Here is a 115,343-nt window from a genome sequence, read left to right as displayed (position 1 = left end):
CGATGCTGGGAAAGTCGTGCGTAGTCTTGTCCCAGGCCACGCGGCGCGGATCGCCGAACTTGACGATTTGCCGGATCGCACGCCAGTTGGCCAAGAAATTGACCAGGTTGCCCCATAGCAGGCGAGGTATCGACAACAGGCCCTGCTTCACGCCGTAGTAGCCGGATACGAAGATGATCCGCTGCAGCATGCGGTTGCCCATAAGGGCAATATTTGCAATCAGAACGGCATCGAACCACGGATGCCCTTCGAAGACCGATACGAAACGCGGCGCGTCCGTCCACACCATCTGAAGCAGCCAGATCGCCATCAGGTGCAGCAAAACAAGCATGGCTGCGAAGCTGACGAAGTTGTTGATCGCACCCTTGCGGTCGCGCCACAGGAAGTAATTGAGCACCAAACCGTGCTTCCATCCGTGGGTGCGATAGCCCTGGTAGACAATGCCGATGATCCAGCGTGACTTCTGACGTACCGCCGTCTCCAGGCGGTCGGGAAAGTACTCACGCACGCAGATCACGTTCGACTCGCGCCAGCTCTGCCCCAGATGACTGTCGTGCACCGGGTGGCGCTGGTAGCGCAGCACCGGGAAGCGCACGAAGATCTCGGCCATGCCCCACGATTTCAGACGCAGGCCAATGTCGTAGTCCTCAGTGAGGCTCTGCACGTCGAATGCGACGCCATTACCTTCGTCGATCAAGGCGAGTACGGCGCGCCGGCTGAAGCAGGTGCCAACGCCGGCGCTGGGCACCTGACCGGCCAGTGCCTCGCGAACGGGTACGTCCTTGCCGTGCAGCTCTGCGAATTCATCCAGATAGTGCAGGCTGGTGAAATTGGTCCACTGTCGTTCGAATGGATAGACCGGAATCTGGATCAGATCCTTGCGGTCAACCAGATAGTTGAAAAGCCGCAGTTCCAGCGCGCACACGACGTCTTCGGCGTCGTGCAGGATGAAGCCCTCGAAGGTTACATGTGCACGCCGCTCGAACTGGAGGATGGCATCGAGCACATTGTTGAGGCAGTCGGCTTTGCTGGTCGGGCCGGGGCGCGCGCACACCACCTTGTGCACGTTGGGAAAACGCGCGCATACCTCATCAACGTCGCGCTGGGTATCTGCGTCGTTTGGATAGGTGCCGACGAAGATGTGATAGTTCTCGTAGTCCAGCGTGGTCGCGGCCAGTTCCGCCATGTGACCGATGACGCCGGTCTCGTGCCAGGCCGGCACCATGATCGCTAGCGGTTTTTCCGCCGGCCGGTACAGTTCGTGATAGTACGTATGCTCGTGCTTGCTGTAGATGTACAGCGACTTCCACAGCCGGCGCACCCAGAAAACGATATCGATGAACAAGTCGTCCAGACCGCTGATCAGCATCATCAATGCGATCACGGTGACGACGATGCTCAAGCCGTACAGATAACTCGAGAATGCATCCAGCCACCACATGACGGTCTCCGGCAGGCTAGCTGGCTTCGCGTTGGCGTTCGCCGCCTGCCAACGCGTTCTCGAGCAGATCGACAATCCGCGTGCTCGCTCTTCCGTCACCGAATGGATTACCGGCGCGCGCCATCGACTGGTACGCGCTCTGATCCCTCCAAAGACGTTCTATCTCGTCCACGATGGATGTGCGCCGAATGCCGGCCAGCCGGGCACATCCAGCCTCGATGGCTTCTGGTCGCTCGGTTTCCGTGCGCAACACCAGCAATGGCACGCCAAAGGTCGGAGCTTCTTCCTGCAAGCCGCCAGAGTCGGTGAGGACCAGCCACGCGTCGATCAGCGCCTGCTGCATTTCCAGATAGTCGAAGGGAGGACACAGGCGTACGTTGCCCAATTCGCCAAGGATGGCGTGCACGGGCTGGCTGACCACCGGATTGAGATGCACCGGAAACAGCACCTTCAGTTCCGGATGATGACTGGCGACATCGGCAATCGCGTAACAGATTTCGCGCAGATCGCTACCCCAGTTTTCGCGGCGATGCGCGGTCACCAGCAAATGGCCTCGCCCTTCCACGCGGCGCTTTATCTGGTGATGTTTGGCCACCCAGTGCTGCGCGTCGATGACAGTATTTCCGGTGATGAACACGCGATCCTGCGGGATGGCCTCCGAGCACAGCGCTGACGCCGCGCGCTTGGTCGGCGCCAGATGAAAGCTGGCGATGCGACTGACCATCTGGCGCAATCCCTCTTCGGGGAACGGCCGTTCGATGTCGTAAGTACGCAGCCCCGCTTCGACATGAGCGACGGGCACACGGTGATAGAAACCACTGAGTGCACCAAGAAAGGTGCTCTCCGTATCGCCCTGCACGATGACCAGCGACCAGCAGCCTTTCGACATCACGCCGTCGAGCAAGGTGCGACACCGGGCACTGAATTCGCCCAATCCGTCGCCACCGCGCTCAAGCGAAATGTCGGGTGCAATGTTGAAACAGGCGAGCATTTGCCGCGCCATTTCGTCATGCTGCCCGGTATGCAGCCAATACGGTCGCGCCCATCCACTGGCGCGCAGACAGTGATACAGCGGCGCCAGCTTGACGATTTCCGGGCGCGTGCCGCAGATGATCAGGATGTCCTGCATGCGAACTCCCCGCATGATGGCGACGCGATCCTGCTACCCGGGCATCCCATCCCTATCCAATGCTCCATCGAGAGCAATGATTCGCAGACGCCCTGTACGGGCAGCACCTGCGACCAAACCGGCATCAGCAGCTAAAGGGTCGGATGAATGTTTATTTGTGAGACTTAAACGTTAAATTTATAGAAATTATTGTCACAAACTTCGACCTTTTGCACTTGACTAGAAGTACTAGTTCTAGTAGCGAGTGATAATTAACAAAGGTTTGGACGTAAGCTTGCGCACGGAAAGCGAGGCTTCCCTTTCGCAGGGTCAGGGGCCTAGGCATTCGGGATGTGAATCGCATTCTCAGTAATGCGCGCGTGAGTCGTGCAACAGCGCCGCGCGTCGATTCCATCACTGCGTGTGAGGAATTCTCATGGCCAGGTCATCGCTCTTTGAGCAACGCACTCTCAAGTCTCTAATAATCAGTGCCGTATTTGTATTCGCTGCGGCATCCGGCCCGATATCCGTCACCCAGGCAGCTTCCCCCAGCCAGGCTGTCGGTCGTGGAGTACTCCCCGCTCCACCGAGGCCACCAAGCGCTGCCCTGCCTACAAAGGTGGCCGTGGCCGGGGCATCCATCCAGAGCATCAGGTCGACCAACCGCTTGATGCCCGCGGCGACGGCGCCGGCGAACGCGTTCGCTGGCGCACCAGGCTCCAATCCAGCCCAGAACACGCTGGTGCTGTACGACAGCACCGGGCAGTGGGGTTGGCTTGGTGAAGCCTATGGCGTGATGGCCGGCAACCTGGTCAGTCATGGCAGCAAGTACACCCTGCATGCCGCAGCGAACTATGTTGCGGGCGAAATCAACAGCTACACCGGCCTGATCTATGTTGGCTCGACCTATGACGAGCCGTTGCCGACCGCCCTGCTGGACGACGTGTTGGCAACCACCAAGCCGGTGCTGTGGATGAACGACAACATCTGGCAGCTGTCGGCACGCGCCGCGAACTTCTCCGCGCAGTACGGCTTTACGCCGATGTTCTTTGATTTCAGCAATGCACTGACGGTGACCTACAAGGGCGTCGCGATCCAGCGCAATGCGTTGGCGGTGCCTTCGGGCCTGCTCCAGACGGTGATCAGCGACCCCACCAAGGCACAGGCAATCGCCATTGCCGCCAACGACATTGGTGGCACGGTCAATTGGGCCACGCGCGGTGCCAATCTGACGTATGTCGGTGAGGTTCCCTTCAGCTATACCGGGCCAAACGATCGCTATCTGGTGGCCGCAGATCTGATCAGCAACATATCCAACCCGGCCATGCTTGCACGCAAGCGTGCGTTGGTGCGCATCGAGGATGTCGGTCCGGATGCCAATCCCACCCGGTTGCGCGCGATCGCCGACTACCTGTTCAGCAAGAACGTGCCCTTCAGCGTGGCCGTCATCCCGTTCTACATGGACCCCAATGGTTACTACAACAATGGCGTGCCGGTGTCCTTGCATCTGAACCAGTCAAAGGGCGTGGTCAGCGCACTGCGCTACATGCAATCGAAGGGCGGCACGCTGTTGATGCATGGGTATACGCATCAATACGCGAAGATAGCCAACCCATACAGTGGTGTTAGCGGTGACGATTTCGAGTTCTTCCGTGCCCACATAAGCGCGGACAACTACGTGATCTTCGATACACCCGTTGCGGAAGACACCATGCTGTGGACACAGGGACGCATCGCGAAAGGCCTGCTGGAATTTGCCAATGCTGGCTTTCAGGCGCCAACCATTTTCGAACCACCGCATTACGCCGCCTCGGCCATCGACTACAAGGTATTCAATGCCTCATTCACCGCACGCTACGATCGCGGCTACTACGCGGCCGGCTGGTGCCCGAACGGGGCCTGCGGGACGGGAACACCGGACTACACCAAGGCCTTCGGTGAATTCTTCCCCTATCTGGTGCGCGACATCTACGGGACGGTGGTCATACCCGAGCAGCTCGGCAACGTCGAGCTAGTTGAGTTCAATCACAATCCGCCGCGCCTCCCGGCAGACATTCTCTTTAGCGCCAACTGCAATACGGTGATACAGGACGGCGTGCAGAGCTTCTTCTTCCACCCATTTCTGAACATCAGCTACCTAAAGCAGATTGTCGAGGGCGTGCAGGCGATGGGCTACACGTTCGTGCCTGCAAACACCGTCAAGCAAGGATGAAGGATCGCGATGGGCAGGTCACCGCCAAATGGGTGACCTGCCTATTGCGCGCACGAGGAAATGGCACCCTGTGCCACAAAACGCTGGTTGGACGAGCGCACGCCGCGTGAACCCAGCGCGACCCATGCCATCTTCGACAAGCCGCGCCACTTAGTACCTCTTAACCTTGGCCCGAAAAGGGGAGACGGTCTCGGTCAGTACCGGACATCAGCGAACCTTAAAGCTGATGAAGCCTAGTCGAGATAACCGTGTCTTCCCAGCGAGTTCGGGAAGGGAAGTACAAATGTCACCTCCATTTTCCATGAACATTCCGGTGCTCCGCGCCGGGCGCTCAGGAACATTCATACACCTGGAAGGTGAGAAGTCACCGCTGGGTGTTTGCAGCCTGTCCGTCCTCGATATGGGCAGGTGCTACATATGTGCAGCGAGCGATTTCTTCGATGCGCTCAAAGCCATACGGATCATCCTCGAGGCGAGGGAAATTCTCCTGCTCTGCAACGGTTCCAGGGAAGACGTCTGGCCATCGGAAAGGTCGCGCGAAATGGATGCCGGACTGCTCGCATACGTATGCAAACCGGGTGAGCTGGCAACCGAGAAGGTCGGCATATTCGAAGATGGCGAAGGCACATCCCACGTCACCGTCTCTGAGCAAGAAGCTTATGCCAGGCGATGGCTTGATTCGATGGGGACCGGCATCCAGGGCATACGTCACGGAGCGTAGACGTTGGATGCCACGCAAGTGGGTTTGCGTTTCTTTTTAGTCCGCGCCGTCGGTACTCGGGGAATTGGAAATGCCATAAAAAATAGTAGGCATTTCTGCAGGATTTTCGGCGCACACGACGGATAGCAGGGAACCACTGATTTGAACGGAAGCGTGCACAAGCTACGCCGATGCTTTGCCGCCAAAGCAAAAATATCGCCGCTGGTTAGTCGCTCTTGCTGTCAAGCGCGCGCCATTCCCTGTGTCCAATGGCCAGGGCCTGTTTGGAAATGCCGCTCACAAATTTCCAGGCCATCGTGATGATGTGTTGCCCCATCACAAGCATGATCCTGTTCTCGTGAAAGATGCATCACTCAAGCATTTCCATGCAGCCACGCCGCCGACCATCGAAGTCGTCACACTCAATCTATGCCTTTTGAAGTAGAGGTTCCATTTTTTAGCAGGTGTATTTTTTTCCGTTGTGCACAGGCATTCACCCATACTCACTGTGCGAACACGCGCGACATGGTTTGTATCGCGCGTTAACAGACAACATCCGATGCAGTCTCAATCAGGCCTTATGTCGAGTGTTTCGGCTCGCAGCCGGCCACACACTTGCGTTGCCCTGCGTTGGAAGAAGCACCCAATCATGCAACGACATCACCTTGAATTGACTTCACGCGAGGAGACGCATCCATGAGCACCCACGGGACAAGCGAGCACATCAGTCATTCGCGCCGCCAAGCACTTACCAACACGGGATCCGCCGTTGCGGCGGCACTCGCAATGCCTCTTCTGTCGACAGCAAGCACTCCCGCCGAGAGCGCACCATCGGCGGCAGGATCGTCAAAAGCCGAAGGACATCGCTCAAGCGGCAAGATCACCACCAAGGACGGCGTCGAGATTTTCTACAAGGACTGGGGAACAGGACAACCCATCGTCTTCAGCCACGGCTGGCCGCTTTCTGCCGACGACTGGGATACCCAGATGCTGTTCTTCCTCAGTCACGGCTATCGCGTGATTGCGCATGATCGCCGCGGCCACGGCCGATCCACTCAGACATCTGATGGCAACGACATGGATCACTACGCGGCGGATCTGGCGGCGCTGACCGAAGCCCTGAATCTGCACGATGCCATCCATGTGGGGCATTCAACCGGCGGCGGCGAGGTGGCCCGCTATGTGGCCCGTTACGGCCAGCAAAGGACCGCCAAGATTGCGCTCCTCAGCGCCGTACCGCCGATCATGGTCAAGAACAAGAACAACCCGGGTGGCACACCGATCGAAGTCTTCGACGGTTTTCGCGCTCAGTTGGCAGCAAACCGGGCCCAGTTCTACCTCGATGTTCCCTCGGGCCCTTTCTATGGCTACAACCGCCCCGGCGCCAAGCCATCAGAGGGCATCATCCGCCATTGGTGGCGCCAGGGCATGATGGGTGGCGCCAAGGCGCATTACGACTGCATCAAGGCGTTCTCCGAGACCGACTTCACCGATGACCTGAAGAAAATCGGCCAGCCGGCGCTTGTCTTGCACGGTGACGACGATCAGGTCGTCCCTTACAAGGATGCCGGCGTTCTCTCGGCAAAGCTCCTGAAGAACGCGACCTTGAAGATCTATCCCGGCTTTCCCCATGGCATGCCGACCACCCATGCCGACGTCATCAACGCGGACTTGCTGGCCTTTATCAAGAGCTAGCGCCTGACGCGAGCTGGCGTTGGCACCCAATGAGCCATAAAAAAAGAGCCCTCAGAAAGAGGGCTCTTTTTCATGTGTTCTTTCAACGACGAGAGATGTGCTTCTTACAGCGGTTGTATACAACTTGAGCCACCCGCCGAGCGATGTCGAAATAGATTAATCCACTGAAATTACACGAAATACACACCTTCAAAACCGATCCTATTTAAACGTATCGGCTTTAGATGGTAGAGAAAGCACGGACCCGACTGAGCAAGCTTGGCCGCTGCGCGCATCTTCCAGCCACACCGAAATATCGTGGGCGCTGGGACGCGCTCCCTCCTGACTAGTCCAGAAAACCGGGGCCCAGGGCGCCTCCAGCAGACCCACATTCTGCCTGGGCATGACTAATACTTGGCGGATTGAACAAGTCCGTCAACGATGTTCTGCTAGACAAGAGCAGGCATGGCAGGAATATCAGGGGACATCATGGGTTACGACATAGAGGACGCTCGGCGCGAAGCCGCCGAAGACAAGATGCGCGAGCACCTAGAGGAACTGGAAGAGCAAGCGGAAGATCGCGCGAAGCAGAAGCAGTATCAGGAATACGTAACGCAGCGGCGACGGATGCGCCTGCTGATGATAGCTGCTTGCGCTGCGATCTCCGTGCTAGCTGCAACTTTCAGCTTCCTGTTATTACAAAGGGGCCAGGTTGCCACTCAGTCACCCGGTAGTTTCGTCGTCCTTCTTTCCGTCGTATTCGTTATCGCATTTGCTGGCGCCGCCCTCATCTATTTGAGGCCAAGTTCCGGCCGGCAGGATGGACCAAGCACCAAGGAATTACGTGGCTACATCGACTTCAGATTAGATGAGCTGCTTGACAGCAACCGTGCGCGATCCTACGACGCAGAAAAGCGGGACAGGCAGCTCGCAATTGAGCTGTTACGTAAACAGCTGGAGGGCGACGCAGTTAAGGGAGTCGTCGAACAGATTAAAACCGAGATCCTACAAACAGCACGCAGGGATAGCCTCGAAACCAGACTTCAGGCTACTTGCCTAAGACTGAGCAGAGAAGTGCAAGATTTGGCGCGGCGCGGCAATCTTAATCTAGTGCTTGGCATTCTCACGACGCTAACTGGTCTACTAACGCTCGCCTACGCAGTTGCAACATCGCCGCCAAGCACCTCGCTACAAGATATCCTTGGCCACTTTCTGCCTAGATTATCTCTTGCATTTCTAATCGAATTGTTCGCATATTTCTTTTTGAAATTGTACAAACAGACTCTCGGCGAGATCAAATATTTCCAAAACGAACTGACTAACGTTGAGAGCAAGGCGGCCGCCGCAATGTTTGCGCTAGAAGCTGGGAACATACCTCTGTTTGAGAAAGTCGCGACTTCTCTGTCGAACACGGAACGAAACTTCGTCCTTCAGAAGGACCAAACTACCGTTGAGCTTGAGCGAGAACGGATCGCCAGTAAAGAGAACGAAAAAGCATTCAAGGCATTGAGCGAAGCAATCCACAATCTAGTTAAGGGCAAGTAGAGATGGCGGGCGTGCTCCTTCTGGACGCTAGATGTTAGAGCTGGTGCTGGCCACCCTGCTTTCTTTCGTATTCCGTGAGCGGTCCGTGTCGCCTGAGGTAATCGGGTTGACTCTCAAAAACCACGCGCCCTGACTGAGGCTGCAAAGACGGGAGCCCAGAACTGTACGTCGGACCATAAGCCATAACCTCATAGAGCGGCGGGACGTCGCCCGGTACTAATTGAGCGTTTTCCGCCGAGCTTAGCCAGGCTAACGAACACCAGGGAGGGGTCAAGTCACACCACGTACCTAAAATCCTCTGCTCCCGTGCCCCCCACGAAAGGACGGCAAATAACTTCAGCTCGGTCTTCATTAGACAATTGCAACTTCGGAAGCGTCGAACCATCCGGCGTTAACCACCCAGCTGCTGACTCCAGCAGGGTTGTCTGTGTAGACAATGAGCGCGAGACTTTGTCTGGCGCGGCTGCAAGTTACGTAGAGTAGGCGGCGTGTTCGGGTCAGGCTCGAATCCTTCCCTTCCTTTTCGTTTTTGATGTCGTTCGCAGTTGGCCCCTGGACTCCGAATAGCTTTTCGTAACTAAACAAGAACCCTCCGGCTTCTCCATCGCTCATGATGACCAATACACGGGGGAACTCGAGACCCTTCACACCCTGATGCGTGTCGAATGGCGACAGCTCGCTCGAGTAGACAGCAAATTGCTGCATCTGCGAGAAGGGCGCTGCCAGCACGCGCCGATACGCGTGTATTTCTAGCAGGCTTCGATCTGCGCTCTCGGGTGGATCATCGTGCGTCGCACCCGCCGCATGCGCTGCTGCAATGGATTCAGGTACGTCCAACAGGCGCGATTTCAACAGCGCACCCACGACGTCGTAGAGTGCCGGGTCTGATTTTCGAAAGAGCTCAACAAATGACGTTGCCGCATTTCCGCAGGCCTCAATGAGGCCGACTTGGGTCCCACTAGCCTCAAGTGCTTTTCGATCCAGCAGCGGTGACCTCGTTCGAACCGCGTCAAATAGCGAAAAGTCGCTTCCCGATAAGCCGGCGTCGACAATAGGAATGACAGACTGAAAAAAGAACCTGACACCGGGAAGCGTTCCGTCGAGAAGGCCCGTTCGAAAGTGCTCGGCTTCATAGAGAGCGTTGAAGACTTGCTCAAAACCCATACGACGGGCGGCCATCTTGTGCTCGAGAATTAGAGTCTTTCGCTGGCTTGATCCACCAGCCCAACCCTGATCACCGCTTGCCTCAGCCATGCGTCCCGCAATCTGCTCCTCGAGTTCGAATGTTTGCCCAGGGCGCGGTTTCGTTACGAACAGTCTAACGACACCCTCCTCGCTATCACTTCGCGCGCATTGTGCCTGACCGTCAGCAGCCTCCCTGATCTTGTTGATCAAGGTTACGACTCGTTTCGGGCATCTATGGTTCATCCGTTTGACAGGGCGATCCCAGTCACGGGCGATGGCGCTCTCAAGCCGTTCTTTTCCGTCATTATAGATTCGTTGCATGGTGTCGCCGAATAGCCCCACGCAAAATCGAGTGGACGCCTCTCTCTGAATGACGAGAAAGGCATCCATGAGGTGACGGTTGGTGTCCTGACTTTCGTCGACTAGGAGAACCGGATATTGATCCACTAAGACATCGCGAAGCGGTGGCTCCTGGATGAAAGCCGATGCCATCGCGATGACCTCGCTGTGGTTCAACGAGTCACGGCCTGTGTTTTCACCTGTCGGGCTGTAGGTGAACTGCTTGATTTCATCCAAGCGTGCCAAGCGACGTTGCTTACGCTCTCGCTCCGCTCGCCGAGCAATGGCAGTCTTGTTCTCCCCACGGGCCTTCGAGAGCTGTTCATCCAGCTCTCGCAGATCTTCCAGAATGGACTGCCTCAACCACTCCCGTATGTCGGTATCGAACCCTTTGATGAGCCGCCAGGCAAAGGCATGGATCGTGGATACATCAACGAGCGGATCAAACTCAAGACGCCGAGAAATCTCGTCGCAGGCAGCGTTTGTGTATGTGATAACGGCAATGCGTTGGCTCTTGAAGACCAGCCTCTGACGTTCCCTCATTCTGAGGGATCGTACAGCCTCGACTAGCGAGCGAGTCTTTCCCGACCCCGCACCGGCGTACAGAAAGAAGCTGCGAGGCTGGTTTAGATTCAGGCACTCGCGAATCGCCCCGTCTGCGATATCGTCGAAGGTATCGTCGTTGTCAGGAACTGATTGCATCATGGCGTGCCGCTCACCGAGGGAGGGGCAACGACCAGGACTTCACTTTGCTTCTTGGCTACCCGTTCCTGCAGCCACGCAAGTCCCTCGCCGATGTACGCTGGAACTTTCAGTTTTGGAAAACTTTTGTCACCGAGGACCGTCAACGCAAACTCGGATTTATCTCCTTCGCGAAGTGCGTTAAAGAGCTCGGCGCCAAGACCTCCGGCGTCACTGCTGTTCGCAAGCGCATCCGCGAATTTCCGCACGAGGCCCCTTCCCGACTTGCCTAGAAAGTGGGCCGAATTGGTAAGCACAAAAGCGTCTTCGAACGTATTCGGCAGAGACTCTTCTATGTGACCAGTCTTTGGGATCGTCACCTCAATAGGCGTTTGATAGGCGACTCGGATAGCAAAAAGATCATCAATGTGATCTTCCTTTTCGTTGTTAGGAAGGTCTAGCAAAACATCAACCGTCGGCGCTTTGTGAAGTCGGCGTATCCAATGTTGAATGGTTGGATTATTGCTTCGTTGTCCAGCCCCGCGTTTTACCGTTACGGCCTTTTTATTATGCCCTGCATCAAGATCAGTGATGACAAGCGTGACCAAACCAAGGGCATCTACAAGTGGCCGCAGTCGGTGTGCGTGGCTACCACCGATATCGAGCAACGTGACATAGCATTGATCAAGAAGCTTGAAATGGTCGCGGATGAAATGCGGAAGGACCATTCGTTCAGCTGCGCCTTCCACCAAGATGATTGCATCAGCAAAGAAGACGTCTGCGTGCTGAGCTCGAAGGTAGCGAGTCACGAATTCCTTTGTCTGCGTACCCTGACCAAACACGCTGGCCAGATTGGACACGGTCGACACAGGAACGTTCACTCCATTCATTCCGGCCGGCAATCTGCGGAAGTATCGCAAGCACTCGTAGCTAACCTCATGCGCCACATGGCTGGAGTGTGAGCTGACGACGAGCTGCGTTTTAAGCCCTGGGTAGGTCGCCAGAAGATCGTCGCGCCTCAGAACGTGATACGCGTGCTTCACGAATACCTGTTGCACCTGCACATGTAAATGTGCTTCGGGCTCCTCAATCAGCACGAGATGGATGGGTTCGATGCCAGTGTCGGTCAGTGGCTTAGCTGCCTTGCTCTTTCGAAGCCAAGCGTCTCGAAAGCTCATAAGGCGAAATATCATTGAGATCAAATTTTGGTACCCGAGACCGTTTGACGTTTCGGGTAGGCGCAGCGGAGGAGCACCGGGTGATCCTCCCACCGAGTCCAGCTCAAAGAGGACCGCTGCTTCGTGATTCATGCCGTCGACGGCACCGATTCGCGTGGACACGCGGATCTTCGGGTCATTCGCTCCCGGATATCCTAAGCCTTCCACTTCCTTCAGAGCTGGCTGGAAGCTGTTCGTTAGGCGAAGATCGAATGCCTCTTGTGCGGCCTCAATCGCGCGCAGTGCGTCGAGATCCGAGATGCCCGGCGAGTCACCAGGATCGAGATGGCGGCGATAGTAGGCTCGCAATTGCTCCGAGAGCTTGCGGCTGCTTCTCCCAGGCGACTCGTCTACATCCTCATCGTTCTCGCCGACCTCACCAAATCCGCGTTGTGCGTTGATCTCATGCACACGGATCAACCCTTGCAAAGGGTTACGTTCAAGCGGCGCCGAAAGCGGGCCGAGCGCTTGCGGCTTCGCCATGCGCGTTTTGGGGTCCGGGTCCACCAAGAGAGAGGGATCGAGCCGATACCACCGGACAGTGAAATGAGTACTCAAACGGCGATTCAAATAGTCCGCGAGGCTGGCCGGCCACAGCGTCAGTTGCTTGGCTCCAGGGAGCGCGGTCTTCGCCACCTCGGTGATGAGCGCTTTGACTCGCTCGCGCTCCGCTCGAAACTCCTTGTAGAGTGGTTCGATCCCCTTGGGTTCGAGTCGAAAACGGGCTCCCACGTGCCCGCCTTGCCAAGCAAAGCTCGGAATGAGGTCGCGCAAGTGATGGATCTCGCCTTCGCTCGCTGAAATCCATACGTCAAGCGTGGGGACAATGGGAACCCAGTCGTCCAACGTTGGCAAAGGATCAGAATCCGATGCCGCTTCCCAAGCTTGTCCGATTGAGTCGATAGTCGCGAAGTGTGACAGAGTGAAGTCGAGACTTCGGAACGAACTTGGCTTCGAAACGAGAAATCGTCGGAGGGCAAGCATTGCTGAAGACTTGCCGCTGTTGTTCGCACCTACCAACAGCGTGGTCTCTTGGGCAAGATCCAAGCGAGCAGCAAGAAGCTTACGGAAGTTGCTAATTTCTAGATGAAGGATCTGCATGTCTGATTCGTGCTCGAGATGGCCGGCTACGCTGCGCAACAGGTACTTGGGGATGCCTGTAGGCAATGAGCTCCTTAAGTGGGTACTACGCGCATTCACGAGAAGGAATCAGGGCGGAGCCCCGAAGAATGGTCGTCCCCTCTTCGTAGAGATCAAGCGATACCCCCTGAGGTTCGCGTGTACCGCGTTTACGTCGCGATCATGGCAATGATGCATGCAATTCGAAAGGACGTCAGCATTTGATCGCCTATATCCTTCGCTATAGATCACTCACGGACTTGGCGACGAAATGGCAAGCGTCAAGGAATTGACGCTTTTGATTTGGTAGGTGGGCGACGTAGGACCAAAAATGGCTCGTGCGAACTTTAGCCACGCGATTTAACCGTCGCTGTTCCCGCGAGAGGGTTTTCTGACGCGGCTACGGCGCGACAGGGTCAACGACATTTGCTGTGGCGATACCGCTCTATGCAGCATGAAGGACTCATCGGCTTCCTCGTCGGTCATACGCGATGACGACGCGATGGTCTGAATGAGACCCTCATTCGTTTGGATATTCTCGCTCACGGCTTCGAGAATTCTTTGATAGCCGTCTTCGTAACTGGTCGCTAGAACGATGACAGGTTCCACGCCCAGCGACCTGAAAAGGGAGAGCTTTACAACGTCCTGCCCAGCGGCATTGCCTTCAAGGTCGATTAGGTAAACAAATGTCCTTCCCGTTCGGACGGCTCTTCGACGTTTGTGAACTAGCAACCACCACAAATCGATTTCCGTAAAGTCGAAGCCAAATCCAACGATATGAAGATGGTCACGGAGAAAGTGGTCGACCCACGAATGGATGTCGTACTTCTCAAAGTCCAGCATCCCTGCCTTTAGCGGCGATCGAAACGATCGGTTTCTCCCCTCGGAAGGAACCTCGCTGGTAACGTAATTTCGTATCTTTTGCAGATAGCCCGCATAGTGGTCATAACCAAGCAAGATACTTTGAGGATGGTCCGCGTCTCCGTGGACATGCCAAACTTCACGCTGCCCTACGTTGCAACGCCGAAACAGGCTATACCTTGACTCTTGAAGAACCGTATTTTGGCTCCTCAGGCCGCCATTAAGGGCATTCTCAATCGAGAAATCATAATTTGTGGTGAGGATGATTTGGAAAAGCTCGACGAGCTGCCCAAGGATAGGATGAGCAGGAAACGTGCTTATCAGATTGGCAATCCGTTTCTTGACATCGGATTCCGCGTCGCTTGCCTTGGCGAAGTCGCCCACGCGCACGCAGAGCTCCTCAAAGTGGAGAGACAGTGGCTTACTAGCGTCGAGTGCTATCGCTTCTTGCAAGCCGAGTTCGAGAGAAATTTGGTGGAGCAAATCCAACCAGCTGCTCTGCTTAGACAAGCGATTGAGGCCATTTCCTAGAAGTAGGCAATGCATTGCGAGTTCTCGACAGACGTGGCGCGACGATGTGCTACTGCCGCTTGGTCATTCTTGGCTATGCCGTTGTTCCCACCGCAAGAGCACGACGATGTCGGCCAGTTTGTTGCGAATCGTGTTGACCGCCGCTCCGCCGTTACGAAGCTGGGTGGTCGCAAAGAGCGTCGGATAGAAGAGCGGCAACCGCTGGCCATCGTGGAGCATCGGCACACGCTCGCCGTCGCCAAGCACATGGACTGAGAGTCTAGGCACCGATCACCTGTTATCAACCATTTTTACTGGTGCCCAACTACAACATCTTTTCTCGACAGTCAAGGCCGCCAAGAAAAAAGAAAGCCCCGCAGGAACGGGGCTTTATCGGTACTTTTCTCACCACTCCAGAGTAGGTGCTGTCTAGAACGGAATATCGTCGTCGTCGAAGCTGTTGTTCTGCACCGGCGCCGGTGCAGACTGGCGCTGCTGGGTGCCGTAGTTGTCGCCGCCGCGGGACTGGCCGCCGCCACCGCCGCCCTGGCGCTGCTGCCCACCACCGCCGCCCTGCGAACGCTGGAAACCACCGCCGCCACCGCCACCGCCCGCAGCACCTTCGGTGCCGCCGCCGAGCATCTGCATTTCGTTGGCGATGATGTCGGTGCTGAAGCGCTCGACGCCTTCCTTGTCGGTGTACTTGTCGGTGCGCAGCGAGCCTTCGATATAAACCTGGCGGCCCTTCTTCAGGTACTCGCCGGCAATTTCAGCGAGGCGACCGAACAGCTTCACGCGGTGCCACTCGGTGCGTTCCTGCTTTTCGCCGCTCTGCTTGTCGGTCCAGTTCTCGGACGTGGCGATGCGAATGCTGGTGATCGCCGCGCCGCCGCTGGTGTAACGGGTTTCGGGATCCGCACCGAGATTGCCAACGATGATGACTTTGTTGATACCGCGTGCCATGGGTGAATTTCCTCTATGAGCCGGCGCTGCGTTCTAGGGCAGTCAGCACCGGGATGGGTGAATTGGTGGGCCATCATACCTGCCGGCCGCCCTTGGAAAAACAGGATGGAGTTGCGGGCCAGCCGCATGGACTGGTCCGGATTTCGCCCGCGCCTGCGTTCGCAATGGAGGGAAAAAGCTCAAGAAATCAGACCACTGCCCGTTCTCAAGGGCTGCGACTGGGGTGGCGAACGGATCAATCGGCCGCATCTGCAGGATGCGCACCCTGTGCGCGACCGCTACACCTCACCGTGCCTTACCCTTTGATCTTGGCATGGGACGAAGAACCTGCGCTGGGGCGAGCCTGCGGCGCGACGGTCGCGCACAGGGTGCGCTCCTACAGGGGAAACGTGTGGCTCAGATGCCGCTGATAAAGCGGTAACCCACACCCGGCTCGGTCTTCAGCCAGCGGGGCGTCGCCGGGTCGTCACCCAGCTTCTGCCGCAATTTGCCGATCACGATGCGCAGGTAATGGCTGTCGTGCGTATGGGTGGCGCCCCAGATATCGCGCAGCAGTTGCTGCTGGGTCACTACGCGGCCGGCGTGGCGCAGCAGCAAGGCCAGCACGGCGTACTCCTTGCGGGTCAGGGAAAGTGGCTCACCTTCCAGCATCACCTCACGCCGGGCGAGGTCAATCACCAGCTGGCCGTCGTCATAGCGCTGCGGCGCCTCCGGCTCACCAGGACGGCTGCGCAGCAACGCCCGCAGCCGTGCCATCAGCTCCTGAATGCCGAACGGCTTGGTCACATAGTCGTTGGCGCCGGCATCCAGAGCCTTCACCTTTTCACTTTCCGAATCGCGCACGGAGAGCATCACCACCGGCACATGGCTCCATTGGCGCAGTTCGGCCAGCACCTCGTGTCCTTCGCGATCGGGCAAGCCGATATCCAGGATCACCAGGTCGGGCGAGCGCGTGGCAGCCAGCGCGAGGCCTTCGGCCGCGTTCGCCGCCAGCAACACCTCGTAACCCTCCGCACGAAGGCCGATGTCGAGGAACTTGCGGATCTGCGCCTCGTCGTCGATGACCAGGACGCAGGGTGTGGCGGCACTCATGCGTTGTTTTCGGGCGGCGCCGGCAACGGCAAGGTGATGCGAATGGTGGTGCCAACGCCGTTGCCCGGCAAGGCCTCCACGCTGCCGCCATGCGCGCCGATCATGCCGCGGCAGATGGCAAGCCCAAGCCCTGTGCCCTGCGGGGCGCGATCGCCGCGCGATACCGAATAGAACATGTCGAAGATGCGCGCCCGCTCGTCTTCCGGAATACCAGGCCCGCGGTCAATCACGTCGACCTGCAAATGCTCGCCCTTGGACCGCACCACCACGCGCACCGACTCGCCCGGTGGCGAGAAGCGCGCTGCGTTTTCCAGGATGTTGAACAGCGCCTGCTCGATCAAGGCCGGATGCACATAAAGCAACAGCGTTCCCGGTGGCAGCTCGGTGACCAGCTTCAGGTCCGGAAACAGCTTGCGCAGGCGCGTAGTGGAGGCGGCAACGATCTCGGCCACATCGGTCCAGTCGCGATTGAGCTTGAGCGTGCCGTGGCCCAGCTTGGTCATGTCGAGCAGGTTCTGGATATATCGATCCAGCCGCTGGCCTTCACCGAGAATCGCTTCGAGCAGTTCGCGGCGCTCGCCAGCGGGCAGTTGGTCGCCGTAGCTGGCGAGCGTGCCGGCCGAGCCGATCATCGACGCCAGCGGCGAACGCAGATCATGCGACACGGAAGACAGCAGCGCGTTGCGCAGCCGCTCGGTTTCACCCTGCACACGCGCGCCTTCCAACTCATCAGCCAGGCGAGCTCGCTGCAATGCCTGGCCGATGTCCTGCACCATCGCCAGCGCAAGACTGCGTTCGTCGGTCGCGGGCTCGCTCTGCCCCGGCGGAAAACGCAGCGCGGCCACGCCCAGATGATTGTCATCGCTGCCCAGCGGCAGCACCCAGCACGGCGCTGCATTGAGCGTGTCGGTATAGCGGCCCGCTTGCTCGGTGTGCTGCTCGCTCCACGCTGCCGCGCCGAGGTCCTGCGTGGTCAGGGGGAAATCCCGTGGCGATGATGCCACCGCGCGAAGTACCTGGCTCGCGTCCCGCGCCAGAATGGCCGCATCACACCGCAGCACATGCGCCAGCGCGGTAGCACCTACCTTGCGAATGCCGGCGGCGTCCGTGCTGGTAGACAGCCGTTGACCCAGCGAGAGCAAGGCGCGCGCATTGGTGTGGGCCGCGCGCAACGATTCCACCTGGCTCGCCAACTGCGTGGCCAATCGGCTCGCCACCAGCGCCGCGACCAGGAAAAGGCTCACGGCCAGCACATCGTCGAAGTTGGCGATGGCAAGCGTGTAGCGCGGCGGCGCGAAGAAGAAGTTGTAGCCGAGAAAACACAGGATGGCCGTATACACCGCCACCGCCATGCGCGTGCGCACCGCCACCACCAACACGGCGGTGAGAAAAATCAACGAGAGATTCGCGACCGAGAGATAGCGATCGGCTATGAACGACAAACCGAACGCCACCAGCGTGGCGAGCGTGGCATAGATGTATTCGCCGCGACGTCCGGCTCCGCCCGACATACGCAGGCGTAGCCGCGACTTTGCCCGCTCGGCCGGCGTAGCGATGATGGTGAGTTCGAGGTGCGCGCCGCGACGCAACAGCAGCTGCGTCAGCGAGCGACCCAGCATGCGCGCCAACGGACGCTCCCGCGTTCGGCCAATGATGATCTGGCCGATGCCTTCGCGATCGGCATGGGCAATCAGCTCATCGGCAATGGCATGGCCGCGCAACACCATCGTATCGCCGCCAAGGCGACGCGCCAGACGCATGGCCGAATCCAGCCGTTCGCGCCGAGCCTTGTCCAACGTCGCGCCGGTATCAACGAAGACCACGCTCCACGGTGCCCCACGTCGCTCAGCGATGCGTCGCGCCACGCGCACGAGATATTCGCTCTGCGAGTGACCGTCAATGGCAGCCAGAACACGCCGACGAACTGGCATCGCGCCGCCACGCGCCAGCATGTGCTCGCGCAGGTCGCTGTCCACATGGCCAGCCACCGTGTCCACCGCCAGCTCGCGCAGCGCAACCAGGTTGGTCGGCGAGAAAAATGCGTCTAGTGCGGCCGCAGCCGTTTCCGGCACGTAAACCTTGCCCTGCTTGAGACGCTGGATGAGTTCGCGCGGCGGCAGGTCGACGAGGACGATGTCGCGTGCACGATCAAGGAAAGCATCCGGCACCGTCTCGCGCACGGTCACGTTGGTGATGCGCCGCACCTGATCGTTGAGGCTTTCCAGATGCTGCACATTGAGCGCGGTGTACACCTCGATACCCGCATCGAGCAGCTCCGCGATGTCCTGCCAGCGTCGCTCATGGCGACCGCCCGGCAGGTTGCTGTGTGCGAGTTCGTCCACCAGGATCACTTCTGGTCGGCGCTGCAACGCGACGTCCAGATCGAACTCGGTGAAGTCGCGACCCTTGTAGTTCACCTTACGCCGCGGCAATTCCTCGAGACCTTCGAGCAGCGCCGCGGTTTCAGGGCGGCCGTGTGTCTCCACCAGGCCGATCACCACATCCACACCCTGCCGTTTCAGCTCGCGCGCGGCGGAAAGCATGGCGTAGGTCTTGCCCACACCGGGCGCAGCGCCCAGAAAAATCTTCAGGCGGTGGCCACGCTCCTCCTGCACGGAATCGAGCAGTGCATCGGCGCGTGCTTCTCGGGAAGGTTCGGACATGCGGATCCGTGACGTGATGAATGGGCCTTACGTTATGCCTTAGCGACCATCCAGCGCCAGATTGAGCTTCAGCACGTTCACACGTGGCTCGCCCAGCGCTCCAAGCTGGCGACCGCTGGTGGCCAAGGTCACCATGGCCTGTACCTGCGATTCACTTAACCCGCGCGCCTTCGACACACGCGGCACCTGATAGGCCGCGGCAGCTGGCGAGATCTCCGGATCCAGGCCACTGCCCGAGGCAGTGACCAGATCCACCGGCACCAGTGCAGTGTTGCCCGGATCGGCGGCGCGCAACGCCTCGATCCGCTGCTTCACCGCATCGGTGAGCGCCGGGTTGGTCGGGCCCAGATTGGAACCCGTGGAACTCAGGCCGTTGTTGGGCTGCGGCGCGGTGGCGGACGGACGGCCCCAGAAATATTTCGGATCGGTGAAGGACTGGCCGATCAGTGTGGAACCAATCGGCTTGCCATCCTTCACGATCAGGCTGCCATTTGCCTGCGATGGAAACAGCACCTGCGCCAACCCCGTAGCAACCAGCGGATAGGCAAGGCCGGTGATCGCCGTCATCAGTAACAGCATGACCAGCGCATTGCGTATGAGTCTTCCCATGATCGTTTCCTCAGAAATGCAGGATCGCATCAACCAGCGCGATAGCCTGGTAGTTCTTCTTGCCGGTGTTGTAAGCGTTCACATCATACGAATGCTCGTAACGAATTTCTGGACGGATCTCGAGGTCCGACGACACCCAGTGCGTCAGGCCCAGCGTGTGGCTGCTGTAGTGCGTGGCGTAGCCGGTGCGCTGGCCCTTCTGGTCGTTGTAGAACTCGTTGCGGAACGTCAGCATGTTGCTGGAGTTCAGCTCGAAGTTGAGGTAGTTCACGACGCCATATTCGGCCGCCTTGCCCGCGAACGGCGACGACGCCATCACGCCAGGCTCGCCACCCGGACCAAAGCCCGCGATGTTGCGGCCGTACATGTAGTAACTCTCGGTCTGCATGTGCACGCTCGAGCTGAAGCGATGACCCCAGGTCATCACATACATCTGCACGTTGTTGTAGTTGTAGTCCGACTGGTTCCAGTTGTTGATGCAGGGGTAAAGCATGTCGTTGTTGTCGGCCGACACCCAGCGCACGCAGGCCTGCAGCGACGGACGAGCCGAATGGTTCCACGGCGCCGTGTCATTGCTGGCATTGATGCCGAGCTGCAGCGTCCACTGCTTGCTGAGTTTGGTGGTGGTCATGATGCCGGTCTGCGTATACGGGTCGACCGTGTACAGGATCGAATGCGTCACGAGATAGTTCTGAGGAGAGAACTGCGCTTCGATGTCGGGCAGCGACAAGTAGCGTCCGAAGCGAATGACCATGCCCTCGGCGACCGACGGAATGTAGAGGTCGTAATAGAACAGCATCGGGTCGACGCCGTAGACCTTGCCAGGCAGCGGACCGTTTGAATTGGGGTGGTTGAGCAGCTGGTTGCTGAAAACGCCCTTCGTGATGGTGTAGTGATAGTCGTAGCCGTACAGGACGGAAATGTTGAAGCCCCAGTCCACATGGTCGGTCTGCACGGTGTCTTCGACGCGGGTGATGTTGAACACCAACTGGTCGAACTCCACGCGGTTAGGCCGCGTCGCATACGACAGCGGGAAGTTAGTGAAGCTGGACGAACTCACGTTGGCCGACGGATTGATCCAGCCGTTGACCTCAATGCGGTTGCGCTGCATCCAGTTGCCCAGCTTGGTGCACGACAGCGCTTTCTGCAGTGGATACTGGCCATACGCAACTGGCACACCGATCGGCGCGGCCACGCCACCAAGCTGCCATTCCCCGTTGGGGAACGGCGGTGAATCCAACGGGGCATCCATCGCACGACGTGCCGGTGCCTGCGCATTCGGATCGGCCGGCTGCGCGTCCTCGCGATAGGCGGCACCCAGGCGGGAGAAAAAGCCCTGCGAACAGTCGGCGCTGCCAGCCGCCGGTGCGGAGGGCGCAACCTCGCCCAGATCCGCCGGCGTCACGTAGACGCCAGGCGCATCGTTACCTGCGGATGCCAGGGCCTCGCCGACGGGAGCCAGCGCAAGCAGAACAGCAAACGAAAGCACTTTCTTGGAAATCATCGATCAACCTGAAATCGGCCCGCGGCGAGCCGTCCTTTTATTGTGGATAGTCAATGGATGCCTATCGGCATCGAAGTCAGATGCCGGCGTAGCCGCCGAGCACGTAGTCGTCCTGTTCGCTGCGCGGTGCCTCGTTCTCGCGTGGTTGCACGCGCGGGCGGCCATGCATCGGTAACGCGATCACCACGTCGCAATCGGAGTCATTCGCGGAGAGGCGAAGCTCCATGTCCGGATGAGTGTCGTCAGGCAGCGAAACGGAAAGCTTGAGCGTATGCATGATCAGAACCTCGTTTTAAGCCAGTCTGAAAAGGACGAGCAACATGTCGATCAGCTTGATGCCGACAAACGGCACCACGATGCCGCCCAGCCCATACACCAGCAGATTGCGGCGCAGCAGGGCGCCAGCACCCAATGCGCGGTATTTCACGCCCTTCAGCGCCAACGGGATGAGAAAAATGATGATGAGCGCGTTGAAGATCACGGCCGACAGGATCGCGCTCTGCGGCGTCGCGAGTTTCATCACGTTGAGCGTATTGAGCGCGGGATACGTGGTGGCGAACGCCGCCGGAATGATGGCGAAGTACTTGGCCACGTCGTTGGCGATCGAGAACGTGGTGAGCGAACCGCGCGTTATCAGCATCTGTTTGCCGATCTCCACCACTTCGATCAGCTTGGTCGGATTGGAATCCAGGTCGACCATGTTGCCGGCTTCCTTGGCCGCCTGCGTGCCGGTGTTCATCGCCACTGCCACGTCGGCCTGGGCCAGCGCGGGCGCATCGTTGGTGCCGTCGCCGCACATCGCCACCAGACGGTTCTCGGCCTGGATCTTGCGAATCAGCTTGAGCTTGGCTTCGGGCGTTGCCTCGGCCAGGAAGTCATCGACACCGGCTTCCGCCGCAATGGCCGCTGCCGTGAGCGGGTTGTCGCCGGTGATCATGATGGTCTTGATGCCCATGCGACGCATCTCGGCGAAGCGCTCGCGGATACCACCCTTCACGATGTCCTTCAGCTCGATCACGCCCAGTGCGTTGGTGCCTTCGGTGACAATCAGCGGCGTGGCACCGCGACGTGCGATGTCCTCGGCGATGTGCTTGACCAGCGGCGGCAGATGGCTGCCGTTGGCTTCCAGGTGGCGCTCCACAGCATCGAGTGCGCCCTTGCGGATCTGGCGGTCGTCGAGGTTCACACCACTCATGCGCGTCTGCGCGGTGAACGGCACGAATTCGGCATGCCCTTCTTCCAGGTGGCGTTCGCGCAGGCCAAAGCGCTCCTTGGCGAGCACGACCACACTGCGACCTTCCGGCGTTTCGTCGGCCAGCGAAGCAAGCTGCGCCGCGTCGGCAAGCCGGTTTTCCTCAACACCCGGCGCCGGCAGGAAAGCGACGGCCTGGCGGTTGCCCAGCGTGATCGTGCCAGTCTTGTCGAGCAGCAGCACATCCACGTCGCCCGCCGCCTCCACCGCACGACCCGAGGTGGCGATGACGTTGGCGCGGATCATGCGATCCATGCCGGCGATGCCAATGGCCGACAGCAGCGCACCGATGGTGGTGGGAATCAGGCACACCAGCAGCGCGATCAGCACGGTGAGCGTGATGGGGTTGCCAGCACCCGTCGCCTGCACGCTGTAAATGGAATACGGCAATAGCGTGGCGCAGGCGAGCAGGAAGATCAGCGTGAACTTCGCCAGCAGGATGGTGAGCGCAATCTCGTTGGGCGTCTTACGACGCGATGCGCCTTCCACCATCGCGATCATACGATCCAGGAAGCTCTCGCCCGGATTGCTGGTGATACGCACCACCAGCCAGTCCGACAGCACGCGCGTACCACCGGTCACCGCACTGCGGTCGCCGCCGGATTCACGAATCACCGGTGCGGATTCGCCCGTGATGGCGCTCTCGTCAACGCTGGCGGCGCCCACCACCACCTCGCCGTCACCCGGCATCTGCTCACCGGCTTCCACCAACACGAAGTGACCCAGGCGCAGTTCGGACGAAGGCGTGAAGGTAACCGCCGCGTCGCGGTAAGGCGCAGACAGGCGCTTGGCCACCACATCCTTGCGCGAGCTACGCAGCGCGGCGGCCTGGGCCTTGCCGCGACCTTCGGCCAGCGCCTCGGCGAAGTTGGCGAACAACAGGGTGAACCACAGCCAGATGGTGACCCAGAAGATGAAACCGGTAGGCGCTTCGCCGTGTCCGGTCAGCGCCTGTATCCACAACAAAGTGGTCAGCACGCTGCACACGAACACCACGAACATCACCGGATTGCGGAACTGCACGCGCGGCGACAACTTGCGGAATGAATCCGCCACCGCGTTGAGGATCAGCGCGCGGTCGAAGCTGCGCACCGCGTGTACATGAGTATGTGTCGTCGTCATGGATCAGTGTCCCGTAGATATCAGCGGACCGACATCAGGAATTCGGCAATCGGCCCCAGCGCAAGCGCCGGCAGGAAGGTCAGCGCGCCAACGATGATCACCACGCAAGCCAACAACGTGACGAACAGCGGCGTATGAGTTGGCAGGGTGCCTGCCGAGGGCGGCACGTGCCGCTTGGCGGCCAGCGAACCGGCCATCGCCAACATCGCGATCGCCAGCAGGAAGCGCGACAGATACATGCACACGCTCAGCAGCACATTCCAGAACGGGGTGTTCGCCGAAAGGCCGCCGAACGCACTGCCGTTGTTGTTGGAGGCAGACGAGACGGCGTAGAGCACCTCGCTGAAACCGTGCGCACCTGGATTGGCGATACCTGCCACGCCTGCGGGCGCCATCACGGCAATGGCCGTGCAGATCACCACCATCGCGCAAGGCACCAGCACGGCAAGGCTCGCCATCTTCATCTCGTGCGCCTCGATCTTCTTGCCGAGGTATTCCGGCGTGCGGCCCACCATGAGGCCTGCGATGAAGACCGCCACCACGGCGAAGGCCAGCATGCCGTACAGGCCCGAGCCCACACCCCCGAAAATCACTTCGCCCAACTGGATCAGCCACATCGGCACCAGGCCACCCAGCGGCGTCATCGAGTCGTGCATGCTGTTCACCGCACCGCACGAAGCCGCTGTGGTGATGGTGGCAAACAGTCCGCTCGCGGCGATGCCGAAGCGCGTTTCCTTGCCTTCCATGTTGCCGCCGGCTTGTAGCGCGGAAGCTTGCTGATCCACCGCCAGACCATGCAGCGCAGGGTTGCCTGCCTGCTCGGCGGCAATGGCGCCGTAGGCCAGAGGGACAAAGATCAGCAGCATGGTGGCAAGGATCGCCCAGCCCTGCCGCCGGTCTCCCACCATGCTGCCGAAAGTGATGCAAAGCCCGCCAGGAATAAGAAAGATCGCCAGCATCTCAATGAAATTGCTCAATGGCGTCGGGTTTTCGTAGGGATGCGCGGAGTTGGCATTGAAGAAGCCACCGCCGTTCGTACCCAGCTGCTTGATGGCAATCTGGGAAGCGGCCGGACCCATCGGCAGGCTCTGCGTGGTGACCGTCGTTTCCTTGGTTACGTCCTTTCCCGCCGCGTCCTTCACGGTATTGCCGACGGCATCCTTCACCGTCTCGACCGCCGTCGTGTTCTGCACCAGCGGCACATCTACGTAGGACTTGAAGTTCTGCACCACGCCCTGCGAGGACAGCAGCATTGCGATCACCAGCGAGAACGGCACCAGCACGTAGAGCGTGCTGCGGGTCATATCCACCCAGAAGTTGCCGACGCTGTTGGCACTGCGACGCGTGAAGCCGCGGACCACCGCGAGGAGCACGGCCATACCGGTAGCTGCAGACAGAAAGTTCTGCACTGCCAGACCCAGCATCTGGGTCAGGTAGCTCATGGTGTTTTCACCACCATAGGCCTGCCAGTTGGTGTTGGTCATGAAGCTGATGGCGGTATTGATCGCCAGATCCGGCGCCACCGCATCGAAGTGCTGCGGATTGAGCGGCAACCACTGCTGCAGCCGCTGCAGGGCGAATACAACCAGCATGCCGGCCATGTTGAAGACCAGCATGGCAATGGCGTACTTGCGCCAACCCATCTGCTCGTCGGCATGCACGCCGGCGAGGCGATAAAGCACACGCTCCACACCGCCCCCAAACCGCGTGACACGGTTGGGCGTTTCGGCAAAGACCAATGCCATATAGCTGCCGACCGGCTTGATCAGCACCAGCAACACAGCCAGGTACAGCAGCACCTGGAAGAAATCAAAGGTGGTCATTCGAACCACTCCGGCTTGAGCAGGGCTACGCACAGATAGCCCGTGAGGGCCACCGCGATCACGGCAGCCACGAGATAGAAGACGTTCATGGGTGGATCTCCCGCAAAGGAAGTGCGAGCAAGGGAAAAGTCATCGCCAAGCGGCGACGGCGTGCTATCAGGGGCGGCGCCCCAGCCGGTCGCAGATCAGCAGGAAGCCGATCGCCGCCGCGAACAGCACGAACGAAAACAGGAGATAGAGGACATCCATGGGTACCGATTCACCGTGTTCTTCAACGGTGCAAATTGTCGGAACCGGCGCATAAGAAAGGGGTAGTGAAACTACCCAGGGGCGTATAGAAGGCGTAAAAATTTGCCGCAGACTCCTCCCTCTCCCCTTCGGGGAGAGGGCTGGGGTGAGGGGTCATTCTTGCGACGCGATCTATCGAAGGTGGGCTTTTTGGAGCCCTATCGCGAGCACCCGCCCCTCACCTCAGTCCTCTCCCCAAAAGGGGAGAGGAAGAGAGGGTCTCAGGCCGCGTGGGAAATCACCACTTCTTCGGTCACGGACAATTGATGCACCGGAAAACCCGCTGTTTCCCAGGCATCCAGCCCACCCAGCAGTGGGCGCACTCGCGTATATCCGTGGGCCATCAGCGCCTTGGCCACCATGGCCGCGGACGCCTCGTTCGGACAGGTGCAATAGATCACCAGCTCAGCATCGACGGGCACTTCGGCCGCGATTCGGTCGACGCTGTTCACGTCCGCCAACAGGGCACCCGGGATGATGCGCGCGTCGATCAGGCGAGCCGCTTCCGAGCGCACATCCACGATGACCGGCATGCGACCCGCCTCGACGGCGTTATTGAGCTCTTCCACCGAGATGCGCGCCATGCGCAACGTCTTCAACAGGTGATGCCGCTGCCACCACTTGGCAATGATGTACAGCGCCAGCAGGCAACCCACCAGCATCAGCGCAACACTGCCTGCATTGGCCAGCGCCGCGAGCACGTCGTCGATCTGATCGGCGAACACATAACCCAGCGTCACCGCCAGGCCTACCCACAGCAGTGAGCCGATGCCATCGAACACCGCGAACGGCACGGCGCCCAACCCCATCGCGCCCACCAGCGGCGGCGCCACCGTAGACAGGCCGGGCACGAACTTGGCCAGCAGCAGCACGCCGCCGCGCCAGCGTTGGAATCGCAACTCCGACTGCTTCACGCACGAATCGGGTGAAAGCGAAATGCGGCACAGCGTGCGCATCACGCCGCCACCGAAGTAACGACCGGCCAGGTACCAGGCGAAATCCGCCAACAGGCAGGCGACTACCGCCACGGTCAGTACACCGCCGAGCGGCAGCTTGTCCGTGGCGGCCAGCGCGCCAGCCACGATCATCGTGGGGACCGCAGGCACCGGGGCGCCCGCCTGTTCGACGAGCACGTTGAGGAACACCAGCAGGAGACCGTACTGGGCAATCAGCGCAACGATTTGATGAGCCATGTGAACCTCACCACGAATATTCCTGCAGCAGCCGGATCATTGGGTCGGATCCGACCAAAAACAATCGTCCGCACGGCCGGGTACGGCGCCCTTAGTAGCCCACTACTTCACCATCCTTGCGCATTTCGGTGGCGCCCGAGTACACGCGCTGTTTCGAGTCGAACATGATCGCCTCGTAGCCGCCGAAATTGCCGGTGCCGGGCTCGATTTTATACCCACGCCGCGCCAGTTCAGCCTTCACCGCGGGATCGAAACCCGACTCCATCTCAACCTTGCCGATACCCTGGGAAGGCTCGCCCGTCGGCTCGGCGTTGCCGTAGTGCCGCCAGCGTGCGGCATCGCCTGCATCCTGCACGTTCATGCCGAAGTCGATGATGTTGGTCAGCACCTGCACGTGGGCCTGCGGTTGCATGTCGCCGCCCATCACGCCGAACGCCATGAACGGCTCGCTGTCCTTCATCACGAAGGCGGGAATGATGGTGTGGAACGGGCGCTTGCCCGGCGCGTAGACATTCGCTGCCTTGGCATTGAGCGAATAGAGTTCGCCACGGTCCTGAAACATGAAACCCAGCCCGTCGGCCACCAGGCCCGAGCCCATGCCGCGGTAGTTGGACTGGATGATGGACACCATCATGCCGTCCTTGTCGGCCGTCGTGAAATACGTGGTATCGCCGTCGAACAGACGCGGATCACCCGGGCCGATATCCGCGCTGGCATGGTCCAGCCGCACCTGCTTGCGCCGCTGCTCGGCGTAACCTTCGGAGATCAGCCCGCGCATGGGCACGTGCACGAAGCGCGGATCGGCATAGAACTTGGCGAGGTCTTCATACGCGAGGCGTTTGGCTTCCAACATGGCGGTGAGCGCGTCGGCACTACCGATGCCCATCTTGCGAAGGTCAAAACCCTTGAGGATCTGCAGCATTTCCAGCGCCGCGAAACCCTGCCCGTTCGGCGGCAGCTCGTACACGTCGTAGCCGTGGTAGTTCACCGATTCGGGCGTTACCCATTCGCCGTGGTGGCCGGCGAAATCCGCATAGCGAAGGTCGCCACCGATGCGTTTGAAATAGGCGTCCATTGTGTGCGCCAGCTCGCCCTTGTAGAACGCGTCGCGACCGCCTTGCGCGATGATCGTGAGCGTGCGTGCAAGGTCCGGGTTGCGGAACACCTCGCCCTCGGCGGGCGTATGGCCATCCACCAGATAGGTATGGCGCGCATTGTCCAGTTCTTCGATCAGGCCCTTCTGCTTCTCGAAGGCAGCGAAGTTGCCCTTCCAGTACTTGGCGACCAGCTGGGTGATCGGAAAACCGTCCTTCGCATAGGCGATGGTGGGCGCGAGGTCATCGGCGATCGGCAGCTTGCCGAACTTCTCGTGCAGCGCGAACCAGGCATCGACCGTGCCCGGCACCGTCACCGGCAGCGAGCCCACGGAAGGAATATGGTCCTTCGCCGGCATGCCGGCCTTGGCGTAGGCCGCCTTCACCTCGGCCTTCATCTTCGCCAGATCGCGACCTTTCGCCGAGGGACCCGACCCGTTATAGCCGTAGAGCTTGTGTGTCTTCGGATCCCACACGATCACGAAGCAGTCACCGCCGATGCCGTTGAGCACCGGCTCCATCAGGCCCAGTGCCGCATTGGCGGCGATGGCTGCATCCACTGCGCTGCCGCCCTTCTTGAGGATGTCCACCGCCACCTGCGAGGCCAGCGGTTGTTCGGTGGCGGCCATGCCGTGCTGGGCGATCACCGGGGAACGGGAGGCCCAGGCATATCCGGAGTAGCGATCACCGCGACCGATGTCAGCACTCATGGCATGGCCGGCGAACATACCCGCCGCGGCAGCCAACAGCGTGAGCGCGGGAAAACGCGAAGTACGGGGTGTGAGCATGCAGACGGCCTCGCCGATAACGGAAGCACGGCGCCCTCACCGGTGACCTGCTACGTCACCGCCGCATCACGCCGCAAAGCGTGTCGTCATACACCCTCGGCCAACCCGCTGCCAAGGAACGCCGCCACATGATGGGAATCTCGCTGAGAATTGCTTCACCGCGCCACGGTACGACCCGGCATCACGCGCCAGGGGCCGCTACCACGGCGTCGATGCCGGTATTGCCCTCGCGGATCCGACGCGCGCCGGCCAGCACGAGCGGCAGCCACAACAGCGTCATCGCGGCGGCGCAGAGGAACACGCCATCCGTACCCAACCGACCCAGCGCCACGCCACCCACGGCGCCGCCCACGAATGCGCCCAGGAACTGGCTGGTGGAATAGGCGCCCATCGCAGCGCCACGCAAAGACGCCGGCGCCAGCTGCGACACAAGGCTGGGCAACGCCGCCTCCAGCAGATTGAACCCGGAAAAGAACACCGCCGCCGCCACACCCAATGCCGCCAGGTGATCACCGCAAAGCGCAAAGCCCAGCAATCCCAGGCCAATGGCCACCACGCACACGGCCACGATGCGAAGGCTCTGTGCCACGTCGCGCATGCGATGCAGGCACGCGCCCATCACGAACGCGGCGATCACCATCACCGGCAAGTACAGCTCCCAATGGCGGCTCACCGGCAAGTGCAGGCGATCGGCCAGCAGCAACGGCAAACCGACGAAGCTGGCGGTCAGCAACATGTGCAGGAAGAACACCGAGCCATTGAGCACCAACATGCGACCGTCGCGCAGCATGGACAGTACGCTGCCGAATGCTGCCGCGGCCGGCGCCTTCTGGCGCTGCGGCGTGGGCACGATCGACCACAGCAAGACCAGCGCAACCAGTGCCAGTATCGAGGTGGCGGCAAACAGGCCCGACAGCCCGTCGATGGCCTCCAGCGGCGGCCCGAGAATCAGCGCCAGCAAAAACGACACGCCAATCGACACGCCGATGATGCCCATCACCTTGCCGCGGTTCTCCTCCCGCGTGAGGTCCGCCGCCAGCGCGGTACCCGCGCCCGCCACCGCGCCCATGCCCTGCAGGGCGCGCCCGATCACGATGCCCTGCAAGCCATGCGAGGACGCCGCCACCAGACCGCCCGCTGCAAATACCAGTAAACCGAAGGTAATGGCCGGCTTGCGCCCGATGCGGTCGGACAGCAACCCCAGGGGAATTTGCAGCAGCACCTGCCCGAGGCCGTAGATGCCCAGCGCCAGACCAATCAGCCAGGGCGTCGCATCCGGCATCTGCTGCGCGTACAGCGAAAACACCGGCATGATCAGGAACAGGCCGAACAGACGCAGGCTGATCACGCAGGCCAAAGTCAACGCGCTGCGTCGCTCAAGTGGGGAGAGTTTGCTCACCGAAGGGTTCTTGTAAGGACGGTCTGGCCGCCGATTATACGTTTTGCCCCACAAATCTGGCCGTGGTGCCCTGCCGCGGCGGATTCCTGCGGCGAACTCTCTCTATAATCGCGGGACACGACGCCGCGACTTGCTCATGACCACGACTCACGCCGACACCAGCCGTTCCCCCGACTTTGCCGCCGTACGAGATCTCGCCGCCGGGGACATGCAACGCGTCGACACGTTGATCCGCACCCGCCTTTCTTCCGACGTCGTGCTGATCAACCAGATCGCCGACCACATCATCGCCGGTGGCGGCAAGCGCCTGCGCCCGATGCTGCACGTGCTGGCCGCGGGCGCCGCCGGCTATCGCGGCGAGCAGCACATCAAGCTGGCGGCGGTGATCGAGTTCATTCACACCTCCACCCTGCTGCACGACGACGTGGTGGACGAATCGGACCTGCGCCGCGGCCGCAAGACCGCCAACGCCCTGTGGGGCAACGCGGCCAGCGTGCTGGTGGGCGACTTCCTGTATTCGCGCTCATTCCAGCTGATGGTGGAGCTGGACGACATGCGCATCATGCGCATCCTGGCCGACACCACCAACACCATCGCCGAAGGCGAGGTGTTGCAGTTGCTCAACATCGGCAATGCCGACGTGGACGAGGCCGCCTATCTGGCGGTGATCGAACGCAAGACCGCGGTGCTGTTCGCCGCCGCCACGGAACTGGGTGGCCTTCTGGGCGGCCTGCCTGCCGACCAGGTGGCCACACTGCGCCGCTACGGCATGGAGCTGGGCTATGCGTTCCAGATCGCCGACGATCTGCTCGACTATGTGAGCGACGCCGACACGCTGGGTAAGAATATTGGCGACGACCTCGCCGAAGGCAAGCCGACGCTGCCGCTAATCTACGCGTTGCAGACGGCCGATGCCGAACAGAAGCGGTCGCTGCGTCACGCCATTGAACACGGCGGCCTGGATTCGCTGGATCGCATCGTCGCTGCCATCCGCGACTCCGGCGCGCTGGAACGTACGCACGAACGCGCTGTGTTCCATGCCGATGCCGCGCGCGATGCACTGCGCTCCCTGCCCGACTCACCCTGGCGCGAAGCGATGGCAACGCTGGCGGACTATTCGGTGCAGCGCAGCTTCTGATTGTCGAGCGCCCCGCGTGCAGCGGGACCGTGCAGTGAAGCGACCAACGAGTCTGCTTTCACGCGGTGAACCGCCTCGGCCATACTGCTGAAAGCCCGCAGGTCTCCCACCGGTGCTCACGGACGACATCATGGCCAGGCCGATACCCTCATGGATGGTCGAGGTATTGCATCGCCATCGCATTGCGGTGGACGACGACGCGTTGGCACCGTGGCAGATGGTTGCCATCGCCGCTGTCACCATTCTCGTCGCCCTGATCATGGAGTCACGTCAATACAGGGCAAGGAAGCGGCCCAGTCCGACATTTCGCAGCGGCGTGGCGGTCGGACTGCTTACCTCGCTGGTCGCGCTGGTGCCACTGGCCTGGATGTCTTTCAGGGTGTTGTCGACCGGCGCCATGAAGTGCATGACTAAGCGTTGCCGGGGCACTGACTTCGTGGACTTACTCGGGCACCGACACCTCAGCTATGACCGCTACGTGTCCATGACGTTCGATCCCGCTTCCTTCTGGATGAGCTACCTCTTCCTGGCATGCTGCAGCTTGCTGGCCCTGATTGGCCTATTCTCATGCATCAGGGCCAGCATGCACTGGCGCGAGCTCGACTAAGCCTACGGCGCGTCGTTGAACGCCCCACGCAACCAGTCGTGCATCAGGCGATAGCTGCGCTGCGCCGCACGCTCGTCGTACATGCAGCCTGGCTTGTGCTGGTCGGTCTCGGTGAAGCAATGCACCGCATTGCCCAGCACCACGAACTGCCAGTCAGCCTTGCTGCCGCGCATCTCGTCCATGAACTTGTCAGCGTCTGGCATGGTGCCCTTGTCGTCGGCACCGTTCATCACCAGCATGCGAGCCTTGATCTGCTTGGCAAGTGACGGATCGTCCGTCTGCAAGGCACCGTGGAACGACACGATCGCGGCAACGTCTGCGCCGCTGCGTGCAAGATCCAGCACCGCCGAACCACCGAAGCAGAAGCCGATGGCGGCGAGTTTGGTCAGGTCGATCGGCGCATCCTTGCCCTGTGCCTTGAGCTGATCCAGTGCCATATTGATGCGCTTGCGCATCAACGCACGATCGCCATACAGCGGCTTCACTGCCGCCATCGCCTGATCGTCGCTGGTCGGACGAACTTTCTCACCGTACATGTCGGTGACAAGGATGACGTAGTCCTTACCGGCAATGCCTTCGGCTTTCTTCAACGCAAGATCGTTGACGCCATACCAATTGGGCACCATCACCAGCCCCGGGCGCTTGGCAGGCACCGCATCGTCATAGACCAGCACGCTATGGAACTGGGTGCCGTCCTGCGTCCACTCCACCGGCTTGTGCACCATCTTTGCCTGCGCGGCAAAAGCAAATCCGGACAGCAACAACACACTGCAAAGTCGGGCGATACGCATAACTTCCACTCCTGGCTGCGGGGTTCGAACGGGTCAGAGGCCGGCGGCGTGTTCGGCCAGTCGGCGCTTGATGGGAGACAACTTGTCGAGCAGGCGCACACCCAGGCCACGAGCGGCCACCAGCGGCGGCGAGGTCCAGCCGTAGATGCGTGCCAGCGCATCGAAGCCCAGTGCATCCAGTGTGTCGGCGCTGCGTCGGCGGCGCGCATAACGGCGCAGCACATGAGGCGCGGCAATATCGTTGCCGGCATCGCGTGCAGCGACCAGCGTATCGCGCAACTCGATCACATCGCGCAAACCAAGGTTCACACCCTGCCCGGCGAGCGGATGCACGGCATGCGCCGCGTCACCAAGCAACACGAAACGCTCCGCCTGGTAACGTTCTGCCAGCTGCAATCTGAGCGGAAACGCAGCGCGCGCGGTACTGCCGGTGATGCGCCCCAGGCGAAAGTCACTGGCCACGCCAAGTTCATCGAGGAAGGCCTGGTCATCCAACGCCATCACCCGCCGAGCCTCGGCCTCTGGCAACGACCACACGATCGAGCTGCGTCCATCGGCCAGCGGCAGCAGTGCCAGCGGACCCGTGTGGAGGAAGCGCTGCCACGCGGTGCCTTCGTGCACACGCTCGGTATTCACGTGAGCCACCACGCCGCGCTGCGCATAATCGCGCCCCTGCGTCTCGATGCCCGCCTGCGAGCGCAATGGCGACCCGACACCATCGGCGGCCACCAGCAGGCGTGCGGACAACGTCTCTCCCTCGGTACCGGCGAGCGCGATCTGCACCCGGTCATCGAACACTTCGAAGCCGCTGACCTGGGCCGGGCAGAGCCGGCGCACGCCGGCCGCTTCCAGCGCACTCCATAGCCGCCACTGCACGAGATTGTTCTCGACGATATAGCCGAGCAGATCACGCCCCTCCGATGCCGCATCGAAATGGATGGCAGCACCCGTGGCGGCGTCCCAAACGTGCATGTGCGCGTAGGGGCTGGCGCGCGAATCGCGTATGGACGTCCATACGTCCAAGTCATCGAGCAAGGCAACGGACGATGGCGCCAGCCCGACCACCCGCAGATCCACGCCGTCCTGCTCAGACCATGGCGCGGGCGCACGCGCCTCAAGCAGCGCGGTGGCGAAACCGGCACGCGCAAGCGCAAGCGCCGTCGCCGCACCGACCATGCCACCACCGACCACCGCTACATCCAGCGCAGGCCCACGGCGACGCGTGGATTCGCCTCGCGAAAGGGAGGTCGCGCTCATGGCAGTCGCTCCAGCACCGCTTTCGGCGGCTCTCCACGGAAGCCCATGCCGCGCTTTGCCAGCAAGCGCTGCAACGGCGGCACCCGATCGAACGCCAGCATCGCCAGCGAGCGCAGCGGACCCAACAAAGGTTGCGACAAGCATGCCAGCTGCACCAGCCCATGACTCATCATCATGGTGCCTTCGCGATCCGGCGCACGCCGTGCGGCATAGCGCGCCAGCAGATCATCCGCGCCCGGATTGGTCGCGTTGGCCACCAGCTCCGCCAGCGTCAGCGCATCGCGCAGACCGAGGTTAAAACCCTGCGCGCCAATCGGATGGACGGTCTGCGCCGCATTGCCGACGAGCACTGCGCGCGGCGCCACCAACTCGCGCGCCGCCACGCGGTGAATCGCGTACGGATATCGCCGCCCCGGACGCGCTAGCCGACCGAGCCGCCAGCCAAAGCGCTGCTGCGCCAGTGCGATGAAGGCATCGTCGTCCAGCGCAGCGACCGCGTCCGCCTCTTCGCGCGGCACAGTGAGCACCAACCCGCAGCGCCGCCCCGACAGTGGCAGCAACGCAATGGGGCCGTCATCGGCAAAACGCTCGTAGGCGCGATGGGCGTGATCACGCTCGGGTGTCACGGTGCAGACAAACAAGGTCTGCTCGTAATCGTGGCGCTCGGCGCGGATGCCCACCCGCTCGCGCACGAACGAGGCAGTACCGTCGGCGCCCACCAGCAACGGTGTGTCGATCTCGGTGACACCTTCGGCCGTGCTGATGCGGGCCCGCCAACCGTTCGGCAAAGGCTCCAGCGCTTCCAGCTTCGCCGGCGCCAGGCGCCTGAGTCGCGTGCATTCATCGAGCCGGCGCAGCAGGGCCGCACCGAGTTCGCGTGCTGGCAGGGTCCAACCCAGCGCATCGACACCGTGTCGGTCCGCATCCATTCGCACACTGCCAAATTCACCGGCACGCGTGACGTGGATGTGACGGATCGGCGTAGCCTGCGCCACGGCATGCGGCCAGACGCCGATCGCCGCGAGACCGTTCACGGTCGCCCGTGCCAGCGCGAGATTGCGTTCGTCATAGCTTGGCTGCTCGCCGATGCGCGGTGCCGCCGCCTCGACCATGACGGCGTCGATGCCTGCCGCATCGAGCGCGATGGCCAGGCTGGCGCCGACCAGTCCGCCGCCGATGATCAGAACCGGCTGCCGCCCTGCGGCCGTCTGGGGGGATGAGGTAGTCATGGCGCCGAATGATACGCGCTAGAGCCGCCCGGCCTCATCTGAGTCATGCGCAATTGCGATAGACTTCCCGTCTGCACTATGCGTATGAACACGGAGCATCTCATGGCTATGACGCAAATCCAGCGGTTGGGCATCTTCCTGGCACTCGCCCTGGTGATGGCCGCCACCCGCATTCATCACTTCGCGGCCATGCCGGATGCGTCGTGGGCTGTCTTCTTCCTTGCCGGCTTCTGGCTGCGCGGCTCGGCCCGCTGGGCGCTTCCGCTGCTGATGGCCGAGGCCGTGCTGGTCGACTACCTGGTCATCACCGGCCAGGGCATGGACTTCTGGAGTCACTACTGCGTGTCGCCGGCCTACTGGGCGCTGGTTCCGGCCTACGCCAGCCTGTGGCTGGGTGGCAGCTGGCTGGCCCGCCACCAGCGTGGGCTGCACGTGTCCACCCTGGGTCTGGCCGTGGTCGCACTGCTGGCCAGCGAACTGGTCTGCTACATGATCTCCAATGGCAGTTTTTACTGGGTCAGCAACAGCGTGCCGCTGCCGCGCAGCGTCGGCGCCTGGTTCGCCAACATGAGCGACTGGTACCTGCCCTTCCTCGGCACTACCGCACTGTATGTCGCCATCGGCGCCGTGCTGCACGTGCTGGTCAGTCAGCTCGCACGCACGCTCGGTCACGCCGCACCGCGCAGCCTGCATCACTGAGGTCGCGCGTGGGCAATCGCCTCTCGAAGATCTACACCCGCACGGGCGACGACGGCAGCACTGGCCTCGGTGACGGTTCGCGCGTTGCCAAAGACTCCTTGCGTGTCTCCGCGTACGGCACGGTCGACGAACTCAACAGCACCATCGGCATGATCCTGGCCGCCGAAGGCGTTGGCGACGACGTGCGCGAGGTTCTGACCCAGGTACAGCACGACCTGTTCGATCTTGGCGGCGAGTTGTGCATTCCCGGCATGGCGATGGTGGAAGACAAGGACATCGAGCGACTGGAACAGGTGCTCGATGGCTTCAACGATCCGCTGCCACCGCTGAAGGATTTCATCCTGCCCGGCGGCGGCATGGCCGCTTCGTGTTGCCATCTCGCGCGTACCGTGTGTCGACGTGCGGAGCGCGAGGTCATCGCGCTGGCTCGCGTTGAGGATGTGCGCCCGCAAGCGCAGCGCTATCTCAATCGCCTCTCTGACCTGCTGTTCGTGATCTCTCGCGTGCTGGCTCGCGCCAGTGGCCACGGTGAAGTGCTGTGGCAACACGAACGCCGCCGCAAGTCCAGCTAAGCGTTACCCGATGCTGCGGCTCTACACCCATACCAACTGCCTGCAGCACGACCCGGGTCCGGACCAGCCCGAATCACCCGCGCGCTTGCGCGCCGTACTGCAGGCGCTGGACCAGGATCGTTTCGCCGCCGTAGACCGTATCGAGGCACCTCGTGCCACTCGCGAACAACTACTGCGTGTGCATACTCCAGAGCACGTGGACCGCATCCTGGGCACACTGCCCGTAAGCGGCGCGGTTCGCCTGGACGAAGACACATTGATGTCTCCAGGCTCGGCCGAAGCTGCATTGCGCGCTGCCGGTGCAACGGTGGCAGCCGTCGATGCGGTGCTCGATCCGCAAGGTGGACGCGCCTTCTGTGCGGTGCGCCCTCCCGGACATCACGCCACGCCCGACCGTGCGATGGGTTTTTGCCTGTTCAACAACATCGCAGTCGCCGCAGCCCACGCCATTGCCGCGCACGGACTCAAGCGCGTCGCCATCGCCGATTTCGACGTGCACCACGGCAATGGCACGCAGGACATCTTCGCCAGCGAACCGCGAGTGCTGTTCCTGTCCAGCCATCAGATGCCGCTGTATCCAGACACGGGGCGCGAGGACGAACGCGGCGCCGGCAACATCGTCAACGCGCCGCTGTCGCCGGGCGATGGTTCCTACGAATTTCGCGAGTTGTGGGATGGCGTGCTGCTGCCTCGCCTGCATGCGTTCAGACCGCAGCTGGTACTGGTGTCCGCCGGCTTCGATGCCCACCGCAACGACCCGCTCGCCGACATACGCCTGGGCAGCGAGGACTATGCGTGGGTCACCCAGCGCCTGGTGGACGTGGCCCAGGCTCACGCTGATGGTCGACTGGTATCCAGCCTGGAAGGCGGCTACAACCTGCTCGCGCTGGCCAGCAGTGTCGCCGCCCATGTCGGCGAACTACTGGAAGCCTGAGGCAAGGGCGGGCTAGTCACCGGCCGGCACGAAATCCAGCGCTACGGAATTGATGCAGTAACGCAATCCACTCGGCTTGGGGCCGTCGGGAAATAGATGCCCAAGATGGGAATCACATGTTGCGCAGCGCACCTCGGTGCGACGCATGCCATGGTTGTCGTCCTGGCGCAGGCTCACCGCTGTACGGGCCATGGGTTGGAAATAGCTTGGCCAGCCGGAGCCGGAATCGTATTTGGCCTCCGAGGCGAATAACCGCGCTCGACAGGCGACGCACACGTAAGTACCTGCAGCCTTATGGCGATACCACTTGCCACTGAATGGAGGTTCGGTGGCCGAGCAACGGCACACCGCGTACTGCTCGGGAGTCAGTTCGGTGCGCCACTGGTCATCGGTCTTGCTCGGGTTCTGCTGACTCACGCTGAATCCTCCTGGCCAAGTCCAACTGCCTTCCATGGGGGCTTTCTGCTAGTTTTACGAGCCTCACAGCCGACAGACTGCCATCGTGACGCCCAAGCTGCCCTCGCGCCACCTGCCCCCGCGCCGCCTGTTAGCGGTTGCCGCCGCTCTCGCCCTGTTCGGCGGCCCGGTGGAGGCCCAGTCGGCGCCTGACCAGCCCACGCCTCCGACACCACCCAGCACTACGCCGCGAGCGGTGCCCAACTGTCCGCTGGGAGCGTTCCGCTGCCCGGCGCGGCCGCTCAATTACGCCATGTGCCGGCCCAACGCGATGCTGTCGTTCTACGATCCGACGCTGAGCAAGGACAGTTCGGTCCGCGAGACATCCAACACCTACGTGACGGCCCAGCGCGTCGACGGCTCCAACCAGACGGTGTACCACCTGGAAGGCGACGTGAAGATGGAACGCGCCGACCAGCGCCTGCAGTCTGATGTGGTCGACTACAACAACGACACCACCGACTACGATGCGCGCGGCAACGTGCGCTACCAGGAAGCCGCGCAACTGATGTCCTCCGACCATATCCGGGGCAATCAGGACGCCAGCACCGGCATCGCGGACAACGTCAGTTATCAGATGCTGGCCAGCCGCGGCAATGGCGTGGCCAAGCAGGGCCAGATGCTGGACGACCAGCGCACCCGCTACATGCAGGCCACGTACTCCACCTGTGACGTGGGCCATCACGTGTGGGAGATCCATGGCAAGGACATCCGCATGGACAAGGAAACCGGCGAGGGTGTCGCGCACAATGCCACCATGACCGTCGGCGGCGTGCCGATCATGTACCTGCCCACCTTCACGTTTCCCATCGATGACCGACGCAAGAGCGGCTTCCTGACCCCGACGATCGGCAATTCCAGCCGTTCGGGCTTCCTGATCAGCACGCCCTATTACCTCAACCTGGCACCGAACTACGACGCCACGCTGGACCCGCGCATCTACACCGATCGCGGCGTGATGCTGGCTGGCGAGTTCCGCTACCTGGTACCAGGCAGCACCGGCCAGCTGAACGTCGAAATCCTGCCGAACGACCGTGGCGACCCGACACCGGACAGCACCGACGACACCAAGGGCGATAACCGCTGGCTGTTGAAATACAACGATGCCACGCACCTGTATGGTCCGTGGTCGTTCAACACGTCGATCAATCGTGCCTCCGACCGCAACTACCTGCGCGACTTCGGCAACGACCTGTACACCTCGGCAATCGGCACGCTGAGCTCCACCGCGTACGTCAACGGCGCCGGCAAGTGGGGCACGGCCTTCTGGAACGCGCAGTTCGGCGCGGACTATTACCAGAACGTGGACCCGTCGCTGCCCGACTCGGTAGTGCAGTACAAGCGATGGCCGCGTGCGAACTTCAATCTGGACCTACCGATCAACGGTTGGCTGGAGTTCGGCGGCAACGCCGAAGCGGTGGCATTTCGCAAGGACAACGTGGTCGAAGGCAACCGCCTGGACCTCTACCCGTACCTCGGGGCAGATTTCCGCGGCGCGGCCTGGTTCGTCAAACCCAAGGTCGCCTATCGCTACACGGCCTACGACCTCACCGGGCAATACAATCTCTATGGCTACACCCCTGGCCAACTTGCGCCAGGCGTGGCGTCGCCGTTCACCAGCAGCTCGCCCAGTCGCTCACTGCCCATCGTCAGTGTGGACAGTGGCCTGATCTTCGATCGCAGCACCTCGCTGTTCGGCACCAGCTACACGCAGACGCTCGAGCCACGCCTCTATTACCTGTACGTGCCTTACCGCAACCAGGACAACCTGCCGCTGTTCGATACCAACCTGATGTCGTTCGACACCTGGGAATTGTTCACGCCCAACATGTATTCGGGCGCGGACCGCCAGATGAATGCCAACAACCTCAGCGCGGCACTCACCACGCGCCTGCTCGACGACAATGGCGTGGAGCGGTTCTCAGCGACCTTCGGCCAGATCCGCTATTTCACCCAGCAGCGCGTACAGCTGCCGAACAGCCCGAACACGGTGGCGCCAAGCACTGACTGGTCCGGCTCGGACTATGCGGTGGAATTCAGCACGCAGCTCAACGATGACTGGAAGGTGTCGTCGCAGTACCAGTGGAACCCCAACACTGACCTGACCGACCTGGGCGCCGTCACGGTACAAAAGCGCATCAAGACCGACGGCATCCTCAACTTCTCGTATCGCTATCGCCGCACGCCGGGCAGCAATCTGCCGCTGCTGGAACAATATGACGCCTCGGTGGTCTATCCGCTTTCCGACCAGTGGCGCTTGCTTGGCCACTGGACCTATTCAGTGCTCGACAAGCGCACCGTGGAGGCCTTGGCGGGCGTGGAGTACGACAGCTGTTGCGTGGCGCTGCGCCTCGTCGGGCGGCACTACGTGAACACCTACAACACCTCCACGCAGCTGGGTACGGCCAACAACGCAATCATGCTTGAGATCGAGTTCAAGGGCATGGGCGGGTTCACCGGTCAGTCGGAAAACGCCCTGCGCAATGGTATTCTTGGCTATCAATAATTTCCCTGTCGCCTCCGGCGATTGAAGGCCCCCGACTGATGAAGCAGCCTTTCGCGTTGTTCCTGTTCGCGATCGCCACCGCGACCGCCCTCCCGACCCATGCCCAGTTGCTGCCACAGGCAGCCACGGGCAAGCAGCCGCTCGACCGGATCGTGGCGGTGGTGGACGAGGGTGTGATCCTGCAGAGCGAGCTGAACGAGGCTGTGCGCTCGGTGCAGCAGCAATATGCCCGCAATCCGGGCCAGCTGCCGCCGATGGACGTGCTGCAACGCCAGGTGCTGGACCGCCTCATCCTGATGAAGCTGCAGGTGCAGCGCGCCGATGACCAGGGCATCCGCGTCTCCGACGCCGACGTCGATCAGGCCGTCAATGCGGTAGCCCAGCAGAACCACATGTCGCCTGAGCAGTTGCGCGCCGCGGTGGAACAGGACGGCTCCGGCTTTGCCGCATTCCGTCGCCAGCTGAAAGACCAGTTGGTAGCCCAGCGCCTGCACGACAGCATCATCCGCGATCAGGTGAGCATCACCGACAGCGAAATCAACAACATGCTCGCCAGCCCGTCCTACAAAGCGGGCGAAGTCCACCTGGCACACATCCAGGTCAGCCTGCCGGCCGGCGCCAGCGCCGCCGACATCAAGGCGGCCCAGGACAAGGCCACCCAGGCCACCGACGCCATCAAGGGCGGCATGGACTTCCACGCCGCGGCCATCCGTTACTCCGACGGCCAGGACGCGCTGGACGGCGGCGACCTCGGCTGGCGCCGCGTAGACGAGATCCCGCCTGCGTTCGCCGATGCCGTGGCCAACATGAAAGCCGGCGATGTCACGCCTGCCCTCCGCGGCCCTACCGGTTTCCACATCCTCAAGCTGATCGAACAGCGCGCTCCGAGCCGCCAGATGGTGCAGGAGTTCCACGCCCGCCAGATCCTGATCAAGCCCAGCGAGCTGCTGACGCCGGAGCAGGCCCACCAGAAAGCAGACGACCTGTACAACCGCATCGTCACCAAGCACGAGGACTTCTCCAAGCTGGCCAAGGAGAACTCCAAGGACGACACCACCGCCAACAATGGCGGCGACATGGGTTGGTTCGCGCAGAGCGAATGGGGTTCGAGCATCGCCCAGCACCTGGGTGAGCTGAAGGACGATCAGATCGCCCAGCCGTTCCAGAGCGAGGCTGGCTGGCACATCCTGCAGCGCCTGGGCACTCGCCAGAGCGACCGTACCGACGAGATGGAACGCAACCAGGCACGCCAGGCCATTGGCAATCGCAAGGCTGAGCAAGTCTATGACGACTACCTGCGCGAGATGCGTTCCAGCGCCTACGTGAACATTCTGGTGCCCGAGCTGCGCGATCCCAACGATCAGCAGGGCACCAAGTCCTCCTGAGGTCACGTTGAACACCCCCGCCCTGCCCCGGCTGGCCGTCACCGCAGGTGAGCCGGCGGGGATCGGCCCCGAATTGCTGATCCGATTGGCCGCCACTCCGCTGGCGGCCAATTTCGTTGCGCTCACCGATCGCGAACTGCTGCAACGCGCTGCACAACGCTGCGGACAAGCCATCGAGCTGATCGACGACGATGGCGCCCCCGTATCGCAGCGCCGAGCGGGACAACTTCGAGTACGACACATTCCACTGGGCGTGCCCGAGCAACCCGGTCAACCCGATCCGCGCAACGCTTCGCATGTACTGGCCACACTTGTCGAGGCGGCCGACGGCTGCATGGCAGGGCGTTACGCTGCCGTGGTCACGGCACCCTTGCAGAAGTCCTCGATCAACGAAGCGGGTATCCGCTTCAGTGGCCACACGGAATTCTTCGCTGAACGCGCGCATGTCGATGTGGTGATGATGCTCGCCAGCCCCGAGCTACGCGTGGCGCTCGCCACCACCCACCTGCCGCTGTCGGCCGTCCCCGCCGCGATCACCCGCGAAACACTGGAACGCGTGCTGCGCATCGTCCACCACGAATTGCACGGCAAGTTCGGCCTCGCCCAGCCACGCATCGGCGTACTGGGCCTGAATCCCCACGCGGGCGAAGGCGGCCATCTGGGCCGCGAAGAGATCGACACCATCATTCCCTTGCTCGACACGCTGCGCGGTGAAGGCATGCAGCTGATCGGTCCGCTACCGGCCGACACGGCTTTTGTGCCCGCCCAACGCGAGCGCTACGACGCGATATTGGCGATGTATCACGACCAGGCTTTGCCCGTGCTCAAGAGCGAGGCGTTCGACCGCACCGTCAATGTCACCCTGGGCCTGCCCTTCATTCGCACCTCAGTCGACCACGGCACGGCGCTGGATCTGGCTGGCACAGGCAAAGGTGATCCCTCCAGCCTCATCGCGGCGGCGCAAATGGCGCTGGATCTCGTGGCACGCCAGCGGCGCACGGCCTTGGCGGCAAGTGATGGATAGTGAAAGCGCGCATTCTTGCGCAGCGCACTGCGCAAGACATTTACCCTTCGCGTGCTCACGCTCCCATATCCCGCGACTCGGCACGATGCTTGTGTCATCGCCAGCCACGACCAGCCCCCGCCTATGAACGCCCGCCCCAAAAAAAGCTTCGGCCAGCACTTCCTGCACGAGAAGCGCTATATCGAGCGCATCGTCAGCGCGATCTCACCTCGCGCAGATGATTTCGTGGTGGAGATCGGCCCCGGCGAAGGCGCACTGACCCTGCCGCTGCTCGCTGCAGCGGGCAAGCTCACCGCCATCGAACTGGACACGGACCTGATCCCTGATCTGAAGGCCCGAGCCGCCAGCGTGGGCGAGTTGAACATCATCCATTCGGACGTGCTGAAGGTTGACTTCACCGCGCTCGCACATCGTCACGGTGTCGAACGGCTGCGCGTTGCTGGCAACCTGCCCTACTACATTTCCAGCCCCATCCTGTTTCATTGCGTGGAGCACGCTCACGCCATTCAGGACATGCACTTCATGTTGCAGAAGGAAGTGGTCGACCGCATGGCGGCCGAGCCCGGCAGCAAGGTTTACGGGCGGCTGTCCGTGATGTTGCAGCTGGTCTGCCGCGTGGAGCCCTTGTTCGTGGTGCCGCCGGGTGCATTTCGTCCGCCGCCGAAAGTGGACTCGGCCGTGGTGCGCCTGGTGCCGCTCGGGCCCGATCAACTTCCCGATGCCGATCCCGAGCGCATTCATGCGATCGTGAAGGCGGCGTTTGCGCAGCGTCGCAAGACGCTCAGCAACGCGCTCAAGAATGTCATGGGCACGAGCGCGATTCTCGCCGCCGACGTGGACCCCAAGGCACGCGCCGAAACCCTCTCGCCGCACGACTACGTGCGCCTGGCCCGCGTCGCGCTCGACTGATCGCTGTCGCATAGACGGCGGGGACAGATTCGGCCCGCTGCGAGCAAGCCTCCCCCATGCAAGGCGACAACCCGTACAATCGCCGCATGAACGACATATCTTCCTACACGATCGATGTGCAGGTCGAACCCCGCTTTGTCCCCGACCAATCCCGTCCCGGCGACAACCGCTACGTTTTCGCCTACACGATCACTTTGCATAACGCGGGCAGCATGCCCGCACGCCTGTTGACGCGTCATTGGGTCATCACCGACGCCAACGGTAAGGTGGAAGAAGTCACCGGCGAAGGCGTGGTCGGCGAGCAACCGTGGATCCGTCCCGGCGACGAATACGAGTACACCTCCGGCGCCGTGCTGGAAACCTCAGTGGGCGTGATGCGGGGCAGCTACCAGATGCTGGCCGATGACGGCACCCAATTCGAGGCGCCGATTCCGCCATTCACCTTGTCCATTCCGCGTACGCTGCACTGATGGCTACGTATGCAATCGGCGATGTGCAGGGCTGCCATCCCGAACTTCTACGCCTGCTCGACAAACTTCGCTTCGATCCCTCCGCCGACCGCCTGTGGTTCTGCGGCGACCTGGTCAATCGCGGTGGCCAGTCGCTGGAAACCCTGCGACTCATTCATAGCCTGCGCGAACAGTCGATCGTCACGCTGGGCAATCATGATCTCAGCCTGCTGGCGATCGCCCAGCGACGGCCCGAAGCGCAATCCAAGGTCAACCCCGAGTTGCGCGAAGTGTTATTCGCCGATGATGCACCGGTGCTGATGGAATGGCTGCGCTCTCAGAAGCTGCTGCATCACGATGAGCAACTGAACTGGACCATGGTGCATGCCGGACTCGCTCCGATGTGGACGTTGCGCCAGGCGCAACGTTCAGCGCAGGAGGTTGAACGAGAGTTGGGCAGCCCGCGCCACCCGCGCCTGTTGAAGAACTTGTTCGGCAACCGTCCCGCTGCGTGGAACAGTCGGCTGCAAGGCATCGAACGCATGCGGGCTTCGATCAACACGCTCACGCGCATGCGCTATTGCGATATCCAAGGGCGCATCGATTTTGAGAGCAAAGGCATTCCAGGCACGCAGAAACCCGGCATGTATCCGTGGTTCGAAGTGCCGGGCATGCGCCGGCGCGACGCGCGTATTGTCTGCGGCCACTGGTCGGCACTAGGCCGCTTCGCCGGCATGGGCATCTACGCCATCGACACCGGCTGCGTGTGGGGCGGGCAGCTCACCGCGCTGCGCCTGGATGAGGAAGAGCCACGCTATATCGCCGTGGATGCCGAGCCATATCGCACGCGTCCGCCTGGCGGTGGCGACTAGAGCCACGCCGCTTCTATAGGAGCGCACCAGGTGCGCAACAATCCTGCGAAGCGGTGGCTTCGAACAATCCCGAGTCACGCGCTTTGCGCGCTACGACAGAATGACCCCGACAAGACGTCGGCAAAAAGAAACCCCGCCTAGGCGGGGTTTCTTTTATCAGCTCAGCTGCCCGTGGCAGTGCTTGAACTTCTTGCCCGATCCGCAGGGACACGGATCGTTGCGCCCCACGCGATGACCTTCCTGCGTGTTGGCAGCTGCCTGTGCAGCCATGCTGCCAGCTGCCAAAGCTTCCGGATCGGCGCCAAGCGCGCCCACCGGCGCACCGCCGCCGCTGGCCAGCATCTGACGCTGAAGGCGCTCGGCAAGGCGCTGCTGCTCGGCTTCCATCGCGGCAACTTCTTCTTCGCTGCGCACGCGCACACGCGCCAGCATCTGCACCACTTCGGTCTTGATGCGGTCGAGCATGCTGGAGAACAGCTCGAACGATTCGCGCTTGAACTCCTGCTTGGGCTGCTTCTGCGCATAGCCGCGCAGATAGATGCCCTGGCGCAGGTAATCCATGCTTGCCAGGTGTTCCTTCCAGGCGTTGTCGACCACGCTGAGCATGATGTGCTTCTCGAGCTGGCGCATGGTCTCGGCACCGGTCTGCTGCTCCTTGGCCTTGAACAGCTGCTCGATCGCCTCGCGCACGTGCTCGAGGATCATCTTGTCGTCGATCTCGTGCTGCTGTTCGACCCAGTGCTTAAGGTCCACCGACAGGCCGAACTCGCTTTCCAGCTCACGGTCGAGGCCGGCGACATCCCACTGCTCATCGACGCTTTCCGCCGGCACGTGGCGACGCACCATGTCGGTAACCACGTCGTCGCGAATGTCGGCGATGGTGTCGGAGACATCATCCACTTCCAGCAATTCGTCACGCTGGGTGTAGATCACCTTGCGCTGGTCGTTGGCGACGTCGTCGAATTCCAGCAGGTGCTTACGGATGTCGAAGTTGTGCTGTTCGACCTTGCGCTGCGCCTTCTCGATCTGACGGCTGACCATGCGGTCTTCCAGCGCGTCGTCTTCCTTCATGCCGAACATGCGCATCCAGCGGCCAACCCAGTCGCCCGCGAAGATGCGCAGCAGGTTGTCCTGCAACGACAGATAGAAGCGCGAGGAACCCGGGTCGCCCTGACGACCCGAACGGCCACGCAGCTGATTGTCGATACGACGCGACTCGTGGCGCTCGGTACCCACGATGTGCAGACCGCCGGCGGCCAGCACCTGCTCGTGGCGCTTCTTCCACTCGGACTTGATCTTCAAGCGTGTAGCGTCGGTGGCGTCTTCCGGCAACGTGGCAAGCTCGGCTTCGAGGCTGCCACCCAGCACGATGTCGGTACCGCGACCAGCCATGTTGGTAGCAATGGTCACCGAACCAGGCGCACCCGCCTGGGCCACGATGTGCGCCTCGCGCTCATGCTGCTTGGCATTGAGCACTTCGTGCGTAATCTTCTCTTTGCGCAGCAAGTCCGACAGCAGCTCGGACACTTCGATCGAGGTGGTACCCACCAGCACGGGCTGGCCGCGCTTGTGGCAATCCTTGATGTCCTCGATCACGGCCTTGTACTTGACCTCCTGGCCAAGGAAGACCATGTCGGAGTTGTCCTGGCGGATCATCGGCTTGTGGGTGGGGATCACCACCACTTCCAGGCCGTAGATCTGCTGGAACTCGTACGCTTCCGTGTCCGCCGTACCGGTCATGCCGGCCAGCTTCTTGTACATGCGGAATAGGTTCTGGAAGGTAATGGTCGCCAGCGTCTGGTTCTCGCGCTGGATCGGCACGCCTTCCTTCGCCTCAACCGCCTGATGCAGGCCATCGGACCAGCGGCGACCCTGCAGCGTGCGGCCAGTGAACTCGTCGACGATTACCACTTCGCCGTCGCGCACGATGTAATCGACGTCGCGGTGATAGATCGCATTGGCGCGCAAGCCGGCATTGAGGTGATGCACGACTGCCAGATTCTTGGAGTCGTACAAGCCGCTCTCGGGATCGATCACGCCCGCCTCACGAAGAAGCTCGTCGGCGTGCGACATACCTTCTTCGGACAGATGTACCTGCTTCTGCTTTTCGTCGACGAAGTAATCGCCCGCGCTGTCTTCCTTTTCCTGGCGGATCATCTTCGGGACGATCTTGTTCACCGCGATGTACAGCTGCGGGGAATCCTCGGCAGGGCCGGAAATGATCAGCGGCGTACGCGCTTCGTCGATCAGGATGGAATCCACCTCGTCGACGATGGCGTAGTGCAGGCCGCGCTGGTAGCGCTGGTCCTTGCTGAGCGCCATGTTGTCGCGCAGGTAATCGAAGCCGAATTCATTGTTGGTGCCGTAGGTGATGTCAGCGGCGTAGGCAGCGTGCTTGTCCGAGTGATCCATGCCCGGCCATACCACGCCGGTAGTCAGACCCAGGAAGCCGTATAGCTTGCCCATCTGTCCAGAGTCGCGGCGAGCCAGGTAGTCGTTCACCGTGACCACGTGCACGCCCTTGCCCTCAAGCGCATTGAGGTACACCGGCAGCGTCGCCACCAGGGTCTTGCCCTCACCGGTGCGCATTTCGGCGATACGACCCGAATGCAGCACCATGCCGCCGATCAACTGCACATCGTAGTGGCGCATGCCCAGCACGCGCTTGGCACCCTCGCGCACGGTAGCGAAGGCTTCCGGCAACAGCTTGTCCACTGATTCGCCCGCGGCGATACGCTGCTTGAACTCGTCGGTCTTGGCGCGCAGCGCCTCGTCACTCAGCTTTTCGAACTCGGGTTCCAGCGCATTAATACGCGCAACATTCTTGGAGAGCTGGCGCAGCACGCGTTCATTGCGGCTACCGAAAAGGCTCGTCAGGGCACGATTGAGCATCGATCTTCCGGATCAGGATTCATGAGCCGCCCGCCCGGTGAATCCGGGCAGGACGAAAGGGTTGATGATACTAGGGTCGGCTAGCTATCCCAAACGCCGGAGGTCAGCCATCTGCGGCCCGACGAGTCATATGCCGCATTGGCAACCCGCGGACTCCCCCGAGCATCGTTCCCAGTCAGGTGTGGCGACTTACCCGGAGGCTTTCAAGGGCGGCCAGCGGCCTCCCCGGGCGGCGGTCAGCGATGGTTCTTCACAAAGGCCAGCGGATTGACCACGCGACCCTTGTACCAGACCTCGAAATGCACGTGCGAACCGGTGGAACGACCGGTGGAGCCAGCTTCGGAAATCACGTCGCCCACGTGCACACGCTGCCCGGGACTCACGTCCAGCTTGCTGTTGTGCGCGTAGCGTGTCATGTAGCCGTTGCCGTGGTCGATCTCGATCACGTCGCCATAGCCAGTGCGTACGCCGGAAAAGGTCACCATGCCTTCGGCGACCGCATGCACCGGAGTGCCCTTGGGCGTGGAGATGTCCAGACCCGTGTGATACGCGCTATGCCCGCTGAACGGGTCCGGGCGACCACCGAAATAAGAGGAGATGTAGCCATCGACCGGCATCCCGGTCGGCTTGAGATTGGACTCGATCCGAGCGTCGAGCAGCAGGCTCTGCAGCGCAGAAAGCTGCGCCTGCTGGCTGTCGAACTGATTGGCCAGCTGGTCGATGCTGGTATCGAGGGCCTGGGGCAGTGCATAGCCACTGTCCGTGGTGTCTTCCACACCACCGACGGCCGGCGGTTCGTCAAAGTTGAATTCGCCGTCATCGAGCTTGCCGACTTGGGTGAGACGCTCGCCCAATGCGTTGAGTCGTGTCGACTGAGCCTGCAGCTGGCCCAACTTCATGGCCAGCGCGTCGATATCCCGCTGGGCGTCCTTGCGCACACCGGTCAGCTGCTGATTCTGCTGCTGCACCTGCTGACGCAGTCGGAGAATCTCTGACAGAGCCCGGTCATGCGGGCTGGCCACCGCCATTGCCACCGCACCACCCAGCCCTGCACAGCCAAGTACAGCCGCCGCAGCCAATCCGAACAGGCGAAAGCGCAATCGCCGATCGGCAAGATTCAAGGTTTTTGGCACCTTTTTGGTGCGGGACACAAGTATGATTTGCATGTCTTTTTCGTCGAAGTTGTCGGCATCCATGCAGCGCGACGCTCCACCGCCTTCCCGCCGTACCGGTTCCGGACTCAAGCCCGTGACCGAGTTCGGCCCCATTGCCTCACTGGCCCGCAAAGCCCGTGAGCTGGAAGCATTGGATCGCGCACTGCGCCAGACGTTACCGTCACCACTCCGCGAGCAGGTTCGTTTCGCCAACCTGCAAGACGGACGCCTTGTTTTTTTGGCTCCCTCGCCAGCTCTGGCCGCCAGGCTGCGCCTTCTCCAGACGCAAATCCTCTCGACCGCACGTGCCATTGGCACGTACGCCAGTTCAGTCACCGTGAAAGTGGCCCCCCCTCCACCGACAGAAATCGTGCCGGATCGGTCAAAACCGCTTTCGCCTGCCGCAGCTTCTCACTTGAGAGTCGCCGCGGCCTCAACCACAGACCCCGAATTGCGGGAACTGTTCCTCGAGCTGGCGTCCATCGCCGAAATTTCTGATTCCAGACCCGGCGGACCGTCGGACTGATGTCCGACCCCCGCCGACACATCTGCCGTACTTTACTGACACCGGCCCGGAGGTCGGCGTGCTCAGATTTATACCATGCCCCCACGAACCCGACAGACTGGAATGTCATCAGTACGTGAACAGCTTCAGATAGAAGGGGCGAGGTATATCACAAAACGAACGGCCGCGTCCCAAGGGCGCGGCCGTTCAGTTTGTTCAGCTTTGACGCGGACTTACGAGATCAGATCGCCTGCGCGGGGTGCGCGTAGGAGATCGGCGCGGTGGCCGGATCGTCCGCAAAGCTCACCTCTTCCCATGCCGTGGCGTCGGCCATGAGGGTGCGCAGCAGCTTGTTGTTGAGCTCGTGGCCCGACTTGTGCGCGTAGTAGGCGCCAACCAGGCTGTGGCCCAGGAGATAGAGGTCGCCGATGGCGTCCAGGATCTTGTGCTTGACGAATTCGTCCTCGTAACGGAGGCCGTCTTCGTTGAGCACGCGGTAGTCGTCCAGCACCACGGCATTGTCCATCGAACCGCCAAGCGCGAGGTTGTGTTCGCGCAGCATCTCGATGTCACGCATGAAGCCGAAGGTGCGAGCGCGGCTCACTTCCTTCACGAACGAGGTAGTGGAGAAGTCGATCTCCGCCTTGGACGTGCGCTTGCTGATGATCGGATGGTTGAACTCGATGGAGAAACCGACCTTGAAGCCTTCGAACGGCTCAAAGCTGGCCCACTTGTCACCTTCCTGCACTTTGATCGGCTTCTTGATGCGAATGAAGCGCTTGGCGACGTTCTGTTCTTCAATGCCGGCAGACTGCAGCAGGAACACGAACGGGCCCGCGCTGCCATCCATGATCGGCACTTCGGGAGCGGAAAGATCAACGTACGCATTGTCGATGCCCAGACCCGCCATCGCCGAAAGCAGATGCTCGACCGTGGAAACGCGCACGTCGCCATTCACCAGCGTCGTGGAAAGGCGCGTGTCACCCACGTTGTCGGGGCGCGCCGGAATGTCGACCGGCGGATTGAGATCGGTACGGCGGAACACGATGCCCGTATTCGGGGCAGCGGGGCGAAGCGTCATGTACACCTTGTCGCCGGTATGCAGGCCGACGCCGGTGGCACGAATGATGTTCTTGAGCGTACGCTGCTTGATCATTTTTTTGGTACCTGTAAGGGGCAGCAGCCAAATTAGGGGAAGGATGCTAACACAGTCTTAACCTGTGAAAAGGCGATCCGTTCCACACACGCTGTTCACCCTTTCATGTTCCTTTCATTCATGAATAAGTTCCATTCATGGGGTGATCAGCAATTTTCCTAATATCTTCAATGACTTGGTTTCGACGCAGCGCTCCGCACCGGGACGGGATTCCGGTTGCGGAGCGCTGGACCTACCGGAAATCATTCCCGGCCGGTCATGCGTCATCCCTGAGGCACAGTCTTTGAAGCCTTGCGTACGGCAAGAACGAACGCCGCACCAGGGTCAGCCAAGCCTTCCGCCTTCCGGCGGAGAGCCTCGCGGGCACGGTTCGCCTCAGCGATCCGGCTTGCGATTTGTAACTGACAAGTGAAATCGGCGATTTGTTCAATTTTTCTTCAAATTATTTGTCCTATTTGTTATCTCAGTCGGCCTGGCGGCGGAGGAAGGCCGGGATGTCGAGGTAGTCGAAGCTCGGATCGGCGCTCTTGGCCGGGCCGCTGGTGTCGGTACGGCTGGTGGTGACCATCTCTGACTGGGCGTAGTCCACCACTTCGTTGCCGGTACCGGTGCGCAGCACCACCGGACGCGGACGCTGGCGCATTTCCACCTGCTGGGTCACCACCGGACGCATGGGCTGGCGGGCAGCGGCACGGTTGAGGCCGGTGGCCACCACGGTGACGCGAACGTCGTCCTGCATCTCCGGGTCGAGCGAGGTACCCATGACCACAGTGGCATCTTCGCTGGCGAAGTCATGAATGATGCGACCGATCTCGTCAAATTCGCGCATGGTCAGGTTCGGACCAGCCGTCACGTTGACCAGGATGCCGCACGCGCCGTTCAGGTTGACGTCTTCCAGCAGCGGATTGTTGATGGCCGCCTCGGCCGCCGCTTGGGCACGATCGTCGCCACGGGCAGTGCCCGAGCCCATCATGGCCATGCCCATCTCGGACATCACGGTGCGCACGTCGGCGAAGTCGACGTTGATCAGGCCCGGTGCGGTGATGAGGTCGGCAATGCCTTGTACGGCGCCCTGCAGCACGTCATTGGCCGCCTTGAACGCGTTGAGCAAGGTGACTTCGCGGCCGAGCACCGACAGCAGCTTCTCGTTTGGCACAGTAATAAGAGAGTCGACGTGCTGCGAAAGGTCCTCGATACCCTTCATGGCCACCTGCATGCGGCGGCGACCCTCGAACGGGAACGGCTTGGTGACCACCGCCACGGTGAGGATGCCTTTCTCCTTGGCCAGCTGAGCTACCACCGGCGCCGCACCGGTGCCGGTGCCGCCGCCCATGCCGGCGGTGATGAACACCATGTCGGCGCCATCGAGCATTTCCTCGATGCGCTCGCGGTCCTCGAGTGCGGCCTGACGGCCCACTTCCGGGTTGGCGCCGGCACCCAGGCCCTTGGTGACATTGGCGCCGAGCTGCAGGTGCGTACGCGAGCCGCAGCTCTTCATCGCCTGCGAGTCGGTGTTGGCGACGACGAACTCGACGCCGTCGATGTTTGCATTGAGCATGTGAGCCACGGCGTTACCGCCGCCGCCGCCCACGCCGATGACCTTAATGACTGCATTTGGTGCGAGTTTTTCGATCAGTTCAAACATTTCCCGTCCTCCGTAGAGCTTCGTTGTCGTTGTAACCGCAGGTGTGGACCTTCCTGTCCCACCGCGGTGGCGGACGAACATCCATTCGTCCAAGGCTGGGCCTCATGCCCCGCCTATCAGAAATTCTTGGTAATCCAGCCGCGCAACTTGTCGACCAGGCCACCGACGCTGCCGCCGGACGGCCCACTGACCCGCATGCCGCCCGAACGCGAGCCATGCAGCAACAGGCCCACGCCGGTGGAATGCAGTGGATTGGCGATGACCTCGCCCAGGCCGCTGACGTGTTGCGGCACGCCGATGCGCACCATCTTGTGGAAGATCTCCTCGGCCAGCTCCAGCGCGCCTTCCATGCGAGAGGCGCCGCCAGTGAGCACGACGCCGGCCGCTACCAGGCTCTCGTAACCGGAGCGGCGCAGCTCGTCCTGCACCATTTCGAAGATTTCCTCGTAGCGCGCCTGCACCGACTGCGCGAGCGACTGGCGGGCCAGTCGGCGCGGCGGACGATCGCCCACGCTGGGCACCTGGATGGTTTCCTCGGCGTGGGCCAGCTGCGCCAGCGCGCAGGCGTACTTGATCTTGATCTCCTCGGCATGCGCGGTCGGCGTGTGCACGCCGTAGGCGATGTCGTTGGTGACCTGATCGCCGCCCACCGGCAGCGACTTGGTGTAGCGGATCGAACCCTGCGTATAGATGGCGATGTCGGTGGTGCCGGCGCCAATGTCGACCAGGCACACGCCCAGCTCCCGCTCGTCATCGGTCAGTACGGACTTGGCGCTGGCCACGGCCGATGGCACCAGCTCGTCCACGGTCAGGCCGCAACGCTGGATGCACTTGCTGATGTTCTGCACCGCCGCCGCCGCACCGGTGACCAGGTGCACGCTCGCTTCCAGGCGCACGCCGCTCATGCCCACCGGCGAGCGGATACCGTCCTGGCCGTCGATGCGGTACTCCTGCGACTCCTTATAAAGAACCTTGCGGTCGGCCGGGATCGCCACGGCGCTGGCCGCTTCCAGCACTTGCTCCAGGTCGCCAGGGGTCACTTCGCGATCGCGGATTGCCGCGGTGCCATGCGAGTTCTTGGTTTCGAGATGGCTGCCGGAGATCGATGCGTAGACGGAACGGATATCGCAGCCTGCCATCAACTCGGCTTCCTCGACCGCTCGCTGGATCGAGTGCACCGTGGATTCGATGTCGACCACCGACCCGCGCTTCATGCCACGCGAGACGTGCGTGCCGATGCCGATCACTTCGATCGGCTCGCCCGGCTCGTACTCGCCGACGATCGCCACCACTTTCGAGGTGCCGATATCGAGGCCGACCACCAGCTGTTTATCGTTCTTGGTCTTCATGTGCGGGGCGTGCCTCCAGCGTTCACAGCGTTCGCCTGCGGCGGCCATCGAACGGCAAATCCATTGGTGTAACGAAGATCGGCATAGGCAAAGCCCTCGTTGTGGCCGGCCATCAGCTGCGGATAGACATCAAGGAAACGGCGCAGGCGGCGACCGGCCTGGTCGCGATCGCCCACCACAATCTGGGCGCCGTTGCTCGTGGTAAGGCTCCAGCTGCCGCGCTCAGTGAGTGCGACGCCGGCGATCTTCAGACGGGTATTGCCGAACGCCTTTTGCGTTTCGGCGTAGAAGCTAACGACCTCAGCCAGACGTGCATCAGGGCCACGCAGATCGGGAAGTGAGGCGCTTGACGAGACATCCGGGACGTCGAACACCAGGCCCTGGCGACTGATCAGCTGCTTCTCGTTCCAGCGCGCGAATGGCTGGCGCTCATAGATGCGCAGGATCAGCGTATCGGGCCAGCGCTTGCGCGCCTCCACCGACTCCACCCACGGCAACCCGGCGACAGCCTTCTGCACGCCATCCAGATCGAGCGCGAAGAAACCCTTGCCGAGTCGCGGCATGACGACGGCACGGAGCTCATCTGTCGTCACGTGCTTGAACTCGGCCTGCACTGTCAACCGGGTCACCGGCCAACGATTGCCCGCAAACCATCCGCGCAGCACGCCGACAATCGGCAGTGCCACGAGCGCAATGGCCAGAACCCAGGCAACGAGGCGGATGGTTCCCCTCACACGCCCTCCCGGAAGCTCGTTTCGAGGACGCGCCAGCACAGCGTCTGGTAATCGATGCCAGCCACGGCGGCGGCCTTGGGCACCAGCGAGTGCGAGGTCATGCCCGGCGCGGTGTTCACCTCCAGCAACCAGTTGCGACCTTCACGGTCGCGCATGACGTCCACGCGGCCCCAGCCCGAACAGGCCAGCGCATCGAACGCGCGCAGCGCCAGTTCCTGCATCTCGCGCTCATCGTCGCCGCGCAGGCCCGGGCAGATGTACTGCGTGTCCTCGGCGATGTACTTGGCGTTGTAGTCGTAGTACTCGCCCTTGGGCACGATGTTGATGGTGGCGAGCACCTGTCGATTGAGAATGCCGACGGTGAATTCGCCACCCTCGATCAACGTCTCCATCAACATGTCGCCGGGATACTTCTGGGCGAGTTCGACGGCCGCATCGAGGTCTTTTTCTTCGAACACGCGCGTCACGCCGACGCTGGAACCTTCCCAGGCCGGCTTCACGATCAGCGGAAAGCCGACCTCGCGTGCTGCCGCATGGACGTCCGCACCACGCGGCAGCGCCTTGTAGCGCGGCGTCGGCAACCCGAGCGCCTGCCACACGAGCTTGGCGCGAATCTTGTCCAGCGAGAGTGCCGAGCCCAGCACGCCGGAGCCGCTAAACGGAATGCGTAACGACTGCAGCGCACCTTGCAGCTCGCCGTTCTCGCCGCCGCCGCCATGCAGGATGTTGAACACGCGCGCGAAATGACCAGCGCGCACCGCATCGAGCAGCGCCGGAATGCCATCGATGGCATGCGCATCCACGCCACGCGCCTGCAATGCGGCGAGCACGTTACGGCCGGAATCCAGCGATACCTCGCGCTCGGCCGAACTGCCGCCCATCACCACGGCGACGCGGCCAAACTGTGCGGGATCGGTAATCGTCTTGCTCACTTGTGGGTCCTCAGATGGCCGGTCTGCGCCAGCTCCACCGCCGCCGCGCCGATATCGCCGGCGCCAAGCAGCAGCAACAGATCGCCGTCGCGCAGCAGCGCAGGCAGCGTGTCCTTCAATTCGCGCGGGTGGTCGATCAGCACTGGATCGACCTTGCCGCGCGCGCGCACGGCACGCGCCAGCGCACGACCATCGGCGCCGGCAATCGGCGCTTCGCCGGCCGGATAGACATCCGTCAGCACCAGCACGTCGGCTTCGGCCAGCACGTTGGCGAAGTCGTCCAGCAGATCGCGCGTGCGGCTGTAGCGATGCGGCTGGAAGCCAACCACCAGGCGACGATCCGGCCAGCCACCACGTGCAGCAGCGAACACTGCCGCCAGCTCACGCGGATGGTGACCGTAATCGTCAACCAGCAACACCGAACCCTTGTCGAGCGCAATCTCGCCGCGACGATGGAAGCGGCGCCCCACGCCCTGGAAGTTTTCCAGCGCGCGTGCAATCGCCTCGGCTTCCACACCCAACTGCCAACCGATGGCGGCGGCAGCCAGCGCGTTAAGCACGTTGTGACGACCCGGCAGGTTGAGCTTGACGTGCAGCGCTTCGTTGCGTCCCGGCAGCCATAGGTCGAAATGCATCTCGAAGCCGTGCTGCGTCAGGTTGCTCGCACGCACGTCGGCGTCGTGAGTGTCGATGCCATAAGTCATCACGCGACGCGTGGTGGACTTGGCCAGCTCGGCCACTTCCGGATCGTCCATGCACAACACGGCCAGGCCATAGAACGGCAGGCGGTGCAGGAAATCGTTGAAGGCCTTCTTTACCAGCGCGAAATCGTTGTTGTAGTTCTCCAGGTGATCCGCGTCGATATTGGTGACTGCGGCGATCACCGGCGAGAGCATCAGGAACGAACCATCGGACTCGTCCGCCTCGGCCACGATGTACTGGCCTGTGCCAAGTCGAGCATTGGCACCAGCGGCATTGAGCTGACCACCGATCACGAAGGTCGGGTCGTAGTTCGCTTCGGCCAGCACACTGGCGGCGAGGCTGGTGGTCGTGGTCTTGCCATGCGTGCCCGCGATGGCCACACCGCGACGAAAACGCATCAACTCGCCCAACATCTCGGCGCGCGGCACCACTGGAATGCGTGCGGCGCGTGCAGCAACCAATTCCGGGTTATCTGCCCTGATGGCGCTGGAGGTCACCACGACGTCGGCGTCACCGATGTGTTCGGCGGCGTGGCCTACATGCACCTCGATACCCAGTTGTGCCAGACGCTGTGCGGTGAGTGAATTGGAACGGTCGGAGCCGGACACGGCGTAGCCAAGGTTGTGAAGCACTTCGGCAATGCCGCTCATGCCCACGCCGCCGATGCCAATGAAATGCACGCGGCGAAACGTACTCATCAAGTCTTCGTGTGCGAGCAGGCGGCGCGGCGTCATGCGGCCACCTCCATGCAGGCGCGCGCGATCACGGCGGCTGCGTCGGGCTTGGCCAGCGTGCGTGCGGCTTCGCCCATCGCGATCAGCCGCTCGCGATCTTCCAGCAACGCTTCCAGGCGCTGCGCCAATTGCTGTACGTCCAGATCTTTCTCCTGCATCAATTCGGCAGCATGCACGGCGACCAACGCCTCGGCATTGCGGGTCTGGTGGTCATCCACCGCGTAGGGAAACGGCACGAGCACGGCGCCGAGGCCGGCGGCCGTGAGCTCGGCCAGGGTGAGCGCGCCAGCACGGCAAACGGCGAGATCAGCCCACGCGTAGGTATCTGCCATGTCCTCGATGAAAGGCACGATCTGCGCCTCCACACCGGCCTTCGCGTAGGCCGCGCGCGCCTCATCGATGCCGCGGTTGCCGCACTGGTGCAGCACTTCGGGGCGCTGCGTCGGCGACATCAGGGCAAGCGCCTGCGGTACGGAGAGATTCAAGGCACGCGCGCCCAGACTGCCGCCCAGCACCAGCAGGCGCGGACGACCCGAGCGGTTGGCCATGCGCTCGCGCGGCGCGGGCAATGCCGCGATGGCGCCACGCACGGGATTACCCACCCACTCGGCGCCCGGCAGCGCATCGCTGAAACCGGCGAGCACACGCTGCGCGTAACCGGCCAGCTTGCGGTTGGTGAAACCAGCCACGCGGTTCTGTTCGTGCACCAGCAGTGGGCGACGCGTGATCCGCGCGGCCACACCACCGGGACCGGCCACATAGCCGCCCATCGACAGCACGCTGCGCGGCTTGATCTTGCGCAGCGCATTGAGCGACGCGAGCAAGGCCCGGGCCAGCATCAGGGGCGCCAGCAGCCGGGTCTTAAGGCCCTTGCCGCGCAAACCGCCCACCGGCACGGTGATCAAGTCGATGCCATGCGCTGGCACGACCTTGGTTTCCATGCCGCCTTCGGCACCCAGCCACACTACCGGCACACCCTGCGCGCGCAGTGCTTCGGCCACGGCGAGACCAGGGAAGATGTGGCCGCCGGTGCCGCCGGCCATGATCAGCACGGGTGCCTTTGCGCTCATGCGGTCACCGGCTCGCGCGCAGGCGCGGTGGCAACGGCGGTGTTCGCATCGGGCACGGCATTGCCCGGCAAGCGCGCCGCCATCTGGCGCGCGTCGATGGCGCGGTTGATCTCATAGGTGGTGCGCAACAACACACCGGCCATGGCGCAGGTCAGCACGATGGACGAGCCGCCATAACTGATCAGTGGCAAGGTCAGGCCCTTGGTCGGCAGCGCACCAAGGTTCACGCCGATCGACACCATGGTCTGCAAACCGAGCATCAGCGAGACACCAAACGCCACATAGCCAGCAAAGCGCTGGCCCATCTCCATGCCCTTCAGCCCCATGTAAAGGCCGCGACCTACGGCGAGCGCGAACAGGCTCATCACCAGCAAGATGCCGGCAAGGCCCAACTCCTCGGAGATCACTGCGAAGATGAAGTCGGTGTGCGCTTCGGGCAGATAGGACAGCTTGAGCACGCTCGAACCCAGGCCCACGCCGGTCCACTCGCCGCGACCGATGGCCATCAGCGACTGGGTCAGCTGGAAGCCGTCGTTGAACGGATCCGCCCACGGATCGATGAACGACGTGAGGCGACGCATGCGATACGGCTCGAACTTCGCTACGAACCAAAGCAGCGCCACGACGGGCAGACCCATGCCGCCGAGGTACATTGGCTTGGCGCCACCAAGCCAGATCATGCCGATGGTCACCGCGATCATCAGGATCGCCGAACCGAAGTCCGGTTGCAGCAGCAGCAACACCACGAATAGGCCTGCTACCACGATCGGCTTGAACAGACCCCAGAAGGAGGTTTCGACGCTCTCGCGATGACGCACCAGGTAGCTGGCCGTGTACACCACCAGAATCAGCTTCACCGCTTCAACCGGCTGGAAGGTGGTGATGATGAGATGCAACCACCGACGCGCGCCGTTGATGCGTGCACCGATACCAGGCACGAACACCAACAAGAGCAAAAAGATTGCAGCGCCCAACAGCAGATAAGCATTTTTCTCAAGTAGCTTCAGCTCGGTACGCATGGCCATGCCGGCGAAGACCATACCGATGCTGAGGAACAGCAGGTGCTTCTTTAGAAAGTAGAACGCGCCGATATGCTGGCTATCGGCAACAGCGATCGAGCTGGACGTCACCATCACCACGCCAATGCAGGCCAGACCGACAAGCGCGATCACCAGCGGCATATCGAAGCTGCCGCGGGGTCCCTGTCGTCGTTTGGCCTGGGTGGCGTCGAAGATCATCGTCAGCGCACCTTCAACGTGGCAAGGCCGATGAGCACCAGCACGACGCTGATGATCCAGAAGCGCACGATCACCCGCGGCTCGGGCCAACCCTTCAGTTCGAAGTGGTGATGAATCGGCGCCATGCGGAACACGCGCTTGCCGGTGAGCTTGAAGCTCGCCACCTGGATCATCACCGAGGCGGTTTCCATCACGAACACACCGCCCATCACCAACAACACGATTTCCTGGCGCACGATCACCGCGATGGCAGCGAGCGCCGCGCCGATGGCCAGCGCGCCCACATCACCCATGAACACCTGCGCGGGATACGTGTTGAACCACAGGAAGCCCAGGCCTGCACCGGACAGCGCGCCACAGAAGATAGCCAGCTCGCCCGCACCGGGAATCGAAGGAATGCCCAGGTATTCGGAGAACACCTTGTTGCCCGCGAGATACGCGAACACGCCCAGCGCACCGGAGACCAGCACGGTCGGCATGATGGCGAGGCCATCCAGGCCATCGGTGAGGTTCACGGCGTTGGAGAAACCCACGATCATGAAATAGGTGATGACCACGAACATCACACCCAGCGGCACCACCACTTGCTTGAACAACGGCACGTACAGCGCCGTCTCCGCTACGGGCAGCGAACCGGTTGCCTGCGGCGCGGTGTGGTAGAGGAATAGCGCGGCGGCCAGACCAAACACCGACTGCCAGAAGTACTTCCAGCGCGAGGCCAGACCGCGGCTGTCCTTCAGCACCAGCTTCTTGTAGTCGTCGTAGAAGCCGATCACGCCGAAGGCGAGCAGCACCGCCAGCACCAGCCACACGTAGCGGTTGTGGAGGTCGGTCCACAGCAGGGTGGAAATGGCCACCGCCAGCAGGATCATCACACCGCCCATGGTCGGTGTGCCGGCCTTGGACAGATGCGTCTGCGGGCCATCCTTGCGCACCACCTGACCGGCCTTCAGGTCGGCCAGCTTGCGGATCAGAGTCGGCCCGAACAGCAGCGACATCGACAACGCGGTGAGCGCGGCCATGATCGTGCGGAAGGTGATGTATTGGAACAGGTGCATAGCAGTGAAGTGCCGTGCCATCCAGTCTGCGAGTTCAAGCAGCATCGGATGCGCCCTCCCCTTGTTTCTTGTCGGCACGAAGTGCGACGACCACCCGATCCATGCCGGACGAGCGCGAGCCCTTGACCAGACAAGCCACGCCGCCGTGCATGTATTGTTTCAGTGCCGCGATCAACGCCGCCTTGTCGGCGAAATGTTCGCCGCGCTCGCCGAAGGCTTTCACCGCCGCAGCGCTCAACGGACCGACTGCAAACAACCGGTCGATGCCCCGCTGGGAAGCGCGCATACCGATATCCGCGTGCAGCGTTGCGGCGTTCTCGCCAAGCTCCGCCATATCGCCCAGCACCAGCCAACGCTCGCCTTTGGCCAGTGCCAATGTGTCGATAGCAGCGCCAACCGAACCGGGATTCGCGTTGTAGCTGTCGTCGATCAACATCCAGCCGCCGGGCATGCGTTCGAACTGCAAACGACCGGCGACGCCAGGCACCTGTTCGAGACCTTCCACGATGGTGTCCAGCGGCACGTCCAACGCCAGCGCAATCGAGGCGGCGGCCAATGCGTTGGCGATGTTGTGGCGCCCGGCGAGCGGCAACTGCACTTCGGCATCGCCCACGGGCGTGCTCAGCAGGAAATGTGAGCCGTCCACGCGCTGGTCGAGGATGTCCGCGCCCACGTCCGCCTTGTGGTCCAGCGCGAAACGCAGCTGGCGGCGCGTGCCGGCCAACCCCGCGAAGAAGCTGGCGAACGCGTCGTCTCCATTGATGATCGCCACGCCATCGACCGGCAATGCCTGGTACAGCGCGCCCTTGGTCTCGGCCACGCCTTCCACGCTGCCCATGCGCTCAAGATGCGCGGGCGCGATGGTGTTGACGAGGCCGATATCGGGCCGCGCAATGGCAGCGAGATAGGCGATGTCGCCCGGCTTGCCCGCGCCCATTTCCAGCACGGCGTATTCCGTGTCCTGCGGCATCGCCAGCAGGGTGAGCGGCAGACCCAGTTCGTTGTTGTAGTTGCCGGCGTTGACGTGCGTACGGCCATGGCGCGAAAGAATCGACGCGGTCAGCGTCTTCACCGTGGTCTTGCCGTTGGAACCCGTGATGCCGATCACCCGCACGTTGCTCTGTGCGCGCACGGCGCTGGCGAGATCGCCGAGCGCCAGCTCGGTATCGTCCACCAGCACTTGTGGCAGATCCGACTCCACCTTCCGCGTGACCAGCGCGGCAACGGCACCACGCGCCTTCGCTTCCGCGAGGAAATCATGACCGTCGACACGCTCGCCCTTGATCGCCACGAACAGGTCGCCCTGCTGCAACTTGCGGGTGTCGATGGCAACGCCAGCCGCGTCCACATCGGTGCCAAGCAGGCGTCCGCGGGTCCAAAGGGCAATGGTGCTAAGGCGCATCATGCACGGGTCTCCAGCGCATGGCGGGCAACCGCCATGTCGTCGAATGGACGCTTTCCCGTAGCGCCTTCCTGATACGTCTCGTGCCCCTTGCCGGCGATCAACACGACGTCGCCAGCTTTGGCCGAGGCCAGCGCGTCCTGGATGGCTGCAGCGCGGTCGCGCTCGACCTTGGCCGCTTCGGGACGACGAAGACCGGTGACGATCTGCGCCACGATGACGTTGCCGTCTTCGCCGCGCGGGTTGTCGTCGGTAATGATGATCGTGTCCGCCATGCGCTCGGCGATCGCACCCATCTGCGGACGCTTGCCGGCATCGCGCTCGCCGCCGCAGCCGAATACGCAGATCAGGCGACCTTCGCAGTGGGCACGCAGCGCCGTGAGCGCCTGCTCCAGGGCGTCCGGCGTGTGCGCGTAGTCAACCACTACCAGCGGCAGCTCAGCCACACCGCCCAGACGGTTCATGCGGCCGTTGATCGGCTTCAACGCCTCGACGGCTTCGATCATATGCGCGAACGATTCGCCTAGCGCACCCAGGCAGGCGACCACGGCAAGCAGGTTGGCCACATTGAAGCGGCCCAGCAGGCGACTGCGGATGGTGCGCGTTCCCCACGGCGTCTGCAGCTCGAATACCAGGCCCTCGGCGGAGGTGACAACGTTCGCCGCACGAATGTCGGCACCCGCGTCGCCCTCTGCGCTCAGGCGCAGCACACGCACGTCCGGCGGCAAACGGTCTGCCAGCGAACGGCCGAAGGTGTCATCGATATTGATGGCAGCCACCTTCAGCGTGGGCCACGCAAACAGCTTGGCTTTGGCCTCACCGTAGGCTTCCATGCTGCCGTGGTAATCGAGGTGGTCGCGCGTGAGGTTGGTGAATGCCGCCACCTCGAACGCCACGGCGGCTACACGACCCTGTTCCAGCGCATGCGAAGACACCTCCATCGCGACGTGGCTGGCGCCTTCATCGCGGAACGATGCCAGCAGGCCCTGCACATGGATCGCGTCGGGCGTCGTGCGTTCGCCTTCGCTGATCTGGCCATGAAGACCCGCGCCCAGCGTGCCGATGGTGGCAGCGCGATGACCGAGATGCTCAATTGCCTGCGCCAGCAGCTGCACGGTGGAAGTCTTGCCATTGGTGCCGGTCACGCCGATCACCCGCAGCGATTCGGACGGCCGTCCAAAAAAGCGCGAGGCGATTTCACCCACCTTGCCGTGCAGACCGTCAACCCACAGTACCGGCACATCCATCGGCGGCGCTTCGGCAACGGGCGCTTCGGCCAGCACGACGCGTGCGCCACGTGCCACCGCGCCTTGCGCAAACGTGATGCCGTGATCGCGCGTGCCGCGCAGGGCGAAGAAGGCATCGCCCGGACGCACCTGACGCGAATCGAGCGTGAGCCCCGAAACGACGATATCGCCGACACCTGGGGTATCAGCGATGCCATGGAGCAACTGGTCGAGGCGCGCACTCATGGCGTTGCCTCCTCAACCGGCGCGTCGTCCACCGCTTCGACGGTGGGCTGCTTATTGCTGGTCAAACCGTTGAGTCCCTGCAGCGGACCGCCGACGTACCAGCGGCCGATGTTGTCTGGGGGCACGTCCATCAGGCGCAGGGCGCCATCCATGACCTTGGCGAATACGGGCCCGGACACCAGCGCACCGTAGTAGCTGCCCTTCTTGGGGTTGTCGATTACCACCACGGCGGCCATGCGTGGCGCGGAGGCCGGCACGATGCCGGCGAAGGCGGCGCTGTAGTTGTTCTTCGAATAACCGCCCGCGCTGGCCTTGTGCGCCGTGCCGGTCTTGCCGGCCACGCCGTAGTTGGCGATCCACGCGTAGGGCGCTGCCGTACCGCCCGGCTGGGTCACCGACTCCAGCATCTGCACCAGTTCGTTGGCGATCTTGGGATCGATGATCTGCTTGGCTTCGTTGTCCGAGCCTTTGACGAAAGTGGGCAGATGCATCACGCCGTTGTCGGCGATGGTGGCGTAGCCATTGACCAGTTGCAGCGGTGTGACGTTGAGACCATAGCCATAGGCCATGATGGCCTTCTCAAGCATGCCCCAGCTGCGTCCCGGCTTGAGGTAGCCCGACGCTTCGCCGGGAAAGCCGCTGTTGGTGCTGTTGCCGAAGCCGAAGGCGCGAATGGTGTCGTACATCAGACCGGTGTCGAGCTGCATGGCGACCTTGGCGGCGCCGATGTTGCTGGACTTGGCGAGGATGCCGGTGGGCGACAGCATGCCGTATGCATGCGTGTCCCGGATGTCGTGCGAGATATAGAAGAAGTGGCCGTTGCCGGTATCCACCATCGGGCCGGTGGGCGAGAACTTTCCGCTCGACAGCGCGGCCGCCATCACGAACGGCTTGATGGTGGAGCCGGGCTCCACGACGTCCGTCATCGCGCGGTTGCGGCGACTCGCCGGGACGCTGCCACGCAGTGCGTTCGGGTTGTATGTGGGCCAGTTCACCATGGCCAGCACTTCGCCCGTGCGCACGTCGAGAATCACCATCGAGCCGGAGTCCGCATCGGACGCCTCGATGGTGTTCTTCAATTCGTTGTAGGCCAGGAACTGGATGCGGCGATCGATGCTGAGCGTGATGTCGCGACCCGGCTGCGGCGCGCGCACCAGCTCCACGTCTTCCACCACATGGCCCATGCGGTCGCGGATCACCCGCTTGGCGCCAGGTTTCCCGGCCAGCCATTCGTCGAAAGCCAGCTCCAGGCCTTCCTGGCCGTGGTCATCAATGTTGGTGAAGCCGAGCACGTGGGACGTTACCGGGCCGGACGGATAGAAGCGGCGGAACTCGCGCTGGCTATTGACGCCCGGCACGCCGAGATCGATCACGGTCTGTGCAGCGTCCGGCGACATCTGGCGCTTGAGATAGACGAACTCGCGCTCCGAACGCTGCATCAGGTACTGCTTGAGCGCACCCACATCCATGCCGATGGCGGCGGCCAGCTTGGGCAGCCTGTCCTCGTTGTCCAGCACCTCGGAAGGATTGGCCCAGATCGACACCACTGGCGTGGATACCGCCAGCGGCTCGCCGTTGCGATCGAAGATGGTGCCGCGCGATACGGCAATGGGCACTTCGCGCAGGAAACGCGCATCGCCCTGGTTCTGATAGAACGACTTGCGCACCACTTGAAGGTCGAACGCACGCGCCACCAGGCCCAGCGACGCCAGCCCCAATACGCCGACTACCAGCAGCATGCGGCGCCGAGGGCTGGGGGCCGCATTGCGGCGGCGAGTGGGCGGGGACGTCATGCGCTGGCGCGGCTTCATCGACGCACCAGCTGAATGTCTTGCGGCTTGGGATTGACCATGCCGAGCTTCTGGCGCGCTTCGTCATCCACGCGACGCGGCTCGGCCCAGGTGGCCTGCTCGAGTTCCAGCTTGCCGTACTCGATGTTGAGGTCGTCGCGCAGGTTCTGCAGGCGGGTCAGCTCGACGAACAACACGCGGCTCTCATGGCGCGTCCACACCACGGCAATGGCGCTAGCCAGCATCGCCGTGATCAGGAGCAACATGAAGAGGCCGCCGAGGACTTTCATCCGAGCTTCTCCGCCACTCGCAGCACCGCAGAACGGGCGCGCGGATTGACGGCCAGTTCGGCCTCGGAAGGAAACTGCGCCTTGCCCACCGCCGCCAGGCGCGCCGGTGCGGCGATCGCTGGCGGACCGCGCCGGCTGCCCTGCACACGTCCCGAGTGGTCGCGGATGAACAGCTTGACCGCACGATCCTCCAGCGAGTGGAAGCTGATGATGGATAGGCGCCCACCCACCTTGAGCAGCGACAGCGCCGCGTCGAGGCCCTGGGCCAGTGCGTCCAGTTCGCCATTCACGCGGATGCGCAACGCCTGAAAGCTGCGCGTGGCCGGATGCTTGCCCGGCTCGCGACGGCCGACCAAGCGCTCGATCAGCGCGGCCAGTTCGCCGGTGCGGGTAATTGGGTTTTCGGTGCGGTCTTCGACAATGGCGCGGGCGATCTTGCGGCTGAAACGCTCCTCGCCGTAGTTCCACAGCACGTCGGCGATCTCGCGATCACTGGCGTGGGCCAGAAATTCGGCAGCGCTCTCGCCCTGCGTGGTGTCCATGCGCATATCCAGCGGCGCATCGGCCATAAAGCTGAAACCGCGCGCGGCTTCGTCCAGCTGCGGCGAGGAAACGCCCAGGTCCAGCAGAATGCCGTCCAAGCCGCCGGCGGTTTCGTCCCACTCGGCCATGCTGGAGAAATTGGCATGACGGATCGACACGCGCGGGTCCGAGGCGAACTCGTCCTGCGCGGTGGCGATGGCGGTCGGATCACGATCCATCAGCAGCAGGCGCCCATCCGGACCCAGGCGCGACAGCACGGCGCGAGCGTGGCCGCCGCGTCCGAAGGTGCCATCGAGATAACGCCCGCCAGCCTGCACGGCGAGTCCCTCCACTGCTTCACCCAGCATCACCGGGATGTGCCGCAACTGCTGCTCGGCCATGCCGCGCACTCCCGCTCCCGTTCCGCTTTCAAATGAGCCGCACTGCCACCGTTGCCGGTTACAGCTGCAGCTCCGCCATCTCGTTGGTGATTTCGTCTTCGCCGATGGTCTGGCGGATCTTGGCCAAGTGGGCTTGCTCGCTCCAAAGCTCGAACTTGTTGCCCATGCCCAGCAGAACCGCTTTCTTTTCGATACCTGTCGTGGCGCGCTGGCTGGCTGGCAGCAGCAGGCGGGCTGCACTGTCCGGCTCAACGACGGCCGCAGCACCCACCAGCTTCATCTGCATGTCGCGATGGGCCGCCTTGACCTTGGACAGCGCGTTGACCTGGTCGCGCACCTTTTCCCACTCCGCATACGGGAACAGCCACAGGCAGCCCGATTCGAAGGGGTTGTAGGTGATCACCAGACGATTGGCGCACGCGTCGGCCACCAACTCGCGGTACGCGGTTGGAATGGCCAGCCGGCCTTTGTCGTCGACAGTGATGGCTGTTTCGCCCTGGAACACGACCGTTAGACTCCACTAATTCCCACGATTTCACACAGGAATCCACGATAGTCTCGCCCCCTGAGACTGTCAAGGGAATTTTGCTTGTGAATCAATGAGAAAGGCGGAGATGTGGCAGTAATTCCAGCCATTTCTGAGGAAACATCTGAAGGTGTTTGAAAGGCTAGGATTTTTTAGTTCCACGCCCTGCCTTTCAGCATGCTTCCACGGCCCCGGGAGAGGCCCCGAAATGAATCGCCCGTTCATGGCCACCCATACGCAGCCGTCACCGCCATGTCTGCTTCGACATGGCGGTGACGACCGGTACTGAAGGAGGCGGAGTCGGCCTGTAAGCCGGGTTCTGTACGCCTTGCGGCGCGACAGTCATTCCTCTCGGCCTGGCGTCACCGCCAGGCTCCAGCAACCTACCCGGGAACAACGCGGGCCGCGTTATCGTTCCCCTATTCGGTCTTGCTCCAGGTGGGGTTTACCGTGCCATGCGGCGTTAGCCCCGCACGCGGTGCGCTCTTACCGCACCCTTTCACCCTTACCACGCGCATCCGAAGATGCCGTTCGGCGGTCTGCTCTCTGTTGCACTGGCCGTCAGCTCGCGCTGCCCAGGCGTTACCTGGCACCTTGCCCTATGGAGCCCGGACTTTCCTCGATGCGCTTGCGCGCGACGCGACTGTCCGGCCGACTCCGCAAGGCATTCTAGTGGAAACTGGCGCTCAACGGGATTGAGAAACGGGTGAAGCGAATTGAACGGCGCGCAAGAGTGCAGCATGGCTGTCTCGTTGCGCACTCCGTTTCAGTCACGATTAGCCTTCATATAGAAGCTTGCGCGGCGCACCCGTGATCGCAGCGGCAAGCTTGGCCGCCTTGGCCGGCGGCAACTCCTCGCGCAACAAGGCGAACACGCGCCGGCCTTCGGCCTCACGCGAGTCGGTTTCTTCACCGCGGCCGGCGACCAGGATCACGCACTCGCCGCGCTGCTGGTCCGGGTCGTTTGCCACGCGCGTCGCCAGCTCAGCCAGCGGTTCGCCGATCACGGTTTCGAACAGTTTGGTCAGCTCACGCGCAAGCACACCTTCGCGCGCCGAACCGAACACATCGCGCATATCCGCCAGACTCTCCGCGACGCGATGCGATGACTCATAGAAGATGAGCGTGCGTGGATCACCCGCAAGTTCCTGCAAACGGGTACGGCGCGCCGACGCCTTGGGCGGCAGGAATCCCTCGAACACGAAACGGTCGCTGGGCAGGCCCGCCACCGAGAGCGCGGCGATGGCGGCACACGCGCCAGGCACCGGCGCACAACGAATACCCGCGGCTCGCGCGGCGCGCACCAGCCGGAAGCCCGGATCGCTGATGAGCGGTGTCCCGGCATCCGAAATCAACGCCACCGACTCGCCGCCGAGCAATCGCCGCACGATGGCATCCACGACCTCGCGCTCGTTGTGCTCGTGCAGCGCCACCAACGGGGTGCCGACGTTGTAATGCATCATCAGCGGACGACTGTGCCGCGTGTCTTCCGCGGCGATGACTGCGACCGAGCGCAAGGTTTCGATGGCGCGCGCGGAAAAATCGTCGCGATGACCGATCGGGGTGGCCACCACCCATAGCAGGCCCGTCTGAATCTGTGACATCTTGCTGCTTCCTCCGCCGCGAGGCGGCGATCCAATGGGCTATCATCGCCCATCCGCCGACGATGTCGTCAAAAGCTCGAAGGGATTTGGCCATGCGCTTGTACCGCGCCGCAGGCGTTGCCCTGCTGATTTCACTGGCAGTTACCGGCTGCGTGCCGCCATCGGCACAGCGATCCCCCGCCGAGATCGCCGCCAGCCAGCAGGCCGACGCGCTACAGCAGCAAGGCAAATTCGACGACGCAGCGCAGGCCTACCTCGCGCTGGCGCAAACCGGCAGCAACCGCGACCACTATCAGCTGCTTGCCGCAGAGGCGTATCGGCAGGAAGGCCAGATCGATCGCGCCGTGCCGTTTATCAGCACCATCCGGCGCCAGCGCCTGAGTGGCGACGAACCATCGCGACTGGATCTGTTGCAGGCCGAGCTGGCCCTGAAGCAGCACGACGCTGCGCGCGCATTGCAACTCACCACGCAACCGAACATCAGCGTGCCGCCCGCATTGCAGTTGCGCCTGCTCGAACTACGTTCGCAGGCTATGCAGCAAACCGGTGACTTCTGGGGCGCTGCACGCACGCGCGTGGAAATGGACGGCCAACTGACCGGCCTGGATCAGGCGCAGAACCGCAAGCAGATCGTGTCGCTGCTCACCAAGCTTGGCGTCGATCCACTCAAGCAACGCGCCGACGCCATGCAGCAGGGCGACCGCATGTTGCCGTGGGTCAACGAAGCATTGAGCCAGCTTGGTGTCGCGGTAGCTCGCCCTGCCCCTTCGCTGGAACAGGAAGTGGGCACCATGATTCCGGGCGAAGGAGCGAATGTGCGCGAAGGCTACAAGATGCCTGCGCATATCGCCCTGCTGCTGCCCACCAGCGGCAACGTTGCCGCGGCTGGCACTGCGATTCGCGAAGGCTTCTTCGCTGCGTATGCCGACTCCACACGCAATCACACGCCACGTCCGCCGGTGCGCGTCTATGACAGCGGCGGTACCGCTGCTGGCGCCATCAAGGCTTATCAACAGGCAGTCAACGACGGCGCGCAATTGATCATCGGCCCGCTCACGCGCGGCGAAGTGTCTGCCCTGTTTGGCCTTCCGCAACTGCCCGTTGCGCTGCTCGCGCTCAACCACCCTGACGACAAGAGCCTGCCCGCCAGCGGCGTGAGCGAGTTCGGCCTGTTGCCGGAAACGGAAGGCGCGCAGGCAGCCGACCACATGGCTGAAGGCGGCATTCTCAACGCCTACGTCATCATCGGCAGCGACGATTTCGCGCAGCGCGCCGCCAAGGCCTTCAAAGCCGAACTGGAAGCACGTGGCGGCAAGGTTGCCGGCACAGGCAACCTCGCGGGCAGCGGCGTCAACTACGCCTCGACGATCAGCGGCCTTGGCATGCCCACCGACACCGGGGGCACCAACAACACCGGCGTCTTCATCAGCATGCGCCCGCAGCAAGCGCGCCTGCTGCTTCCGCAGCTCAAGCTGGCGCGCATCAGCCTGCCGGTCATCGGCACCTCGCATATCTATGCCGGCGTGGACGACGCTGGCGCCAACCGCGACCTGGAAGGCGTCGAATTCTGCGACGCACCGTGGCTGTTCGACGTGCAACCGGGCCTGCCCAATCACGGCGACATCGCCTCACAATTGCCAGCAGCACGCGGCACCTCCGCGCGACTGTTCGCCTTCGGCATGGACGCCTGGAATCTTGCCCCGTACGTTGACTGGCTGCGTGCACACCCCGGCAGCTACCTGCCCGGCGCCAGCGGCCAGCTCACCGCCGACCAGTTCGGCCGCGTGCGTCGCGTGCTGGTGTGGGCCAAGTTCCAGGACGGCCTCGCCCGCCCGCTCAACGGCAGCCTGCAGATGGATACCGCACCAGCGCTGGCTCCGCCAACCGACAACGGTCAACCGTCCAACAACGGCCAGCTCAACAACGAATGATGCGTGCTGCTGGCGCAGTCTTCGAACAACGCGCCTGCGCGGAGCTACTACGCGCAGGCCTCAAGCTGCTGGCGCGCAACTACACCACGCGCTACGGCGAACTCGATCTGGTGATGTTCGACCGCGACACCGTGGTCTTCGTCGAAGTACGTCATCGACTGCGCGCAGCGCACGGAGACGCGGCCGCATCAGTCACTGCCAGCAAGCAAACCAAACTCATCAAAGCCGCCGAACTATGGCTGGCAACGCATCCGCAACGCGCGCATTCGAACTGCCGGTTCGACGTGGTCACCTATGACGGCCCAGCCGAAAGTGCTCGCATGGCGTGGATTCGCGGGGCTTTTGAAGCGCAGTAGAAGCGGCAGTGATGCGCGCCAGTCGGAAGAATGGGCGCCTCGCATCGAGGGCGTTCTAGCCCGGCACAACGCATCGATGACAATGTCCGCCTTGGGTCAGAAGCGGGCACTTTAGTACTAGAAGGTGTGTCCCTCATGCCGGACCAGCTCGCCCGTCGGCGAGTAGTAAAGAATGACGTCACCACCCTCAACAATTTCCTGAGCTCCCTTGCTGTCTTCATAGATCGGGTGCCCTGAAACCAGCCATCCGTCCGCAGTACGCGCGGCCAGGAAAATGCAATGCGTCCGGTAATACGGGCCGACGACCTTACCCTTCCAGTAAATCGGGCCCAAGTCGGAACTTCGGTCTTCGCAATAGCTAACCGTCGCCCGACGTGCCAATTCCACTATCTGTGCCTCGGTTTTGGCCAACCCAGAAGGCGTGGTTCCATCCTGCGCGAGGAAGGCAGCCCCGAGAAAAAGCATGGCTTTCATCTTGCCCCCCTTTAAAGAATAGTGCCCGCTTCGGGTCGGAAGCAGACATCGCGATTCGTGAAATAAGCCGAATCGAACGTTCCCTATCGCTGCACGCTCGCTGTGTACTCGTACGCCCTGTGAGCCGTGATTCCATCTCGCTGCTGATCAGCCATTGGATGTCCGATAGCCATGATGAAAACCTCGGGCCTAGTCTTTGGGCCTGTCAGCCGTAACTTCGCCGCTAGGCCACGTGTCTCTGACACGGTCGGTATTGTGTTGGCAATCGTCACCTCAAAAGGCGGCTCGCTTGCTTGATGCTCGTCACTCCATAGTTCACAAATCCGTCGAAAGCCGGCTTCATTTGCTTCAATCCAGACGCCGAGTCGGTATGGAACTTCACTCTCGTGCACGGGAAGTGGCAACGTCGCTCGTACGAAGTAATTGTCTCGCCTAATCACGCACAGGTCATTGGACTCTCGTACGTCACGATTGCGCTCGTCGCCTGATAGCTCTATGACTGCGTCCGGTCGAAAGAACGTGAGCTCTAGGCTTTCGAGCGCGTGGAGTTCTCCACATTGCCTGCACACGGCCAGGCCACTTTCCATGCGTATCCCCTGAGATGCATCGGGCACTCTTTTGACACCTGAAGTGTCCGCTGTGGGTTGCGGACATTGACTGACTTTCCAAGTAAGGCGGTCAGTATCCATCTGCCTTGATGCTTAGGACCATTCCCCCGAGCCTGTTGTCTTCGTCAAATAGGATCGTGACATGGCTACCGCGTTGCTCAGAGCCATAGGAGAAGCTCACATCCACCCGATCTAGCATGATGCCTTGGGCAAAGCGGGTCCCTGTCGACAAGCAAGCGATGGCCCCTAGGGCATTGTTGCCGGAGAACTCTACTGCGCCGTTCTTCATCAGATAATCACAGACAACCTCGCCAAGTGCATAGCCTGAAGACTCGCAACGTTTGGCGAAAATCGCCGTGTCTGGCGAAGTCGAATCTTTGAAGCCACTGCCCCATGACGTATGGAACTCCAGCCTCCGTGTGTCACCTTTCTGGACTGACGCAATGAATGCCTTGAGAGAAGGACACAATCGATCCTCCTGAGCTCTGGTCGTCGCATGGCACGAAAGGCCAGCGACGCCAAGCGCCATAGCCGAAGCGGCTTTCAGTACGCTTAGATGCTTCATGCGCCCCCCCCCTGAAAGCACGTGGTCGAACTTGAGAACATGTCCGCTACGGGTTGCGATCTCATCCGGTCGATGCAACACATTGGCAAAAACGTTTGTAAGTAATTGGAAGTTCAACGTCTTACTCGGCTGCCCGTTGAAGGGGTGTGCTACGGCCAGGGTTGCACGGCTCCTCAAATTTGGGCATTTCCGACCTTCTTGCTTTCGTTTGATGAGTACGGAGCCTAGGCGCCATCACAACACGCCCACGTTTGCACAATCTTTGGGTGTTGCATTGATCGGTTGAGTCCGCAGTCGAAAGCGGACATTAGAAGATTGACCTAGGGCGGACTGACCAGCAAATTCCGAATTAGAGGAAGTAACTGGGCTGGATGCTCGACCCATGCTATTCCATTCGCTGCGGCGCTGGGACTTCGGGGCTAGACTTGTTCCATGAAACTTCCCTCCGCCTTGATCGATCTCCTACGCACCACTTTCGGTGATGACGCATTCTCACTGGACACAGGCGAGCGTCTGGCTTACGCCTACGACAACTCACGTCGCAACGCGCTGCCGGATGCCGTGGTGTTTCCCACGGAACACGCGCAGGTGGAAGCGCTGGTGCAGGCCTGCCGCGTACACAAGGTGCCGGTGATCGGTCGTGGGCGCGGCACCAATACCACCGGCGCTACGGTGCCGGTGGATGGTGGTGTGGTGGTGAGTTTCGAGCGGATGAATCGCATTCTGCGTATTGATCCCGACAACCGCCTTGCGGTGGTGGAACCGGGGGTGCTCAATGGCGACTTGCAAGAAGCGCTCAAGCCACACGGCTTTTTCTGGCCGCCCGATCCGACATCGTCGCCCTGGTGCAGCATCGGCGGCAACCTCGCGTGCAATTCCGCCGGTCCGCGCACGGTGAAGTACGGCAGTCCGCGCGAGAACACCTTGGGTTTGCGCGCAGTGGCAGGTAGCGGAGAGGGTTTCCGTTGCGGCACTTACACGAGCAAGGGCGCGACCGGCTATGACCTCACGCGCTTGTTGATCGGCTCGGAAGGCACGCTTGCACTGATTACCGAGGCGACGCTAAAACTCACACCGAAGCCATCGGCACTGCGCACGATGCGCGCGACGTATCGTGATGTGGGCGCCGCAGCTCGCGCGGTGGCGCGGATCATGGCGCAGCCAGTGACGCCGTGTGCGCTGGAATTCATTGACGACGTGGCGCTCAAGCTTGCACGTGATCACGGCGGCGATAGCGTGCCGGTGGCGGGTGCGATGCTGATGATCGAGGTGGATGGCGAGCCGGAGACGCTGCCCAGCGCCGTTGAGGCGGTCTCGCGCGCTGCGCGTGGCGACGGCATGGAAGAGTTGCGTGTTGCCGAAACCGCCGAGGAAACGCAGGCATTGTGGTCGGCGCGCAAGGCGCTGTCGCCAGCGCAGCGCACTATCTCGCCCCACAAGATCAATGAAGACGTGGTGGTGCCGGTAAGCCGACTGCCGGAACTGGTCGATGGCATCAAGCAGCTGTCGAAGAAGCACGATGTGTTGATCGTGAGTTTCGGCCATGCAGGCAACGGCAATCTGCATGTGAACCTGCTGCCGCGAGACGACGCCGAGCGCGAACGGGCGCACGCGTGCCTGGCGGAAGTATTCGCGCTGGTCATTGCGCTGGATGGCACGCTGTCAGGCGAGCACGGCATTGGACTGGTGAAGCGAGAGTTCATGCCGTTGGCGTTGCAGCCGTCGACATTGCACCTGATGCGGAACGTCAAGGCGGCGTTTGATCCGGACGGGATCCTCAATCCAGGAAAGCTATTGCCACCCTGACCGCCCAGTTTCATGATGACTGGTGCGCCGCGAGGCGTAGTCAGTGACTGTCACGTCCGGCGCCAACAGGGGAAAACATGAACTCGCTCATTCGCAGCATCGTGGCATGCGCGTGCCTGTTGTCGGCCGCTTGCAGCCAGCAAGCTTTGCTCAACAAGTTCACGCCGCATCCGGAATCGGAGATCGCGCAATCCATCCTCGATCAGGTACGCCGCGGCGAGCTTGAACCGGTGAAGGCCCAGATCGCTGATGAACTTCGACAGACGCCGGACATCGACGCCAAGCTCCAGGAGGTCACGGCCTATTTCCCGGCCGGCACGCCCAAGTCTGTGAAGTTGGTCGGCGCCCAGACGTCGAGCGGCCCCAATGGTAGCCAATGCAACCTCACCTATGAGTACGAGTTTGCAGACGCCTGGGCGATTGGAAATGTCCAGTTGCAGCGAACAGGCGATAGCGTTCGCGTCACGGGGATCCATGTGTACCGCCTTGCGCAACCCCTCGAGGTAACCAACGCATTCACGCTGCGTGGCAAAGACCTCGTGCACTGGCTAGTGGCGCTGCTGGGCATTGCCATTCCGGCGTTCTGCATCTTCACGTTCGTGCTTTGCCTGCGCACGCCCATCGCACGCCGCAAGTGGCTTTGGGCGCTATGCACGTTGCTGGGCGTGATGACCGTGCGATTCAACTGGACGAGCGGAGCCTTCGATTTCCAGCTGCTTTCCGTGCAGCTTTTCGGCGCATCCGCCTTCGGCGATTTCTACGGGCCGATGATGGTGGGTCTCTCGTTGCCATTGGGCGCCATATGGTTCCTCGCTTGCCGGGAGGGCCTGATGACGAACGCGCGATCCAACGCAGCGCCGATACCGGACGCGCAGGAGAACGCTTGACCGTTCGCCGCGGCGCTCAGGAACTGCGGCTGGCAAAGATAAGGTGCAGGCCAAACGCAACGAACACCGCGCCTGCCAGGCCATCGATCCAGCGCGAGAGCTTGAGATAACCGCGGCGCATAGCCGGCAGCGCGAAGACGCCGGCCACGAAGGTGAACCACAAGAAGGTCTCGATCACCACCATGCCCCACAGGCCCCATCGGGCGCCGGTGCTGACGTCGTTGCCGAGGAAAGCGGAGAACACGCTGCCGAAATAGATCACCACCTTCGGATTGGACAGGTTGGTGAGCAGGCCAGCCCGCAGGGTCGCCCCGTCGCTCTGTTGCAGGGTGGCCACAGGTTCGCTGGCGGGCGCGGTCGGGGTGGCCAAGGCGCCACGCAACATCTTGATACCCATCCAGGCCAGATAAAGCCCACCAGCGATGCTGATGAGTCGCTCCAGCCACGCCAGCCGCTGCAGCACTAGTTGCAGGCCGGCCAGCGCCAGCGCCGACCACACCACTACGCCAAGGGTGATACCGAGCACGCCGAACATGGCCTGCCGGCGCGTGCGGCTCACTGCGGTCTGCGACACGAAAAAGAAGTCGGGACCGGGGCTAAGCAGGGCTACCAGGTGCACGACAGCGATAGTCAGGAACAAGCTCACGTCTCTCTCCTCCGGGGCGGAACCGCACATTTTCGCGGCGACGCAGCTTGTCGCCACCGCATGGGTTCCTCTAGGCTGCCGCTATTTTGGCACGGCCTTGGGACGCCCTCGGCCCTCTGCAGGGGATCATCGGAACGTCAGGACAGGCCCGCCAGTGCCCGGCCTGCCGGCACGATTGTGTCCGCCATACTCCACCGCAACGCTTCAACCAGACGAATACGCTGATGAGCCTACGACTCCGCCTGAGTGCAATGAACTTCCTGCAATACTTCGTATGGGGGTCGTGGCTGCTCACCATCGGCGCGTACTGGTTCCAGAGCAGACATTGGTCGGGCGCGCAGTTCGGCGCGATCTTCTCGACCATGGGCATCGCCTCGCTGTTCATGCCCTCACTCATGGGCGTGGTCGCGGACAAGTGGATCAACGCGGAGAAGCTCTACGGCCTGATGCACATCGGCGGCGCTGTGGTGTTGTTCTGCGTGCCGATGGTGCAATCGCCGGGCCTGCTGTTCTGGGTGATGTTGGTGAACATGATGTTCTACATGCCCACCATCTCGCTCTCGATCGCGGTGGCCTACAACGCGCTGAAAAGCGGGGGCAAGGACATCGTGACGGTGTACCCGCCGATTCGCGTGTGGGGCACGGTGGGTTTCATGGCGGCGCTGTGGACGGTGAGCCTGCTGCGCCTTGAAACCTCGTCGGGCCAGTTCTACGTGGCATCGGCGGCGGCGCTGGTGCTTGGCCTTTATGCCTTCACCCTGCCGCCCTGTCCGCCGAAGTTCGAGCGCAAGGCAAACCAGTCGCTGCTCGACACGCTGGGCCTCACGTCGTTTGCGCTGCTCCGCAATACGCAGATGGCGGTATTTTTCATGTTTGCGACGTTGCTGGGCGCAGCGCTGCAGCTCACCAACGCCTATGGCGACACGTTCCTGCACGACTTCGCCACGATGGATGAGTACAAGGATCTGGTGGCGGTGCGCTACCCGGCCATCATCATGTCGATCTCGCAGATTTCGGAAACGCTGTTCATCCTGGCCATTCCGTTCTTTCTCAAGCGCTTTGGCATCAAGACCGTGATGCTGATCAGCATGCTGGCCTGGACGCTGCGCTTTGGCCTGTTTGCCTATGGCGACCCGGGCCCGGGACTGTGGATGATCGTGCTGTCGTGCATCGTCTATGGCCTGGCGTTCGACTTCTTCAATATCTCCGGCCAGCTGTTCGTGGAAGGTCAGGCGGACCCTTCGATCCGCGCCAGCGCGCAGGGCCTGTTCATGCTGATGACCAATGGTGTTGGCGCGGTGCTGGGCAGTTCGCTGAGCGGGTTGATCATCCAGGCCTTCTTCACCCACGCGGACAACAGCAAGGACTGGCACGGCATCTGGATCACCTTTGCGCTGTATTCGCTGGTGGTGGCGGTGCTGTTCGTGTTCCTGTTCAAGCACAAGCACGATCCGGCCAGCGCACAGTTGCTGGCGCAGAACACGGGGCACTGATCGCCCGGGGTCATTTCCGCTTCTTGCGGTCAACCCCGCTTCTTGCCGTCATCCGAGCTTCTTGCTGTCATCCCGGCGAAAGCCGGGATCCAGTGTCTTCCCTTTGCCCGACATGATTTCCACGCACCACTCGACGTGAAAGGCGCTGGATCCCGGCTTTCGCCGGGATGACGGTGAGGCTGCGACCCGCGCTAGTGGCCCGGGGGAAACCGGCATAGGGCTCCGGTTACAATAGACGGATGCAGATCGGCCCTTACCGCATTGACCCGCCCGTGGTGCTTGCACCCATGGCTGGCGTCACCGACAAACCTTTTCGCCTGCTGTGCAAACGGCTGGGCGCGGGTTTGGCCGTGTCGGAAATGACTGCATCCGATCCTCGCCTTTGGCAGACGCGCAAGTCGCTGCGTCGTATGGACCATGCCGGTGAACCGGAGCCGGTAAGCGTGCAGATCGCCGGTTACGACCCCACCATGCTGGCCGAGGCCGCGCGCTACAACGCGGACAACGGCGCGCAGATCGTCGATATCAACATGGGTTGCCCAGCCAAAAAGGTGTGCAACGTGTGGTCCGGCTCGGCGCTGTTGCAGGACGAGCCGCTGGTGGCGCGTATCGTGAAAGCCGTGGTGAGTGCGGTAGACGTGCCGGTGACGCTGAAGATCCGCACGGGCTGGGATCGCGAACACAAGAACGCACTGGTCATCGCGAAGATCGCCGAGGACGCGGGTATCGCCGCTCTCGCCGTGCACGGCCGCACACGCGCCGACAAATACGAAGGCGAGGCGGAGTACGAGACCATTGCCGCCGTAAAAGCCAGCGTGCGCATTCCGGTGTTCGCCAATGGCGATGTCGTCACGCCGCAGCAAGCCAGGCACGTGCTCGACGTGACAGGTGCCGACGCGGTGATGGTGGGTCGTGGTGCGCAAGGGCGTCCGTGGATCTTCCGCGAAATCTCCCATTACCTCGCTACGGGCGAGACGCCGCCCGAACCGACGCCGGACGACGTCTGCGCCATCCTGGTCCATCATCTTGAACAGCTCTATGCGTTCTATGGCGAGCTGCAAGGTGTGCGCATCGCGCGCAAGCACCTGGGCTGGTATGCGAAGGATCGCCCGGAGAATGCGGCGTTTCGCGACGTGGTGAATCGTGCCGAGAATGCGCAGGATCAACTGCGACTGACGCGCGATTATTTTGCTGCCTTGCAGGAAGGCGTCCGCCTCGCTGCCTGATCGACGACATCGGGCCGCACGTGGCGGCCCGATGAAGCGACCACTTACCTGGAATTACCTGGAAAGTTCCAGCTGGGTGGAATTGATCCAGCCCTTGTTGCCCAGTTCGTCCTCGACTTCCCACATCGCACCTTGCTTGTTGCTGGTGGGGTAGAGCGTCATGCCCGGGGTGACGTCGCGCACGGGCTTGCCACCCGATGCACTGGAGAGCATGCGAGCCTTCGTGACCACGGTCACCGACTGCCGGGCGTTGGACTGCGCCGCGTTGCCGGAAAGACCGCCCAGCTGCGTCACCATCTCGGTATACGCCTGCAGATAGGCCATGGTGATGACCTGTCCGACCGTGGTGTTGGCGTAACCGCCGACACCGGCAGCGCCAAGGCCTGAGCCACCAAATAGCGCTCCGCCCGCCCCGAAGCCCATATCGGTCTTCTTCGCACTGCCTTCGGTCATGGCCACCTGCTCGGAGGAGCGCACGTCAGTCAGCGTCAGCACCACATCAGCGGCCTTGGTGGAGAAGTTGATGTTGCCGGCGATAGCGCCCGCCCTGCCGCCGATCAAGCCACCGACGAGACCGCCGATGGCGCTGCCGCCGGCGTCGCGGTTGCTGGAGACGAGATCGGGTACCAGCACGTAGTCCGCAGCCTTGACCTGGCCTTTGCCGAGGTTCGACTGCGCGCGCAGCTCACCATCGGAGGCAAGCGCGCGTTCACGCATGGCCGCATCCATGCCTGCGCCGCGATCGAGCAGGGTGAAGCAGCCGGACTTGTTGACGAACACTTTGATGAGCTTCGACGGCGCCGGCAGCTGTTGGCCGGTCCACCAGTTCGTGGTGGCTTCGGGCTCATTGACTGCCACGGTGCCCAGCTTGTGAGTACATGCCGGGATCTGTGCTTCCTGCGCCTTGCGCTGCTCCTGCACGCTCTGCGTCGCGCCCTTCGCATCCATGGTGCTGCAGCCCGCCGTGGTGGCCACAAGGCCACACAGGGCCATCACCGTCACACCAAATTTCCAATTGCTTTTCATTACCACTCCCTAGCCTTGTCGAATCGAGTCCTTTCGAGGTCGCATCTGCAGCAGCGGACCCAGGCGCTGCTCCCAGACACCGATGGTGCAAACCATCAGCCCGACAGGCTCGCAGGACGCGGCAACACTTCGATACTTCATCCGGCTCGTGTTTGTGTGGGCGCAGTCGCTTTGGCATCGCGGAGTGTTCTTCTTTGCGACGGGCCGTGCCGCAAACCCTTGCGCCTGGCTTCGAGGCATGATCGCGCTTTGCTTATCGAGGCGAGTTCATGCCGCCGTCCCGCACGCGCCGATCGACCTGGTCAAGGACGATGCTTGTGCCTTTGCTCGTTGCTGCGTGCCTGGCTTTGGCTGGCTGCGAAGCGACGCTGTTCGCTGGACTCAACACCACCGATCAGCACAAGGGCATCGAACAGCGGCGCGATATCGAGTTCGACCACGAGCACTTGCTTGCACTCGATGTGTATAAGCCGATGGATACGGAACACGCGCCGGTGGTGGTGTTCTTCTACGGTGGTGACTGGGCGCGTGGCGAGCGCGCGTGGTATCGCTTTGTCGGCACTGCGCTGGCCGCACAAGGTGTGGTCGTGGTGATTCCCGATTACCGCAAGGTGCCTCAGGTGAAGCTGGCGGGTTTCATGCAGGACGCGGCGAATGCGGTCGCCTGGGCGCACGAACACGCCGGTGAATTCGGCGGCTCACCGGACGACATCTTCGTGATGGGGCATTCTGCAGGCGGCCAGATCGCTGCCTTGCTGGCCACCGATACGCAGTGGCTCGGCACGCATGGTTTGCAGCCGGTGAATCTTGCGGGATTCATCGGCCTGGCCGGCTGCTACGACTTCGTGCCGGTGCCGGCCGACGACAAGGACATGCTCAGCGCCTTCGGCAACACACTCGACGAGCAGCGCCTGGGTCAACCGGTCTCTTACGTGCATGGCGCCGAGCCGCCCATGTTGCTGCTACAGGGCATGAGCGACCGCGAAGTGAGGCCGTCCAATGCGATTTCGTTGAACCGGGCGATGCAGGCTCAACACGGGGACGTGACACTGAAGCTCTATCCGGGCGTGGGCCATGAGGCGCTGCTGTTCGCCCTGTCGCGCCCGATGCATGCCGATGCCCCGACGCTTGGCGACATTCTCGCCTTTGTGCGCACACACCCCAGGCCCAAGACGCAAACCGGCATGCCCTGACGGCGACTTCGCGTCGACACAACCGGGCGTACGGTATGAGCGCTCGGTACAACAGGCCGAAGGCGCAGCGCCCATGAACAGCATCGTCACTGGCGAGTTTCCGTACATCCACGGCTTTTCTTCCGACGAGCAATCGCGGCTGATCCGGCAGGCGCGCATGTTCGAAACCGCGCTGTTCAGTCATATCGACTACAGCGAAGCCACGCGCCTGCTGGAAGTGGGCAGTGGTGTGGGTGCGCAGACGGAAATCCTGTTGCGCCGCTTCCCCAACCTGCAGGTGACGGGTATCGATCGTTCGGAGGCACAACTGGCCGCGGCCGAGCGCAACCTCGCCGAGACCGCGTGGTGCAGTGCGCGCTACACACTGGAGAAGGCTGATGCCACCGACCTGCCCTTCGCTGACCGCAGTTTCGATGCGGCATATCTGTGCTGGGTGCTGGAACACATGCCTAGCCCCGCACGCGTGCTGACCGAAGTGCGCCGGGTGCTGAGTCCGGGTGCCGTGGTCTATGTCACCGAGGTACTCAACTCCTCGTTTTTCCTCGACCCGTATTCACCGCATCTGCTGCGCTACTGGATGGCCTTCAACGATCACCAGTACGACAGCGGCGGCGATCCGTTCATTGGCGCCAAGCTGGGCAACCTGCTATTGGCCGGCGGCTTTCGTGACGTGCAGACGGAGGTGAAGAGTTTTCACCTGGACAATCGCCAGCCGGGCAAGCGCAAGCAGATGATCGAGTTCTGGCAAGAACTGCTGCTCTCGGCAGCCAACCAGCTGATGGCCACTGGCAAGGTCGACGCCGCCACCGTTGAAGGCATGCGTCAGGAATTGCAGGCCGTGCGCAACGATCCGAACGCGGTGTTCTTCTTCGCGTTCGTGCAAGCACGCGCAACGGTTTACTGAGCCGGCACGTGCACCACAAAACCGTAGTGAGCGAGCACGGGTTTGAGTGCGCCAATCCACAGCGCATAGCCGGCCGGCGTCATGTGCAGGCCATCCGGAAGGAACAGCTCGGGACGCGGCTTGCCTTGGGCGTCCAGCATGAGCGGCCCGATGTCGACGAAGCGCACGCCCTTCTGCGTGGCAGCCCAGGCACGAATCATCTCGTTCGCTTCCCTCATCTGCGGCCACAGTGCCAGACGCGACAGGCTGGGCTTGATGGATACGTAAACCACCGGCACACCGGGCACACCTTTGCGTGCGCGGGCCACGAAGGCCTGGAACGAGGCCAGCACCTGCGCCGGTGTGGCGCCGTCGTGCATATCGTTGTCGCCGGCGTACATGACAATCAGGCGCGGTTGGTACGGCCATACGATGCGGTCGGCGTAATAGGTGGAATCGGGAAGTGCCGAACCGCCGAAGCCGCGGTTGATCACCGGGATGCCGGGGAAATCCTGGGCCAGAGACTTCCAGTGCTCGATGGACGAGCTGCCGATAAACAGCACGCCGCCCGGTGCGGGCGGATGTTCGCGGTCCGCGGCGACAAAGGCGTCGATGTCCGGCTTCCAATGTGCCGGGCCGATGCTATCCGCGAGCGCGCCAAACGACAGTGCGCTGAGCAGTAGCAAGACGGTCAGCGCGCGCCAGTTCAGTCGCTTCATTGGGCTCTCCTCCAGAACATTCGTCGGATGCGGACGTTCGATTATGGGTGCCGCGGCAGGTATCGCCAAACGCCAAATAGCCCGTCATGGAATAGCCCGTCATTCCAGCGAAAGCTGGAATCCAGCGTCTTTCACGCCCCACAAAGGCACTGGATCCCAGCTTTCGCTGGGATGACGAGCAAAGACTTTTCAAGCAGGCCGTAACACCCGACGCCGATCTGATCCCGGCGACCCCACCACTGGTCCCCGCTAAGCCTCTGCTCATCACACTGCACTTGTTCCACCTACCAGACGGCGCAGAGTGACGGCTTCCGACACAGGAGGAGTCCACCATGCACCGCCGCGATCTGCTCAAGGCTGCCCTGACCCTGCCGTTGCTCCCCTGGCTGGCATCACCGGCACTCGCCTCCGCCGAGAAAGCCTTGAGCGCCGGGGCGCGGCTCCGCTCACGGGTGCGGCCCGGTGAGGCGGGTTGGCCCACATCAGCGCAATGGGAGCGGCTCAACCATTCGGTGGGTGGACGCCTGAAGCCGCTGCGTTCCCCCTTCGAAAACTGCACCGCCAACGACGCCGCTTGCCGCGAAGCGCTGGCGCAGATCAAGAATCCCTATTACATCGGCGATGAGCCGTCGCTCACCCAGACCAGTGGCTGGGTTGATGCCTGGACCTCGCGCCCCAGCGTCTACGCCGTGGCCGCGCAACAGACGTCGGATGTGGTGGCGGCGGTGAACTTTGCACGTGAGCATCACCTGCGCCTGGTGGTCAAAGGCGGTGGCCACAGCTATCAGGGCACATCCGATGCGCCGGACTCGCTGCTGATCTGGACGCGCCACATGAACAAGGTCACCCTGCATGACGCGTTCGTGCCCAAGGGTTGTGAGGGCTTGCTCGCGCCCGTGCCGGCCGTGACGGTGCAGGCAGGCGCCATGTGGGTCGACGCCTATGACGCCGTCACCACCCAGGCCGGCCGCTATGTACAGGGCGGCGGCTGCAACACGGTGGGCGTGGCGGGGCTGGTGCAAAGCGGTGGCTTCGGCAGTTTCTCCAAGAACTTCGGCACGGCCAGCGGCGGGTTGCTGGAAGCGGAAGTGGTCACCGCCGACGGCAAGGTGCGCGTGGTCAACGCGCGCAAAGACCCCGAGTTGTTCTGGGGCATCAAGGGCGGTGGTGGCGGCAGCCTGGGCGTGGTGACGCGGCTGACGCTGCGCACGCACGAGCTGCCGGAAACCTTTGGCGCTGTATTCGGCGCGATCCAGGCCGATTCGGACGCGGCCTACCGGGCGCTCATCGCGCAGACCATTCGCTTCTATCGCGACGCACTGTTCAACCCGCACTGGGGCGAGCAACTGGTGTTTCGCGGCGACAACACGCTGCGGCTGTCGATGGTGTTCCAGGGCATGGACCAGGCCGCAGCGGAAAAAGTGTGGGCGCCCTTCCTCGCCTGGGTGCGCGAGCGCAAGGCCTATCGCTTCAAGGACGAGGTGCGTGTCATCGCGCTGCCGGCGCGGCATTTCTGGGACGCGGACTTTTTCCGCCAGCACGCACCCAGTCTGATCGTGCCGGACAGCCGGCCTGGCGCGCCGCGCGACCATGTGCTGTGGGCAGGCGACCAGGGCCAGGTTGGACAGTTCATCCATGGCTACCGCTCGGCCTGGCTGCCACAGTCGCTGCTCGATGACAGCCAGCAGGCCGCGCTTGCCGACGCGCTGTTCTCCGCAACTCGCCACTGGGGCATATCACTGCACTTCAACAAGGGCCTGGCCGGCGCACCGGCCGATGCACTGGCGCGCTCACGCGACACGGCGATGAATCCGGGGGCCATGGATGCGTTCGCGCTGGCCATCACTGGCGGCGAGAGCGAGCCGGCATTCCCGGGCATGCCCGGATCCGGGCCAGATCTGCCCAATGCTCGCAGGGAGGCCGCGCGCATTGACCAATCAATGGATGCGCTACTCGTAGCCGCACCCGCAGCGGGCTCTTACGTCTCGGAAAGCAACTACTTCGAACGTGATTGGCAGGCCTCGTTCTGGGGCACCAACTACGCCCGCCTGGCCGCCGCCAAGAACAAATATGACCCCGAAGGCCTGTTCTTCGTTCGTCATGGCGTGGGCAGCGAGAGCTGGAGCGAGGATGGGTTCAGCCGCCTGCAAACGGGTATCTGAACCTTCGAACCGGCCGCAAACCCCAGCGCTCCGGGCTCCCTGCGACCCGGCTGCGTTATGCTCCCGCCGATTTGGTGACCCGCGGGCCGCTTTGGCGTGCCATTTCGGGCCGCGCCAAAAGGCCGCAAAGCCGTCCAAATGGCTGAATCGGCATGAAATCGTCATGACCCGCCCCCATGCTGAGGCTGCAAAGCGGGGACACCCCGTGTATCATGCGCTACCCCATTTATCTCTCTATCCGTAAGGAAGGATATATACCGCGATGAGCAACTTCCTCTTCACCTCCGAGTCGGTTTCCGAAGGCCACCCGGACAAAGTCGCCGACCAGATCTCCGATGCCGTCCTCGATGCGATCATCGCGCAGGATCCGCGTGCGCGCGTGGCCTGCGAAACGATGGTGAAGACAGGCGTCGCGATCGTCGCCGGCGAGATCACCACCAGCGCCTGGATTGACCTGGAAGCGCTGACCCGCAAGGTCATCGTCGACATCGGCTATGACTCCTCCGAGGTCGGCTTCGATGGCGAGACCTGCGGCGTGCTGAACCTCATCGGCAAGCAGTCGCCGGACATCAACCAGGGCGTGGACCGCAAGAAGCCGGAAGAACAGGGCGCTGGCGACCAGGGCCTGATGTTCGGCTACGCGACCAACGAGACCAAGGACTTCATGCCGGCGGCGATCTACTACTCGCACCGCCTGGTCGAGCAGCAGGCCAAGGTCCGCAAGAAGAAGAACTCGCCGCTGCCGTGGCTGCGCCCGGACGCCAAGAGCCAGGTCACCCTGCGCTATGAAGATGGCGTGGCGACCGCTATCGACGCCGTGGTGCTGTCGACCCAGCACGATCCGAGCGTGAAGCAGAAGGATCTGATCGAGGCCGTGCGCGAGCACATCCTCAAGCCCGTGCTGCCCGCCAAGCTGCTGCACAAGGGCACCAAGTTCCACATCAACCCGACCGGCAAGTTCGTGATCGGTGGCCCGGTGGGCGACTGCGGCCTGACCGGTCGCAAGATCATCGTCGATACGTACGGCGGCTGGGCCCGTCACGGTGGTGGCGCGTTCTCGGGCAAGGATCCGTCCAAGGTCGATCGTTCGGCTGCCTACGCCGCGCGTTACGTGGCCAAGAACATCGTGGCTGCCGGCATCGCTGACCGTTGCGAAGTTCAGGTGAGCTATGCCATCGGCGTGGCCGAGCCGACCTCCATCTCGGTCACCACCTTCGGCACCGGCAAGATCGCCGACGAGAAGATCGAGAAGCTGATCCGCAAGCACTTCGACCTGCGCCCGTACGGCATCATCAAGATGCTCGACCTGGTGCACCCGATGTACCAGCAGACCGCGAGCTACGGCCACTTCGGCCGCACCCCGTACGAGGTGAAGGGTCCGGACGGCAAGACCTACACCGCGTTCTCGTGGGAAAAGACCGACAAGGCCGAGGCGCTCCGCGCCGATGCCAAGCTGAAGTAAGCGACACGCTTGCCTCACACGAAAACGGGCCGCGCAAGCGGCCCGTTTTTTGTTGCCCGGCCTTTCTGTAGAAGCGCACCCTCTGCGCGAAAAGCCCACAACGCGACGACGCGGTGATCTTGTAGCGTTGCGGTCACGCACAGCGTGCACTCCCGCACTTATCTACCGCACCTCAAACGAAAACGGGCCGCTTGCGCGGCCCGTTGTTCTTCAGCTCGCCCGGCTGGGGCGGCAGATCATTTGTCGGGCGAACCGCTGACCGAGGCCACCTTCTGTCCGGCGGCAGCTACCTTGGTGCTGCGTGCGCTATTCGTAGCCGGGCACGTCCCGCTCTTTTTCTTCTTCGAACACGTTGCCGTGGCCACCGCCGTATCGCCCTTGGTCGTGCGGCGATGATGGCGGCGCGAGGTCGGCGTGGCGTCGGCCAGAGCCTTCGCGGAGGATCTGCTGCGGCTGCCCTTGGCCGCGGCCGGCACCGTACCCACCTGCGCCACCAGCTCGGCCGGCGTTTCCTGGTTCTCGAAACCGTCGTCCAGCAGGCGAGCCATCAGTCGGTCGCGGGTGCCCGCGGTACGACCGCCGAGCACCACGCTGAACAAGCGGCGGCCATCCTTCACGGCGGTCGATGCCAGGTTGAAGCCCGCGGCATTGGTGTAGCCCGTCTTGAGGCCGTCCATGCCCGGATACTTGTCCATCAGGTTGTTGTGCCCGCGCACCAGGCGACCGCGGAACGTGAAGTCCTTGGTCGAGAAGTAGTGCGAGTACTGCGGGAAATCGTGGTACAGCGCCATCGCCAGCTTGCTCATGTCGCGGGCGGTGGTGGTGTCTTCCGGGTCGGGCAGGCCCGAGGCGTTGGCGAAACGAGTGTTGCTCATGTTCAGCAGCTGGGCCTGCGCATTCATCATCTCGACGAAATGGCTTTCCGAGCCGCCCATGCCTTCGGCTACCACAGTGGCAGCATCGTTGGCCGACTTGGTGATCATGCCGAGGACGCAGTCTTCGACCGAGATGGTCTGGCCGTTGCGCAGGTCGAGCTTGGTCGGCGCCTTGGAGGCGGCCCACGAGGACACGGGCAGTTCCTGCTCCATCTGCAGCGAGCCGTTCTGCACCGCCTGGAAGGTGAGGTACAGCGTCATCATCTTGGCCAGCGAGGCCGGATGTGCGGGCTCGTCAGGATTGACCGCCGTGATTACCTGGCCATCGGTCTCATCGACCACAATGGCCGCCGAACCCGCGTGCGTGATGCCCATGACACTGCCGGCGACACACACCAACAATGCGATCAGGCCACGACGCCAGGTGACCCCTTTGGCCGGCGTTACGGACTTGATAGCCACCCCGTGAACCTCGCTTCCAGCCTGCCGCTTACAGACGCTGCGAGACACTTCACTCGCGACGCCAGTCATGGGCAGAGACAATACTTGAATTAGCCGACATAAGTCCATGTTTCCATGGACGATAAAACGATAACGGCGCCTTTGGCGCCGCCTTAACGCAGATTTCACCGTGAAGGCTTTGTCTACGTGACCAGTCGAGTTTGCCCGCAAAAGGCCGAAGGCGAAAGGCTTTTTTCCTATCGGCGACTTCGCTTTTCCCTTGAGCGTCACTAGCGCGACTCGCAACGGCGGACAGGTCGATGCATCGCCTACAATGGGCGGATGTCCCTGATCCAACTTCAGCGCGTCGACTTCAGTATCGGCGGCCCCCTCCTGCTCGAACATGTCGACCTCTCCATCGAGGCGAACGAGCGCGTGTGCATCGTCGGTCGCAACGGCGAAGGCAAATCCACCCTGATGAAGCTCATCGCCGGCGAGCTCAAGCCGGACGACGGCGAGCTTCGCGTACAGAACGGCATTGTGGTTGCCCGCATGGCGCAGGAGGTGCCGCAGGGCACGGAAGGCTCCGTGTTCGACGTCGTGTCCGAAGGGCTCGGTGATCTCGGCCACCTGCTGGCGCGCTACCACCATCTGCTGCACGAAGGCGATTTCGATGCACTCGGCGACGTGCAGATCCAGATCGAAGCGCAGCATGGCTGGGATCTTGATCGTCGTGTTACCGAGGTACTGACCAAGCTCGAGCTGCCTGCCGACACTGATTTTGCCGCACTCTCCGGCGGCATGAAGCGCCGCGTGCTGCTGGCGCAAGCGCTAGTGCGCAAGCCCGATGTATTGCTGCTGGACGAACCGACCAACCACCTCGACATCGAGGCGATCGGTTGGCTGGAAACATTCCTCAAGAAGTTCGACGGCAGCATCATCTTCGTCACCCATGACCGCAGCTTTCTGCGTGCGCTGGCAACGCGCATTGTCGAGATCGACCGCGGCCAACTTACTGACTGGCCCGGCGACTACGACAACTACCTGCGCCGCCGCGAAGAACGCCTGCACGCCGAAGCGCAGGCGAACGCGTTGTTCGACAAGAAGCTGGCCCAGGAAGAAGTCTGGATCCGCCAGGGCATCAAGGCACGCCGTACCCGTAACGAAGGCCGCGTGCGCGCATTGAAAGCGCTGCGTGTCGAACGCGCGGAGCGGCGCAACCTCAGTGGCAACGTCAAGATGACAGCGGCCAATGCCCAGGCCTCGGGCAAGAAAGTGATTGACCTTGAGCACGTTCATCAGGCCTACGACGGCCGCGTGCTGATCGATAATCTCTCCACCACCATCATGCGCGGCGATCGCATCGGCATCATTGGTCCGAACGGCGCCGGCAAGAGCACCCTGCTGAAGATCATGCTTGGCGAGCTCAAGCCGCAGCGCGGTCACGCTACGATCGGCACCGGCATCCAGATCGCTTACTTCGACCAGCACCGCCTGCAACTCAACGACAAGTTGAATGCACTGGACAATGTCGCCGAAGGTCGCGACTTCATCGAATTGAACGGCAGCCGCAAGCACATCATCGGCTACCTGCAGGATTTCCTGTTCTCGCCCGAACGTGCGCGCGCCCCGATCACGCGCCTGTCCGGCGGCGAGCGCAACCGCCTGCTGCTGGCCAAGCTGTTCGCCCAGCCGTCCAACCTGCTGGTGATGGACGAACCGACCAACGATCTGGATGTGGAGACGCTGGAACTGCTGGAAGAGCTGCTCACCGACTACCAGGGCACCTTGCTGCTGGTATCGCATGACCGCGCCTTCCTCGACAACGTGGTGTCGAGCACCTTGGTACTGGAAGGCCATGGCCAGATTGGCGAGTACGTAGGCGGTTATAGCGACTGGCTATGGCAGCGCCCGGCCGCTGCGCAAGCCGTGGCAGCCGCGGCCGCCAAGCCCGGCCTCGTACGCAATGACTCCGCTGCCGCCGCAACGCCGGCAAAGCGCAAGCTCAGCTTCAAGGAGCAGCGCGAGCTCGAGCAGTTGCCGTTGCGCATCGAGCAGCTGGAAACCGACATCGCCACGCGCAGCGAGGCCATGAACGATCCCGCGTTTTTCCAGCAGGACGGCACTGCCATCGTCAAGGCGAACGAGACCCTCGCCGCCGTGCAAGCCGAGCTCGATGGCGCCTACGCACGCTGGTCGGAGTTGGACGGCTAAACGGCACTGCACGGCCGGTCGCGCACCGTGTGCGCGACCGCGCGCCTCACCCCGTGTTCTGCAACCCCTGCGACACGCCATTGACGCAAGCCACCAGCGCGGTCAGCAGGGTATCGTCGCTTTCACTCCCTTCGCGCCAGCGCTTAAGCAGATCTACCTGCAACAAGCTCATCGGGTCGACATAGGGATTGCGCAGACCGATCGAGACCTCAAGCCGTGGCTCGTTCTGCAGCAGGCTGTCGCTGTGCTTGAGGCGCAACAGCCAGTGGCGCGTTCGCTCGAATTCATCGCGGATCAAACCGAAGAAGGGTTCGTGCAACGGTCCGGCCAGCTTCGAGAACGCCTCCGCAATGCCGAGGTCGCACTTGGCCAGCACCATCGACACATCGTCGAGCATATTGGCGAAGAACGGCCAGTCAGTGGCCATGCCAGCCATCTCGCTCTCGCCAAATTCGGCGACGCCAAACTCCAGCGCCGTGCCCAAGCCGTACCAGCCCGGAAGAATTGACCGGCACTGGGTCCAGGCGAAAACCCAGGGAATCGCACGCAGATCCTGCACGCCACGCATGCTGCGACGGCGCGACGGGCGCGAGCCCAACGTCATGCGCTCGATCACGTCGATAGGCGTGGCGGCGCGGAAGTAATCCACAAAACCTTCGCGATCCACAAAGGCGCGGTAGTGCGTGCGGCTGCGCGCTGCCAGTTGACTCATGCGCTCTCGCCAAATGTCCTCACGCGGCTCATGCGTGCGCGGACGCAATGAAGCGCGAAGCACCGCGCCCACGGTCTGCTCCAGATTGCGTAACGCCAGCGCGCGAATGCCGTACTTGCGATGGATCACCTCGCCCTGCTCAGTGACGCGAAGCACGCCCGCCACTGAACCGCGCGGCGAAGACATCAGCGCCGGCGCGATGCGCGCACCGCCGCGACTGGCCGAACCGCCGCGACCGTGGAAGAACGACAACCGGATATCCGCGCCCGATGCCACTTCCAGCGATTCCACCTGTGCGCGTTGCAACCCCCAGCGCGAAGCCAGTGTGCCACCGTCTTTGCCACTGTCGGAGTAGCCAAGCATCACCCACTGGCGGTTGCCGCGCGAGGCAAGATGTGCGCGATAAACAGGGTCGTCGAACAGCGCGCGCAACGTGGCTGGTGCATTGATCAGGTCATCGACCGTTTCGAACAGCGGAGCAATGTCGAGCGGCACGCGCCCGTCTTGCTGCAATCCGCCGTAGCGAGCGAGCGCAAGCACGGCGAGCACGTCCGCCGCGGATCTCGCCATGCTGATGATGTACAGGCCAATAGCCTCCGCTCCATAACGGTCACGCGCATCGCCCAGCGTGGCGAAAACGTCATGCAGCGCGAGGGTGCCCGGCTCATCACTAAATGGCAGCGTCTGCTCCCCACCTGCATACGGACGTAACCGCAACGCTTTGTCGACAACATCTCGCATTGACCAGTCGGCGTCGCCCAGCAGCACCGCCAACGCATCATCATGCATACGCGAATCCTGCCGCACATCGAGCCGCGCCAGGTGAAAGCCGAAGGTTCGCACGCGCCAGATCAGGCGCTGCACCGCATAGGCGCCTGCATGCAGGCCACGATGATCGATCAGGCTGGCGGCGATCAGGTGAAGGTCGTCCAGCAATTCATCGACGGACGTATAGCCTTCCGGATGATTGTCGTCATGCGTGGCTTCAAGGCGCGCGGCAATGATCGTAAGAAGGCTGCGGTACGGCATGTCCGCATGGCGAGGCCGCACCTTGGCCGCGGCCTCTGGAAAGCGCACGCGATAGTCGAACAGCCGGCGAGCCAGCGCGCTGTCGACTTCCACCCGGTCCTCTGTCTGGCTGAGCAGACGCGCCAAACCGGCAATGTCCTCGATGTAGTGCTCCAGCACGTGCGCGCGCTGCGTGGACAGGCTGTTGGCAATGGTGGCGGCGCCAACATTCGGATTTCCATCCATGTCGCCACCCACCCACGTGGCGAAGCTGAGCAGGCGCGGCAGCGGAACCGCCACGCCATAGACCGTTTGCAATGCGTCGGCCAACGATTCGTACAGCGCAGGCACGATGCGGTAGATCGGGTTGGCGATATAGAAGCCGACGTGATGATGCTCGTCCTGCACGCTGGGACTGATCGGTGACGCCTCGGCGGTCTGCCAACCGGCACTGAGCGCCATGAAGATGCGATCGTCGTCTTCCTTGCGCTCCTGCGGCGTGCGTGACGGATCGAAGTTGTCGACCAGCGCGCGCACGATGGATTGCTCCTTTTCCAGTAGCGAGCGCCGCACGGCCTCGGTCGGATGCGCCGTGAAAACTGGTTCCACTTGCAACCGTTCCAGCCATTCGAGCAACTCGCCTGCCTCCACGCCTTGCGCTTTCAGCCGCATCAGCACATCGAGCAATGACTCCGGTTGCGGCGCGCCGCCCTCACGCTGGTAATCGCGGCGACGGCGGATACGGTGGATGCGCTCGGCAATATTCACTGCCTGGAAATAGGTGGCAAACGCGCGCGCCAGCGACTCGGCCTTGTCGGTTCCCAGCCCTGTCAGCAGGCCACCCAGCACATCCAGCGGTGCATTCTCCAGCCGCCGTTCGATGGCGGCGGTGCGGATGCGCTCGACTTCGTCGAGGAAGGCGGGAGAAATCTGCTCGGCCAGCATGTTGCCAACCATGGCGCCGAGACGGCGGACGTCTTCTCGCAAGGGTGCGTCGTGCGGGGAGAACTCAGGACTGCGGTGCTGGTTCATCGATGCCACGTTGCGGATGTCTGGACGTCCAAGACTACCCCAAGCGAACACGATTTGTGCACTGCCACAAACGCTTTCTTGCACGCCAACGAAAACGGGGCGCAGCGCGCCCCGTTCCCTGGATCGATCGCCACTACTTCAGTGCGATGCGGCAACCGTGGTAGCGGCAGGCTTGGCCTGCTTCACATAGCGCTCCAGCCATGCATTGGTTTCGGCCAACATCTGCATGATCGATTCGCGCGCGCGGTACGCATGCGCCTCGTTCGGCAACATCACCAGTCGCGCTGTGCCGCCGAGGCCCTTGATGGCCGCGTACAGGCGTTCGCTCTGGATCGGAAACGTGCCGGAGTTGTTGTCCTGCTCGCCATGGATCATCAACAACGCGTCCTTGACGTGATCGGCATAGTTGAACGGCGACATCGTTTCGTACACGTCCTGCGCCTGCCAGTAATTGCGCTCCTCCGACTGGAAACCGAACGGCGTGAGCGTGCGGTTATAGGCGCCGCTGCGTGCGATGCCGGCTTTGAACAGTCGCGTATGCGCCAGTAGGTTGGCCGTCATGAACGCGCCGTACGAATGGCCACCCACGGCGATACGGTTGCGATCGGCCACGCCACGACGCACGACTTCATCCACCGCTGCCTCGGCGCTGGCCACCAGCTGAGGGATATACGTGTCGTTCGGCTCCTTGCTGCCCTCGCCCACGATCGGCACCGAGAAGTTGTCCAGCACGGTGTAGCCCATGGTGAGGAACGCCTGTGGTCCCCAGTAACTGATGCGATTGAAACGATACGGCGAGTCGGTGACCTGCCCCGCAGCGTCGGACGATTTGAACTCGGCCGGATACGCCCACATCAGCATCGGGCGCGGACCGTCCTTCTTCGGGTCATAGTTCGGCGGCAAGTACAGCGTGGCGGTGAGCTCCACACCATCCTTGCGCTTGTAGCGAATCTGCTCCTTCTTCACGCCCTTCAGCTGCGGCAGCGGATGCTGGAAGTGCGTGAGCGCGCGCGTATCGCCATTCACGGCGAGGTCGCGCACATAGTAGTTGGTCGGCTCGGTGGGCGATTCGCGTGAGATCAGAGCGCGCTTGCCCTCCTCGTCCAGCAGTACCTGTGGCGCCTCGTAATAGGGCGCCTGCGAATGGAACAAGCGCGCACTCTGGCCGCTGCGCAGGTTCACCTTGTCGATGAAGGGACGATCGCCCTCCGGCGAAGCGCCCGCGCCGAGGCGATAGATGCTCTCGCCATCGGCGGCGATCACCAGACGCAGCTCACCATGCTCATCGAGCGTCGTGGCAGGCGTGCCCGGATCGCGATAGCGATCTTCCGACGAACCTTCGCGTACGAGCTGCGGCGCCTGCGTCGGATGATCTGGCGTCACGCGCCATTCCTTCACCTTGCGCGTCTTCCACCAGAACTCGTCGATCAATGCGAGCTCGCCGTTGCCCCACTGGGCGCCGGCATAACGGCCGGCCAGACGGGCAAGGGTGACGGGTGCCTGGTCAAACGGCGCGACCTGCATCTGCACCAGATCGCGCACTTCGGTCGGCTTGGCTGGGTCGCCGCCGTCCTGAGCCTCGACCCATACCAGCGTAGCGGGCGCATCCGCGCGCCATTCGATATCGCGCACACCGGTGGGCACGGCATCGTTGCCGGTAGGCAGGCCTTCCACTAATGGAAGGTGCGCGATCTCTTTCACCAGCTTGCCTTCGCGATCCAGCACTTCGATGCGGCGAGGGAAACTTTCCACCGGCACGAGATAGGAGAACGGTCGCTCCACTCGCTGACGCAGCACGTAACGGCCATCCGGCGAAGCAGTTATGGACAGTGTCAGCGCCGGCTCGCCGAGCGGAGTGACCTTGCCATCCAGATCGACCAGCGCGGACTGCGAGCGGAGGTAATGCTCGAACACACGTGCGTCATCTTCATTGCGCAGCAGATCCTGGTAGGTGCGGATGGCTTTCACGCCGCTGCCAGCCTGAGTCTGTTGCGTACTGGGGCCAGCGGGAATACCGCTGACGGCCGGCGCTGTACCCTGCCCTTCCGGCTGCAGCTGCACCAGCAGTTGCTTGCTGTCGGACATCCAGCGATAGCCGCGGCCGGCCACGGTATTCAACGGCAATGCGGTAAGTCGACGTGCCGTGCGGGCGGCCACATCGACTACCCACAACTCATTGCGACCCTGCCTGGCATCAACCTGATTGAAAGCCAGATATCGCTGATCCGGCGACCAACTGGAGCTGGCGATGGACAGCGGGGCAGGCAAGCCTTGGAGGCGGATCTCCTTGCCGGTGGCGACATCCATCAGCCACAGGTCGCTGCCGAAGGCAAAGCGACTCTGCGCGTAAGTACGCGGGTTGATGCGCAGGCCGGCCAGCTTCAGCTCCGGCTGGGCCACTACGTCGATGCCCGGCAATGCCGGCGTCTGGGTCAGCGCGAGCAGATCGCGACGCGGACTGATCGAGAGCTGTGGCGGGCGTGGCGCATCCACCAGGGCCTGAAGCGGCGCAGGCGGAGCGATATAGCCACCTGCCGGCGCGCTGACCGCGGCAGGGGCAAGCTGGGCAGGCGCCGCCAACGGGATCGCGGCAAGCAGGAAACCAACGAGGGCGAGACGCCGGAACGAGATATCCATGTCGTGGCAGGGCCTTTGTCGAATGAATTTGCGACCTTAACTGTCTCACCGCTCTCTGGGCGCCGGCCATCAGTCATGTGTTGGCGCCCGCCAACCCGGCCGTACCGGGGCGAAAGCGGCCGCGGCAGACGCTATACTCCAGAGTCCCGTCGAGGGGCGCTGCGACCGTTGGTTCGTGAGGCGGAAGTTTCCGCCGCAGCCCGCACTTTTCCGTGCCGGCTTTCACATCCCGGCCAGGCTCGATGGATTCTTTTTGTAACGGCGCCCGGTTAACGATGCGGCCTTTGGGTCGCAACATCCGGAGCTACGCCATGAACGCAGTTACGAAAAACACCGTCTCGCAGGACTTCAAAGTCCGCGACATCTCCCTCGCCGACCTCGGTCGCCGCCGCATCCGCATGGCCGAAGAGGAAATGCCGGGCCTGATGCAGATCCGCGCCCGCTACTCCAAGGACAAGCCGCTCAAGGGCGTGCGCCTGTCGGGCTCGCTGCACGTCACCAAGGAAACCGCCGTGCTGGCCGAAACCCTGCGCGAGCTGGGTGCCTCGGTGCGCTGGGCCTCGTGCAACATCTTCTCGACCCAGGACGACGTCGCTGCTGCCATGGCCGCCGGCGGCCTGCCGGTGTTCGCCTGGAAAGGCGAGTCGCTGGAGGAGTACTGGGAATGCACGCTGGACATGCTGTCCCATCCGGGCGAGTTGGGCCCGCAGCTGATCGTCGATGACGGCGGCGACGCCACCCTGTTCATCCACAAGGGTGTGGAACTGGAAGACGGCGACAACTGGGTCAACACGCCCAGCGGCAACCACGAAGAGCAGGTCATCAAGGATCTGATCAAGCGCGTCCATGCCGAGCGCCCGGGTTGGTTCAAGAAGGTCGCCGCCGAATGGAAGGGCGTCTCCGAAGAGACCACCACCGGCGTGCATCGCCTCTACCAGCTGGCCGAAGCCGGCAAGCTGCTGGTGCCGGCCATCAACGTCAACGACTCGGTCACCAAGTCCAAGTTCGACAACCTGTACGGCTGCCGTGAATCGCTGGCCGATGGCATCAAGCGCGCCACCGACCTGATGGTCGCCGGCAAGGTGGCCGTGGTATGCGGCTACGGTGACGTGGGCAAAGGCTGCGCCCATTCGCTCAAGGGCTTCGGCGCACGCGTGATTGTCACCGAGATCGACCCCATCAACGCCCTGCAGGCGGCGATGGAAGGCTTCCAGGTCACCACCATTGAAGAGACCCTGGGCCTGGGCGACATCTACGTCACCACCACCGGCAACAAGGACATCATCACGCTCGAGCATATGGCGGCGATGAAGAACAACGCACTGGTGTGCAACATCGGTCACTTCGACAACGAGATCCAGATGGATCGCCTCAACACCGCCAAGGGTGTGACGCGCGAGAACATCAAGCCGCAGGTGGATCGCTATACCTTCGAGAAGACCAATCACAACATCTACATGCTGGCCGAAGGTCGCCTCGTGAACCTGGGCTGTGCCCACGGCCACCCGAGCTTCGTGATGTCCAACAGCTTCTCCAACCAGACGCTGGCCCAGCTCGACCTGTGGGCGAACAAGGACCTCTACGAGAAGACGGTCTATCGCCTATCCAAGAAGCTGGACGAGGAAGTGGCCCGCCTGCACCTGGAGCAGATCGGCGTGAAGCTGACCAAGCTGACGCCCGAACAGGCTGCCTATATCGGCGTGCCAGTGGACGGCCCGTACAAGCCGGAGCACTACCGCTACTAAGCACGGGCCGCGAGGCCCATGTTGCGATACCAAGGGCCGCCCTCAGGGCGGCCCTTTTCGTTGGTCATCCAGGGCTTCTTGCGCGTGGCCAATCAGACGTGCGGATCAACGGCACTGTCCAGTGGCGCGAGCGATCACCGTTTGCTGTCACGAGCAAGCGCTGAGAGGCTGCTCGGTACAATCAACCGATGCAGCGGCGCTACCGGGAGCATGTACAACTTTCCGAGCAGGTTCTTCACATGCACCACCGTCGTGACGGTCAGAACACGACGTCCGGCGATGACGTCACCCCGATGAACCGACAAACTCACCACCAAGTGCTTGTCATCGTCGCAAAGCAACACTTCTGACGGAGTGACTTCAACGACGGTGAAGATCCCTGCGCGATCGCCAGGCCCGTAATCCGCCTCGGGCTTGAACCTGGAAACGTCATCGAGACTCCCTAGGTTCTTCAGGCCAAACAGCCTGACGGCACGATTGCGCATCGACATGAGCACACTGACCCATCGAGGCGTTGCCACAAATAGCCTGACATACCATCCAAAGGCGGTCTGAGCCGTGTCATCGACGCTGATGGACCAGGCATCATGAAAGCTTGCGCCAGGCAGCCGGGCTTCAACGAGGCTGGGGCTTGGGGCCTTGCTCTTGCGCGGGATCACGTCTTGCCCGTCCGCCAAGCCATCCATCTCCTGCCATCGGCGACCTGCGCGCCAACTGCCACTCCTCGTGTACCCGCATCCACTCAACGCGCCTGCGGCCCACATCCCATCACGCCCATCAACCCATGAAATGCCGGCACATGCGTCAGCCAAGGGGCCGACAAGGTCAGTATGCCAGCGAAAAGAATGAACACCGCTGCGACACGACGTGGCACCGGTTGCTGCAGCCAGCGCCCCACCCTGGCACCCGACCAGGTGAGCGGCAACATCACCGGCAAGGTGCCAAGTCCGAACACCGCCATGGTCAACGCGCCATCACGCGCACTCGCCTGCAGCCACGCCGCCGCCAGCACCGTCGTACTCAAGCCACACGGCAGCCACCCCCACAGCATGCCCGCCGCCAACCGACGCCCGACCGTATTGGCCGGCAGCAGCCGCTGCTGCAACGGGCGCAGCCAACGCCACACCCCCGCACCGGAACGCGTCAGCACACCGAGCCGGCCGCGCCGATCAAGCAGGCGTAGCGCCGCGATCACCAGCACTGCGCCCAGCGCCATGCGCATGACAGTCGCCAAAGCGCCGAACTCGAACAAGCGCAGCAATCCGTCACCAACGCCCCCCACCATGGCACCCGCCAACGTATAGCCGCCGACCCGCCCGAGGTTTAGCTGCAGCGCCGGCCCCCAGCCGGCACGCGGCGACCACACCGAAAAACCCGTGGCGATGCCACCGCACATCGCCGCGCAATGCACACCGCCCAATAGGCCGGTAAGCAGCACGGCCGGCAACGCCAGGGCATTAAGCGCCATGGCTGCCATCCTTCAGTTTGTCGCTTTCTTCCGTCAAAGCGCGCGCCGGCGGGTCTTCGCTCAGGATATCCAATGCCGGCGTATCCATATCGTCGAACTGTCCCTTGCGCACCGCCCACACGAACGCACCGATCGCCGCCACCAGCAGCATCAGGCTCAACGGGATGAGCATCAGCAGGATGATCATGAGGAAGACTCCGGCACCGCCACGCGCATCAGCCGCAGTGCATTGGCAGTAACGATCAAGGAAGACACCGCCATGCCAAGCGCCGCAACCGCCGGCGTCACTTGCCCGGCGATCGCCAACGGCAACGCCAGCAGGTTGTAGCCCACCGCCCAGGCAAAGTTCTGGCGGATGATCCGCCGCGCGCGGCGGGCGAGACTTGTCGCTGCGGGAATGCGCAGCAACGACGGCGCGGTGAGCACCATATCCGCAGCACGCTGGGCCAGCGATGCGCCTTCGCCCATGGCGAGTGAGACATCTGCGCCGGCAAGCACCGGTGCATCGTTCAGGCCGTCGCCCACCATCGCCACAATGCGGCCCTGCGCTTGTAGTCGTCGTACCAGCGCGAGCTTGTCCTCAGAGGTTTGTCGCGCATGCCCCTCATCGATATCCAGCTCGCGCATCAAGCGCTGCACAGGCTCCTGCGCATCGCCGCTGGCCAGATGGATGCGCAAGCCCAGATGACGCAGTGCCTTCACCGCCTCACTGGCATCGGGGCGCAGGCTTTCCCGCAACTGGAAGCTCGCCACGGCCCGCTCACCGTCACCGAGCCAGATCAGGCCGTCCTCGACCTGCTTCGCAGCGAAGGTCGCGCGCCCCAACCGCCAGGTCATGTCACTCACACAGCCGATCACACCCCGTCCACTGACGACACGAACGTCGCTGGCAAACAGCTCTTCCTCTGCACCACCAAACGCCGCAGCGATCGGGTGACCGCTGTCGCGCTCCAGTGCCGCGGCGATGGCCTTGGCATCCGCCACCGACATGCCGTCAAAGGTCTGCACGTCTGCCAATGCGGGCTGCACCCGGGTCAACGTGCCTGTCTTGTCGAACACCACGTCAGTGGCCCTGGCCAGGCTGTCCAGCCCATCCGCACGGATCGACAACACACCGAGCCGAGCCAGGGCTCCATGCGTGGCAGCCAGAGCAGCAGGCACCGCCAGTGACAAAGCACAAGGGCAACTGATCACCAGCAGCGACAAGGCGACCTCAAAGGCGCGCGACGGGTCATGCGCACGCCAACCCAGATAGACGAACACAGCCAGGCACAAGAGCGTGACCACAAACCAACTGCCAACGCGATCGGCGGCGCGCGCCAATGGTGGACGATGCGCCTGCGCCTGTTCCACCAGACGCGCCAGCTGGGACAATCGCGTGGTGCTGCCCACCTGGGTGATCTCGATGCGCACCGGTATCTCGCGGCACGAGGTGCCGGCATAGATCATCGCGCCCCGGAACTTGTGCACGGGGCGCGATTCACCGGTAAGCAACGCCTCTTCGAATGTACCTTCGGTATCCAACAGAAAACCGTCAGCTGGCACCGCCTCCCCAACGGCGATACACGCGACGTCGCCCGCCCGCAACTCGGTCACTGGTACCGACTCGCGGCTACCGTCATTGCGCTCGCGCACCGCCAGCTCCGGCCGCGCACGCGCCAACGTGTCCACCTGCGAACTGGCGATGCGGCGCGCGCGTTGCTCCAGCATGCGCGCACCAAGCAACAGGAACACGAACATGGCCGCCGCGTCGTACCAGACCAGCGCGCCACCTCGAACAGTCTCGACAGCGCTCGCCAAATACGCCAACAAGGTGGAACTGGCCACCAGGGTATCCATGCCAAGGTGTCGCTGCCGCAACTCGCGCCAGCACCCCGCCAAGAACGGCCAGCCCGCATAGAACACCACGGGCGTGCACACCAACAGGGTCACCCAGCGGAAAAAATCACGCGTGGGAATGGCCATGTGGTGTCCGAAGTCCAGATACAGCGCTTCGGACAGCATCATCGTCTGCATCGCGCCCAGCCCGGCGATGCCCAGCCGCAATAGCCAGCGCCGCCGTTCGGTGACCCGTTCGCGCTCGCGCACCGCGCCGCCGGCCAGATAAGGCCGGTAGCCCAGCATGACCAAGCGCTGCAGTAGTTGCGACAAGCGGACCCGCGCGGGATCCCAACCGATGCGGATTCGACTGGTCACCGCATTGGCACTCGTATCAAATACACCGTCCTCACACTGTAGCGCGCGATCGATCAGCCACGCGCAAGCCGCACAGCGCATGCCATCGGTTAGTAGCGTAATTTCCAGGCCGCCTTCCACTGGAAAGGCATGCTCGCGCAGCAGATCCTCGCGATCCCAACCATCGAGGTCCGGGGTATCACCAACGCGCGTTGCTGCTGTACTGCGCAGGCGGTAGTAATCCCCTAGGTCCGACTGGCCAATCCATTGCGCCGCAGCCGCACAACCATGGCAGCAGAATCCCTGCGGCTGGCCACCGATCTGCAGCAAGACAGGCGCCGGTGGCAAGGCTTCACCGCAGTGATAACAGACCCGGAGCCCCGACGCATTCACGGTGTCGACAGCACAGTCCATGTCACGGTGTCAGGCGGACAGACCGGGCCTCTGGTGTCCAACGTCCATGCAACAGCCAAGCAGCGCTATCGGGCGCCAGCTGCAGCAGCCAACCCCCGCTACCGTCGAGCGAACCAACGCCGCGCCAGCCCAATTCACTCGGGGAGAGCTGGTAGGTACGTCGCTTGCCCGCCGCATCAGGCGGAGTGAGCGTCAATATCAGCTTGCCGCCACGGGGAAAGTCGCCATCCGTCGGCAATGCCTCGATCATGTCGCCCTTGACCCGTAGAACCAGGCCCTGCGTCGCCACATCGGTTGCAGCACCGTTAAGCTCAGCCGACACCAGCAGCTTGCCTACGCGCGTGACGTTGCCGACGGTCTCGGCGTCTTCACGTCCGGGATGCACGGCCGCAAATAACAGGGCAAAACCAATGGCCACGGAAGCCAGCGGCAACCCCACCAACATCCACACCATGGGCTCGCGCCAGGTATCGTTTGTCCGACTCATAGGCTTGGTCCAAAAAAGCTGCTGTTGACGGTGATCTCGGCATCGGTGTCGACACCTCGCACCTGGAATTGCACGTCGTGCCGACCGATAGCCTCGGGCGAGGCGCTCACCATAACCGGCACGGAAATCACCTCGCCGCCCTCCGCCTGGATCGTTGCCGGGCCGTAGCGCAGGCCAATATCACGCACGCCGGTGGAACTGACACCGATCACGAACTGATGCTCACGCTGATCCTTGTTCACCAGCTTCAAGGTGTAGCTGTTCTCGATCCGGCCATCGCTACCCTGGCTATACATGGCATTGCGATCGCGCAGCACGTCTACAAGCAATGGGCTGCGATGAGTGATGCCATATAGCCACCCGACCACGAGCGCCAGAAGGAGGCATCCGTAAACCATGATTCGCGGACGCATCACCCGGATGGGCTTGCTGTCGATCTGGTTTTGCGTGGTATAGCGAATCAGTCCCTTCGGATAACCAACCTTGCTCATGACGTCGTCGCAGGCATCGATACAGGCGCCACAAGCAATGCACTCGTACTGGAGACCGTTGCGGATATCGATGCCCATGGGGCAGACCTGCACGCAGATGGTGCAGTCAATGCAGTCGCCAAGCAGTTCTGCCGTGAACTTTGGCAGTGGCTCAGCCTTCGCGCGTGTCTCGGCCAGCACGATGGTGCCTCCAGCCTGTGCACGATTGTCTGCAGCCGACGGATGCTGGCTGGCGCGAAAGACGTATTCGTAGGCTGTCACCTTATCGAGCAAACCGCGCGCCCGCCGCAACACACTCTCCAGCCCTCGCTTACGCGAACCACGGGGTTCACCGCGCATCGGGTCGTAGGCGATGATCAGGGTATTGCGGTCAAACATCGCGCTTTGGAAGCGCGCGTAGGGGCACAAGTACTTGCACACCTGCTGGCGTAGGAAGCCCGCATTGCCCCAGGTGGCGAAGGCGTAGAACAGGATCCAGAACATTTCCCAGCCTCCCCATGCCGTCGGAGTGCGTCGCGCGAGGTCGGAGATGGGGCTGAAGAAGCCTACAAACGTGAAACCGGTCCACAACGCGAACAAGCCCCACAGAAGATGGCGCGCGCTCTTGCGAAGGATCTTCTCTCGATTCCAGGGAGAGGCATCGAGCTTCATGCGCTTGTTGCGATCGCCCTCGCACCAGTGCTCGATCCATAGCGACACCTCTGTCCACACAGTTTGGGGGCAGGCGTAGCCGCAGAAGAGTCGCCCCGCCAGAGCGGTGAAGAAGAAAAGTGCCAGCGCAGCGATGATCAGCAATGTGGACAGGAACAGGAAATCCTGCGGCAGAAACATCCATCCGAAGATGTAGAACTTGCGCGCTGGCAGGTCCAGCAGTACCGCCTGCCGACCATTCCATCGCAACCAGGGAAATAGATAGAACATGCCAAGCAACCACACCACGGCCGCGACACGCAGGCGGTTGAACCTGCCCGATACCTCGCGGGGATAAACCTTGCGTTCGCTGACGTAGTAGGAGCTGCTGTCATCGTCAACAACATGCAGCTGGATACGACGACTCATGGCTTGCCACCGGAGCGGAACCCTGGCCGGACCTGCCTGACGGGGCGCAAGAGGATCCAGGTGAACAAGCTGGCGGATGCGGTTGCCAGCCAGATTAGAAAGAAGCCCAGGCTGTAGCCAAGCTCGCGACTTAGTTTGAGTGAGGGAAAGGTGATCTTCTGCAGAGCCTCAGGGTCAACGTAGGCGAAGAAGATCGTGGCCACCACACCGGCCACGAAGAAACTCGGCCACAGAATGGAGCCGACGCGCTGCACGGATGCAGGCGTCGGCTCCTGTTCTGTAGGGTTGGCGGTGCGCTCGCTCATCATTCCGCGATAACTGCACCGGCCGGAGGCGGTTCGTTGTGTGGTGATAGCGTCCATACATAGGCACCCACTAGTCGCGTGCGGGTGTCGCCGAGGATCGGCTTCCAAGCGGGCATCGCGCCCTGGCGCCCTTCGTTGAGCGTCTTGTGCAATGACACCACGCTGCTGCCATATAGCCAGTAGCTGTCAGTCAAGTCCGGCGCGCCGACCACTTGGTTGCCCTTACCTTGCTGGCCATGGCAGGCCACACAGGTCGTGGCGAACAGTTTCTCGCCGCGCTCCGATGTCGAGTCCAACGGCTGCCCAGGTTTGGATAGTGACAACACATAGGCAATCGTGTCGTCCACCGCCGTGGAGCCGCCTTGCGCGGTTAGCGTTGGCCCCCAAGCTGGCATGACAGCCTGACGACCATTCTGGATCGTGTCCAAAATACGATTTGGTGTTCCACCCCAGTGCCAGATGTCATCGGTGAGGTCGGGGTAGCCGATCGCTCCACGGCCGGTCGAACCATGGCAGGCCGCGCAGCGATTGATGAAGATCGTGCGGCCGATCGACACCGCATCAGCATCTTGCGCGAGTGCGTCGATGGGCTTGCCCGCGTACAGCTTGAGCGTGTCATCGAGCCTGGCGTCCTCGGCCGCGGTATCCTGGGCCCACTCCGATTTCGAACTCCAGTGGCCATAGCCCTTGAGACTGCCCACGCCGTACCAGACCAGATAGCCGACAGCGAAGAAGATGGTGATGTAGAAAAGATTGATCCACCAGCGCGGCAACGGCTTGTTGAACTCGGTGAGATCTTCGTCCCACACATGCCCTGTTTCGTCGGGTTTCGGATCGGTCGGTCGACGCCGGGTATTGCCCCTGAGCAGCCATACACAGCCGACCAGGTTGAGTACCGTCAGCGCCACCACGTACCACGTCCATGCGGAAGTCATGCCGTTTCCTCCCTATCGTCATCCAGTGGCATCTGGGCAGCTGCGTCCAACGCAGGCTTGTGCGCAGGCATCCATAGCCAGATGGACCCGCCGATGAACAGCAGCAGCAAGGCGGCCGTAATCAGTCCAGGCACCATGTCACTCAACCCCCTCTGCCACTTTCATATCTGCTGTCGACACATGCGTGCCCAGGCCCTGGAGGTAGGCAATCACCGCATCGAGTTCGGTCTTGCCCTGCACGGCAGGCTGCGCCCCCGCGATGTCGGCATCGGTATAGGGATCGCCGATACGCCTGAGTGCGCGCATGTGCTGCGCCACCTCCGCACCGTCCAGCTTGGCCTTCGCCAGCCATGGATAGGCCGGCATGTTCGATTCCGGCACCACGTCGCGCGGGTTGTTCAGATGCGTGCGGTGCCAGTCGTCGGAGTAGCCGCGCAGGCCCACGCGGGCGAGGTCCGGGCCGGTGCGCTTGCTGCCCCACTGAAACGGATGGTCATAAACCGATTCGCCCGCGAGTGAGTAGTGGCCGTAGCGCTCGGTCTCGAAGCGGAGCGTGCGAATCATCTGCGAGTGGCAGCCGTAGCAGCCCTCACGGATGTAGATGTCTCGCCCGGCCAGTTCCAGCGCGGGATAGGGCTTGATACCCGGCAGCGGCTTGATGGCCTCGGCCTGGAACATCAGCGGCACGATTTCCGCCAGGCCGCCGAAGGACACCGCCACCGCAATCAGCATGATCATCAGGCCGATGTTTTTTTCGATTTTTGCGTGTGTATGACTCATGTCTGTTCCCTCAGGCACGGGCGTCCGAAACATCGGGCGGAAGTACCGCTTGCGGTGCTGCGCTTGCTGTCGCCAGCCGGAAGGTCTTGAACACGTTCCAGGCCATCACCAACATGCCCGACAGCACGATCAACCCACCGCAGAGGCGGAACAGGTAGTACGGCTTGGTGGCGTTAAGCGCTTCGACGAAGGAGTAAACGAGCGTGCCGTTTTCAGGATCGGTAGCGCGCCACATCAGGCCCTGCGTCACACCGGCGATCCACATCGTGGCGATGTAGACGACCACACCGATGGTGTGTAGCCAGAAGTGCGTGTCGATCAACTTGGTCGAGTACATCTTCGGGAGATTGAGAAGCCGCGGCAGCATCGCGTAGACCGAGCCGATCGAAATCATCGCGACCCAACCGAGTGCACCCGAATGCACGTGGCCGATGCCCCAGTCGGTGTAGTGACTAAGCGAGTTGACCGTCTTGATTGACATCATCGGTCCCTCGAACGTGCTCATCATGTAGAACGAGAGCGAGACGATGAGGAACTTCAGGATCGGATCGGTGCGCAGCTTGTACCAGACGCCCGACAAGGTCAGGATGCCGTTGATCGCGCCACCCCATGATGGCGCCAACAACACCAGTGAAAACACCATGCCCAGCGACTGTGCCCAGTCCGGCAGCGCGGTGTACTGCAAGTGATGTGGGCCCGCCCACATGTACACCGCGATCAGCGCCCAGAAATGCACGATCGATAGCCGGTACGAATAGATCGGGCGACCGGCCTGCTTGGGCACGAAGTAATACATCATGCCGAGGAAGGCGGTGGTCAGGAAAAAGCCCACCGCGTTATGGCCGTACCACCACTGCACCATGGCGTCGACCGAGCCCGAGTAGACCGAGTAGGACTTCCACCAGCCTGCCGGGATGGCAAGATTGTTGACGATGTGCAGCAGCGCGATGGTGATGATGTACGCGCCGAAGAACCAGTTGGCAACGTAGATGTGCTTGACCTTGCGCTTGGCGATGGTGCCGAAGAACAGCACCGCATAGGCGACCCAGACGATCGTGATGAGGACGTCGATCGGCCATTCCAGCTCGGCGTATTCCTTGCCCTGAGTGATACCTAACGGCAACGTGATCGCCGCGGCCACGATGACCAGCTGCCATCCCCAGAACACGAAAGCCGCCAGCTTGTCGGATAGCAAGCGCACGTGGCAGGTGCGCTGCACCACGTACAGGCTGCTGGCGAACAGCGCCGAGCCACCAAAAGCGAAGATCACTGCATTGGTATGCAACGGCCTTAGACGGCCATAACTCAGCCACGGAATATCGAAATCGAGGCCTGGCCAATACAGCTGTGCGGCGATGATGACGCCAACCAGCATGCCGACCACGCCCCAAACCACAGTCATGACGGCAAATTGCCGTACGACCTTGTCGTTGTAACTCCCCTTGACGCCCACCATGAGGCCCACTCCTAGGCATGACTGAACACGGAAAGTCTGGGGGGAGGGTCAAAGTCCACGTTTGATTTAGATCAAGTCGGGGTGGGTGATTGGCTGTCGCGGTTTGTCGCAGGTCAAATCTTGTTACGGCATATATCTCTATATCGCGAGAAAGAGATATACAATCAAGCCACTGCCATCCCAGGGAACCTCGCAATGCCGTCCATCAGCTTTGAGTTCTTTCCGCCCAAGACCGAGGAACAGCGGGCGCAACTCGATCAGGCAGCGGGCCTGCTCAAGTCGCTTTCACCTGAATACGTGTCGGTAACCTTCGGCGCTGGTGGATCGACGCTGAGCTATACCGGCGAGACAGTCGCCCGGCTGCATGGCACTCACGGCCTTAGCGTTGCACCGCACCTGTCCTGCATGGGCGGAACACGGTCCGAACTGGCCGCGTTGCTGGACAGCTACCGTGCGGCCGGCTATCGCCGCATCGTCGCCCTGCGCGGAGACCTGCCATCAGGCATGGCCACCCCGGGCGACTTTCGTTACGCCGCCGAACTGGTGCGCTTCATTCGCGAACACTCGGGCGATCACTTCCACATCGAAGTGGCGGCCTACCCGGAAATCCATCCGCAAGCGGATGACGCGCTGGCCGACCTGCGCCACTTCAAGGCGAAGGTGGATGCCGGTGCGGATGGCGCGATCACCCAATACTTCTTCAATGCCGATGCCTATTTCCGTTTCGTCGACGATGTTCGTCGCATGGGCGTCGAGGTGCCGATCGTGCCAGGCATCATGCCGATCTCCAATTTCACCCAGCTCAAGCGCTTCTCCGATGCTTGCGGCGCCGAGATTCCGCGCTGGATCGTCAAGCGCATGCAGGCCCACGGGGACGATGGGGCATCGATTCGCGAGCTGGGCGCTGATGTGGTGGCGCAGTTGTGCCGACGCCTGCTCGATGGCGGTGCGCCCGGCCTGCACTTCTATACGTTGAACCGCGCCCGGGCCACGCGGGCGATACTGGATCGACTGCACGGTTGAGTGACGCGGGCGGGCGTACGCTCGCCCGATGATTCGTCACCTGCCGCTAGCGCTGCTTCTATTGCTATTACCCCTGGGTGCAACAGCCCAGGAAGGCATCCACCGCTGCGTGGGAGCCGATGGCAATCCAGTATTCACGGACCAGCCTTGCGCGGCGTTGCAGGCCACACCCGTTACCACGACGCAGGACCCTGCCGTCACAGCGCCAGCTCCCGCTCCCTTGCCGGGCACGCCACCGCCCACCTTGTGCGCCGCGACCGTGACGGAGCTTCGCCAGAGCGTGCTGGAGGCATTCGCTAGCCGTGATCCGAACAGGCTGGCGGGTCTAATGCTCTGGAACGGGTATGGGCACGACACCGTGGTGGCCGATATCCGCTCGTTGAGCAGTTTGATGCAACGCCCTTTGCTTGATGTCGGTCAGACCGCTGATGATCCGCCATCAGCCCCAGCCTCTCCCTCTGCGGACGACATCTACGACTTGAGTCGGCCAGCGGATGCCTTGGCCGTTCCGCCACCAGCGTCATCCCCAATCGATGCGAGGGCAGATCGCCCCCTCGTGGTTCGCACGGCGGCGAACGATGGCAGCGGTGTGGCCCGAGAGACGCGTTTCAGCGTAGTGCGCCGCTCCGGCTGTCTATGGCTGCGCGGATCCGGCTGACGCCGCGGCGGTGCCAGCCGGGCCAAAAGCCTTCTGTTTGGTGCGCCGGGTTATCATGTAGCGATTTTGTCCCCGGAGCATCGACATGGCGCAGCAGTACCCCGACTGGATCTGGCAAAACGGCGTGATCAAGCCTTGGCAGGAGGCAACCACGCACGTCATGGCCCATGCGCTGCACTACGGCTCCTCGGTGTTCGAAGGTATCCGCAGCTACGCGACGCCAGACGGCGCGGCCATTTTCCGCCTTACCGACCACCTAAAACGCCTTTACCAGTCGGCCAAGATCTATGACATGGAGCTGCCCTACACGCAGGACCAACTGGCCGCGGCATGCCGCGAGGTAGTGCGCAAGAATGGCCTCGGCGCAGCCTACCTGCGCCCAGTGGCTTATCGCGGTTTGGGTGGCTTTGGCCTGTCCGCGGAGACCCCGATCGACGTGGCCGTGGCGGCTTGGCCCATGGGACCCTATCTCGGGCCCGAGGCGCTGGAAAACGGCATCGACGCCTGCGTGTCGAGCTGGCAGCGCTTTGCACCCAACACCATCCCGGCCGGAGCCAAGGCAGGCGGCAATTATCTTTCGGGCCAGCTGATTGCGCGTGAAGCACGCCGCCTTGGCTTTGGTGAAGGCATTGCGCTGGCTTCCAGCGGCCTGCTCAGCGAAGGCGCGGGCGAGAACTTGTTCCTGGTGTTCGACGGCGTGCTGCACACCACGCCGGCCAGCGCATCGATCCTCGCTGGCATCACCCGCGACACGCTCAAGACACTGGCGCGCGAGGATGGCATCGAGGTGGTCGAACGCGACATCCCACGCGAGTATCTGTATCTGGCCGACGAACTGCTGATGTGCGGTACCGCGGCGGAAATCACGCCGATCCGTTCGGTCGATGGCAAGCAGATCGGCAGTGGCAAGGCCGGGCGCGTTACCCGTCGACTGCAGGAGCTGTTCTTCGGTCTGTTCAGCGGCAAGACCAATGACCAATGGGGTTGGCTGGAGCCGCTCTGAGGCGAAACGCCTTTGACTGCGTAGGAGCGCACGGGTGCGCTCCTACCATGACATCCCAAGTGCCGGTTTGCGCTGTGTACTCAGGCAAACACGATGCTGGCGATGGCACCGTTGGCATCGGTGCGCGGGCGCATGGACACATCCCAGCCATAGAGGTCGCACAACCGGCGCACGATGGCCAGACCCAGGCCGGCACCGCTGCCGCCCGCGCCTTCGCCGCGCACGCCACGCTGGAACAAACGCTCGGCATCCTCGGGCTTGATGCCGGGGCCGGTGTCGATGATCTCGATGCGATCGCCTTTGACCTCGACCGTCACCATGCCCTCGAGCGTGTACTTGATCGCATTGCCGATGAGGTTGGTCAGCGCCACGGAAAGTACCGACGCAGGCGCGTTCACGCTCACCGGCTGTCTGACCACCAGTTCGACACTCAACGGCTTGTCGCGCATTTGCGGGCGTTGGCTCTCGATCACATCGGCAGCCACCTTCGCGACCTCGGTGGTTTCGCCGCGCGTGGGGCCGCGGCGCTCCGCTCGCGACAGCAGCAGCAAGGCTTCGATCAGCTCGGTGGCCTGGCGCGATGAGCGCTCGATGCGCTTCAGTCGCTCGCGCAGTTTGTCGGTGAGATCGGGCGAACCCTGCAGCAATTCGGTCGTGCTGGAGATCACCGCCAGCGGTGTGCGCAGTTCATGGCTGACATCGGAATTGAATTCGCGGTCGCGTTCGACCATGGCGGTGAGCCGCTGCGAATATTCGTCCAGCGCCAACGCCAGCTCGCCCACTTCGTCATCGGCGAAATGTGGCGCGAGCAGCTCGGCCTTGCCGTTCTTGCGGAAGTCGCGCAAACGGCGGGCGAGATCGCTAACTGGCTTGAGCACCTTGCGTGACAACCACAGGCCGAGCACCAACGACAACAGACCGAACAGGAAGACCGCACCCAGTACGCTGAATAGCAGCTGTTGCTTGCCCAACTCCTCGCGCGTCACGTCATAGCGGATAAAACCGATCAAGCCATAATTGCGACGCACCGCCAACTTGTAGTGGTGCATTTTTCCATCGGGACCCTGCTCATAAATATCGTGCACGCCGCTGTCGAGGCGCTGCCACGACATCGGCATGTTGTAGAGGGTGCGCTCACTGCGCATCCACGCTTCGATCAACTGCGAACCCGCTGGCCTACTGGGGTCGCTGTGAACCTGCTCCACAGCCTGATCGACGTCTTGCTGCAGCGCTGTGGTGACGAGTTGGTCTTCTACACGGGACCGGATATTCAGTGCCGCAAACGCAAACAGCGCGCTGAGGCCAAAACCAAACAGCGCGAACGAGACGATCAGGCGAAATCTGAGTTTACGCCTGGACCGCATCCGGTTCGACCATCCGATATCCGATACCGTGCCGCGTGTGGATCAGCGGCTTGTCAAACGGCTTGTCGATCGCCGCACGCAGGCCGTGGATATGCACGCGCAACGAATCGCTGTCGGGCAGCTCCTCGCCCCACACGCGTTGTTCCAGGTCCTGACGCGTCACAACCGACGGGCTCGCTTCCATCAGCGCCTGCAAGAGCTTCAGGCCGATGGGATTGAGCTGGATCGACTTGCCCTCGCGGGTCACCGTGAGCGTGTCCAGGTTATAGGTGAGATCACCCACCTTGAGCACGCGACTCTGCGGACCCTTGCCGCGCCGTGCCAGCACTTCCAGACGCGCGGCCAGCTCCTGCAGAGCGAACGGCTTGGTCATGTAGTCGTCGGCGCCCGACTCGAAGCCTGTGAGCTTCTGCTCGAGCGCATCGCGCGCGGTCAGCATCAGGATGGGAGTCTGCTTGTGCGCCTCGTGGCGCAATTTGCGCGCAACGTCCAGACCGTCCATACCGGGCAGGGTCAGGTCGAGCACGATCACGTCGAAGTCATGCACCACGGCCAGATGCAGCCCGGTGACGCCGTCGCCGGCAAAATCGACCACATGACCGCGGTCTTCCAGATAATCGCCGATGTTAGTCGCGATATCGCTGTTGTCTTCGATCACCAATACGCGCATGCGTCCTCCATACGCAGCCGACACAGGGGTCAGCCGATATAACAAGCTTAACAAGCTTGCAGGGCAGAAAGGGGCCCTGCAGGTAACAAACTGAACGGCATACGGGCGGCGGGCAAGAAAAAAGCCCAGGCGCGCCGACTTATCGTCGTTCGCCTGGGCCCAAGCTACTGCCCCGATACCGTAATCTGCTGTCACCAGACCTTGCGGTTGAAGTGCCGAGCAAATTGCAGTGGGACCTTTATAGGGACGGTACGGTTACACGGTAGTTAACCCGTACTCACTTCGGTGTTAACCCGAACCTTTGCTCAATGACCGCCCACAGCGTTCTGGACCTGCTTCATGTCCTGCATGTAGCGCTGCGTCTGGCCATTTTCCTGCTGGATATCGCGATATGTGCGGCAGACCGTCTTGGGAATGTTGGAACCCATCGGTTTGACCTGCTCGCAGATCTCGCGGTTGGCATCATTTTTGGTCAGGATTGCATTGACCTCGGACTGGTTGTTGTAGAGCTCCACTTTGGACGGAGCATCCATCGCATCAACCGTGCCGAACTTGTCGTACAGGGACTGCATCGTGCTCAGATCGCTGTTGACCTTGGACTGCTCATTCTGGCCAACGAATTCGAAACGGCCCCCGGGTACCATTTGCTGACGAACGTGATCGGCCACAGCGGCGAACTCGTCCTTCGTATTTGCCTTGACTTCAGGCTTGGCCTCCTTGGCTTGCACGGCCGCCACCTGCAACAGCATCACTATCGCCGCCATTAATGGCAGCCAGAGCTTGCGCTTCATTCCTCTCCTCCCAACCTGCAGCATCCCCCCTCGGGATGCACCCTGCAGGAATGCTCGATGGTATGCGGCGCCCTGGCGACGGCCAAGTGCCTGGCGATAAGCGCACCCCAATATCATCGAATTTGCGACAACTGGCCTCGCGGCGCGGGAGTCGGTCAGCAAGACCCCAACGCGTTCCTGGCGATCACCATCGCGGCGCGCAAGAGAGGGGTAGGACCGTCATGCGACATGATTTGAGGCCGCTCGCGGCGATCGGCGCTTGACGCGGGAGCCAGCGTTGCCGGTTTCGGTTTCCAGGAGGCGAATGATCGCGTCCGCGACATCCACGCCGGTTGCCGCCTCGATGCCCTCCAGACCGGGTGAGGCATTGACCTCGAGAATGAGCGGCCCACGCTTCGAACGCAGCATGTCCACGCCAGCTACGCCCAACCCCAGCGCGGCGGCCGCCTGGACTGCGATACGCCGCTCTTCGGGACTCAGAACGGCCGCACTGGCCGTGCCGCCGCGATGCAGATTGGCGCGGAACTCACCCGGGCTCGCCTCGCGCTGCATGGCGGCAACCACTTTCTTGCCGACCACGAAACAGCGCAGATCACTGCCCTTGGCCTCACTGATGAACTCCTGCACCAGGAAATTGGCGTAGAGGCCACGGAACGCCTCGATCACGCTCTGCGAGGCGCTCTTCTTTTCCGCCAGCACGACACCGGTACCCTGGCTGCCCTCGTTGAGCTTGATCACGTGCGGTGGCTCGCCAAGGATGGCGAGTACATCGGCCGTGTCGTCTGGGTTGTCGCCAAACACCGTCGCGGGCATGTCCAGCCCCTTCGCGGCCAGTATCTGCAGGCAGCGCAGCTTGTCGCGTGCGCGCAGCACCGCGTCGGACGAGTTGGGGGTGTACACCCCCATCATTTCAAGCTGGCGCAGCACCGCGGTGCCGTAAAACGTGCTGGTAACACCGATGCGCGGAATCGCCGCATCGATGCCGCGCAACGCCTTTCCCTTGTAGCGGATGGACATGTCGCCAGGCGCGATGCGCACATAGCAGCGCAGCGGATCGAGCACGCGTACGACATGACCGCGATCGCGCGCAACGTCGACCAGGCGCTGGGTGGAATAAAGGCGGGTGTTACGCGACAGGATGGCGATCTTCATGAAACACCCGTGGGGCTGACCAGGATCGGTCGTGGCTGTGTGTAGGAAAGCGAAGGATCCACCGCAAAACGGCCATGTAACGCGGTGCGACCCAGCAGCATGGGAAACAGCATATGGCGCCTGTCAGTCAAATTGATGTCGACTGCAAAGCGCCCACCTGCCAGCATGACCTCGGTACGGATGAACCAGCGCAGAGTACGCCGGCCACCAGTGTCGGTCACGGCACGCCGGTCGAGCGCAGGTGTCTCGCAAGCGATGGCGACGCGATGCCGTCCGCCGATATTCACCGCGAAGCGCAACCAGGTTTCGCCGTTTCGCTCAAAACTCTCCAGCGCGTCCACATGAAGGGAACTGCTACGCGCTCCGGTATCAAGCTTGGCCTTGAGCAGTGGTATGCCGAGTGTCGGCAACGCCAAACGCTCCCGCCAACCGAGGGTGGTCACATCCGCCATTATCAGCGCACGCCGCAGGATTACGTGAAAGGGAGCTCGGTGGGGTAAGGAGCTAAGTGGAGCGGGTGAAGGGAATCGAACCCTCGTCAGTAGCTTGGGAAGCTACAGCTCTACCATTGAGCTACACCCGCAACGCCGAGCGATGGTAACCCGGGACCATCGAATTTTGGAACCGTCCGCGCAGCCCAATGCCGGATGAACCAGACATGGCGGCCCGCTGAATCACTTGCTGTGGCGAGCCCGCCAAGTCCTTGCTCATGCTGGACCGACCGTCCGCATAATGCAGTCGTCGGCGTCCGATGGCTTTTAAGCGTTTTACGGATGACGAAACCCGATAGCGCGAAGTCATCGCGCCTCACTCCGGAGAACTCGATGCGTGCGTTCCCTGCTTCCCTGATGTCGCCATTCCGCTGGCGATGGATGGCGATGGCCCTGCTGGTCTGCACCAGCTGTTTCGCGCAGGCGCAGACCCAAGCGCCGCCGGATGATGGCGGAGCGGGCGACCCGCCCTCCCGCGTTGCTCGCCTGTCGTATCGCACGGGCGACGTGGGTTTCCTGCCTTCGGGCGAGAAGGATTGGGGCGATGCCAGCCTGAACCGGCCGCTGACCACGGGCGACCGCCTCTCTACCGGGAAAGGTGGCCGCGCCGAACTGGAATTGGACGGTGGCGCCCTGCGCATTGCCGACGATTCGGATTTCGGTTTTCTCACCCTCAATGACCGGCTGACCCAGGTGGAACTCACCCAGGGCACGCTCAATCTCGCCGTGCGTGGACTGGCTGAAGGCCAGAGCTACGAGATCGATACACCCACCGTGGCGCTTGTGGTGGATCAGCCGGGCACGTACCGGGTGGACATCAGCGACGATGGCAAGTCCACGCGCATCATCGATTTCGATGGCCACGCGGTGGTTTATGGCGAAGGCAGCGCCCAACGCGCCGTGGCCGGGGGACGCAGCTACGAGTTCGCTGACTCCTCGCTCAACAACGTGACGGTCAGCGACATCGACGGCGGCGATGACTTCGACGCGTGGTGCAACAGCCGCGACCAGCGCTATGCCCGTCCGGAATCGGGTCAGTACGTGTCCAACAACGTGGTGGGCTACCAGGATCTCGACCAGTACGGCAATTGGCAGGCTGACCCCGACTATGGCCAGGTCTGGTATCCAGCCAACGTGGGCGCGGACTGGGCACCGTATCGCGACGGTCACTGGGCCTACGTCGGCCCGTGGGGCTGGACCTGGGTGGATGATTCACCGTGGGGCTTCGCGCCTTATCACTACGGTCGCTGGGCCTATGCGCGCAACCGCTGGGGCTGGGTTCCTGGCCCAGTCGCGGTGCGCCCGGTATATGCGCCCGCATTGGTCGCCTTCGTGGGCGGCGCCGGCTTCGGTGTATCGGTTGGTATGGGACACGCCCCGGTGGGTTGGTTCCCGCTGGGTCCGGGCGAAATCTACAACCCGTGGTACCACGCCAGCCGCGGCTACTACACCAACGTCAATATCACCAACATCCACGTGCGCAACGACCGAAACGTGGTGATCAACAACATCAACAACCACTACAACTACTTCCGCGAAGGTCGGTCGATGCCGAACGAGCGGTACTTCAATCGCCAGGCACCGCGCGCCTTCACTGCCATGTCCGGCCAGGACTTCGCGTCGGCCCGTAACGCGCAGCGCCACATGGCGGCGGTCGATCCCCACAAATTTGCCAGCGCCCCGGTGATGCCGCGCGGCGTCGACGTGAAGCCTGGCCGGGCCAGCTTCGCGTCGCCGAGGGCCGCCAGTGGCCGCAATCTGCCGGCGGGCGGTTTCGATCGCGAGGTCGTGGCGCGCAACGCACCGGTTGCGCCGTTTGCAGGTCGCGGCGCCGGCGCAGGGGCGCCACGTGCCGCCCAGGGCCCCAACAACGTACGCATGCTCAATGGCCCCAACCCTGGCAATCGACCGGGCATACCGGGTCGCGTCGCCGATATGCCTGCACAGGAACGGGCCGTGCCGCCGGGACGCAATGGCGCACCAGGACCAGGCGTGCGCCAGCCCGCCATGCAGAACAACGAACCTGCCGCCATGCGCCCAGGTGAACTGCCTTCCGCCCGGTTCGCCCGTCCGCAGCCGGAAGGAAATCGCGCGGGAACGGCGCCAGATATGCGCCGCCCGGTCACGCCGAACA

The 115,343-nt window shown here is 62.4% G+C and carries 97 protein-coding genes, 1 tRNA gene, 1 other RNA gene and 1 riboswitch (2 of these 100 cut by a window edge); of the genes, 32 read left to right on the top strand and 67 right to left on the bottom strand.

Annotated elements, in window-relative coordinates; genetic code table 11:
• Both AC3CBN_RS08635 and wecB read right to left on the bottom strand, forming a co-directional pair.
• Positions 1-1,441, bottom strand: the 5' portion of a protein-coding gene (locus tag AC3CBN_RS08635; RefSeq protein ID WP_488636393.1) for a glycosyl transferase family protein. It extends 797 nt beyond the left edge of the window; the window shows 1,441 of its 2,238 coding nt (coding positions 1-1,441); its start codon is at positions 1,439-1,441; its stop codon lies off the left edge, out of view.
• A 16-nt stretch (positions 1,442-1,457) separates the two neighbouring features.
• Positions 1,458-2,570 (bottom strand): non-hydrolyzing UDP-N-acetylglucosamine 2-epimerase, encoded by a 1,113-nt coding sequence (gene wecB, locus AC3CBN_RS08630; protein ID WP_488636392.1) that lies wholly within the window; start codon positions 2,568-2,570, stop codon positions 1,458-1,460.
• Between the two features lie 649 nt (positions 2,571-3,219).
• Here wecB and AC3CBN_RS08625 point away from each other — a divergent pair.
• From AC3CBN_RS08625 to AC3CBN_RS08610, 4 genes are all read left to right on the top strand, one after another.
• Positions 3,220-4,761 (top strand): DUF2334 domain-containing protein, encoded by a 1,542-nt coding sequence (locus AC3CBN_RS08625; RefSeq protein ID WP_488636391.1) that lies wholly within the window; start codon positions 3,220-3,222, stop codon positions 4,759-4,761.
• A gap of 283 nt (positions 4,762-5,044) precedes the next feature.
• On the top strand, positions 5,045-5,482 hold the full coding sequence (locus AC3CBN_RS08620; protein ID WP_488636390.1) for a hypothetical protein: 438 nt from the start codon (positions 5,045-5,047) through the stop codon (positions 5,480-5,482).
• Between the two features lie 675 nt (positions 5,483-6,157).
• Positions 6,158-7,156 (top strand): alpha/beta fold hydrolase, encoded by a 999-nt coding sequence (locus AC3CBN_RS08615; RefSeq protein WP_488636389.1) that lies wholly within the window; start codon positions 6,158-6,160, stop codon positions 7,154-7,156.
• A 468-nt stretch (positions 7,157-7,624) separates the two neighbouring features.
• Positions 7,625-8,680: a hypothetical protein gene (locus tag AC3CBN_RS08610; RefSeq protein ID WP_488636388.1), complete on the top strand. Its 1,056-nt coding sequence runs from the start codon at positions 7,625-7,627 to the stop codon at positions 8,678-8,680.
• 351 nt (positions 8,681-9,031) lie between these two features.
• Here the strand turns inward: AC3CBN_RS08610 and AC3CBN_RS08605 are convergent, their stop codons facing one another.
• From AC3CBN_RS08605 to AC3CBN_RS08530, 16 genes are all read right to left on the bottom strand, one after another.
• Positions 9,032-10,909, bottom strand: a complete 1,878-nt coding sequence (locus AC3CBN_RS08605; RefSeq protein ID WP_488636387.1) for a UvrD-helicase domain-containing protein — start codon at positions 10,907-10,909, stop codon at positions 9,032-9,034.
• Positions 10,906-13,203 (bottom strand): AAA family ATPase, encoded by a 2,298-nt coding sequence (locus AC3CBN_RS08600; RefSeq protein ID WP_488636386.1) that lies wholly within the window; start codon positions 13,201-13,203, stop codon positions 10,906-10,908. The genes AC3CBN_RS08605 and AC3CBN_RS08600 overlap by 4 nt, the downstream gene beginning before the upstream one ends.
• Before the next feature lie 378 nt (positions 13,204-13,581).
• Positions 13,582-14,472, bottom strand: a complete 891-nt coding sequence (locus tag AC3CBN_RS08595; protein WP_488636385.1) for an SIR2 family protein — start codon at positions 14,470-14,472, stop codon at positions 13,582-13,584.
• A gap of 204 nt (positions 14,473-14,676) precedes the next feature.
• The gene (locus tag AC3CBN_RS08590; RefSeq protein ID WP_488636384.1) at positions 14,677-14,838 is read right to left on the bottom strand and encodes a hypothetical protein; all 162 of its coding nucleotides are present in this window, start codon (positions 14,836-14,838) and stop codon (positions 14,677-14,679) included.
• Between the two features lie 183 nt (positions 14,839-15,021).
• Complete coding sequence (gene ssb / locus AC3CBN_RS08585) at positions 15,022-15,555, bottom strand: single-stranded DNA-binding protein (protein WP_488636383.1); 534 nt, start codon at positions 15,553-15,555, stop codon at positions 15,022-15,024.
• Between the two features lie 396 nt (positions 15,556-15,951).
• Positions 15,952-16,647, bottom strand: coding sequence for a response regulator (locus tag AC3CBN_RS08580; RefSeq protein ID WP_488636382.1), 696 nt, complete (start codon positions 16,645-16,647; stop codon positions 15,952-15,954).
• Complete coding sequence (locus AC3CBN_RS08575; protein WP_488636381.1) at positions 16,644-19,310, bottom strand: ATP-binding protein; 2,667 nt, start codon at positions 19,308-19,310, stop codon at positions 16,644-16,646. Before AC3CBN_RS08575 ends, AC3CBN_RS08580 begins: the two co-directional genes overlap by 4 nt.
• A 39-nt stretch (positions 19,311-19,349) precedes the next feature.
• Positions 19,350-19,919: a potassium-transporting ATPase subunit KdpC gene (gene kdpC, locus AC3CBN_RS08570; RefSeq protein WP_488636380.1), complete on the bottom strand. Its 570-nt coding sequence runs from the start codon at positions 19,917-19,919 to the stop codon at positions 19,350-19,352.
• A gap of 10 nt (positions 19,920-19,929) precedes the next feature.
• Positions 19,930-21,423, bottom strand: a complete 1,494-nt coding sequence (locus AC3CBN_RS08565; RefSeq protein WP_488636379.1) for an outer membrane beta-barrel protein — start codon at positions 21,421-21,423, stop codon at positions 19,930-19,932.
• A 76-nt stretch (positions 21,424-21,499) separates the two neighbouring features.
• Complete coding sequence (locus AC3CBN_RS08560) at positions 21,500-21,700, bottom strand: hypothetical protein (RefSeq protein ID WP_488636378.1); 201 nt, start codon at positions 21,698-21,700, stop codon at positions 21,500-21,502.
• A gap of 15 nt (positions 21,701-21,715) precedes the next feature.
• Positions 21,716-23,797, bottom strand: coding sequence for a potassium-transporting ATPase subunit KdpB (gene kdpB / locus AC3CBN_RS08555; RefSeq protein WP_488636377.1), 2,082 nt, complete (start codon positions 23,795-23,797; stop codon positions 21,716-21,718).
• 20 nt (positions 23,798-23,817) lie between these two features.
• Entirely contained in the window at positions 23,818-25,620 is a 1,803-nt protein-coding gene (gene kdpA, locus AC3CBN_RS08550; RefSeq protein ID WP_488636376.1) for a potassium-transporting ATPase subunit KdpA, read from the bottom strand.
• The gene (gene kdpF / locus AC3CBN_RS08545) at positions 25,617-25,709 is read right to left on the bottom strand and encodes a K(+)-transporting ATPase subunit F (protein WP_131412031.1); all 93 of its coding nucleotides are present in this window, start codon (positions 25,707-25,709) and stop codon (positions 25,617-25,619) included. The genes kdpA and kdpF overlap by 4 nt, the downstream gene beginning before the upstream one ends.
• 420 nt (positions 25,710-26,129) lie before the next feature.
• Positions 26,130-27,101: a DedA family protein/thiosulfate sulfurtransferase GlpE gene (locus tag AC3CBN_RS08540; protein WP_488636375.1), complete on the bottom strand. Its 972-nt coding sequence runs from the start codon at positions 27,099-27,101 to the stop codon at positions 26,130-26,132.
• Between the two features lie 91 nt (positions 27,102-27,192).
• Entirely contained in the window at positions 27,193-28,923 is a 1,731-nt protein-coding gene (locus tag AC3CBN_RS08535; RefSeq protein ID WP_488636692.1) for a gamma-glutamyltransferase family protein, read from the bottom strand.
• 241 nt (positions 28,924-29,164) lie between these two features.
• Complete coding sequence (locus AC3CBN_RS08530) at positions 29,165-30,382, bottom strand: MFS transporter (protein WP_488636374.1); 1,218 nt, start codon at positions 30,380-30,382, stop codon at positions 29,165-29,167.
• A 136-nt stretch (positions 30,383-30,518) separates the two neighbouring features.
• Between AC3CBN_RS08530 and AC3CBN_RS08525 the strand changes: the two genes are divergently transcribed.
• Positions 30,519-31,520, top strand: a complete 1,002-nt coding sequence (locus AC3CBN_RS08525; RefSeq protein WP_488636373.1) for a polyprenyl synthetase family protein — start codon at positions 30,519-30,521, stop codon at positions 31,518-31,520.
• 130 nt (positions 31,521-31,650) lie between these two features.
• Complete coding sequence (locus tag AC3CBN_RS08520; RefSeq protein WP_488636372.1) at positions 31,651-32,127, top strand: hypothetical protein; 477 nt, start codon at positions 31,651-31,653, stop codon at positions 32,125-32,127.
• A 2-nt stretch (positions 32,128-32,129) separates the two neighbouring features.
• Here the strand turns inward: AC3CBN_RS08520 and AC3CBN_RS08515 are convergent, their stop codons facing one another.
• Genes AC3CBN_RS08515 through ubiH form a run of 3 tightly spaced genes read right to left on the bottom strand, consistent with a single transcriptional unit; the run spans position 32,130 to position 35,404 of the window.
• The gene (locus AC3CBN_RS08515; protein WP_488636371.1) at positions 32,130-32,918 is read right to left on the bottom strand and encodes a dienelactone hydrolase family protein; all 789 of its coding nucleotides are present in this window, start codon (positions 32,916-32,918) and stop codon (positions 32,130-32,132) included.
• A gap of 33 nt (positions 32,919-32,951) precedes the next feature.
• Complete coding sequence (locus AC3CBN_RS08510) at positions 32,952-34,175, bottom strand: UbiH/UbiF/VisC/COQ6 family ubiquinone biosynthesis hydroxylase (protein WP_488636370.1); 1,224 nt, start codon at positions 34,173-34,175, stop codon at positions 32,952-32,954.
• Positions 34,172-35,404 (bottom strand): 2-octaprenyl-6-methoxyphenyl hydroxylase, encoded by a 1,233-nt coding sequence (gene ubiH / locus AC3CBN_RS08505; RefSeq protein ID WP_488636369.1) that lies wholly within the window; start codon positions 35,402-35,404, stop codon positions 34,172-34,174. Before ubiH ends, AC3CBN_RS08510 begins: the two co-directional genes overlap by 4 nt.
• A 102-nt stretch (positions 35,405-35,506) precedes the next feature.
• On the opposite strand from ubiH, the gene AC3CBN_RS08500 reads away from it, so the two are divergent.
• Genes AC3CBN_RS08500 through AC3CBN_RS08490 form a run of 3 tightly spaced genes read left to right on the top strand, consistent with a single transcriptional unit; the run spans position 35,507 to position 37,609 of the window.
• Positions 35,507-36,103 (top strand): hypothetical protein, encoded by a 597-nt coding sequence (locus AC3CBN_RS08500; protein WP_488636368.1) that lies wholly within the window; start codon positions 35,507-35,509, stop codon positions 36,101-36,103.
• Positions 36,104-36,111: 8 nt separating this feature from the next.
• Positions 36,112-36,675, top strand: a complete 564-nt coding sequence (locus tag AC3CBN_RS08495) for a cob(I)yrinic acid a,c-diamide adenosyltransferase (RefSeq protein WP_488636367.1) — start codon at positions 36,112-36,114, stop codon at positions 36,673-36,675.
• A gap of 10 nt (positions 36,676-36,685) precedes the next feature.
• Positions 36,686-37,609 carry a histone deacetylase family protein gene (locus tag AC3CBN_RS08490; RefSeq protein ID WP_488636366.1) on the top strand — a complete coding sequence of 308 codons (924 nt, stop codon included), beginning with the start codon at positions 36,686-36,688 and terminating at the stop codon, positions 37,607-37,609.
• Positions 37,610-37,621: 12 nt separating this feature from the next.
• Here AC3CBN_RS08490 and msrB read toward each other — a convergent pair whose 3' ends face one another.
• Complete coding sequence (gene msrB / locus AC3CBN_RS08485; RefSeq protein ID WP_488636365.1) at positions 37,622-38,026, bottom strand: peptide-methionine (R)-S-oxide reductase MsrB; 405 nt, start codon at positions 38,024-38,026, stop codon at positions 37,622-37,624.
• Positions 38,027-38,111: 85 nt separating this feature from the next.
• Here msrB and AC3CBN_RS08480 point away from each other — a divergent pair, with 85 nt between their 5' ends.
• The 6 genes from AC3CBN_RS08480 (at position 38,112) to AC3CBN_RS08455 (ending at position 45,210) form a co-directional block, all read left to right on the top strand.
• The gene (locus AC3CBN_RS08480) at positions 38,112-40,571 is read left to right on the top strand and encodes an LPS-assembly protein LptD (protein WP_488636364.1); all 2,460 of its coding nucleotides are present in this window, start codon (positions 38,112-38,114) and stop codon (positions 40,569-40,571) included.
• Positions 40,572-40,609: 38 nt separating this feature from the next.
• Positions 40,610-41,956 carry a peptidylprolyl isomerase gene (locus AC3CBN_RS08475; protein WP_488636363.1) on the top strand — a complete coding sequence of 449 codons (1,347 nt, stop codon included), beginning with the start codon at positions 40,610-40,612 and terminating at the stop codon, positions 41,954-41,956.
• A gap of 7 nt (positions 41,957-41,963) precedes the next feature.
• On the top strand, positions 41,964-42,980 hold the full coding sequence (gene pdxA, locus AC3CBN_RS08470; protein WP_488636362.1) for a 4-hydroxythreonine-4-phosphate dehydrogenase PdxA: 1,017 nt from the start codon (positions 41,964-41,966) through the stop codon (positions 42,978-42,980).
• A 123-nt stretch (positions 42,981-43,103) separates the two neighbouring features.
• Positions 43,104-43,889, top strand: a complete 786-nt coding sequence (rsmA, locus tag AC3CBN_RS08465) for a 16S rRNA (adenine(1518)-N(6)/adenine(1519)-N(6))-dimethyltransferase RsmA (protein ID WP_488636361.1) — start codon at positions 43,104-43,106, stop codon at positions 43,887-43,889.
• Between the two features lie 86 nt (positions 43,890-43,975).
• Positions 43,976-44,359, top strand: a complete 384-nt coding sequence (gene apaG / locus AC3CBN_RS08460) for a Co2+/Mg2+ efflux protein ApaG (protein ID WP_488636360.1) — start codon at positions 43,976-43,978, stop codon at positions 44,357-44,359.
• Positions 44,359-45,210, top strand: coding sequence for a symmetrical bis(5'-nucleosyl)-tetraphosphatase (locus tag AC3CBN_RS08455; RefSeq protein WP_488636359.1), 852 nt, complete (start codon positions 44,359-44,361; stop codon positions 45,208-45,210). The genes apaG and AC3CBN_RS08455 overlap by 1 nt, the downstream gene beginning before the upstream one ends.
• Positions 45,211-45,366: 156 nt before the next feature.
• Here AC3CBN_RS08455 and secA read toward each other — a convergent pair whose 3' ends face one another.
• Both secA and AC3CBN_RS08445 read right to left on the bottom strand, forming a co-directional pair.
• Positions 45,367-48,102 carry a preprotein translocase subunit SecA gene (secA, locus tag AC3CBN_RS08450; protein WP_488636358.1) on the bottom strand — a complete coding sequence of 912 codons (2,736 nt, stop codon included), beginning with the start codon at positions 48,100-48,102 and terminating at the stop codon, positions 45,367-45,369.
• Positions 48,103-48,338: 236 nt separating this feature from the next.
• The gene (locus AC3CBN_RS08445) at positions 48,339-49,268 is read right to left on the bottom strand and encodes a M23 family metallopeptidase (RefSeq protein WP_488636357.1); all 930 of its coding nucleotides are present in this window, start codon (positions 49,266-49,268) and stop codon (positions 48,339-48,341) included.
• Positions 49,269-49,296: 28 nt separating this feature from the next.
• Here AC3CBN_RS08445 and AC3CBN_RS08440 point away from each other — a divergent pair, with 28 nt between their 5' ends.
• Positions 49,297-49,782: a DUF721 domain-containing protein gene (locus tag AC3CBN_RS08440; RefSeq protein WP_488636691.1), complete on the top strand. Its 486-nt coding sequence runs from the start codon at positions 49,297-49,299 to the stop codon at positions 49,780-49,782.
• 220 nt (positions 49,783-50,002) lie between these two features.
• Here the strand turns inward: AC3CBN_RS08440 and lpxC are convergent, their stop codons facing one another.
• The 17 genes from lpxC to rsmI form a co-directional block, all read right to left on the bottom strand.
• Positions 50,003-50,917, bottom strand: coding sequence for a UDP-3-O-acyl-N-acetylglucosamine deacetylase (lpxC, locus tag AC3CBN_RS08435; protein WP_488636356.1), 915 nt, complete (start codon positions 50,915-50,917; stop codon positions 50,003-50,005).
• 463 nt (positions 50,918-51,380) lie between these two features.
• Positions 51,381-52,562 carry a cell division protein FtsZ gene (ftsZ, locus tag AC3CBN_RS08430; protein WP_488636355.1) on the bottom strand — a complete coding sequence of 394 codons (1,182 nt, stop codon included), beginning with the start codon at positions 52,560-52,562 and terminating at the stop codon, positions 51,381-51,383.
• A gap of 116 nt (positions 52,563-52,678) precedes the next feature.
• Positions 52,679-53,911, bottom strand: a complete 1,233-nt coding sequence (gene ftsA / locus AC3CBN_RS08425; RefSeq protein WP_488636354.1) for a cell division protein FtsA — start codon at positions 53,909-53,911, stop codon at positions 52,679-52,681.
• On the bottom strand, positions 53,908-54,645 hold the full coding sequence (locus tag AC3CBN_RS08420) for a cell division protein FtsQ/DivIB (protein ID WP_488636353.1): 738 nt from the start codon (positions 54,643-54,645) through the stop codon (positions 53,908-53,910). Before AC3CBN_RS08420 ends, ftsA begins: the two co-directional genes overlap by 4 nt.
• Positions 54,642-55,577 (bottom strand): D-alanine--D-alanine ligase, encoded by a 936-nt coding sequence (locus AC3CBN_RS08415; RefSeq protein WP_488636352.1) that lies wholly within the window; start codon positions 55,575-55,577, stop codon positions 54,642-54,644. Before AC3CBN_RS08415 ends, AC3CBN_RS08420 begins: the two co-directional genes overlap by 4 nt.
• Positions 55,574-57,013, bottom strand: coding sequence for a UDP-N-acetylmuramate--L-alanine ligase (gene murC, locus AC3CBN_RS08410; RefSeq protein ID WP_488636351.1), 1,440 nt, complete (start codon positions 57,011-57,013; stop codon positions 55,574-55,576). Before murC ends, AC3CBN_RS08415 begins: the two co-directional genes overlap by 4 nt.
• On the bottom strand, positions 57,010-58,083 hold the full coding sequence (gene murG / locus AC3CBN_RS08405) for an undecaprenyldiphospho-muramoylpentapeptide beta-N-acetylglucosaminyltransferase (protein ID WP_488636350.1): 1,074 nt from the start codon (positions 58,081-58,083) through the stop codon (positions 57,010-57,012). The genes murC and murG overlap by 4 nt, the downstream gene beginning before the upstream one ends.
• The gene (gene ftsW / locus AC3CBN_RS08400; RefSeq protein WP_488636349.1) at positions 58,080-59,321 is read right to left on the bottom strand and encodes a putative lipid II flippase FtsW; all 1,242 of its coding nucleotides are present in this window, start codon (positions 59,319-59,321) and stop codon (positions 58,080-58,082) included. Before ftsW ends, murG begins: the two co-directional genes overlap by 4 nt.
• A gap of 2 nt (positions 59,322-59,323) precedes the next feature.
• On the bottom strand, positions 59,324-60,424 hold the full coding sequence (gene mraY / locus AC3CBN_RS08395; RefSeq protein WP_488636348.1) for a phospho-N-acetylmuramoyl-pentapeptide-transferase: 1,101 nt from the start codon (positions 60,422-60,424) through the stop codon (positions 59,324-59,326).
• A complete protein-coding gene (locus tag AC3CBN_RS08390; protein WP_488636347.1) occupies positions 60,414-61,784 on the bottom strand; it encodes a UDP-N-acetylmuramoyl-tripeptide--D-alanyl-D-alanine ligase in 1,371 nt (456 codons plus the stop codon). The genes mraY and AC3CBN_RS08390 overlap by 11 nt, the downstream gene beginning before the upstream one ends.
• Complete coding sequence (locus AC3CBN_RS08385; protein WP_488636346.1) at positions 61,781-63,253, bottom strand: UDP-N-acetylmuramoyl-L-alanyl-D-glutamate--2,6-diaminopimelate ligase; 1,473 nt, start codon at positions 63,251-63,253, stop codon at positions 61,781-61,783. Before AC3CBN_RS08385 ends, AC3CBN_RS08390 begins: the two co-directional genes overlap by 4 nt.
• Positions 63,250-65,046 (bottom strand): peptidoglycan D,D-transpeptidase FtsI family protein, encoded by a 1,797-nt coding sequence (locus AC3CBN_RS08380; protein ID WP_488636345.1) that lies wholly within the window; start codon positions 65,044-65,046, stop codon positions 63,250-63,252. The genes AC3CBN_RS08385 and AC3CBN_RS08380 overlap by 4 nt, the downstream gene beginning before the upstream one ends.
• A 14-nt stretch (positions 65,047-65,060) precedes the next feature.
• Positions 65,061-65,333 carry a cell division protein FtsL gene (ftsL, locus tag AC3CBN_RS08375; protein WP_488636344.1) on the bottom strand — a complete coding sequence of 91 codons (273 nt, stop codon included), beginning with the start codon at positions 65,331-65,333 and terminating at the stop codon, positions 65,061-65,063.
• A complete protein-coding gene (gene rsmH, locus AC3CBN_RS08370) occupies positions 65,330-66,256 on the bottom strand; it encodes a 16S rRNA (cytosine(1402)-N(4))-methyltransferase RsmH (RefSeq protein WP_488636343.1) in 927 nt (308 codons plus the stop codon). The genes ftsL and rsmH overlap by 4 nt, the downstream gene beginning before the upstream one ends.
• Before the next feature lie 58 nt (positions 66,257-66,314).
• Positions 66,315-66,761, bottom strand: coding sequence for a division/cell wall cluster transcriptional repressor MraZ (gene mraZ, locus AC3CBN_RS08365; RefSeq protein WP_488636342.1), 447 nt, complete (start codon positions 66,759-66,761; stop codon positions 66,315-66,317).
• A 313-nt stretch (positions 66,762-67,074) separates the two neighbouring features.
• An RNA gene (gene rnpB, locus AC3CBN_RS08360) (RNase P RNA component class A) lies at positions 67,075-67,441 on the bottom strand.
• 117 nt (positions 67,442-67,558) lie between these two features.
• The gene (rsmI, locus tag AC3CBN_RS08355; protein WP_488636341.1) at positions 67,559-68,386 is read right to left on the bottom strand and encodes a 16S rRNA (cytidine(1402)-2'-O)-methyltransferase; all 828 of its coding nucleotides are present in this window, start codon (positions 68,384-68,386) and stop codon (positions 67,559-67,561) included.
• A gap of 92 nt (positions 68,387-68,478) precedes the next feature.
• On the opposite strand from rsmI, the gene AC3CBN_RS08350 reads away from it, so the two are divergent.
• Entirely contained in the window at positions 68,479-70,317 is a 1,839-nt protein-coding gene (locus AC3CBN_RS08350; RefSeq protein WP_488636340.1) for a penicillin-binding protein activator, read from the top strand.
• Positions 70,317-70,673 carry a YraN family protein gene (locus AC3CBN_RS08345; protein WP_488636690.1) on the top strand — a complete coding sequence of 119 codons (357 nt, stop codon included), beginning with the start codon at positions 70,317-70,319 and terminating at the stop codon, positions 70,671-70,673. The genes AC3CBN_RS08350 and AC3CBN_RS08345 overlap by 1 nt, the downstream gene beginning before the upstream one ends.
• A 117-nt stretch (positions 70,674-70,790) precedes the next feature.
• Here the strand turns inward: AC3CBN_RS08345 and AC3CBN_RS08340 are convergent, their stop codons facing one another.
• From AC3CBN_RS08340 to AC3CBN_RS08330, 3 genes are all read right to left on the bottom strand, one after another.
• Positions 70,791-71,147 (bottom strand): hypothetical protein, encoded by a 357-nt coding sequence (locus AC3CBN_RS08340; protein WP_488636339.1) that lies wholly within the window; start codon positions 71,145-71,147, stop codon positions 70,791-70,793.
• Positions 71,148-71,230: 83 nt separating this feature from the next.
• Positions 71,231-71,734, bottom strand: coding sequence for a DUF2199 domain-containing protein (locus AC3CBN_RS08335; protein ID WP_488636338.1), 504 nt, complete (start codon positions 71,732-71,734; stop codon positions 71,231-71,233).
• Between the two features lie 91 nt (positions 71,735-71,825).
• The gene (locus AC3CBN_RS08330) at positions 71,826-72,320 is read right to left on the bottom strand and encodes a hypothetical protein (protein WP_488636337.1); all 495 of its coding nucleotides are present in this window, start codon (positions 72,318-72,320) and stop codon (positions 71,826-71,828) included.
• 432 nt (positions 72,321-72,752) lie between these two features.
• Between AC3CBN_RS08330 and AC3CBN_RS08325 the strand changes: the two genes are divergently transcribed.
• Together AC3CBN_RS08325 and AC3CBN_RS08320 are read left to right on the top strand one after the other, a co-directional pair.
• Positions 72,753-74,126 carry an FAD-binding oxidoreductase gene (locus tag AC3CBN_RS08325; protein ID WP_488636336.1) on the top strand — a complete coding sequence of 458 codons (1,374 nt, stop codon included), beginning with the start codon at positions 72,753-72,755 and terminating at the stop codon, positions 74,124-74,126.
• Positions 74,127-74,203: 77 nt separating this feature from the next.
• Positions 74,204-75,013, top strand: a complete 810-nt coding sequence (locus AC3CBN_RS08320; protein ID WP_488636335.1) for a hypothetical protein — start codon at positions 74,204-74,206, stop codon at positions 75,011-75,013.
• 16 nt (positions 75,014-75,029) lie between these two features.
• Here the strand turns inward: AC3CBN_RS08320 and rhtC are convergent, their stop codons facing one another.
• Entirely contained in the window at positions 75,030-75,659 is a 630-nt protein-coding gene (gene rhtC, locus AC3CBN_RS08315) for a threonine export protein RhtC (protein ID WP_488636334.1), read from the bottom strand.
• Between the two features lie 224 nt (positions 75,660-75,883).
• Between rhtC and AC3CBN_RS08310 the strand changes: the two genes are divergently transcribed.
• Both AC3CBN_RS08310 and dusB read left to right on the top strand, forming a co-directional pair.
• Entirely contained in the window at positions 75,884-77,152 is a 1,269-nt protein-coding gene (locus tag AC3CBN_RS08310) for a nucleoside permease (RefSeq protein WP_488636333.1), read from the top strand.
• A 239-nt stretch (positions 77,153-77,391) separates the two neighbouring features.
• Positions 77,392-78,378 carry a tRNA dihydrouridine synthase DusB gene (gene dusB / locus AC3CBN_RS08305; protein WP_488636332.1) on the top strand — a complete coding sequence of 329 codons (987 nt, stop codon included), beginning with the start codon at positions 77,392-77,394 and terminating at the stop codon, positions 78,376-78,378.
• Between the two features lie 54 nt (positions 78,379-78,432).
• Here the strand turns inward: dusB and AC3CBN_RS08300 are convergent, their stop codons facing one another.
• Positions 78,433-79,326 (bottom strand): CsgG/HfaB family protein, encoded by an 894-nt coding sequence (locus AC3CBN_RS08300; RefSeq protein WP_488636689.1) that lies wholly within the window; start codon positions 79,324-79,326, stop codon positions 78,433-78,435.
• 389 nt (positions 79,327-79,715) lie between these two features.
• Here AC3CBN_RS08300 and AC3CBN_RS08295 point away from each other — a divergent pair, with 389 nt between their 5' ends.
• Together AC3CBN_RS08295 and AC3CBN_RS08290 are read left to right on the top strand one after the other, a co-directional pair.
• Positions 79,716-80,597, top strand: a complete 882-nt coding sequence (locus AC3CBN_RS08295) for an alpha/beta hydrolase (RefSeq protein WP_488636331.1) — start codon at positions 79,716-79,718, stop codon at positions 80,595-80,597.
• 73 nt (positions 80,598-80,670) lie between these two features.
• Complete coding sequence (locus AC3CBN_RS08290) at positions 80,671-81,501, top strand: class I SAM-dependent methyltransferase (protein WP_488636330.1); 831 nt, start codon at positions 80,671-80,673, stop codon at positions 81,499-81,501.
• On the opposite strand, the gene AC3CBN_RS08285 is transcribed toward AC3CBN_RS08290, so the two are convergent.
• The gene (locus AC3CBN_RS08285; RefSeq protein ID WP_488636329.1) at positions 81,495-82,199 is read right to left on the bottom strand and encodes an SGNH/GDSL hydrolase family protein; all 705 of its coding nucleotides are present in this window, start codon (positions 82,197-82,199) and stop codon (positions 81,495-81,497) included. The genes AC3CBN_RS08290 and AC3CBN_RS08285 overlap by 7 nt on opposite strands.
• A gap of 332 nt (positions 82,200-82,531) precedes the next feature.
• On the opposite strand from AC3CBN_RS08285, the gene AC3CBN_RS08280 reads away from it, so the two are divergent.
• Both AC3CBN_RS08280 and metK read left to right on the top strand, forming a co-directional pair.
• Positions 82,532-84,361: an FAD-binding oxidoreductase gene (locus tag AC3CBN_RS08280; RefSeq protein WP_488636328.1), complete on the top strand. Its 1,830-nt coding sequence runs from the start codon at positions 82,532-82,534 to the stop codon at positions 84,359-84,361.
• 262 nt (positions 84,362-84,623) lie between these two features.
• Positions 84,624-85,823: a methionine adenosyltransferase gene (gene metK, locus AC3CBN_RS08275; protein WP_488636327.1), complete on the top strand. Its 1,200-nt coding sequence runs from the start codon at positions 84,624-84,626 to the stop codon at positions 85,821-85,823.
• Between the two features lie 236 nt (positions 85,824-86,059).
• Here the strand turns inward: metK and AC3CBN_RS08270 are convergent, their stop codons facing one another.
• Positions 86,060-87,160, bottom strand: coding sequence for a D-alanyl-D-alanine carboxypeptidase family protein (locus AC3CBN_RS08270; protein ID WP_488636326.1), 1,101 nt, complete (start codon positions 87,158-87,160; stop codon positions 86,060-86,062).
• A gap of 321 nt (positions 87,161-87,481) precedes the next feature.
• Here AC3CBN_RS08270 and AC3CBN_RS08265 point away from each other — a divergent pair, with 321 nt between their 5' ends.
• Positions 87,482-89,353, top strand: coding sequence for an ATP-binding cassette domain-containing protein (locus tag AC3CBN_RS08265; protein WP_488636325.1), 1,872 nt, complete (start codon positions 87,482-87,484; stop codon positions 89,351-89,353).
• A gap of 46 nt (positions 89,354-89,399) precedes the next feature.
• Here AC3CBN_RS08265 and ppc read toward each other — a convergent pair whose 3' ends face one another.
• Both ppc and AC3CBN_RS08255 read right to left on the bottom strand, forming a co-directional pair.
• The gene (gene ppc / locus AC3CBN_RS08260) at positions 89,400-92,105 is read right to left on the bottom strand and encodes a phosphoenolpyruvate carboxylase (RefSeq protein ID WP_488636324.1); all 2,706 of its coding nucleotides are present in this window, start codon (positions 92,103-92,105) and stop codon (positions 89,400-89,402) included.
• A gap of 138 nt (positions 92,106-92,243) precedes the next feature.
• The gene (locus tag AC3CBN_RS08255) at positions 92,244-94,742 is read right to left on the bottom strand and encodes a S9 family peptidase (protein WP_488636323.1); all 2,499 of its coding nucleotides are present in this window, start codon (positions 94,740-94,742) and stop codon (positions 92,244-92,246) included.
• Positions 94,743-94,887: 145 nt separating this feature from the next.
• A riboswitch (S-adenosyl-L-homocysteine riboswitch) is annotated at positions 94,888-95,016 on the top strand.
• A 37-nt stretch (positions 95,017-95,053) separates the two neighbouring features.
• Between AC3CBN_RS08255 and ahcY the strand changes: the two genes are divergently transcribed.
• Positions 95,054-96,487 (top strand): adenosylhomocysteinase, encoded by a 1,434-nt coding sequence (gene ahcY, locus AC3CBN_RS08250; protein WP_488636322.1) that lies wholly within the window; start codon positions 95,054-95,056, stop codon positions 96,485-96,487.
• 134 nt (positions 96,488-96,621) lie between these two features.
• On the opposite strand, the gene AC3CBN_RS08245 is transcribed toward ahcY, so the two are convergent.
• The 11 genes from AC3CBN_RS08245 to ccoN form a co-directional block, all read right to left on the bottom strand.
• Complete coding sequence (locus AC3CBN_RS08245; protein WP_488636321.1) at positions 96,622-97,164, bottom strand: DUF2867 domain-containing protein; 543 nt, start codon at positions 97,162-97,164, stop codon at positions 96,622-96,624.
• Positions 97,165-97,229: 65 nt separating this feature from the next.
• Positions 97,230-97,955 carry a sulfite exporter TauE/SafE family protein gene (locus AC3CBN_RS08240; protein WP_488636320.1) on the bottom strand — a complete coding sequence of 242 codons (726 nt, stop codon included), beginning with the start codon at positions 97,953-97,955 and terminating at the stop codon, positions 97,230-97,232.
• Positions 97,945-98,142, bottom strand: a complete 198-nt coding sequence (ccoS, locus tag AC3CBN_RS08235; RefSeq protein WP_488636319.1) for a cbb3-type cytochrome oxidase assembly protein CcoS — start codon at positions 98,140-98,142, stop codon at positions 97,945-97,947. The genes AC3CBN_RS08240 and ccoS overlap by 11 nt, the downstream gene beginning before the upstream one ends.
• Positions 98,139-100,544 (bottom strand): heavy metal translocating P-type ATPase, encoded by a 2,406-nt coding sequence (locus tag AC3CBN_RS08230; protein WP_488636318.1) that lies wholly within the window; start codon positions 100,542-100,544, stop codon positions 98,139-98,141. Before AC3CBN_RS08230 ends, ccoS begins: the two co-directional genes overlap by 4 nt.
• 1 nt (position 100,545) lies before the next feature.
• Positions 100,546-101,031, bottom strand: a complete 486-nt coding sequence (locus AC3CBN_RS08225) for a hypothetical protein (RefSeq protein ID WP_488636317.1) — start codon at positions 101,029-101,031, stop codon at positions 100,546-100,548.
• Positions 101,028-102,581, bottom strand: coding sequence for a 4Fe-4S dicluster domain-containing protein (locus AC3CBN_RS08220; protein ID WP_488636316.1), 1,554 nt, complete (start codon positions 102,579-102,581; stop codon positions 101,028-101,030). The genes AC3CBN_RS08225 and AC3CBN_RS08220 overlap by 4 nt, the downstream gene beginning before the upstream one ends.
• Complete coding sequence (locus AC3CBN_RS08215) at positions 102,578-102,886, bottom strand: hypothetical protein (RefSeq protein ID WP_488636315.1); 309 nt, start codon at positions 102,884-102,886, stop codon at positions 102,578-102,580. The genes AC3CBN_RS08220 and AC3CBN_RS08215 overlap by 4 nt, the downstream gene beginning before the upstream one ends.
• Positions 102,886-103,821, bottom strand: a complete 936-nt coding sequence (gene ccoP / locus AC3CBN_RS08210; RefSeq protein ID WP_488636314.1) for a cytochrome-c oxidase, cbb3-type subunit III — start codon at positions 103,819-103,821, stop codon at positions 102,886-102,888. The genes AC3CBN_RS08215 and ccoP overlap by 1 nt, the downstream gene beginning before the upstream one ends.
• Positions 103,818-103,958, bottom strand: a complete 141-nt coding sequence (locus AC3CBN_RS08205) for a cbb3-type cytochrome oxidase subunit 3 (protein WP_488636313.1) — start codon at positions 103,956-103,958, stop codon at positions 103,818-103,820. Before AC3CBN_RS08205 ends, ccoP begins: the two co-directional genes overlap by 4 nt.
• Position 103,959: 1 nt before the next feature.
• Entirely contained in the window at positions 103,960-104,601 is a 642-nt protein-coding gene (gene ccoO / locus AC3CBN_RS08200; protein WP_488636312.1) for a cytochrome-c oxidase, cbb3-type subunit II, read from the bottom strand.
• Positions 104,602-104,611: 10 nt separating this feature from the next.
• Positions 104,612-106,057 carry a cytochrome-c oxidase, cbb3-type subunit I gene (gene ccoN, locus AC3CBN_RS08195; protein ID WP_488636311.1) on the bottom strand — a complete coding sequence of 482 codons (1,446 nt, stop codon included), beginning with the start codon at positions 106,055-106,057 and terminating at the stop codon, positions 104,612-104,614.
• A gap of 195 nt (positions 106,058-106,252) precedes the next feature.
• Between ccoN and metF the strand changes: the two genes are divergently transcribed.
• From metF to AC3CBN_RS08180, 3 genes are all read left to right on the top strand, one after another.
• Positions 106,253-107,080 (top strand): methylenetetrahydrofolate reductase [NAD(P)H], encoded by an 828-nt coding sequence (metF, locus tag AC3CBN_RS08190; RefSeq protein WP_488636310.1) that lies wholly within the window; start codon positions 106,253-106,255, stop codon positions 107,078-107,080.
• Between the two features lie 28 nt (positions 107,081-107,108).
• Positions 107,109-107,738, top strand: coding sequence for a DUF4124 domain-containing protein (locus tag AC3CBN_RS08185; RefSeq protein ID WP_488636309.1), 630 nt, complete (start codon positions 107,109-107,111; stop codon positions 107,736-107,738).
• An 85-nt stretch (positions 107,739-107,823) separates the two neighbouring features.
• A complete protein-coding gene (locus tag AC3CBN_RS08180) occupies positions 107,824-108,741 on the top strand; it encodes a branched-chain amino acid transaminase (RefSeq protein WP_488636308.1) in 918 nt (305 codons plus the stop codon).
• 80 nt (positions 108,742-108,821) lie between these two features.
• On the opposite strand, the gene AC3CBN_RS08175 is transcribed toward AC3CBN_RS08180, so the two are convergent.
• The 6 genes from AC3CBN_RS08175 to AC3CBN_RS08150 all read right to left on the bottom strand — a co-directional run bounded on the left by AC3CBN_RS08175 (position 108,822) and on the right by AC3CBN_RS08150 (position 113,301).
• Complete coding sequence (locus AC3CBN_RS08175; protein WP_488636307.1) at positions 108,822-110,105, bottom strand: sensor histidine kinase; 1,284 nt, start codon at positions 110,103-110,105, stop codon at positions 108,822-108,824.
• On the bottom strand, positions 110,089-110,775 hold the full coding sequence (locus tag AC3CBN_RS08170; protein ID WP_046972192.1) for a response regulator transcription factor: 687 nt from the start codon (positions 110,773-110,775) through the stop codon (positions 110,089-110,091). Before AC3CBN_RS08170 ends, AC3CBN_RS08175 begins: the two co-directional genes overlap by 17 nt.
• A 305-nt stretch (positions 110,776-111,080) precedes the next feature.
• Entirely contained in the window at positions 111,081-111,566 is a 486-nt protein-coding gene (locus AC3CBN_RS08165; protein ID WP_488636306.1) for a hypothetical protein, read from the bottom strand.
• 219 nt (positions 111,567-111,785) lie between these two features.
• Complete coding sequence (gene rimK, locus AC3CBN_RS08160; RefSeq protein ID WP_488636305.1) at positions 111,786-112,718, bottom strand: 30S ribosomal protein S6--L-glutamate ligase; 933 nt, start codon at positions 112,716-112,718, stop codon at positions 111,786-111,788.
• Complete coding sequence (locus tag AC3CBN_RS08155) at positions 112,715-113,170, bottom strand: ATP-dependent zinc protease family protein (RefSeq protein WP_488636304.1); 456 nt, start codon at positions 113,168-113,170, stop codon at positions 112,715-112,717. Before AC3CBN_RS08155 ends, rimK begins: the two co-directional genes overlap by 4 nt.
• 57 nt (positions 113,171-113,227) lie before the next feature.
• Positions 113,228-113,301: transfer RNA gene (locus AC3CBN_RS08150), tRNA-Gly, on the bottom strand.
• Between the two features lie 241 nt (positions 113,302-113,542).
• Between AC3CBN_RS08150 and AC3CBN_RS08145 the strand changes: the two genes are divergently transcribed.
• On the top strand, positions 113,543-115,343 hold the 5' portion of the coding sequence (locus AC3CBN_RS08145; protein ID WP_488636303.1) for a DUF6600 domain-containing protein. Its footprint extends 563 nt past the window's final position; the window shows 1,801 of its 2,364 coding nt (coding positions 1-1,801); the start codon lies at positions 113,543-113,545; the stop codon falls past the right edge of the window.

The organism is Dyella sp. OK584 (genome assembly GCF_057787755.1).
The sequence above is the reverse complement of the archived record's forward strand: the minus strand, read 5'-3'. Positions and strand labels throughout refer to the sequence as shown.

What these genes read in the sequence shown, in the direction of transcription:
- wecB (WP_488636392.1), bottom strand. Translation starts at nt 2,570, where the DNA reads ATGCAGGACATCCTGATCATCTGCGGCACGCGCCCGGAAATCGTCAAG.
- AC3CBN_RS08625 (WP_488636391.1), top strand. Translation starts at nt 3,220, where the DNA reads ATGCCCGCGGCGACGGCGCCGGCGAACGCGTTCGCTGGCGCACCAGGC.
- AC3CBN_RS08620 (WP_488636390.1), top strand. Translation starts at nt 5,045, where the DNA reads ATGTCACCTCCATTTTCCATGAACATTCCGGTGCTCCGCGCCGGGCGC.
- AC3CBN_RS08615 (WP_488636389.1), top strand. Translation starts at nt 6,158, where the DNA reads ATGAGCACCCACGGGACAAGCGAGCACATCAGTCATTCGCGCCGCCAA.
- AC3CBN_RS08610 (WP_488636388.1), top strand. Translation starts at nt 7,625, where the DNA reads ATGGGTTACGACATAGAGGACGCTCGGCGCGAAGCCGCCGAAGACAAG.
- AC3CBN_RS08605 (WP_488636387.1), bottom strand. Translation starts at nt 10,909, where the DNA reads ATGATGCAATCAGTTCCTGACAACGACGATACCTTCGACGATATCGCA.
- AC3CBN_RS08600 (WP_488636386.1), bottom strand. Translation starts at nt 13,203, where the DNA reads ATGCAGATCCTTCATCTAGAAATTAGCAACTTCCGTAAGCTTCTTGCT.
- ssb (WP_488636383.1), bottom strand. Translation starts at nt 15,555, where the DNA reads ATGGCACGCGGTATCAACAAAGTCATCATCGTTGGCAATCTCGGTGCG.
- AC3CBN_RS08580 (WP_488636382.1), bottom strand. Translation starts at nt 16,647, where the DNA reads ATGAGTGCCGCCACACCCTGCGTCCTGGTCATCGACGACGAGGCGCAG.
- AC3CBN_RS08575 (WP_488636381.1), bottom strand. Translation starts at nt 19,310, where the DNA reads ATGTCCGAACCTTCCCGAGAAGCACGCGCCGATGCACTGCTCGATTCC.
- kdpC (WP_488636380.1), bottom strand. Translation starts at nt 19,919, where the DNA reads ATGGGAAGACTCATACGCAATGCGCTGGTCATGCTGTTACTGATGACG.
- AC3CBN_RS08565 (WP_488636379.1), bottom strand. Translation starts at nt 21,423, where the DNA reads ATGATTTCCAAGAAAGTGCTTTCGTTTGCTGTTCTGCTTGCGCTGGCT.
- AC3CBN_RS08560 (WP_488636378.1), bottom strand. Translation starts at nt 21,700, where the DNA reads ATGCATACGCTCAAGCTTTCCGTTTCGCTGCCTGACGACACTCATCCG.
- kdpB (WP_488636377.1), bottom strand. Translation starts at nt 23,797, where the DNA reads ATGACGACGACACATACTCATGTACACGCGGTGCGCAGCTTCGACCGC.
- kdpA (WP_488636376.1), bottom strand. Translation starts at nt 25,620, where the DNA reads ATGACCACCTTTGATTTCTTCCAGGTGCTGCTGTACCTGGCTGTGTTG.
- kdpF (WP_131412031.1), bottom strand. Translation starts at nt 25,709, where the DNA reads ATGAACGTCTTCTATCTCGTGGCTGCCGTGATCGCGGTGGCCCTCACG.
- AC3CBN_RS08540 (WP_488636375.1), bottom strand. Translation starts at nt 27,101, where the DNA reads ATGGCTCATCAAATCGTTGCGCTGATTGCCCAGTACGGTCTCCTGCTG.
- AC3CBN_RS08535 (WP_488636692.1), bottom strand. Translation starts at nt 28,923, where the DNA reads ATGTTCGCCGGCCATGCCATGAGTGCTGACATCGGTCGCGGTGATCGC.
- AC3CBN_RS08525 (WP_488636373.1), top strand. Translation starts at nt 30,519, where the DNA reads ATGACCACGACTCACGCCGACACCAGCCGTTCCCCCGACTTTGCCGCC.
- AC3CBN_RS08520 (WP_488636372.1), top strand. Translation starts at nt 31,651, where the DNA reads ATGGCCAGGCCGATACCCTCATGGATGGTCGAGGTATTGCATCGCCAT.
- AC3CBN_RS08515 (WP_488636371.1), bottom strand. Translation starts at nt 32,918, where the DNA reads ATGCGTATCGCCCGACTTTGCAGTGTGTTGTTGCTGTCCGGATTTGCT.
- AC3CBN_RS08510 (WP_488636370.1), bottom strand. Translation starts at nt 34,175, where the DNA reads ATGAGCGCGACCTCCCTTTCGCGAGGCGAATCCACGCGTCGCCGTGGG.
- ubiH (WP_488636369.1), bottom strand. Translation starts at nt 35,404, where the DNA reads ATGACTACCTCATCCCCCCAGACGGCCGCAGGGCGGCAGCCGGTTCTG.
- AC3CBN_RS08500 (WP_488636368.1), top strand. Translation starts at nt 35,507, where the DNA reads ATGGCTATGACGCAAATCCAGCGGTTGGGCATCTTCCTGGCACTCGCC.
- AC3CBN_RS08490 (WP_488636366.1), top strand. Translation starts at nt 36,686, where the DNA reads ATGCTGCGGCTCTACACCCATACCAACTGCCTGCAGCACGACCCGGGT.
- AC3CBN_RS08475 (WP_488636363.1), top strand. Translation starts at nt 40,610, where the DNA reads ATGAAGCAGCCTTTCGCGTTGTTCCTGTTCGCGATCGCCACCGCGACC.
- rsmA (WP_488636361.1), top strand. Translation starts at nt 43,104, where the DNA reads ATGAACGCCCGCCCCAAAAAAAGCTTCGGCCAGCACTTCCTGCACGAG.
- apaG (WP_488636360.1), top strand. Translation starts at nt 43,976, where the DNA reads ATGAACGACATATCTTCCTACACGATCGATGTGCAGGTCGAACCCCGC.
- AC3CBN_RS08455 (WP_488636359.1), top strand. Translation starts at nt 44,359, where the DNA reads ATGGCTACGTATGCAATCGGCGATGTGCAGGGCTGCCATCCCGAACTT.
- secA (WP_488636358.1), bottom strand. Translation starts at nt 48,102, where the DNA reads ATGCTCAATCGTGCCCTGACGAGCCTTTTCGGTAGCCGCAATGAACGC.
- AC3CBN_RS08445 (WP_488636357.1), bottom strand. Translation starts at nt 49,268, where the DNA reads ATGCAAATCATACTTGTGTCCCGCACCAAAAAGGTGCCAAAAACCTTG.
- AC3CBN_RS08440 (WP_488636691.1), top strand. Translation starts at nt 49,297, where the DNA reads ATGCAGCGCGACGCTCCACCGCCTTCCCGCCGTACCGGTTCCGGACTC.
- lpxC (WP_488636356.1), bottom strand. Translation starts at nt 50,917, where the DNA reads ATGATCAAGCAGCGTACGCTCAAGAACATCATTCGTGCCACCGGCGTC.
- ftsZ (WP_488636355.1), bottom strand. Translation starts at nt 52,562, where the DNA reads ATGTTTGAACTGATCGAAAAACTCGCACCAAATGCAGTCATTAAGGTC.
- ftsA (WP_488636354.1), bottom strand. Translation starts at nt 53,911, where the DNA reads ATGAAGACCAAGAACGATAAACAGCTGGTGGTCGGCCTCGATATCGGC.
- murC (WP_488636351.1), bottom strand. Translation starts at nt 57,013, where the DNA reads ATGACGCCGCGCCGCCTGCTCGCACACGAAGACTTGATGAGTACGTTT.
- murG (WP_488636350.1), bottom strand. Translation starts at nt 58,083, where the DNA reads ATGAGCGCAAAGGCACCCGTGCTGATCATGGCCGGCGGCACCGGCGGC.
- ftsW (WP_488636349.1), bottom strand. Translation starts at nt 59,321, where the DNA reads ATGATCTTCGACGCCACCCAGGCCAAACGACGACAGGGACCCCGCGGC.
- mraY (WP_488636348.1), bottom strand. Translation starts at nt 60,424, where the DNA reads ATGCTGCTTGAACTCGCAGACTGGATGGCACGGCACTTCACTGCTATG.
- AC3CBN_RS08390 (WP_488636347.1), bottom strand. Translation starts at nt 61,784, where the DNA reads ATGATGCGCCTTAGCACCATTGCCCTTTGGACCCGCGGACGCCTGCTT.
- AC3CBN_RS08385 (WP_488636346.1), bottom strand. Translation starts at nt 63,253, where the DNA reads ATGAGTGCGCGCCTCGACCAGTTGCTCCATGGCATCGCTGATACCCCA.
- AC3CBN_RS08380 (WP_488636345.1), bottom strand. Translation starts at nt 65,046, where the DNA reads ATGACGTCCCCGCCCACTCGCCGCCGCAATGCGGCCCCCAGCCCTCGG.
- ftsL (WP_488636344.1), bottom strand. Translation starts at nt 65,333, where the DNA reads ATGAAAGTCCTCGGCGGCCTCTTCATGTTGCTCCTGATCACGGCGATG.
- rsmH (WP_488636343.1), bottom strand. Translation starts at nt 66,256, where the DNA reads ATGGCCGAGCAGCAGTTGCGGCACATCCCGGTGATGCTGGGTGAAGCA.
- rsmI (WP_488636341.1), bottom strand. Translation starts at nt 68,386, where the DNA reads ATGTCACAGATTCAGACGGGCCTGCTATGGGTGGTGGCCACCCCGATC.
- AC3CBN_RS08350 (WP_488636340.1), top strand. Translation starts at nt 68,479, where the DNA reads ATGCGCTTGTACCGCGCCGCAGGCGTTGCCCTGCTGATTTCACTGGCA.
- AC3CBN_RS08345 (WP_488636690.1), top strand. Translation starts at nt 70,317, where the DNA reads ATGCGTGCTGCTGGCGCAGTCTTCGAACAACGCGCCTGCGCGGAGCTA.
- AC3CBN_RS08340 (WP_488636339.1), bottom strand. Translation starts at nt 71,147, where the DNA reads ATGAAAGCCATGCTTTTTCTCGGGGCTGCCTTCCTCGCGCAGGATGGA.
- AC3CBN_RS08335 (WP_488636338.1), bottom strand. Translation starts at nt 71,734, where the DNA reads ATGGAAAGTGGCCTGGCCGTGTGCAGGCAATGTGGAGAACTCCACGCG.
- AC3CBN_RS08330 (WP_488636337.1), bottom strand. Translation starts at nt 72,320, where the DNA reads ATGAAGCATCTAAGCGTACTGAAAGCCGCTTCGGCTATGGCGCTTGGC.
- AC3CBN_RS08325 (WP_488636336.1), top strand. Translation starts at nt 72,753, where the DNA reads ATGAAACTTCCCTCCGCCTTGATCGATCTCCTACGCACCACTTTCGGT.
- AC3CBN_RS08320 (WP_488636335.1), top strand. Translation starts at nt 74,204, where the DNA reads ATGAACTCGCTCATTCGCAGCATCGTGGCATGCGCGTGCCTGTTGTCG.
- AC3CBN_RS08310 (WP_488636333.1), top strand. Translation starts at nt 75,884, where the DNA reads ATGAGCCTACGACTCCGCCTGAGTGCAATGAACTTCCTGCAATACTTC.
- dusB (WP_488636332.1), top strand. Translation starts at nt 77,392, where the DNA reads ATGCAGATCGGCCCTTACCGCATTGACCCGCCCGTGGTGCTTGCACCC.
- AC3CBN_RS08300 (WP_488636689.1), bottom strand. Translation starts at nt 79,326, where the DNA reads ATGGATGCGAAGGGCGCGACGCAGAGCGTGCAGGAGCAGCGCAAGGCG.
- AC3CBN_RS08295 (WP_488636331.1), top strand. Translation starts at nt 79,716, where the DNA reads ATGCTTGTGCCTTTGCTCGTTGCTGCGTGCCTGGCTTTGGCTGGCTGC.
- AC3CBN_RS08290 (WP_488636330.1), top strand. Translation starts at nt 80,671, where the DNA reads ATGAACAGCATCGTCACTGGCGAGTTTCCGTACATCCACGGCTTTTCT.
- AC3CBN_RS08285 (WP_488636329.1), bottom strand. Translation starts at nt 82,199, where the DNA reads ATGAAGCGACTGAACTGGCGCGCGCTGACCGTCTTGCTACTGCTCAGC.
- AC3CBN_RS08280 (WP_488636328.1), top strand. Translation starts at nt 82,532, where the DNA reads ATGCACCGCCGCGATCTGCTCAAGGCTGCCCTGACCCTGCCGTTGCTC.
- metK (WP_488636327.1), top strand. Translation starts at nt 84,624, where the DNA reads ATGAGCAACTTCCTCTTCACCTCCGAGTCGGTTTCCGAAGGCCACCCG.
- AC3CBN_RS08265 (WP_488636325.1), top strand. Translation starts at nt 87,482, where the DNA reads ATGTCCCTGATCCAACTTCAGCGCGTCGACTTCAGTATCGGCGGCCCC.
- ppc (WP_488636324.1), bottom strand. Translation starts at nt 92,105, where the DNA reads ATGAACCAGCACCGCAGTCCTGAGTTCTCCCCGCACGACGCACCCTTG.
- AC3CBN_RS08255 (WP_488636323.1), bottom strand. Translation starts at nt 94,742, where the DNA reads ATGGATATCTCGTTCCGGCGTCTCGCCCTCGTTGGTTTCCTGCTTGCC.
- ahcY (WP_488636322.1), top strand. Translation starts at nt 95,054, where the DNA reads ATGAACGCAGTTACGAAAAACACCGTCTCGCAGGACTTCAAAGTCCGC.
- AC3CBN_RS08240 (WP_488636320.1), bottom strand. Translation starts at nt 97,955, where the DNA reads ATGGCGCTTAATGCCCTGGCGTTGCCGGCCGTGCTGCTTACCGGCCTA.
- ccoS (WP_488636319.1), bottom strand. Translation starts at nt 98,142, where the DNA reads ATGATCATCCTGCTGATGCTCATCCCGTTGAGCCTGATGCTGCTGGTG.
- AC3CBN_RS08230 (WP_488636318.1), bottom strand. Translation starts at nt 100,544, where the DNA reads ATGGACTGTGCTGTCGACACCGTGAATGCGTCGGGGCTCCGGGTCTGT.
- AC3CBN_RS08225 (WP_488636317.1), bottom strand. Translation starts at nt 101,031, where the DNA reads ATGAGTCGGACAAACGATACCTGGCGCGAGCCCATGGTGTGGATGTTG.
- AC3CBN_RS08220 (WP_488636316.1), bottom strand. Translation starts at nt 102,581, where the DNA reads ATGAGTCGTCGTATCCAGCTGCATGTTGTTGACGATGACAGCAGCTCC.
- AC3CBN_RS08215 (WP_488636315.1), bottom strand. Translation starts at nt 102,886, where the DNA reads ATGAGCGAGCGCACCGCCAACCCTACAGAACAGGAGCCGACGCCTGCA.
- ccoP (WP_488636314.1), bottom strand. Translation starts at nt 103,821, where the DNA reads ATGACTTCCGCATGGACGTGGTACGTGGTGGCGCTGACGGTACTCAAC.
- AC3CBN_RS08205 (WP_488636313.1), bottom strand. Translation starts at nt 103,958, where the DNA reads ATGGTGCCTGGACTGATTACGGCCGCCTTGCTGCTGCTGTTCATCGGC.
- ccoO (WP_488636312.1), bottom strand. Translation starts at nt 104,601, where the DNA reads ATGAGTCATACACACGCAAAAATCGAAAAAAACATCGGCCTGATGATC.
- ccoN (WP_488636311.1), bottom strand. Translation starts at nt 106,057, where the DNA reads ATGGTGGGCGTCAAGGGGAGTTACAACGACAAGGTCGTACGGCAATTT.
- metF (WP_488636310.1), top strand. Translation starts at nt 106,253, where the DNA reads ATGCCGTCCATCAGCTTTGAGTTCTTTCCGCCCAAGACCGAGGAACAG.
- AC3CBN_RS08185 (WP_488636309.1), top strand. Translation starts at nt 107,109, where the DNA reads ATGATTCGTCACCTGCCGCTAGCGCTGCTTCTATTGCTATTACCCCTG.
- AC3CBN_RS08180 (WP_488636308.1), top strand. Translation starts at nt 107,824, where the DNA reads ATGGCGCAGCAGTACCCCGACTGGATCTGGCAAAACGGCGTGATCAAG.
- AC3CBN_RS08175 (WP_488636307.1), bottom strand. Translation starts at nt 110,105, where the DNA reads ATGCGGTCCAGGCGTAAACTCAGATTTCGCCTGATCGTCTCGTTCGCG.
- AC3CBN_RS08170 (WP_046972192.1), bottom strand. Translation starts at nt 110,775, where the DNA reads ATGCGCGTATTGGTGATCGAAGACAACAGCGATATCGCGACTAACATC.
- AC3CBN_RS08165 (WP_488636306.1), bottom strand. Translation starts at nt 111,566, where the DNA reads ATGAAGCGCAAGCTCTGGCTGCCATTAATGGCGGCGATAGTGATGCTG.
- rimK (WP_488636305.1), bottom strand. Translation starts at nt 112,718, where the DNA reads ATGAAGATCGCCATCCTGTCGCGTAACACCCGCCTTTATTCCACCCAG.
- AC3CBN_RS08155 (WP_488636304.1), bottom strand. Translation starts at nt 113,170, where the DNA reads ATGGCGGATGTGACCACCCTCGGTTGGCGGGAGCGTTTGGCGTTGCCG.